General features: G+C 58.5%; 107 protein-coding genes, 1 tRNA gene and 2 pseudogenes (1 of these 110 only partly in view). 59 read left to right on the top strand and 51 right to left on the bottom strand.

Annotated features, from left to right (window positions below):
* Window positions 1–68 precede the first annotated feature (68 nt).
* The gene (locus tag M2416_RS16060) at window positions 69–374 is read right to left on the bottom strand and encodes a YsaB family lipoprotein (RefSeq protein WP_041143162.1); all 306 of its coding nucleotides are present in this window, start codon (window positions 372–374) and stop codon (window positions 69–71) included.
* Window positions 375–553: 179 nt separating this feature from the next.
* On the opposite strand from M2416_RS16060, the gene M2416_RS16055 reads away from it, so the two are divergent.
* Window positions 554–1,549, top strand: coding sequence for an acyltransferase (locus tag M2416_RS16055; protein WP_178995665.1), 996 nt, complete (start codon window positions 554–556; stop codon window positions 1,547–1,549).
* A 41-nt stretch (window positions 1,550–1,590) separates the two neighbouring features.
* Here M2416_RS16055 and xylB read toward each other — a convergent pair whose 3' ends face one another.
* Window positions 1,591–3,045, bottom strand: coding sequence for a xylulokinase (gene xylB / locus M2416_RS16050; protein ID WP_259225675.1), 1,455 nt, complete (start codon window positions 3,043–3,045; stop codon window positions 1,591–1,593).
* An 88-nt stretch (window positions 3,046–3,133) separates the two neighbouring features.
* The gene (gene xylA / locus M2416_RS16045) at window positions 3,134–4,456 is read right to left on the bottom strand and encodes a xylose isomerase (RefSeq protein WP_076946254.1); all 1,323 of its coding nucleotides are present in this window, start codon (window positions 4,454–4,456) and stop codon (window positions 3,134–3,136) included.
* Window positions 4,457–4,828: 372 nt separating this feature from the next.
* Here xylA and xylF point away from each other — a divergent pair, with 372 nt between their 5' ends.
* The 4 genes from xylF (at window position 4,829) to xylR (ending at window position 9,890) form a co-directional block, all read left to right on the top strand.
* Complete coding sequence (gene xylF, locus M2416_RS16040; protein ID WP_076946255.1) at window positions 4,829–5,821, top strand: D-xylose ABC transporter substrate-binding protein; 993 nt, start codon at window positions 4,829–4,831, stop codon at window positions 5,819–5,821.
* A gap of 65 nt (window positions 5,822–5,886) precedes the next feature.
* Window positions 5,887–7,428 (top strand): xylose ABC transporter ATP-binding protein, encoded by a 1,542-nt coding sequence (locus M2416_RS16035; RefSeq protein WP_259225674.1) that lies wholly within the window; start codon window positions 5,887–5,889, stop codon window positions 7,426–7,428.
* Window positions 7,406–8,587, top strand: a complete 1,182-nt coding sequence (gene xylH / locus M2416_RS16030; RefSeq protein WP_041143168.1) for a xylose ABC transporter permease XylH — start codon at window positions 7,406–7,408, stop codon at window positions 8,585–8,587. The genes M2416_RS16035 and xylH overlap by 23 nt, the downstream gene beginning before the upstream one ends.
* 124 nt (window positions 8,588–8,711) lie before the next feature.
* A complete protein-coding gene (gene xylR, locus M2416_RS16025; RefSeq protein ID WP_076946257.1) occupies window positions 8,712–9,890 on the top strand; it encodes a D-xylose utilization transcriptional activator XylR in 1,179 nt (392 codons plus the stop codon).
* Between the two features lie 64 nt (window positions 9,891–9,954).
* Here xylR and M2416_RS16020 read toward each other — a convergent pair whose 3' ends face one another.
* Window positions 9,955–10,773 carry a protein bax gene (locus M2416_RS16020; protein WP_071844863.1) on the bottom strand — a complete coding sequence of 273 codons (819 nt, stop codon included), beginning with the start codon at window positions 10,771–10,773 and terminating at the stop codon, window positions 9,955–9,957.
* Window positions 10,774–11,088: 315 nt separating this feature from the next.
* On the opposite strand from M2416_RS16020, the gene M2416_RS16015 reads away from it, so the two are divergent.
* Window positions 11,089–13,122, top strand: coding sequence for an alpha-amylase (locus M2416_RS16015; protein ID WP_076946259.1), 2,034 nt, complete (start codon window positions 11,089–11,091; stop codon window positions 13,120–13,122).
* A 174-nt stretch (window positions 13,123–13,296) separates the two neighbouring features.
* On the top strand, window positions 13,297–14,553 hold the full coding sequence (avtA, locus tag M2416_RS16010) for a valine--pyruvate transaminase (RefSeq protein WP_076946260.1): 1,257 nt from the start codon (window positions 13,297–13,299) through the stop codon (window positions 14,551–14,553).
* An 18-nt stretch (window positions 14,554–14,571) separates the two neighbouring features.
* Here avtA and M2416_RS16005 read toward each other — a convergent pair whose 3' ends face one another.
* From M2416_RS16005 to M2416_RS15975, 7 genes and pseudogenes are all read right to left on the bottom strand, one after another.
* On the bottom strand, window positions 14,572–15,060 hold the full coding sequence (locus M2416_RS16005; RefSeq protein WP_041143173.1) for a 4Fe-4S binding protein: 489 nt from the start codon (window positions 15,058–15,060) through the stop codon (window positions 14,572–14,574).
* 141 nt (window positions 15,061–15,201) lie between these two features.
* Window positions 15,202–15,489: pseudogene (locus M2416_RS16000) on the bottom strand (IclR family transcriptional regulator domain-containing protein); the annotation flags it as partial.
* A gap of 35 nt (window positions 15,490–15,524) precedes the next feature.
* The gene (gene selB / locus M2416_RS15995; RefSeq protein WP_259225673.1) at window positions 15,525–17,363 is read right to left on the bottom strand and encodes a selenocysteine-specific translation elongation factor; all 1,839 of its coding nucleotides are present in this window, start codon (window positions 17,361–17,363) and stop codon (window positions 15,525–15,527) included.
* Window positions 17,360–18,748, bottom strand: coding sequence for an L-seryl-tRNA(Sec) selenium transferase (gene selA / locus M2416_RS15990; RefSeq protein WP_259225672.1), 1,389 nt, complete (start codon window positions 18,746–18,748; stop codon window positions 17,360–17,362). Before selA ends, selB begins: the two co-directional genes overlap by 4 nt.
* A 106-nt stretch (window positions 18,749–18,854) precedes the next feature.
* Window positions 18,855–19,463, bottom strand: a complete 609-nt coding sequence (locus tag M2416_RS15985; protein ID WP_259225667.1) for a glutathione S-transferase — start codon at window positions 19,461–19,463, stop codon at window positions 18,855–18,857.
* A gap of 90 nt (window positions 19,464–19,553) precedes the next feature.
* Window positions 19,554–20,690, bottom strand: a complete 1,137-nt coding sequence (locus M2416_RS15980; RefSeq protein ID WP_259225665.1) for an HlyD family secretion protein — start codon at window positions 20,688–20,690, stop codon at window positions 19,554–19,556.
* 2 nt (window positions 20,691–20,692) lie between these two features.
* Window positions 20,693–21,055: a DUF3302 domain-containing protein gene (locus tag M2416_RS15975; protein WP_041143190.1), complete on the bottom strand. Its 363-nt coding sequence runs from the start codon at window positions 21,053–21,055 to the stop codon at window positions 20,693–20,695.
* Between the two features lie 538 nt (window positions 21,056–21,593).
* Between M2416_RS15975 and M2416_RS15970 the strand changes: the two genes are divergently transcribed.
* The 3 genes from M2416_RS15970 to mtlR all read left to right on the top strand — a co-directional run bounded on the left by M2416_RS15970 (window position 21,594) and on the right by mtlR (window position 25,388).
* Window positions 21,594–23,507 (top strand): PTS mannitol transporter subunit IICBA, encoded by a 1,914-nt coding sequence (locus M2416_RS15970; protein WP_123709585.1) that lies wholly within the window; start codon window positions 21,594–21,596, stop codon window positions 23,505–23,507.
* Window positions 23,508–23,643: 136 nt separating this feature from the next.
* A complete protein-coding gene (gene mtlD, locus M2416_RS15965) occupies window positions 23,644–24,792 on the top strand; it encodes a mannitol-1-phosphate 5-dehydrogenase (RefSeq protein WP_259225664.1) in 1,149 nt (382 codons plus the stop codon).
* Window positions 24,789–25,388 carry a mannitol operon repressor MtlR gene (mtlR, locus tag M2416_RS15960; protein WP_041143193.1) on the top strand — a complete coding sequence of 200 codons (600 nt, stop codon included), beginning with the start codon at window positions 24,789–24,791 and terminating at the stop codon, window positions 25,386–25,388. Before mtlD ends, mtlR begins: the two co-directional genes overlap by 4 nt.
* On the opposite strand, the gene M2416_RS15955 is transcribed toward mtlR, so the two are convergent.
* A complete protein-coding gene (locus M2416_RS15955; RefSeq protein ID WP_041143194.1) occupies window positions 25,377–25,601 on the bottom strand; it encodes a hypothetical protein in 225 nt (74 codons plus the stop codon). The genes mtlR and M2416_RS15955 overlap by 12 nt on opposite strands.
* A 275-nt stretch (window positions 25,602–25,876) precedes the next feature.
* Between M2416_RS15955 and M2416_RS15950 the strand changes: the two genes are divergently transcribed.
* The 5 genes from M2416_RS15950 (at window position 25,877) to trmL (ending at window position 30,696) form a co-directional block, all read left to right on the top strand.
* Entirely contained in the window at window positions 25,877–26,239 is a 363-nt protein-coding gene (locus tag M2416_RS15950; protein WP_041143195.1) for a YibL family ribosome-associated protein, read from the top strand.
* Between the two features lie 280 nt (window positions 26,240–26,519).
* Complete coding sequence (lldP, locus tag M2416_RS15945; protein WP_041147484.1) at window positions 26,520–28,175, top strand: L-lactate permease; 1,656 nt, start codon at window positions 26,520–26,522, stop codon at window positions 28,173–28,175.
* Window positions 28,172–28,945: a transcriptional regulator LldR gene (gene lldR / locus M2416_RS15940; RefSeq protein WP_041143196.1), complete on the top strand. Its 774-nt coding sequence runs from the start codon at window positions 28,172–28,174 to the stop codon at window positions 28,943–28,945. Before lldP ends, lldR begins: the two co-directional genes overlap by 4 nt.
* On the top strand, window positions 28,945–30,129 hold the full coding sequence (lldD, locus tag M2416_RS15935; protein ID WP_041143197.1) for an FMN-dependent L-lactate dehydrogenase LldD: 1,185 nt from the start codon (window positions 28,945–28,947) through the stop codon (window positions 30,127–30,129). Before lldR ends, lldD begins: the two co-directional genes overlap by 1 nt.
* A 93-nt stretch (window positions 30,130–30,222) precedes the next feature.
* Window positions 30,223–30,696: a tRNA (uridine(34)/cytosine(34)/5-carboxymethylaminomethyluridine(34)-2'-O)-methyltransferase TrmL gene (gene trmL, locus M2416_RS15930; RefSeq protein WP_041143198.1), complete on the top strand. Its 474-nt coding sequence runs from the start codon at window positions 30,223–30,225 to the stop codon at window positions 30,694–30,696.
* Between the two features lie 182 nt (window positions 30,697–30,878).
* Here the strand turns inward: trmL and cysE are convergent, their stop codons facing one another.
* The 5 genes from cysE to M2416_RS15905 form a co-directional block, all read right to left on the bottom strand.
* Window positions 30,879–31,700, bottom strand: a complete 822-nt coding sequence (cysE, locus tag M2416_RS15925; RefSeq protein WP_041143199.1) for a serine O-acetyltransferase — start codon at window positions 31,698–31,700, stop codon at window positions 30,879–30,881.
* Window positions 31,701–31,780: 80 nt separating this feature from the next.
* Window positions 31,781–32,797, bottom strand: a complete 1,017-nt coding sequence (gene gpsA, locus M2416_RS15920; RefSeq protein WP_041143200.1) for an NAD(P)H-dependent glycerol-3-phosphate dehydrogenase — start codon at window positions 32,795–32,797, stop codon at window positions 31,781–31,783.
* The gene (gene secB, locus M2416_RS15915) at window positions 32,797–33,264 is read right to left on the bottom strand and encodes a protein-export chaperone SecB (RefSeq protein ID WP_041143201.1); all 468 of its coding nucleotides are present in this window, start codon (window positions 33,262–33,264) and stop codon (window positions 32,797–32,799) included. Before secB ends, gpsA begins: the two co-directional genes overlap by 1 nt.
* A 58-nt stretch (window positions 33,265–33,322) precedes the next feature.
* On the bottom strand, window positions 33,323–33,574 hold the full coding sequence (gene grxC / locus M2416_RS15910) for a glutaredoxin 3 (protein ID WP_041143202.1): 252 nt from the start codon (window positions 33,572–33,574) through the stop codon (window positions 33,323–33,325).
* Between the two features lie 109 nt (window positions 33,575–33,683).
* The gene (locus M2416_RS15905; protein ID WP_076946268.1) at window positions 33,684–34,115 is read right to left on the bottom strand and encodes a rhodanese-like domain-containing protein; all 432 of its coding nucleotides are present in this window, start codon (window positions 34,113–34,115) and stop codon (window positions 33,684–33,686) included.
* Window positions 34,116–34,360: 245 nt separating this feature from the next.
* On the opposite strand from M2416_RS15905, the gene gpmM reads away from it, so the two are divergent.
* The 3 genes from gpmM to M2416_RS15890 are packed head-to-tail and all read left to right on the top strand — an operon-like array spanning window position 34,361 to window position 38,137.
* A complete protein-coding gene (gene gpmM, locus M2416_RS15900; protein ID WP_259225658.1) occupies window positions 34,361–35,905 on the top strand; it encodes a 2,3-bisphosphoglycerate-independent phosphoglycerate mutase in 1,545 nt (514 codons plus the stop codon).
* Window positions 35,906–35,914: 9 nt separating this feature from the next.
* Window positions 35,915–37,186, top strand: coding sequence for a murein hydrolase activator EnvC (gene envC / locus M2416_RS15895; protein ID WP_259225657.1), 1,272 nt, complete (start codon window positions 35,915–35,917; stop codon window positions 37,184–37,186).
* 3 nt (window positions 37,187–37,189) lie between these two features.
* Window positions 37,190–38,137 (top strand): divergent polysaccharide deacetylase family protein, encoded by a 948-nt coding sequence (locus tag M2416_RS15890; protein WP_259225653.1) that lies wholly within the window; start codon window positions 37,190–37,192, stop codon window positions 38,135–38,137.
* On the opposite strand, the gene M2416_RS15885 is transcribed toward M2416_RS15890, so the two are convergent.
* From M2416_RS15885 to kbl, 3 genes are all read right to left on the bottom strand, one after another.
* Window positions 38,134–38,931 carry a glycosyltransferase family 2 protein gene (locus M2416_RS15885; RefSeq protein WP_259225651.1) on the bottom strand — a complete coding sequence of 266 codons (798 nt, stop codon included), beginning with the start codon at window positions 38,929–38,931 and terminating at the stop codon, window positions 38,134–38,136. The genes M2416_RS15890 and M2416_RS15885 overlap by 4 nt on opposite strands.
* Before the next feature lie 197 nt (window positions 38,932–39,128).
* Window positions 39,129–40,154, bottom strand: coding sequence for an L-threonine 3-dehydrogenase (gene tdh / locus M2416_RS15880; protein ID WP_041143208.1), 1,026 nt, complete (start codon window positions 40,152–40,154; stop codon window positions 39,129–39,131).
* A gap of 9 nt (window positions 40,155–40,163) precedes the next feature.
* Window positions 40,164–41,357: a glycine C-acetyltransferase gene (gene kbl / locus M2416_RS15875; RefSeq protein WP_259225650.1), complete on the bottom strand. Its 1,194-nt coding sequence runs from the start codon at window positions 41,355–41,357 to the stop codon at window positions 40,164–40,166.
* Between the two features lie 213 nt (window positions 41,358–41,570).
* On the opposite strand from kbl, the gene rfaD reads away from it, so the two are divergent.
* The 5 genes from rfaD (at window position 41,571) to M2416_RS15850 (ending at window position 46,708) form a co-directional block, all read left to right on the top strand.
* Window positions 41,571–42,536 carry an ADP-glyceromanno-heptose 6-epimerase gene (gene rfaD / locus M2416_RS15870; protein WP_041143210.1) on the top strand — a complete coding sequence of 322 codons (966 nt, stop codon included), beginning with the start codon at window positions 41,571–41,573 and terminating at the stop codon, window positions 42,534–42,536.
* Between the two features lie 83 nt (window positions 42,537–42,619).
* Window positions 42,620–43,678 (top strand): ADP-heptose--LPS heptosyltransferase RfaF, encoded by a 1,059-nt coding sequence (gene rfaF, locus M2416_RS15865; RefSeq protein WP_259225649.1) that lies wholly within the window; start codon window positions 42,620–42,622, stop codon window positions 43,676–43,678.
* Between the two features lie 3 nt (window positions 43,679–43,681).
* On the top strand, window positions 43,682–44,653 hold the full coding sequence (rfaC, locus tag M2416_RS15860) for a lipopolysaccharide heptosyltransferase RfaC (protein ID WP_259225646.1): 972 nt from the start codon (window positions 43,682–43,684) through the stop codon (window positions 44,651–44,653).
* Complete coding sequence (locus tag M2416_RS15855; RefSeq protein WP_076946276.1) at window positions 44,653–45,561, top strand: sugar glycosyltransferase; 909 nt, start codon at window positions 44,653–44,655, stop codon at window positions 45,559–45,561. Before rfaC ends, M2416_RS15855 begins: the two co-directional genes overlap by 1 nt.
* Window positions 45,539–46,708: an O-antigen ligase family protein gene (locus M2416_RS15850; RefSeq protein ID WP_076946277.1), complete on the top strand. Its 1,170-nt coding sequence runs from the start codon at window positions 45,539–45,541 to the stop codon at window positions 46,706–46,708. Before M2416_RS15855 ends, M2416_RS15850 begins: the two co-directional genes overlap by 23 nt.
* Before the next feature lie 26 nt (window positions 46,709–46,734).
* On the opposite strand, the gene M2416_RS15845 is transcribed toward M2416_RS15850, so the two are convergent.
* Both M2416_RS15845 and M2416_RS15840 read right to left on the bottom strand, forming a co-directional pair.
* Window positions 46,735–47,817, bottom strand: a complete 1,083-nt coding sequence (locus tag M2416_RS15845; RefSeq protein ID WP_259225641.1) for a glycosyltransferase family 9 protein — start codon at window positions 47,815–47,817, stop codon at window positions 46,735–46,737.
* 21 nt (window positions 47,818–47,838) lie between these two features.
* On the bottom strand, window positions 47,839–48,801 hold the full coding sequence (locus M2416_RS15840; RefSeq protein ID WP_259225638.1) for a polysaccharide deacetylase family protein: 963 nt from the start codon (window positions 48,799–48,801) through the stop codon (window positions 47,839–47,841).
* A gap of 111 nt (window positions 48,802–48,912) precedes the next feature.
* Here M2416_RS15840 and rfaQ point away from each other — a divergent pair, with 111 nt between their 5' ends.
* From rfaQ to coaD, 7 genes are all read left to right on the top strand, one after another.
* On the top strand, window positions 48,913–49,989 hold the full coding sequence (rfaQ, locus tag M2416_RS15835) for a putative lipopolysaccharide heptosyltransferase III (protein WP_259225637.1): 1,077 nt from the start codon (window positions 48,913–48,915) through the stop codon (window positions 49,987–49,989).
* Window positions 49,986–51,113 carry a glycosyltransferase family 4 protein gene (locus tag M2416_RS15830; RefSeq protein ID WP_259225636.1) on the top strand — a complete coding sequence of 376 codons (1,128 nt, stop codon included), beginning with the start codon at window positions 49,986–49,988 and terminating at the stop codon, window positions 51,111–51,113. The genes rfaQ and M2416_RS15830 overlap by 4 nt, the downstream gene beginning before the upstream one ends.
* 2 nt (window positions 51,114–51,115) lie before the next feature.
* Window positions 51,116–52,204 carry a glycosyltransferase gene (locus tag M2416_RS15825; RefSeq protein ID WP_259225635.1) on the top strand — a complete coding sequence of 363 codons (1,089 nt, stop codon included), beginning with the start codon at window positions 51,116–51,118 and terminating at the stop codon, window positions 52,202–52,204.
* A gap of 30 nt (window positions 52,205–52,234) precedes the next feature.
* A complete protein-coding gene (locus M2416_RS15820; RefSeq protein ID WP_076946283.1) occupies window positions 52,235–53,224 on the top strand; it encodes a glycosyltransferase in 990 nt (329 codons plus the stop codon).
* 91 nt (window positions 53,225–53,315) lie between these two features.
* Window positions 53,316–54,590, top strand: a complete 1,275-nt coding sequence (gene waaA / locus M2416_RS15815) for a lipid IV(A) 3-deoxy-D-manno-octulosonic acid transferase (RefSeq protein WP_259225634.1) — start codon at window positions 53,316–53,318, stop codon at window positions 54,588–54,590.
* Window positions 54,590–55,360, top strand: a complete 771-nt coding sequence (locus tag M2416_RS15810; protein ID WP_076946285.1) for a glycosyltransferase family 2 protein — start codon at window positions 54,590–54,592, stop codon at window positions 55,358–55,360. Before waaA ends, M2416_RS15810 begins: the two co-directional genes overlap by 1 nt.
* 2 nt (window positions 55,361–55,362) lie before the next feature.
* Window positions 55,363–55,839: a pantetheine-phosphate adenylyltransferase gene (gene coaD / locus M2416_RS15805; RefSeq protein WP_041143223.1), complete on the top strand. Its 477-nt coding sequence runs from the start codon at window positions 55,363–55,365 to the stop codon at window positions 55,837–55,839.
* A 24-nt stretch (window positions 55,840–55,863) separates the two neighbouring features.
* On the opposite strand, the gene mutM is transcribed toward coaD, so the two are convergent.
* From mutM to radC, 4 genes are all read right to left on the bottom strand, one after another.
* Entirely contained in the window at window positions 55,864–56,673 is an 810-nt protein-coding gene (mutM, locus tag M2416_RS15800; protein ID WP_076946286.1) for a bifunctional DNA-formamidopyrimidine glycosylase/DNA-(apurinic or apyrimidinic site) lyase, read from the bottom strand.
* Window positions 56,674–56,770: 97 nt separating this feature from the next.
* Entirely contained in the window at window positions 56,771–56,938 is a 168-nt protein-coding gene (gene rpmG, locus M2416_RS15795) for a 50S ribosomal protein L33 (protein WP_003024094.1), read from the bottom strand.
* 20 nt (window positions 56,939–56,958) lie between these two features.
* Window positions 56,959–57,195, bottom strand: coding sequence for a 50S ribosomal protein L28 (gene rpmB / locus M2416_RS15790; RefSeq protein WP_002436699.1), 237 nt, complete (start codon window positions 57,193–57,195; stop codon window positions 56,959–56,961).
* 265 nt (window positions 57,196–57,460) lie between these two features.
* Window positions 57,461–58,126: a RadC family protein gene (gene radC, locus M2416_RS15785; protein ID WP_041143225.1), complete on the bottom strand. Its 666-nt coding sequence runs from the start codon at window positions 58,124–58,126 to the stop codon at window positions 57,461–57,463.
* 177 nt (window positions 58,127–58,303) lie between these two features.
* On the opposite strand from radC, the gene coaBC reads away from it, so the two are divergent.
* The 3 genes from coaBC (at window position 58,304) to slmA (ending at window position 60,673) form a co-directional block, all read left to right on the top strand.
* Entirely contained in the window at window positions 58,304–59,515 is a 1,212-nt protein-coding gene (gene coaBC, locus M2416_RS15780; protein WP_259225810.1) for a bifunctional phosphopantothenoylcysteine decarboxylase/phosphopantothenate--cysteine ligase CoaBC, read from the top strand.
* The gene (gene dut / locus M2416_RS15775) at window positions 59,493–59,951 is read left to right on the top strand and encodes a dUTP diphosphatase (RefSeq protein WP_041143227.1); all 459 of its coding nucleotides are present in this window, start codon (window positions 59,493–59,495) and stop codon (window positions 59,949–59,951) included. The genes coaBC and dut overlap by 23 nt, the downstream gene beginning before the upstream one ends.
* A gap of 125 nt (window positions 59,952–60,076) precedes the next feature.
* Window positions 60,077–60,673: a nucleoid occlusion factor SlmA gene (gene slmA / locus M2416_RS15770; RefSeq protein ID WP_076946288.1), complete on the top strand. Its 597-nt coding sequence runs from the start codon at window positions 60,077–60,079 to the stop codon at window positions 60,671–60,673.
* 38 nt (window positions 60,674–60,711) lie between these two features.
* Here the strand turns inward: slmA and pyrE are convergent, their stop codons facing one another.
* Together pyrE and rph are read right to left on the bottom strand one after the other, a co-directional pair.
* Window positions 60,712–61,353 (bottom strand): orotate phosphoribosyltransferase, encoded by a 642-nt coding sequence (gene pyrE, locus M2416_RS15765; protein ID WP_041143229.1) that lies wholly within the window; start codon window positions 61,351–61,353, stop codon window positions 60,712–60,714.
* Between the two features lie 72 nt (window positions 61,354–61,425).
* Entirely contained in the window at window positions 61,426–62,142 is a 717-nt protein-coding gene (gene rph / locus M2416_RS15760) for a ribonuclease PH (protein ID WP_041143230.1), read from the bottom strand.
* Between the two features lie 124 nt (window positions 62,143–62,266).
* On the opposite strand from rph, the gene M2416_RS15755 reads away from it, so the two are divergent.
* Entirely contained in the window at window positions 62,267–63,130 is an 864-nt protein-coding gene (locus M2416_RS15755) for a YicC/YloC family endoribonuclease (RefSeq protein WP_041143231.1), read from the top strand.
* 54 nt (window positions 63,131–63,184) lie between these two features.
* Here M2416_RS15755 and M2416_RS15750 read toward each other — a convergent pair whose 3' ends face one another.
* The gene (locus M2416_RS15750) at window positions 63,185–64,444 is read right to left on the bottom strand and encodes a chloride channel protein (RefSeq protein WP_259225632.1); all 1,260 of its coding nucleotides are present in this window, start codon (window positions 64,442–64,444) and stop codon (window positions 63,185–63,187) included.
* A 276-nt stretch (window positions 64,445–64,720) separates the two neighbouring features.
* On the opposite strand from M2416_RS15750, the gene M2416_RS15745 reads away from it, so the two are divergent.
* The gene (locus M2416_RS15745; RefSeq protein ID WP_041143233.1) at window positions 64,721–65,338 is read left to right on the top strand and encodes a trimeric intracellular cation channel family protein; all 618 of its coding nucleotides are present in this window, start codon (window positions 64,721–64,723) and stop codon (window positions 65,336–65,338) included.
* Between the two features lie 5 nt (window positions 65,339–65,343).
* Here M2416_RS15745 and ligB read toward each other — a convergent pair whose 3' ends face one another.
* Window positions 65,344–67,020 (bottom strand): NAD-dependent DNA ligase LigB, encoded by a 1,677-nt coding sequence (gene ligB, locus M2416_RS15740; RefSeq protein WP_259225629.1) that lies wholly within the window; start codon window positions 67,018–67,020, stop codon window positions 65,344–65,346.
* Window positions 67,021–67,277: 257 nt separating this feature from the next.
* On the opposite strand from ligB, the gene gmk reads away from it, so the two are divergent.
* The 7 genes from gmk to fpr all read left to right on the top strand — a co-directional run bounded on the left by gmk (window position 67,278) and on the right by fpr (window position 75,246).
* Window positions 67,278–67,901, top strand: coding sequence for a guanylate kinase (gene gmk / locus M2416_RS15735; RefSeq protein ID WP_041143234.1), 624 nt, complete (start codon window positions 67,278–67,280; stop codon window positions 67,899–67,901).
* Between the two features lie 54 nt (window positions 67,902–67,955).
* On the top strand, window positions 67,956–68,231 hold the full coding sequence (rpoZ, locus tag M2416_RS15730) for a DNA-directed RNA polymerase subunit omega (protein ID WP_006817787.1): 276 nt from the start codon (window positions 67,956–67,958) through the stop codon (window positions 68,229–68,231).
* A gap of 18 nt (window positions 68,232–68,249) precedes the next feature.
* Window positions 68,250–70,373: a bifunctional GTP diphosphokinase/guanosine-3',5'-bis pyrophosphate 3'-pyrophosphohydrolase gene (gene spoT / locus M2416_RS15725; protein WP_041143235.1), complete on the top strand. Its 2,124-nt coding sequence runs from the start codon at window positions 68,250–68,252 to the stop codon at window positions 70,371–70,373.
* A 138-nt stretch (window positions 70,374–70,511) separates the two neighbouring features.
* On the top strand, window positions 70,512–71,201 hold the full coding sequence (gene trmH, locus M2416_RS15720) for a tRNA (guanosine(18)-2'-O)-methyltransferase TrmH (RefSeq protein WP_041143236.1): 690 nt from the start codon (window positions 70,512–70,514) through the stop codon (window positions 71,199–71,201).
* A 4-nt stretch (window positions 71,202–71,205) separates the two neighbouring features.
* Entirely contained in the window at window positions 71,206–73,287 is a 2,082-nt protein-coding gene (gene recG / locus M2416_RS15715) for an ATP-dependent DNA helicase RecG (protein ID WP_259225623.1), read from the top strand.
* Window positions 73,288–73,349: 62 nt separating this feature from the next.
* Complete coding sequence (glpX, locus tag M2416_RS15710) at window positions 73,350–74,360, top strand: class II fructose-bisphosphatase (RefSeq protein ID WP_259225620.1); 1,011 nt, start codon at window positions 73,350–73,352, stop codon at window positions 74,358–74,360.
* A 139-nt stretch (window positions 74,361–74,499) separates the two neighbouring features.
* Window positions 74,500–75,246, top strand: coding sequence for a ferredoxin--NADP(+) reductase (gene fpr, locus M2416_RS15705; protein ID WP_259225619.1), 747 nt, complete (start codon window positions 74,500–74,502; stop codon window positions 75,244–75,246).
* Here fpr and M2416_RS15700 read toward each other — a convergent pair whose 3' ends face one another.
* Window positions 75,247–75,675 (bottom strand): DUF805 domain-containing protein, encoded by a 429-nt coding sequence (locus M2416_RS15700; protein ID WP_041143240.1) that lies wholly within the window; start codon window positions 75,673–75,675, stop codon window positions 75,247–75,249.
* 112 nt (window positions 75,676–75,787) lie between these two features.
* Here M2416_RS15700 and M2416_RS15695 point away from each other — a divergent pair, with 112 nt between their 5' ends.
* Entirely contained in the window at window positions 75,788–76,387 is a 600-nt protein-coding gene (locus M2416_RS15695; protein WP_045853824.1) for a DUF1454 family protein, read from the top strand.
* 107 nt (window positions 76,388–76,494) lie between these two features.
* A complete protein-coding gene (tpiA, locus tag M2416_RS15690; protein WP_041143242.1) occupies window positions 76,495–77,262 on the top strand; it encodes a triose-phosphate isomerase in 768 nt (255 codons plus the stop codon).
* A gap of 68 nt (window positions 77,263–77,330) precedes the next feature.
* On the opposite strand, the gene M2416_RS15685 is transcribed toward tpiA, so the two are convergent.
* From M2416_RS15685 to zapB, 8 genes are all read right to left on the bottom strand, one after another.
* Window positions 77,331–78,635, bottom strand: a complete 1,305-nt coding sequence (locus tag M2416_RS15685) for an SLC13 family permease (RefSeq protein ID WP_041143243.1) — start codon at window positions 78,633–78,635, stop codon at window positions 77,331–77,333.
* A gap of 125 nt (window positions 78,636–78,760) precedes the next feature.
* Entirely contained in the window at window positions 78,761–79,483 is a 723-nt protein-coding gene (locus tag M2416_RS15680; RefSeq protein WP_041143244.1) for a GntR family transcriptional regulator, read from the bottom strand.
* A 62-nt stretch (window positions 79,484–79,545) separates the two neighbouring features.
* A complete protein-coding gene (locus M2416_RS15675) occupies window positions 79,546–80,586 on the bottom strand; it encodes an ADP-ribosylglycohydrolase family protein (RefSeq protein ID WP_259225616.1) in 1,041 nt (346 codons plus the stop codon).
* 9 nt (window positions 80,587–80,595) lie between these two features.
* Window positions 80,596–81,555, bottom strand: a complete 960-nt coding sequence (locus M2416_RS15670; protein ID WP_259225615.1) for an aminoimidazole riboside kinase — start codon at window positions 81,553–81,555, stop codon at window positions 80,596–80,598.
* Between the two features lie 10 nt (window positions 81,556–81,565).
* Window positions 81,566–82,900: an MFS transporter gene (locus M2416_RS15665; protein WP_259225613.1), complete on the bottom strand. Its 1,335-nt coding sequence runs from the start codon at window positions 82,898–82,900 to the stop codon at window positions 81,566–81,568.
* Between the two features lie 259 nt (window positions 82,901–83,159).
* On the bottom strand, window positions 83,160–83,930 hold the full coding sequence (locus M2416_RS15660) for a CDP-diacylglycerol diphosphatase (RefSeq protein WP_259225611.1): 771 nt from the start codon (window positions 83,928–83,930) through the stop codon (window positions 83,160–83,162).
* Between the two features lie 96 nt (window positions 83,931–84,026).
* A complete protein-coding gene (locus M2416_RS15655; RefSeq protein WP_041143249.1) occupies window positions 84,027–85,016 on the bottom strand; it encodes a sulfate ABC transporter substrate-binding protein in 990 nt (329 codons plus the stop codon).
* A 156-nt stretch (window positions 85,017–85,172) separates the two neighbouring features.
* On the bottom strand, window positions 85,173–85,418 hold the full coding sequence (gene zapB, locus M2416_RS15650; protein ID WP_095102595.1) for a septal ring assembly protein ZapB: 246 nt from the start codon (window positions 85,416–85,418) through the stop codon (window positions 85,173–85,175).
* A gap of 444 nt (window positions 85,419–85,862) precedes the next feature.
* Between zapB and M2416_RS15645 the strand changes: the two genes are divergently transcribed.
* On the top strand, window positions 85,863–86,714 hold the full coding sequence (locus M2416_RS15645; protein WP_041143250.1) for an MIP/aquaporin family protein: 852 nt from the start codon (window positions 85,863–85,865) through the stop codon (window positions 86,712–86,714).
* 21 nt (window positions 86,715–86,735) lie between these two features.
* Entirely contained in the window at window positions 86,736–88,244 is a 1,509-nt protein-coding gene (gene glpK / locus M2416_RS15640) for a glycerol kinase GlpK (protein ID WP_041143251.1), read from the top strand.
* A gap of 108 nt (window positions 88,245–88,352) precedes the next feature.
* On the opposite strand, the gene gltS is transcribed toward glpK, so the two are convergent.
* Window positions 88,353–89,555, bottom strand: coding sequence for a sodium/glutamate symporter (gene gltS / locus M2416_RS15635; protein ID WP_115191666.1), 1,203 nt, complete (start codon window positions 89,553–89,555; stop codon window positions 88,353–88,355).
* A gap of 286 nt (window positions 89,556–89,841) precedes the next feature.
* Here gltS and M2416_RS15630 point away from each other — a divergent pair, with 286 nt between their 5' ends.
* The 4 genes from M2416_RS15630 (at window position 89,842) to M2416_RS15615 (ending at window position 96,244) form a co-directional block, all read left to right on the top strand.
* Entirely contained in the window at window positions 89,842–91,233 is a 1,392-nt protein-coding gene (locus tag M2416_RS15630; RefSeq protein WP_076946298.1) for a nucleobase:cation symporter-2 family protein, read from the top strand.
* Window positions 91,234–91,386: 153 nt separating this feature from the next.
* A complete protein-coding gene (locus M2416_RS15625) occupies window positions 91,387–93,090 on the top strand; it encodes an AsmA family protein (protein WP_259225606.1) in 1,704 nt (567 codons plus the stop codon).
* Between the two features lie 201 nt (window positions 93,091–93,291).
* Window positions 93,292–94,851: a PTS transporter subunit EIIC gene (locus M2416_RS15620; protein WP_041143255.1), complete on the top strand. Its 1,560-nt coding sequence runs from the start codon at window positions 93,292–93,294 to the stop codon at window positions 94,849–94,851.
* Between the two features lie 13 nt (window positions 94,852–94,864).
* A complete protein-coding gene (locus tag M2416_RS15615) occupies window positions 94,865–96,244 on the top strand; it encodes a family 4 glycosyl hydrolase (RefSeq protein ID WP_259225605.1) in 1,380 nt (459 codons plus the stop codon).
* A gap of 62 nt (window positions 96,245–96,306) precedes the next feature.
* Here M2416_RS15615 and M2416_RS15610 read toward each other — a convergent pair whose 3' ends face one another.
* Complete coding sequence (locus M2416_RS15610; protein ID WP_259225604.1) at window positions 96,307–97,044, bottom strand: MurR/RpiR family transcriptional regulator; 738 nt, start codon at window positions 97,042–97,044, stop codon at window positions 96,307–96,309.
* Window positions 97,045–97,496: 452 nt separating this feature from the next.
* Between M2416_RS15610 and M2416_RS15605 the strand changes: the two genes are divergently transcribed.
* Together M2416_RS15605 and M2416_RS15600 are read left to right on the top strand one after the other, a co-directional pair.
* Window positions 97,497–97,591, top strand: a tRNA-Sec gene (locus tag M2416_RS15605).
* 416 nt (window positions 97,592–98,007) lie between these two features.
* The gene (locus M2416_RS15600; RefSeq protein ID WP_259225603.1) at window positions 98,008–99,033 is read left to right on the top strand and encodes a virulence RhuM family protein; all 1,026 of its coding nucleotides are present in this window, start codon (window positions 98,008–98,010) and stop codon (window positions 99,031–99,033) included.
* Between the two features lie 99 nt (window positions 99,034–99,132).
* On the opposite strand, the gene M2416_RS15595 is transcribed toward M2416_RS15600, so the two are convergent.
* Window positions 99,133–100,329, bottom strand: a complete 1,197-nt coding sequence (locus M2416_RS15595; RefSeq protein WP_259225602.1) for an OprO/OprP family phosphate-selective porin — start codon at window positions 100,327–100,329, stop codon at window positions 99,133–99,135.
* Between the two features lie 438 nt (window positions 100,330–100,767).
* On the opposite strand from M2416_RS15595, the gene M2416_RS15590 reads away from it, so the two are divergent.
* From M2416_RS15590 to M2416_RS15580, 3 genes are all read left to right on the top strand, one after another.
* The gene (locus tag M2416_RS15590) at window positions 100,768–101,775 is read left to right on the top strand and encodes a zinc-binding alcohol dehydrogenase family protein (RefSeq protein WP_259225601.1); all 1,008 of its coding nucleotides are present in this window, start codon (window positions 100,768–100,770) and stop codon (window positions 101,773–101,775) included.
* A gap of 1 nt (window position 101,776) precedes the next feature.
* Entirely contained in the window at window positions 101,777–102,079 is a 303-nt protein-coding gene (locus M2416_RS15585; RefSeq protein ID WP_076946306.1) for a putative quinol monooxygenase, read from the top strand.
* A 167-nt stretch (window positions 102,080–102,246) separates the two neighbouring features.
* A complete protein-coding gene (locus M2416_RS15580) occupies window positions 102,247–103,296 on the top strand; it encodes an NAD(P)-dependent alcohol dehydrogenase (protein WP_041143271.1) in 1,050 nt (349 codons plus the stop codon).
* Here M2416_RS15580 and M2416_RS15575 read toward each other — a convergent pair.
* Both M2416_RS15575 and M2416_RS15570 read right to left on the bottom strand, forming a co-directional pair.
* Window positions 103,293–104,246 (bottom strand): GlxA family transcriptional regulator, encoded by a 954-nt coding sequence (locus tag M2416_RS15575; protein WP_259225598.1) that lies wholly within the window; start codon window positions 104,244–104,246, stop codon window positions 103,293–103,295. The two genes, M2416_RS15580 and M2416_RS15575, sit on opposite strands and share 4 nt — an antisense overlap.
* A 26-nt stretch (window positions 104,247–104,272) precedes the next feature.
* Window positions 104,273–105,052 (bottom strand): MBL fold metallo-hydrolase, encoded by a 780-nt coding sequence (locus M2416_RS15570; protein WP_259225596.1) that lies wholly within the window; start codon window positions 105,050–105,052, stop codon window positions 104,273–104,275.
* 169 nt (window positions 105,053–105,221) lie between these two features.
* On the opposite strand from M2416_RS15570, the gene M2416_RS15565 reads away from it, so the two are divergent.
* On the top strand, window positions 105,222–105,776 hold the full coding sequence (locus tag M2416_RS15565; protein WP_259225595.1) for an NUDIX hydrolase: 555 nt from the start codon (window positions 105,222–105,224) through the stop codon (window positions 105,774–105,776).
* Here M2416_RS15565 and M2416_RS15560 read toward each other — a convergent pair.
* From M2416_RS15560 to M2416_RS15545, 4 genes and pseudogenes are all read right to left on the bottom strand, one after another.
* Entirely contained in the window at window positions 105,768–106,628 is an 861-nt protein-coding gene (locus M2416_RS15560; protein ID WP_259225594.1) for a DMT family transporter, read from the bottom strand. The two genes, M2416_RS15565 and M2416_RS15560, sit on opposite strands and share 9 nt — an antisense overlap.
* 24 nt (window positions 106,629–106,652) lie before the next feature.
* Window positions 106,653–107,462 (bottom strand): lipoprotein NlpA, encoded by an 810-nt coding sequence (gene nlpA / locus M2416_RS15555; RefSeq protein WP_076946312.1) that lies wholly within the window; start codon window positions 107,460–107,462, stop codon window positions 106,653–106,655.
* A 107-nt stretch (window positions 107,463–107,569) separates the two neighbouring features.
* Window positions 107,570–108,619, bottom strand: a complete 1,050-nt coding sequence (locus tag M2416_RS15550) for a bifunctional transcriptional activator/DNA repair enzyme AdaA (protein ID WP_259225593.1) — start codon at window positions 108,617–108,619, stop codon at window positions 107,570–107,572.
* A 136-nt stretch (window positions 108,620–108,755) separates the two neighbouring features.
* Window positions 108,756–109,660, bottom strand: a pseudogene (locus M2416_RS15545) (AraC family transcriptional regulator).
* A 117-nt stretch (window positions 109,661–109,777) separates the two neighbouring features.
* Between M2416_RS15545 and M2416_RS15540 the strand changes: the two are divergent.
* Entirely contained in the window at window positions 109,778–110,314 is a 537-nt protein-coding gene (locus M2416_RS15540; protein ID WP_076946315.1) for a carboxymuconolactone decarboxylase family protein, read from the top strand.
* Window positions 110,315–110,333: 19 nt separating this feature from the next.
* Here M2416_RS15540 and M2416_RS15535 read toward each other — a convergent pair whose 3' ends face one another.
* Both M2416_RS15535 and M2416_RS15530 read right to left on the bottom strand, forming a co-directional pair.
* Complete coding sequence (locus tag M2416_RS15535) at window positions 110,334–110,804, bottom strand: nuclear transport factor 2 family protein (RefSeq protein ID WP_259225592.1); 471 nt, start codon at window positions 110,802–110,804, stop codon at window positions 110,334–110,336.
* Entirely contained in the window at window positions 110,797–111,429 is a 633-nt protein-coding gene (locus tag M2416_RS15530) for a pyridoxamine 5'-phosphate oxidase family protein (protein ID WP_259225591.1), read from the bottom strand. Before M2416_RS15530 ends, M2416_RS15535 begins: the two co-directional genes overlap by 8 nt.
* Window positions 111,430–111,531: 102 nt before the next feature.
* Here M2416_RS15530 and M2416_RS15525 point away from each other — a divergent pair, with 102 nt between their 5' ends.
* Window positions 111,532–112,446 carry a LysR substrate-binding domain-containing protein gene (locus tag M2416_RS15525; RefSeq protein WP_259225589.1) on the top strand — a complete coding sequence of 305 codons (915 nt, stop codon included), beginning with the start codon at window positions 111,532–111,534 and terminating at the stop codon, window positions 112,444–112,446.
* On the opposite strand, the gene M2416_RS15520 is transcribed toward M2416_RS15525, so the two are convergent.
* Window positions 112,443–113,936 carry an MDR family MFS transporter gene (locus tag M2416_RS15520; protein WP_076946319.1) on the bottom strand — a complete coding sequence of 498 codons (1,494 nt, stop codon included), beginning with the start codon at window positions 113,934–113,936 and terminating at the stop codon, window positions 112,443–112,445. The genes M2416_RS15525 and M2416_RS15520 overlap by 4 nt on opposite strands.
* 80 nt (window positions 113,937–114,016) lie before the next feature.
* Between M2416_RS15520 and M2416_RS15515 the strand changes: the two genes are divergently transcribed.
* Window positions 114,017–114,173: the beginning of a TetR/AcrR family transcriptional regulator gene (locus M2416_RS15515; RefSeq protein WP_045853791.1), read on the top strand. The gene runs 491 nt beyond the window's last position; 157 of the gene's 648 nt are visible here — the first part of the coding sequence; its start codon is at window positions 114,017–114,019; its stop codon lies beyond the right edge, outside the window.

The following is a 114,173-nucleotide window of genomic DNA, read 5'->3' as shown; positions in this document are numbered from 1 at the left end:
AGTACGAAACGGCGTTGTTTAAGCAAAATTGGGGAAATTAACGCCATCATGCGGCAGCTGCGGGGCATTTAGCGCATAGAAAGATGTAAAAACTGCCCGTCTGGATCGAAAGAACAGATAAAGCGCTCATTCTGCTCGGTATGGCCCGACAGCTCATAGCTTCCCTGGAACTGTTCAAAATGGCTGACGTCAACCAGCCTGGTCCCGGTGCTGTAGCGTCTTGCCGCCTGATCCTTACACAGCTGTTCCATATTCAGGGTAATTTGCGGCGTAATCCGCGCTCTTTGCGCTTTTTGTGGCGGCTGGGACGGCGTCTGGCTGCAGCCGGCGAGCACAAGCAGCAGCAGTCCAGAAAAGAAACATTTCATCACCATTTTCCTCGACCGCCTTGTTAGCAAATTGTTATCGTTCAGATTACGTGAAATCACCCGGACATTGTGCGAATCTCTCCACATCTCTACAAGCATGCGGCGGCAAACTCAGAATATTCCATTGCGACACCGCGGTATCAGGGAAGTCAGACCCTGTTTAAGAAGGAACCACTGAGGTACTGATGCAGGAAAAAATAAACTGGATTACGAGTTTGCGCGGTATCGCATGCATGATGGTGGTGATGATCCACAGCACCACCTGGTACATCACCCATCCCCACGCCATCAGCCTGGTGGAATGGGATATGGCCAACCTGCTCAACTCCGCCTCTCGCGTCAGCGTCCCGCTCTTCTTCATGATGTCTGGGTACCTGTTTTTCGGCGAACGCAGCGCCCAGCCGCGGCACTTTCTGCGTATCGTGCTGTGCGTGCTGTTTTACAGCGCCGTGTCGCTGCTCTACATCGCCCTGTTTACCCATATCAACGTCGAGCTCTCGCTAAGAAACCTGCTGCAAAAGCCGGTGTTCTATCACCTGTGGTTTTTCTTCGCGATTATCGTCATCTATCTGCTCTCGCCGCTTATTCAGGTTAAGCAGGCCAGCGGTAAAATGCTGGTGGCGCTGATGCTGGTCATCGGCATCCTCGCCAACCCCAATATGGTCAGCGTAAAAGCGGGCGGTATCGAATGGCTGCCGCTCAATCTCTATATCAGCGGCGATGCCTTTTACTACGTGCTGTACGGCGTACTTGGCCGGGCGATTGGCATGATGGAGACGGATAAAAAATGGCTGACTCTGCTGTGTGCCGCGCTGTTCGTCAGCGCCGTCTGGGTGATATCGCGCGGAACGCTGCATGAGCTCAAGTGGCGCGGCGACTTCGGCGATACCTGGTATTTATACTGCGGGCCGGCGGTGTTTGTGTGCGCGGTAGCCCTGCTGACGCTGGCGAAAAATACCCTTAACGCGCGTCAAATCCCCGTTCTGGCGCTCATCGCTCGCCACTCCCTGGGGATCTACGGTTTTCATGCGCTGATTATCCACGCGCTGCGGGCCAGCGGCCTGGAGCTCACCCGCTGGCCGCTGCTGGATATTCTGTGGATCTTTAGCGCCGCCCTGCTGGGTAGCCTGCTGCTGTCGGCGCTGGTACAGCGCATCGACACGCGTCGGCTGGTGAGTTAGCGCCACGGTCAAACCCGCTCCCGCGCGGGAGCGGATCGCCGCTACGACATCAGCGGGAGAAGCTGCTGATAAATCTGGCGGAAGGTTTCGCGACGCGGAACATAGAGCGCGACGCGTTCGCTATTCGGACGGTGAGCCTGCTCAAGCGGCAGCTGGGGCAGCAGATCCGCCCAGGACTCCCCTTGATGCAGCGCCAGCTGCGCGAGTCTCGCGGCGCCCAGCGCCGGTCCAACATCGCCGCCGGTACGGTAATCCAGCTGCTGTCCGCTGATGTCAGCCAGCATCTGCCGCCACCAGGGGCTGCGCGCGCCTCCGCCAATCAGGGTGATGCTCTCGGGCTTGATGCCGCAGGCGTGGACCGCATCCATACCGTCCGCCAGCGCATATCCCACCCCTTCCAGCACCGCACGCGCCAGCTCCGCCGGGCCATGCTGATGCGTCAGGCCGAAAAAGACGCCCTTCGCCTGCGGGTTGTTATGCGGCGTACGCTCGCCGGAAAGATAGGGTAGAAACCACACCGGGCCCGCGCGCTCATCGGCGGATTCGGCCGCGCCGATCAGCGCCGGAACCGTACCCAGGCCGGTCAGCTTAGCCGCCCAGTCGAGGCAGGATGCCGCGCTGAGCATGACCGACATCAAATGCCAGCGCCCGGGAAGCGCGTGGCAGAAGCTGTGCACCGCGCTTTCGGGTTTGCTGAGAAATCCCTCGCTGACGGCAAAGTAAACGCCGGAGGTCCCCAGCGATAGCATCGCCTGTCCCGCGTCCGCCATGCCCACACCAACGGCACCGGCGGCGTTATCCCCGCCGCCGGCCACCACCAGCGCCTGCGGCATATTCCACGCCGCAGCGATAGCCGGGCGCAGCGATCCCGTCACCTCGCTGCCTTCAAATAGCGCGGGCATGTTATCGCGGCTCAGGCCGCAGGCGGCGAGCATCTCGTCGCTCCAGTCGCGCTTTGCCACGTCCATCCACATCGTCCCGGCAGCGTCAGACATATCGCTGGCGAACTCGCCGGTCATACGCAGGCGTAAATAGTCTTTCGGCAGCAGGACCTTATCAACCTGGCTGAAGACGTCCGGCTCGTGTCGCTGAACCCACAGCAGTTTCGGCGCCGTAAAGCCGGGCATCATCAGGTTGCCGGTGATCTGCCGCGACCGCCCGACCCGCTCTTCCAGCAGGGCGCACTCTTCGCCGCAGCGCCCGTCGTTCCATAAAATGGCCGGACGCAGCACCCGCTGCTGCTTATCCAGCAGCGTGGCGCCATGCATCTGCCCGGCGATACCGATAGCCTTCACGTCGCGCAGGGAGTGCTGCTCTCCCAACGCTTTGATCGCGCTATCCGTTGCCAGCCACCAGTGCTCGGGATCTTGTTCGGACCATAAGGGGTGCGGGCGCGATACGCTGAGCTTTTCCGTGTGCGAAGCCAGTACCTCACCCTGCTCATTGAGCAAAATGGCCTTCACGCCCGAGGTACCTAAATCAATCCCGATGTACATACCAACTCTCCTGAACAGCGCGCCACGGCTGAGCGTGGCGCGAAAAGCGTGCTAAATAGCCTATGCCCGGACGCGCCGGGCATTGTCATCACTTATCAAAAAGATAGTGATTCACCAGATTTTCCAGCTGCTCCTGGTGTCCACTCTGGTGCTGCGGTGCCAGATTATTCTGCGCGGCATGCTGAGCAATTTCCGTCAGCGTCATCTGCCCCTTGAGGATTTGCTGGCCCAGATCGCCGTTCCAGCCGGCATAGCGTTTTGCTACGCGCTTATCCAGCTCGCCATCTTCAATCATGCGCGCTGCCACCTTCAGCGACAGGGCCATCGTATCCATCGCCCCAATATGACCATAGAACAGATCGTACTTATCGGTGCTTTGACGACGTACTTTGGCATCGAAATTCATCCCGCCGGTCGTGAAACCGCCGGCCTTGAGAATTTCATACATCACCAGAGCGTTTTCTTCCACGCTATTCGGGAACTGATCGGTATCCCAGCCCAGCTGCGGGTCGCCGCGGTTGGCATCGACGGAGCCAAACAGGCCCAGCGCGATGGCGGTGGCAATCTCGTGGTGGAAGCTGTGACCTGCCAGCGTCGCGTGGTTGGCTTCGATATTCAGCTTAATCTCTTTTTCCAGGCCGAACTGCTTGAGGAAGCCATAGACGGTGGAGGCGTCGTAGTCGTACTGATGCTTGGTCGGCTCCTGCGGCTTCGGCTCAATCAGCAGCGTCCCCTGGAAGCCAATTTTATGCTTGTGCTCAACCACCAGCTGCATAAACCGGCCAATCTGCTCACGCTCCTGGCGCAGGTCGGTATTGAGCAGCGTTTCATACCCTTCGCGGCCGCCCCACAGGACGTAGTTTTCCCCGCCCAGCTTGTGGGTGGCATCCATGGCGGTCACGACCTGCGTCGCCGCCCAGCTGAACACTTCCGGATCCGGGTTAGTTGCCGCACCTGCGCCGTAGCGCGGGTTAGTAAAGCAGTTCGCGGTGCCCCACAGCAGCTTCACGCCGCTGTGCTCCTGTTTTGCCGCCAGCACATCGACCATCTGTGCGAAATTGTTGAGATACTCCTTCAGCGACGCGCCTTCCGGGGAGACATCAACGTCGTGGAAGCAGTAGTACGGGACGTTCAGCTTGTGGAAAAACTCAAAGGCGACATCGGCTTTACGTTTTGCCATTTCCAGGGCGTCGCCCGGCTGCTGCCACGGACGGTTGAAGGAACCGACGCCAAACATATCGGCCCCGTTCCAGCAGAACGTATGCCAGTAGCAGGCCGCAAACCGCAGGTGTTCTTCCATGCGTTTACCCAGCACCAGCTCATCCGGATTGTAGTGACGGAAAGCCAGCGGGTTAGTGGATTTAGTGCCTTCATAACGAACGCGATCGAGTTGATCGAAATAGGTCTGCATAATGAACTCCATATTCAGGGATGCGGCGGGTAATAATTCATAAGCCAATATAGAATTGCTGTTTTACTTTCCTCAATTACGTTATTTCACACCGCCGTTAAGAGAATCCGCAAACGTGCGCCAGATCGCAAAAATAACCGGCTTATTCGCTATTTATGGCCTATCCCAATGAAAGATCGGCACAATCCCTGAGGCCTTAAAGATTAAAATAAGATCGCGGTCATAAATCAGCAAATAAACTAAATTTCATAACGCCAAAATAAGCACAGGTAATTGCCAGCACCCATTTCCCCGTTAAGAATCTTCAGCGTATCAGGCCGTCTGCTTTTACCGCTCGTTTTATCCTGCACTTTACAAAAAGGTATTATTATTATGAAGATAAAGAACCTTTGCCTCACGCTCTGCGCTTCACTCATTCTGACCAGCATGGCGGGTATTGCTAAAGAAGTTAAAATTGGTATGGCCATTGACGATCTTCGACTGGAGCGCTGGCAGAAAGATCGCGATATTTTTGTCAACAAGGCTGAATCATTAGGCGCAAAAGTATTTGTACAGTCTGCCAACGGCAATGAAGAAACGCAAATGTCACAAATTGAAAATATGATAAATCGCGGCGTTGATGTTCTTGTCATTATTCCTTACAACGGTCAGGTGTTAAGTAACGTTATTAAAGAAGCGAAGCAGGAGGGAATCAAAGTTCTCGCCTATGACCGTATGATTAATAACGCAGATATTGATTTCTATATTTCATTCGATAACGAAAAAGTCGGCGAAATGCAGGCCAAAAGCCTGGTCGATAAAGTCCCCCAGGGAAACTATTTCCTGATGGGCGGCTCGCCTGTAGATAATAACGCCAAGCTCTTCCGCGCCGGGCAAATGAAGGTGCTCAAGCCCTATATCGATCAGGGCAAAATCAAAATTGTCGGCGATCAGTGGGTCGACGGCTGGCTGCCGGAAAACGCGTTAAAAATAATGGAGAACGCGCTGACCGCCAACAATAACAAAATTGATGCGGTCGTGGCCTCAAACGATGCCACCGCCGGCGGGGCAATCCAGGCGTTAAGCGCCCAGGGGCTGGCGGGGAAAGTGGCGATCTCGGGTCAGGACGCCGACCTCGCCGGAGTGAAGCGCATTATCTCTGGTACCCAGACGATGACGGTTTATAAGCCCATCGTGACGCTTGCCACCACCGCGGCGGAAATTGCCGTTGAGCTCGGTAACGATAAGGCGCCGCACGCTGACACTACCTTAAACAACGGCTTGAAAGACGTCCCGTCGCGTCTGCTGACGCCAATTGAAGTGAATAAAGACAATATTGAACAAACGGTGATTAAAGACGGTTTCCACAAAAAGAGCGAACTGTAACCCCCGACGCCCCTTAACCGGGGCGTTATTCTCGTCCAGCCGGATATCGCTTATGCGGAGCATCTATGTCCTGGTTACTTGAAATGAAGAACATTACCAAATCTTTCGGCGCGGTGAAGGCCGTTGATAATGTCAGCCTGCGGCTTAACGCCGGGGAAGTTGTCTCATTGTGTGGCGAAAATGGTTCCGGGAAATCCACCCTGATGAAGGTGCTGTGCGGCATTTATCCGCACGGCAGCTATGAGGGCGAGATTATTTTCTCTGGCGAAACCCTGCAGGCTGCCCATATTCGCGACACCGAGCGTAAGGGCATTGCCATCATTCACCAGGAGCTCGCGCTGGTAAAGCATCTCACGGTGCTGGAGAATATTTTCCTCGGCGCTGAAATTTCCCGTCACGGCCTGCTGGATTATGAAACCATGACCCTACGCTGCCAGAAGCTGCTGGCTCAGGTCAATTTGGCGATATCACCCGATACGCGCGTCGGGGATTTAGGTCTTGGCCAGCAGCAGCTGGTTGAAATTGCCAAAGCGCTCAACAAGCAGGTGCGCTTATTGATTCTCGATGAGCCCACCGCTTCATTAACCGAACAGGAAACGGCAATCCTGCTGAACATTATTCGCGATCTGCAAAATCACGGCATCGCCTGTATTTATATCTCCCACAAGCTCAACGAAGTCAAAGCGATCTCCGACACCATCTGCGTGATTCGCGACGGCCAGCATATTGGTACCCGCGACGCCAGCGGCATGAACGAAGATGATGTTATTACCATGATGGTCGGCCGCGAGCTGACCGCCCTTTACCCCAGCGAGCCGCATACCCGCGGCGACGAGATTTTGCGCGTTGAGAATTTAACCGCCTGGCATCCGGTCAATCGCCATATTAAACGAGTAAACGATATCTCCTTTTCGCTGCATCGCGGTGAAATCCTCGGCATTGCCGGACTGGTCGGCGCCGGGCGTACCGAGGCCGTCCAGTGCCTGTTTGGCGTCTGGCCGGGCCGCTGGGAGGGAAAAATCTATATCGACGGCCAGCCGGTGGCGATTCATCACTGCCAGCAGGCGATTGCTCAGGGTATCGCTATGGTGCCGGAGGATCGTAAAAAAGACGGCATCGTGCCGGTGATGGCGGTCGGCAAGAACATCACCCTGGCCGCGCTGGACCAGTTTAGCGGCCCGCTAAGCAGCCTCGATGACGCCGGGGAGCAGCTGTGCATTCAGCAGTCTATCCAGCGCCTCAAAATCAAAACCTCATCGCCGGATCTGGCCATCGGCCGGCTCAGCGGCGGCAATCAGCAGAAGGCGATCCTCGCCCGCTGCCTGCTGCTGAACCCACGCATTTTAATTCTTGATGAGCCAACTCGCGGCATTGATATCGGCGCGAAATACGAAATCTACAAGCTGATTAATCAGCTGGTGCAGCAGGGGATCGCCGTTATCGTTATCTCGTCGGAGCTTCCTGAGGTGCTCGGGCTCAGCGATCGGGTGCTGGTCATGCACGAAGGCAAACTGAAAGCCAACTTAATCAACCAGGGTCTGACCCAGGAAAAGGTAATGGAAGCCGCACTGAGGAGCGAACACCATGTCGAAAAACACGCCATCTGAGATAAAACTGGCCCCATCAGCCTCCGCCGCCCTGCCCGGATTAAAGAGCCTGAACCTTCAGGTTTTCGTCATGATCGCCGCCATCGTGGTCATCATGCTGTTCTTTACCTGGGTTACCGACGGCGCCTACCTGAGCGCGCGCAATATTTCTAACCTGCTGCGGCAAACGGCCATTACCGGGATCCTCGCGGTGGGAATGGTCTTCGTGATTATTTCCGCCGAGATTGACCTCTCCGTCGGCTCAATGATGGGGCTTCTCGGCGGCGCGGCGGCCATCTTCGACGTCTGGCTCGGCTGGCCGCTACCGCTCACCATCGTGGTGACGCTGGCGATGGGGCTGCTGCTGGGCGCCTGGAACGGGTGGTGGGTCGCCTATCGCAAGGTGCCCTCGTTTATCGTCACTCTTGCCGGCATGCTGGCATTCCGCGGGATTCTGATCGGCATCACCAACGGCACCACGGTCTCCCCGACCAGCCCGGCGATGTCGCAAATCGGCCAGAGCTACCTGCCGGACGGCATTGGCTTCGGTATCGGGGTTGTCGGCATGGCCGCCTTTATTATCTGGCAGTGGCGCGGCCGCCTACGCCGCCAGGCGCTGGGGTTAACCACCTCCGCCTCAACCGCTGCCGTCGGCCGCCAGACCCTTACCGCCGTTTTTGTCCTCGGCGCAATCTGGCTGCTGAACGACTATCGCGGCGTCCCTACGCCGGTGCTGATCCTCGCCGCGCTGCTGCTGGCCGGTATGTTTTTGGCCACCCGCACCGCCTTTGGTCGGCGGATTTACGCCATCGGCGGCAACATTGAGGCCGCCCGCCTGTCGGGCATCAGCGTAGAGCGGACCAAGCTGGCGGTGTTCGCCATTAACGGCCTGATGGTGGCGATTGCCGGGCTGATCCTCAGCTCGCGTCTGGGGGCCGGCTCTCCGTCCGCGGGCAATATCGCCGAACTTGACGCCATCGCCGCCTGCGTTATCGGCGGCACCAGCCTTGCCGGAGGCGTAGGCAGCGTGGCCGGGGCGGTGATGGGAGCCTTTATCATGTCCGCGCTGGATAACGGCATGAGCATGATGGACGTCGCCACCTTCTGGCAATACATCGTTAAAGGCGCCATTTTGCTGCTGGCGGTGTGGATGGATTCTGCCACCAAGCGGCGCGCCTGAGACGCTGGACAGCAGAATGCCCGAATTATTTGCGCTACCGCCAGATTTACGCATAAGTAGCTTGTAATAGTTCGGGCATTGGCCGGTATTGTATGGCCAGCAAGAGAGACCAGGGAACGAGATTATGTTTGAAAAGCGTCACCGTATTACGCTGTTATTCAACGCCAACAAGGCCTACGATCGGCAGGTTGTGGAAGGCGTTGGCGAATATTTACAGGCGTCGCAGCTGGAGTGGGACATTTTTATCGAAGAGGACTTCCGCGCCAGGATAGAGAACATCAGAGAGTGGCTGGGAGACGGGGTGATCGCCGATTATGACGATCCCGAAATTGAAAAGCTGCTGGCCGGCGTCGAGGTACCGATCGTCGGCGTGGGCGGCTCCTACTATCGCCCTGAGGACTACCCGCCGGTTCACTATATCGCTACCGACAACGCCGCCCTGGTTGAGAGCGCCTTCCTGCATCTGAAAGAGAAAGGGGTTCATCGTTTCGCCTTTTACGGGCTGCCGTCCTCCAGCGGCAAGCGCTGGGCCGTCGAGCGCGAGCACGCATTTTGCCAGCTGGTGGCAAAAGAGAAGTATCGCGGCGTGGTTTATCAGGGGCTGGAGACGGCGCCGGAAAACTGGCAGCACGCGCAGAATCGCCTGGCGGACTGGCTGCAAACTCTGCCGCCGCAAACGGGGATTATTGCCGTTACCGACGCCCGCGCGCGCCACGTTTTACAGGCCTGCGAGCTGCTGCATATTCCGGTACCGGAAAAGCTGTGCGTCATCGGCATCGATAACGAAGAGCTGACCCGCTACCTGTCGCGCGTGGCGCTATCGTCAGTGGCCCAGGGCACCCGCCAGATGGGCTATCAGGCGGCAAAGCTGCTGCACCGCCTGCTGGATAAAGAAGCGCTGCCGCTGCAGCGCAGGCTGGTTCCCCCCATGCGCGTCATTGAGCGACGCTCGACGGACTACCGCTCCCTCTCCGACCCTTCGGTTATCCAGGCCATGCACTACATCCGCAATCACGCCTGCAAGGGCATCAAGGTTGAGCAGGTGCTGGACGCCGTCGGGATCTCGCGATCGAACCTTGAGAAGCGCTTTAAAGAGGAGGTGGGCGAAACCATTCATACGGTCATTCACAGCGAGAAGCTGGAGAAGGCGCGCAGCCTGCTGGTTTCTACGACGCTGTCGATTAATGAAATCTCGCAGATGTGCGGCTACCCGTCGCTGCAGTATTTCTATTCCGTGTTTAAGAAAGAGTACGACGTCACGCCGAAGGAGTACCGCGACCGGCACAGCGAAGTGATGATGTAGCGGGAAAAGAGCGAAAAAAATGCCCGGGCAAGCGCGCCGGGCATTTTTCATTATAGGGTTTGCATTACATATGTGCGGCAATCAGACGCTGGTTATCCTGATACATCGCGAAGAGATAGTTGTTATAGCTCGACCCTTTGGTCGAATAGCCCTTCAGCTTATGAATCATCGTGCTGGCGGTCACTTCCTGGTCCGTTTTACGCAGCTGCGCGCGGGAGGTGCGGAAGGATTTGTACGCCGGATGCGTGTTCAGGTTGGTCACGTAGGCCTGCACCGACTGCTCTACAGAATCAAACTGAGAATAGCCTTTCATCGCACCGCTGCAGTTGCCGCCGCCACACTTCATACCAAACAGATTGTTGTTTACGCGCGCCAGCTTAGACGTACCCCAGCCGCTTTCGGCCGCCGCCATGGTGGCAACCATGCTGTTAGGAATAATGTCGACGCGATCCATCAGCGTATTCCAGGGAATACGGCGCGTGTTGCCAGACCATTTCACCTTATAGCGAGAGGTTATATCTTTCAGACGCGTGCGCTCGCTCGGCGACCAGCGGGAATCATACTGCTTGGTAACAAGCCAGTTACGATCGGCGGTAATCACCTGATTCTGTTTGGTAATATAAGGCATCACTGTCCGGAGAAACGCTTTTTTCCTTGGTGTTCCGGAAGGGTATTTTCGCAAATCAGGAAGTGAACTGCTCTTTACACTATTGCGAGAATACTCTTGTTTACTGCTGACCTTAACACTACTGCTTTTCTTTACTATCGGGGCTTTATGACTCGTTGTTGCCGTGTGGGTTGTTGCCAACACACTACCTGAAAATATGCAGGTAAGTAACATGAGTATCGCAGCCCCATATCGTCGAATGGGAATCGATATCATTAGATCTCCTGGTCGGATATATGCATTCCAACACCTTGTTTTATGCGAAAAAACGTTAATTGAATCGCGAATAGTATCAAAAATACCCAGTGAGAGCACTAACAGAAATAGTCCAATTCCTAAAAGCTGTCACCTGAAATCGGTTTCCGTACGCTGAAAAGGTCGCGAAAATGCTAGCGCCGTCTCATTTTTTGGCTATTTTTTGAACTGAATCACTCACCCCTTTTCATCCTCCCCGTAAAAGCGCAGGTGGGATGAGTTCATCCCGCGGTCGGACGGGCAAACTGAACAAAAAACCGCTTACAGGACTTCGGCATGAAACTCGCTGCTCTCGCGTCGCTACTGTTGCCTGGGATGGCCTTCGCCGCCTGGACCACCCCTGACTTTCCCACCTTTACCGAAGAAGGCACCGGCAGATTTATTAGCCAAAACGAGGTGGCGAAGGGTACACGTCCGCTGCAAATAAATTTTGACCAACAGTGCTGGCAGCCGGTCGGAACCATAAAACTCAACCAAATGCTCTCCATGGAGCCCTGCCGCGGCGCGCCCGCGCAGTGGCGAGTTTTCCGCGAAGGCCTGTACACCCTCGATGTCGATACCCGCTCCGGCACGCCGACGCTGATGATCTCCCTCAAAGAGACCGAAACGGCGTCAGCGGCGGCGCCCCAGCTGCGCCAGTGCCCGAAATGGCAGGGCCAGCCGCTGACGATTGCCGTCGGCCAGACCTTTGCAGAAGGCAGCAAGGTGCGTGATTTTTACAGCGGCAACATCGCGACGGTGAGCGGCGGGAAGGTTACCCTCCAGCCGGCCCCCAACAGCAACGGCCTGCTGCTGCTCGAACGGGCGGAAACCGACGCCACCGCGCCGTTTAGCTGGCATAACGCCACGGTCTATTTCGTGCTCACCGACCGCTTCGTTAACGGCAACCCCGCCAACGACAACAGCTACGGGCGGCACAAAGACGGCATGCAGGAGATCGGCACGTTTCACGGCGGCGACCTGCAGGGCCTGACCAGCCGGCTCGACTATCTTCAGCAGCTGGGCGTCAACGCGCTGTGGATAAGCTCCCCGCTGGAGCAGATTCACGGCTGGGTTGGCGGCGGAACCAAGGGAGACTTCCCGCACTACGCCTATCACGGCTACTACGCGCAGGACTGGACGAAGCTGGATGCCAACATGGGTACCGAAGCCGACCTCCGTCGCCTCGTCGATGAGGCCCATAAGCGCGGCATGCGCATCCTGTTTGATGTCGTGATGAACCACACCGGCTACGCGACGCTCGCCGATATGCAGGAGTTCAAATTTGGCTCCCTGTATCTGCAGGGCGATGAGCTGAAAAAGACGTTCGGCGAACGCTGGACCGACTGGAAGCCCGGCCCGGGCCAGAGCTGGCACAGCTTTAACGATTACATCAACTTTAGCGATAAGGCCGGCTGGGAAAAATGGTGGGGGAAACAGTGGATCCGTACCGATATCGGCGACTACGACAACCCCGGCTTTGACGATCTGACCATGTCCCTGGCCTTCCTGCCGGACCTGAAAACGGAATCGACAACCCCTTCCGGCCTGCCGAACTTCTATCAGCAGAAAGCGGATACCGCCGCCAAAGAGATCCCCGGCTTCACGCCGCGCGATTACCTGACCCACTGGCTCAGCCAGTGGGTGCGTGATTACGGTATTGACGGTTTCCGCGTCGATACCGCCAAGCACGTCGAGCAGGCCGCCTGGCAGCAGCTGAAAACCCAGGCGACCGCGGCGCTGGCGGAGTGGAAAAAGGCCAACCCCGATAAGGCGCTGGATAACGCGCCGTTCTGGATGACCGGCGAGGCCTGGGGCCACGGCGTCATGCAGAGCGACTACTATCGCCACGGTTTTGACGCGATGATTAACTTCGATTATCAGGATCAGGCGGCGAAGGCCGCGGATTGCCTGGCCAATATGGACCTGACCTGGCAGCAAATGGCGGACAAGCTGCAGCAGTTTAACGTCCTGAGCTACCTCTCATCGCACGATACGCGCCTGTTCCGCGAAGGCGGCAGCTCGGCGGCCGAACTGCTGCTGCTCGCCCCTGGCGCGGTACAAATCTTCTACGGCGATGAGTCCTCGCGGCCCTTTGGCCCGACCGGCTCCGACCCGCTGCAGGGCACGCGCTCGGATATGAACTGGCAGGACGTCGCGGGCAAAGCCGCGCTTAGCGTGACGCACTGGCAGAAGCTCGGCCAGTTCCGCGCCCGCCACCCGGCTATCGGTATGGGCAAGCAAACTACCCTCTCCCTGCCGCAGGGCTACGGTTTTGTACGCGAAAACGGCGATGATAAAGTGATGGTCGTTTGGGCAGGCCAGCGCTAGCCCACGGATAAGCGGCGCCCTCGGCTACCGAGGGCGCCAAAATAGAATAAAACGCTATAAAAAATAGATAAGTCAGCACAATAACAAAACCCTCTCCGTTTCCGCAGATTTGCACCTCGCCAACGCTGGCGTTATGGTTACCCACTTTCCAGACATACCGACAGATTATTCGCGATGACATTTTCACTTTTCGGCGACAAATTCACCCGTCATTCGGGCATTACCCGTTTGATGGAAGACCTTAATGACGGCCTGCGTACGCCGGGTGCAATCATGCTGGGTGGCGGTAATCCCGCGCAAATCCCGGAAATGAATGACTACTTCAAGGACCTGCTTGCCAACATGCTGGCTAACGGTAAAGCCCTTGATGCGCTTTGTAATTACGATGGTCCGCAGGGCAAAAGCGAACTGCTAAGCCTGCTGGCGCAGATGCTGCGTGATGAACTCGGCTGGGAGATTGAACCACAGAATATTGCACTAACAAACGGCAGTCAGAGTGCATTTTTCTACTTATTTAACCTCTTTGCCGGACGCCGTGCTGATGGCACCATCCGTAAGGTGCTGTTCCCGCTGACGCCGGAATATATCGGCTACGCCGATTCGGGTCTCGAAGAGGATCTGTTCGTCGCCACCCGCCCGAATATCGAACTGCTGCCGGAAGGCCAGTTTAAATATCATGTGGATTTTGAGCATCTGCAGGTGACGGAAGAGACGGGGATGATTTGCGTCTCCCGCCCGACTAACCCTACCGGCAACGTGATTACCGACGAAGAGCTGATCAAGCTGGATGCGCTGGCCAATCAGCACGGCGTGCCGCTGGTCATTGATAACGCCTACGGCGTTCCCTTCCCGGGGATTATTTTCAGCGACGCCAGGCCGCTATGGAACCCCAATATCGTGCTGTGCATGAGCCTCTCCAAGCTCGGTCTGCCGGGCAGCCGCTGCGGGATTATCATCGCCAACGAGAAGATCGTTACCGCCATCAGTAATATGAACGGCATTATCAGCCTTGCTCCGGGCGGCATGGGCCCGGCGATGATGTGCGAAATGATTAAGCGCAACGATCTGCTGCGCCTGTCGGAGACGGTGATTAAGCCGTTCTATTACCAGCGGGTTCAGGAAACCATCGCCATTATTCGCCGCTATCTGCCGGCGGAGCGCTGCCTGATCCATAAGCCGGAAGGCGCCATTTTCCTCTGGCTGTGGTTTAAGGATCTGCCGATTTCCACCGAGCTGCTCTATCAGCGCCTGAAAAAGCGCGGCGTGCTGATGGTGCCGGGCGACTACTTCTTCCCGGGCCTTGATAAGCCCTGGCCGCACACCCACCAGTGCATGCGGATGAACTACGTGCCGGACCCGCAGAAAATTGAAGCAGGCGTGAAAATTCTCGCCGAAGAAGTTGAACGCGCGTGGGGCGAACAGGACGCGTAATCGCGCGCTGTCGTCCCGCTACATCGCCAGCGCCGTCAGCCGACGGCGCCCGGCGCTTAATCTCTCCAGCTCCTCCGCCGTCATGCAGCGCAGCGCCTGGGTCGGACAGGCCGCCACGCAGGCCGGGCCGTCCTCGCTATGGCTGCACAAATCGCACTTCAGCGCCTGCACGCCATCGTCGGTCATCATGACGGTCATCGCGCCGTACGGGCAGGCCACCATGCAGCTTTTGCAGCCAATACAGCGCCGCTGATCTACCCGCCACACCGCATTTTCCCGCCGGATCGCGCCCTGCGGACAAACGTTGGCGCAGGGCGCATCTTCGCACTGGCGGCACAGCGTCGCCGTGGAGAGCTCCCCGCTCTTTACCACCCGAATGCGTGGCGCAAACTGCGTTGCAGAAACGGTCGAACAGCTTCGGTCGTGCTGATGGGAGACCACGCAGGCCACTTCGCAGGTACGGCAGCCGATGCATTTGGCCGAATCCGCAGTGATAAAACGGTTCATTTTCCACCCCGCATAACGTTGATTACCGTCAGAGTGCCAGAAAATGAGCCGCCTTCGCTTTGATCCCGGCGGGGATTGTTGCCAGATCTGTCATCTGCCTAACGACATCCGGCTTTTTGCCTACACGCGCAAGGTAAATCCCAGCTCGTCGTACATCGCCGGTAGCCCCGTAACGGTGTTGCGCGTCAGCGTCGGCATATGCTGGCCGATATAGGCGCGGGTACGCAGCATCCCGGTCGTCGGTTCCAGCTTATAAATCAGAATGGCGTGATCGTCCTCGCGGCTGGAGAAGTTGATGGTTTCCCCGGTTGAAAGGTTTAGCGCTTCGAGATGCGGCGCTGCCACGTGGATAATATTCAGCGAGGTCAGGGCTTTTTGCCCGACGGCGATAAATTTGGTGGTTAAGCGGTAACTCCCGGCGGCGGGCGCGGCAAGCCCCTCCTCCGGGAATTAGCCGATGACGCTCAAAGAAACAGCGCCTTATCGCGCAGAATATGATCGTTTCCGCGCCGACGGGTGAAGCCAATGCGGTCAAAATACTCGAGAATTTGGATCGCCAGCTTTCTGCCGACGTTCAGCTTATCGCGGAAATCAGCGGCGCAGGTCGATCCCCTTTCGAGATCCAGCTCGCGGATCAGCCCGGCGAATTCAACAATCCGATCGTTACGGTAATAACGATCCTTAACGATCGCGGTAATCATGCCCTGCTGTGCCGCCTGGCGCAGCACCGCACGCATTAAGGACTCTTCAACGCCGCTCTCTTTTGCCAGATCGCGTACCCACCAGGGCTCATCGGCAAACAGATCGACCACCCGTAGCCAGATGGCCTGCTGCTCATCGGTAAAGCCCGCCTTGTGCTCCGGCAGATGCAGCCAGCCGTGGTGGCTGTGGATAACCCCGCTTTCGCGCATCTGCTCAATCAGCAGCAGCACCAGCCCTTCGTCCTCCATCGGCAGGGCAATGCGCCGCAGGCGCTCGCGCCCCGTACCCGGCTCATCGCGATGCTGATCGTGATAGCGCGTCAGCGCATCGATTAATTTGCTCTGCCAGCGCGCCGCCAGCGGGGCGCTGAGCAGGCTGCTGCCCGCCTGCAGATAGCCGGGCTGGCCCATCAGCGCGGCCAGACCGGTTTCGCTAAGCTGCCGGGCCCAGGCAAACTCGCCGAGACGCACCGCATCACGCTGAAGATGCACCTCCAGCGCCAGGGCATCGTCGTCGGCGCTCGCCAGCGTATGCAGCCACTGCAGGTATTCCGGCTTACGCTTGCCGCGGCGCGGCGGATTGAGCGTCACCACTCTGGCGCCTGCCAGGGTACTGCGGGCGGAGATATCACGCAGCACCAGGCGATCGTTATCCGCCAGCCACAACGGGCTATCGAGCACCAGCTCGGCCAGCTCCCCCTCCAGCAGCGACACGCGGCCGGTAATATGGCGGGCGGCATGATGGATATGTAACGACTGCCACTGGGTGAGCGGCGCGTGGCGCTGCAGCTCGACAATCACCCGCTCGGACGGTTCGGGAGGCTGAACCGACAGCAGCCAGTCGCCGCGGTTTAGCGCCTCTTTTTGCGCATCGCCGACGATATTGAGCGCAATGCGCTGGCCGGCCCACGCCTGCTCGACCGGCTGGTTCTGCGCATGCAGACCGCGCACGCGCACGGGCTTATCGACGCCGGTAAGCCACAGCGTGTCGCCGACCTTCACTTCGCCGCTGAGCGCCGTACCGGTGACCACCAGCCCCGCGCCCTTAACGGTAAAGGCGCGGTCGATCGCCAGGCGAAAGCGCTGATGCTGCGGGTGCACGCGCTCAGAGAGCTGCAGCAGATGCTCACGCAGGGCGCTAATTCCGCGCCCGGACGGTACGGCGGTGACAAACAGCGCGGCGGGCGTAAAACCAAACTCCGCCAGCACCGCTTCTGCGTCGGCGCGCACCTCGTCCACGCGCTGCGCCTCCACGCGATCGGCCTTGGTTAGCGCAACGGTCAACGACGGTTTTCCCGTCAGCTGCAGGATCGCCAGATGCTCGCGGGTCTGCGCCATCACGCCATCGTCACAGGCCACCACCAGCAGCGCGTGATCAATACCGCCCACCCCCGCCAGCATATTGGACAAAAACTTTTCGTGGCCCGGCACGTCGATAAAGCCCAACACCCGGCCATCGGGCTGCGGCCAGTAGGCGTAGCCCAGATCGATAGTCATCCCGCGGGATTTCTCTTCCGGCAGGCGATCGGCATTCACGCCGGTAATCGCCTGCAGCAGCGTGGTTTTACCGTGGTCAACGTGTCCGGCGGTAGCAATAATCATGGTAATAACATCTCCATAAACCTCGATTCATCTTCAAGGCAGCGCAAATCCAGCCACAGGCGGCCATCGCTAACTCGCCCAATCACCGGCACCGCCAGCGTCCGCCAGCGGGCTGCCAGCGCCTCCAGCCGGCTACCCCGGCCATCGCGCGGGGTGAAGGTCAGCGCCGCGCCGGGCAAGCGATCCACCGGCAGCGAGCCGCTGCCGATTTGTGACAGGCAGGGCTCTATCCGCACCTCAAAGTCAGCGTAGTGCGCGGCAAGCCGCGGCTGCAGGCGCTCCGCCTGAGCGTGGATGGCTTCGGCGGTGCGGGTCAGCAGGCGCAGCGTGGGCAGGCGCTCGGCAAGGGTTTCCGGATGCAGGTAGAGGCGCAGGGTGGCCTCCAGCGCCGCAAGGGTCATTTTATCGGCGCGCAGCGCGCGCTTGAGCGGGTGCTGCTGCAGGCGGGCAATCATCGCCTTTTCACCGACGATAATCCCCGCCTGCGGGCCGCCCAGCAGCTTGTCGCCGGAGAAGCTCACCAGGCTGACCCCGGCGGCAATCATCTCCTGCGGCATTGGCTCCTTCGGCAGGCCGTACTCGCTCAGGTCCACCAGCGAACCGCTGCCCAGATCGACCACCAGCGGAATATCCAGCTCGCGTCCCACCGCCGCCAGCTCCGCCTCATCTACGGTTTTAGTAAAGCCTTCAATACTGTAGTTGCTGGTATGCACCTTCATCAGTAGGCCGGTATTCTCCCCCACGGCCTGGCGATAATCTTTCGCGTGGGTGCGGTTGGTGGTACCCACCTCGTGTAAAACGCAGCCCGCCTGACGCATCACGTCAGGGATGCGAAACGCGCCGCCAATCTCCACCAGCTCGCCGCGCGAGAGAACAACCTCTTTGCCGCCGGCCGTTGCTGCCAGCATCAGCAGCACCGCCGCCGCGTTGTTATTGACGATGCAGGCATCCTCCGCGCCGGTCAGGCGGCACAGCAGATCCGCCAGCGCGCGGTCGCGGTGGCCGCGTCCGCCGTCGTCGAGGCTATATTCAAGAGTAACCGGCGCCCGCATCGCCTGCGTAACCGCCTCCACCGCGGCCTCGGCCTGAATCGCGCGGCCTAAATTGGTGTGCAGTACCGTTCCCGTCAGGTTGAAAACCGGGCGCAGCGCGCTTTCCGTCGTTTGCGCCAGCCGCCGTTCGGCCTCCCGCGCCCAGTCGCCGCACCAGTCGGGCAGCGTCTGGCTCAGGCGAATATGCTGCCGCGCCTGCTCCAGCATCTGGCGCAGCAGGGCGACAACCTGGGCATGGCCATATTGAGCCAGCACGGATGAAAAGGCGGGATCGCGGAGCAGACGGTCGGTGGCCGGAAGTTGGGTATAAAGCGCACGAGTATCGGTTGTCATGAATGAGCCTGGCGATAGGTTATTTTCCCCCCTCCCGACGGGAGAGGGAGTCAACAATTGAGCGACGATTGTAACGCCTGCACGCGCAAACTGTTACCTGCCTGGGTCAAGTCCTTGGCGGTTCCGTGCGGGCAAAGCTGGCGCGCTGAAAGAGCGCCTCAACCAGCGCAATCAGCCGAGGCCGCGTCGCGCACCAGCCCGGTGCCACGCGGCGGAAGTTAAGATAGGCGATAGCACAGGCCGCTGAGATCGACGCCAGGTTAATCTCATCGCCGCGCAGGGTGCCGTCGGCCGCGTACCCCTCCAGCGCATCAAGGCCGCGGGCCACCTTCTCGCGCTGGCGCAGCAGCTCCGTTTCCGACTGCTGCGCCGGCGGACGCGCCTTTTCTCGCACCAGCGCCTGCGCCGCCTCCATCACGCCGTCAGCCAGCGCCTCCAGCTGGCGTATTTTCAGCGCCGCCTTCGGATCGCTCGGCAGCATATCCGGCAGTACGCCGAGCAGTTCCAGATATTGCGCGATAATCGGCGAGTCGAACCAGCACTCACCCTCATCGGTGACCAGCGCCGGGACCTTGCCTAACGGATTATATTTGGCGACGCCGCTGGCCTCGCCGTAGGGGAATTCATTGACGAACTCGAAGGGAATATCTTTTTCCAGCAGTATGACGGAAATTTTGCGCACAAAGGGACTGGTGTAGCTGCCAATCAGTTTCATTGCCTGCTCCTTTCGCCAACAAAAATCTAAGTATGGTTCAGGAGCAGGCAAAAGGCAGGGAGACTTCGCGCCCGCCTGCCGGGGTTCGCCTTAATGGTCCAGATAGAGATAGTGCATCCAGCTGGTCATACGCAGCAGGACTTTTCGCATCACCGAAACGTGGGTGAAATGGTCAGAGTAGACCGCAACCTGGGCAAAAATACCGTCCGGGAGCGCCTCGACGTCGGCATTCGGATCGAGCTCAATCGTTGCCAGAACGCCATCGGAGCCCGGCGTCATGGTCAGCGACTGCAGCGCGCCCTGCGCCTGATAGCTGCCGCCGGGTACCACCGGTAAAATAGCGGTCAGCTTGCCGTGAAATACCTGCCCTGGCAGAGCGCTAAAGACCACCTCAGCGTCATCGCCGCTTTTCAGTCGCAGCAGCGAGTTTTGCCGGAACTGCGCCACGATCAGCCGCTTCTGTTCGGGGATAAACACCATCACCGGGCGCAGCGGTAGCGACGCCGCGTAGGTTCCGGGACGAATCAGCACCTGGGTGATGTAGCCGTTGCTCGGCGCGCGAACAACGGTCTGATCGAGGTTATATTTTGCCTCGGTCAGCTGCGCCCGCAGGCTGACGACCTGCGACAGCTCTCCGCCAACCATACTGTCCAGCTGGCTTTGTATCTGCGCCTGTTCCGCCACCGAGCCTTTCACCATCGCATCCTGAGCGAGGTAGTTTTGGCGGGCGTTATCAATGTCGCTTTCAGAAAACGGATTCACCCGCGCCTGGCTGCCTTTCAGGTAGCGCTGATAGTCTTTGTAAAGCCGGTCACGTTCTGCGGAAACGCGAACGGTATTGGCCTGCGCCTCCGAGAGCTGCGCCTTGAGGTTGTTAATACCGTGCAGCGCGGTGACCAGATCGGCCTGCAGCCTGTCCACCCTTGCCTGATAGCGCACGGGGTCGATAGTGAAGAGCACCTCGCCTTTACTCACCCGCTGGTTCGCTTTATCCGTCACGCTGCTGACCACGCCGGTGACCTGGGGCGTAATAGGGATAGAGACAACCGCCTTCTGCGCGGTGAAAGTATAGGGATGGTTGTAGTTCATTAATAAGATTAGCGCACTAACAATAAATATACCGCCGAGCGCTGCGGTGGGTACCGTCCATTTATTTACCGGGATTTTAAATATTTTAAATATTGACCAGGCGAGCGCCACGTACGTCAAAATAATCAGCAGATCCATGGTTATTTCTCCGGGGATCGGGCGGAAGAGTGGCGTTCAGCGACTCTTTTCTCAAGATCGGCAATACGCTGCTGGAGCTGCGCCAGGTCCTGTTCTTCTGTCGTTTCTGCAAGGCTTCCGTCCGGGCGATGCTGCATGCCCCAGCCGCGCTCGGGCCGATAGAGCGTGGCCCAGATCCACAGGAATGGCCAAATAACGTGGAGGGTAAAAAGGCTTACCCAGCCGGCGACGTGAATAGCATCTGCATGTGGGTGGTTACGCTTCTTCGCGATCAGGTAAGGAATATCATGCAGGATGATGATTCCATAAAAGATAACCAGAAATACGAAGATCAGAACGCCCAGCGCAAAATAATTGAGAAACATATTTTCCTCGAATTTACGCTAATAAATTATATCAATGTGTAGACAGTCAAATAGAATCCTGACTGATGATTTGATCATAATTCACGCATCTCATTTTTACCATATGGCGCAAAAAATCGATCGCCAGCGCGATGCGGGTCGCCGTTACATTTCGACGGACGAAACGATGGCGAATCTGTCTGAGATCACAGGCGCTAAAAACAAGTCACGATATTTTGTGATTAACATCACATATAAACAATTATTCACAGATACAAAATTGCGATCTTTGTCACATTAAAGCGCATTTTCGGCACCAAATTATCCCTCGGCCGCTTTTTTGCACAGCCATTATGTGACACACATCACTATATACACCTCGCGATCGCCTATATTCACGTGATGCAGATCACATAAAGACCCGGTCACTGGACAGTTCTCCGATTCAGTGCCAGATTTCGCTTTATCAATCAGGGTCCGGCTTCCTCTGCCGCCACATTAACAACAAGCCTCAGGCTTTTAGCCTACGCGATAAGCAAAACAGAAAAAGGGGTGTTTTATGTCATCCGATATCAAGATCAAGGTGCAAAGCTTTGGTCGTTTCCTTAGCAATATGGTGATGCCAAATATCGGCGCGTTTATCGCGTGGGGTATCATCACCGCCCTATTCATTCCGACAGGATGGCTGCCAAGCGAAACGCTGGCGAAGCTGGTCGGCCCGATGATTACCTACCTGCTGCCGCTGCTGATCGGTTACACCGGCGGTAAGCTGATTGGCGGCGAACGCGGCGGCGTGGTCGGCGCGATTACCACTATGGGCGTGATCGTCGGCGCGGATATGCCGATGTTCCTCGGCGCAATGATTGCCGGTCCGCTGGGCGGCTGGGCGATTAAGCATTTTGACAGCTGGGTAGACGGTAAGATTAAGTCCGGCTTCGAGATGCTGGTGAACAACTTCTCCGCCGGCATCATCGGGATGATCCTGGCGATTCTGGCGTTTCTCGGCATTGGCCCTGCGGTTGAAGTCCTGTCCAAAATACTGGCGGCGGGCGTTAACTTCATGGTGGTGCACGACATGCTGCCGCTGGCGTCTATCTTCGTAGAACCAGCGAAAATCCTGTTCCTCAATAACGCCATCAACCACGGTATCTTCTCGCCGCTGGGCATTCAGCAGTCCCACGAGCTGGGCAAATCAATCTTCTTCCTGATTGAAGCGAACCCGGGTCCGGGGATGGGCGTGCTGCTGGCGTACATGTTCTTTGGTCGCGGTAATGCCAAACAGTCAGCAGGCGGTGCGGCAATCATCCACTTCCTCGGCGGTATTCACGAAATTTACTTCCCGTACGTGCTGATGAATCCGCGTCTGATCCTCGCCGTTATCCTCGGCGGTATGACCGGCGTGTTCACGCTGACTATCCTCAACGGTGGCCTGGTGTCTCCGGCTTCTCCGGGCTCCATCCTGGCGGTGCTGGCAATGACGCCGAAAGGTGCCTATTTTGCCAACATCGCGGCGATTGTTGCCGCTATGGCCGTCTCCTTCGTGGTCTCCGCCATTCTGCTGAAAACCAGCAAAGTGAAAGAAGAAGATGATATCGATGCGGCCACCCGCCGTATGCAGGATATGAAGTCAGCTTCCAAAGGCGCGGCGACTCCGCTGGCCGCCGGCGATGTTGCTAACGACCTGAGCCACGTGCGCAAAATCATCGTTGCCTGCGACGCCGGTATGGGTTCCAGCGCCATGGGTGCAGGCGTGCTGCGTAAGAAAGTACAGGATGCGGGACTGGGCAATATCTCCGTCACCAACTGTGCGATTAACAACCTGCCGCCTGACGTTGACCTGGTGATTACCCACCGCGACCTGACCGAACGCGCCATGCGCCAGGTACCGCAGGCTCAGCATATTTCGCTGACCAACTTCCTCGACAGCGGCCTGTACACCAGCCTGACCGAACGCCTGGTCGCGGCGCAGCGTCATACCGATAACGAAGAGAAGGTTCGCGGCAGCCTGAAGGACAGCTTTGACGCTGCCGACACTCACCTGTTCAGGCTCGGGGCGGAAAATATCTTCCTCGGTCGCCACGCGGCGACCAAAGAAGAAGCCATTCTCTTTGCCGGTGAGCAGCTGGTTAAAGGCGGCTACGTTGAACCGGAATACGTGCAGGCGATGCTGGATCGCGAAAAGCTGACCTCCACCTATCTGGGTGAGTCCATCGCGGTACCGCACGGCACTATCGAAGCGAAAGATCGCGTTCTGAAAACCGGCGTGGTGTTCTGTCAGTACCCGCAGGGCGTGCGTTTTGGCGAAGAGGAAGATGACATTGCCCGTCTGGTCATCGGCATCGCCGCCCGCAACAACGAACACATCCAGGTCATCACCAGCCTGACCAACGCGCTGGACGATGAGACGGTGATTGAGCGCCTGACGCACACCACCAGCGTAGAAGAAGTGCTGGCGCTGCTGAACAAAGCGTAGCCCGTTGCCCGGACGCGGCGTCCGGGATAACGAGAAAGAGACAAGCCTCTCTCCGCATGCCGGAGAGAGGGTTAGGGTGAGGGAAAAGCCTCACCCCAGCCCTCTCAGGTAAAAACATTAATTGAAGGTTAATACTATGAAAGCATTACATTTTGGCGCAGGTAATATCGGGCGTGGCTTTATCGGTAAACTGCTGGCCGACGCGGGAATCACCTTAACATTTGCCGATGTGAATCAGGTCGTTCTGGATGCCCTTAACGCCCGTCATAGCTATCAGGTTCACGTGGTCGGCGAAAATGAGCAGGTGGATACCGTATCCGGCGTCAACGCCGTGAGCAGCATCGGCGATGAGGTCGTTGAGCTGATTGCCAGCGTGGACCTGGTCACCACCGCCGTCGGCCCGGTCGTGCTGGAGCGTATCGCCCCGGCCATTGCTAAAGGGCTGGTAAAGCGCAGGGCGCAGGGGCTTGAAGCCCCGCTGAACATCATTGCCTGTGAAAATATGGTACGCGGAACCACCCAGTTGAAGGGGCACGTCTTTAACGCGCTGGCTGAAGAAGACAAAGCCTGGGTTGAAGCCCACGTTGGCTTCGTCGATTCCGCCGTTGACCGTATTGTGCCGCCGTCCGCGTCCGCGACCCACGATCCGCTGGAAGTCACCGTGGAGACCTTCAGCGAATGGATTGTCGATAAAACCCAGTTTAAGGGCGCTCTACCCGCCATTCCGGGCATGGAGTTAACCGACAACCTGATGGCATTTGTCGAGCGTAAGCTATTCACCTTAAACACCGGACATGCTATAACCGCCTACCTCGGAAAACTGGCGGGTCACCAGACGATTCGCGACGCGATCCTCGATGAGAAAATTCGCGCCGTCGTCAAAGGGGCCATGGAAGAGAGCGGCGCGGTACTGATCAAACGCTACGGCTTTGATGCCCAGAAGCACGCCGCCTATATCCAGAAGATTCTTGGTCGTTTCGAGAACCCGTATTTGAAAGATGACGTTGAGCGCGTTGGCCGCCAGCCGCTGCGTAAACTCAGCGCGGGCGACCGCCTGATTAAGCCGCTGCTCGGCACGCTGGAATACGCTCTGCCGCACCGAAACCTGGTGCAAGGGATCGCCGCTGCGATGCACTTCCGCTGCGCTGAAGACCCGCAGGCGCAGGAGCTGGCAGCGCTGATTGCCGAGAAAGGCCCGCAGGCTGCGCTGGCACAGATTTCCGGTCTGGATGCCGCAAGCGACGCGGTGCTGGAGGCCGTTAACGACTATAACGCCATCAAATGAGGCACGAACAGGCGCGGCACGAACCGCGCCCACTACTACTCCTGTCAGATATGCAGGCAATAATGGAAGAAACACAGGCATTTGAAAACCGCGTGCTTGAGCGTCTGAATGCTGGCAAAACCGTACGAAGCTTCCTGATCGCCGCCGTCGAGCTACTCACTGAGGCGGTTAATATCCTGGTGCTTCAGGTATTCCGCAAAGATGATTACGCGGTGAAATACGCAGTGGAACCGTTGCTGGACGGCGACGGGCCGCTGGGCGACCTTTCCGTACGCCTGAAGCTGATTTACGGCCTTGGGGTGATTAGTCGCGCCGAATACGAAGACGCCGAGCTGCTTATGGCCCTGCGCGAAGAGCTCAACCACGACGGCAACGAGTACAGTTTTACCGACGACGAGATCCTCGGGCCTTTTGGTGAGCTGCACTGCGTCAGCGCGCTGCCGCCTCTGCCGCTGTTTGATGAGAGTGATGAAGAACTGCTGGCAATGCAGAAGCTGCGCTACCAGCAGGTTGTACGCTCAACGATGATGCTGTCTCTGACCGAGCTGATTTCGAGAATCAGCTTAAAAAAAGCTTTTCAGAAACTAACGCTCTGACTCCCGCTCATGCTCATCGCAGGTTGGCCGATACAGCTGCCTGTAATACTCCAGACGACTGAGAAACAGCGCCTCTTTATTTTGCGGAATATCGCGCGGCACGTGCTGCAAGCGCGGGCATTTCTTCAGATACTCCATAAAAGCCTGGCTTGAAGCCATAAAATCAACCGTCTTATCGATAATATGCGGTACGCCGTCGCCAATTTTCGCCATGATGCCCTCCTCTTCTTAAGGATACTCTTATTAAGAATTAGCTAAAAAAAGGGTCGAGGTTAAGGAAAACGTGCTTATGTTTCGTCGAGCTTCACAGAATCGAAACTCAGCGCTATTTTATTAATAATACTTTTAGTATTCAAGTGATTAGAATTTACTTTGCAGGATACTTCGCGGGGAAAAGCCGCGGGATTTCGATAAATAACTACCCACAACAGCACTCACAGCCCATACTATATGGCGTCGAACCCCCTTTATTAATAGATTAAATCACCATGAATGAAGTCGAAAAGAATGAAATCAAGCGTTTGAGCGACCGTCTCGACGCCATCCGTCATCAGCAGGCCGATATGTCGCTGGTTGAAGCTGCGGACAAATACGCCGAGCTGGACAAAGAAAAAGAGACCATTGAAGCGGAAATCGAGCGCCTGCGCGACGTTCAGGGCCAGAAGCTGAGCAAAGAAGCGCAAAAGCTCATGAGCCTGCCGCACCGCCGCGCGATCACCAAAAAAGAGCAGGCCGATATGGGCAAGCTGAAAAAAAGCGTGCGTGGCCTGGTTATCGTTCACCCGATGACCGCGCTGGGTCGCGAAATGAAGCTCACGGAAATGACCGGCTTCTCAAAAATCGCCTTCTGATCCCCCTTCCCTCTCCGCCTGGAGAGGGGATTTTCCATTCTCAGGACGCTCCCTCGTCACACCGTTCTGATTGGCCCAACCAATTATTTCTTAAACCGTCAAATAGTTCACATATCCATCATTTTTCGTCACAACCATATTGCTCATTAATAACATTTGGTTAACCATTCGTTGTCGCTAACCCTACAACCCCCTATTGGCTGGGCCAATTTTACAAACGATGTGACCTGCAAGGAGCGCAGACTCAGCACAGCATCGTGGTGGCCCGATGGAGACCTGCATGAGCATCTGGCAACAAAATTACGATCCGGCCGGTAATATCTGGCTCTCAAGCTTTATCGCATCGCTACCGATTCTGTTTTTCTTTTTTGCCCTGATAAAGCTCAAGCTCAAAGGGTACGTTGCCGCTACCTGGACCGTCGCGATTGCGCTGTCGGTGGCGCTGCTGTTCTATAAAATGCCGGTCGATCGCGCGCTGACCTCGGTGGTTTACGGCTTCTTCTACGGCCTGTGGCCTATCGCCTGGATTATTATTGCCGCCGTATTCGTCTACAAAATTTCGGTGAAGACCGGGCAGTTCGAGATTATCCGCTCGTCCATTCTCTCCATTACCCCCGACCAGCGCCTGCAGATGCTGATCGTCGGCTTCTCCTTCGGCGCCTTCCTTGAAGGGGCGGCGGGCTTTGGTGCCCCGGTGGCGATTACCGCCGCGCTGCTGGTGGGCCTCGGCTTTAATCCTCTGTACGCCGCGGGCCTGTGCCTGATCGTTAACACCGCGCCGGTCGCTTTCGGGGCGATGGGGATCCCCATTCTGGTCGCCGGCCAGGTCACCGGTATCGACAGCTTCGCCATCGGCCAGATGGTCGGACGCCAGCTGCCGTTCCTGACGATCATCGTGCTGTTCTGGATTATGGCGATTATGGACGGCTGGCGCGGCGTCAAAGAGACCTGGCCTGCGGTCATGGTCGCCGGCGGCTCCTTTGCGATTGCGCAATACCTCAGCTCAAACTTCCTTGGCCCGGAGCTGCCGGATATCATCTCCTCGCTGGTGTCGCTGGTCTGTCTGACCCTGTTCCTCAAGCGCTGGCAGCCGGTGCGCATCTTCCGCTTTGGCGATATGGGCGCCGCGCAGGTCGATCAAACCCTGGCGCGCACGCATTACACCGCCGGACAGATCGTTCGCGCCTGGTCGCCGTTCCTGTTCCTGACCGCCACCGTCACGCTGTGGAGCATCCCGCCGTTCAAGGCCCTGTTTGCGCCGGGCGGGGCAATGTATGACTTCGTGATTAATATCTCCGTGCCGTTCCTCGATAAGATGGTCGCGCGCATGCCGCCGGTGGTCAGCGCCGCGACGCCTTACGCCGCGGTGTATAAATTCGACTGGCTGTCGGCGACCGGTACCGCCATTCTGTTCGCGGCGATACTTTCCGTGGTCTGGCTGCGCATGAAGCCGAAAGATGCGCTGATCACCTTTGGCAGCACGCTCAAGGAGCTGGCGCTGCCGATTTACTCCATCGGCATGGTTCTGGCGTTCGCGTTTATCTCCAACTACTCAGGACTGTCGTCGACGCTGGCGCTCGCCCTGGCGCATACCGGCCACGCGTTTACCTTCTTCTCGCCGTTCCTCGGCTGGCTGGGGGTGTTCCTGACCGGTTCAGATACCTCGTCGAACGCGCTGTTCGCCGCGTTGCAGGCCACTGCGGCCCAGCAAATTGGCGTTTCCGATATCCTGTTGGTTGCCGCCAACACCACCGGCGGAGTCACCGGGAAGATGATCTCCCCGCAGTCCATCGCCATCGCCTGTGCGGCGGTAGGCCTGGTGGGCAGGGAGTCCGATCTGTTCCGCTTTACCGTCAAACATAGCCTGATCTTTACCTGCATGGTCGGCGTCATCACCACGCTGCAGGCCTACGTCTTAACCTGGATGATCCCGTGATAGTGATGCCAAAGCGCCTCGCCGATGACGTAGCCCAGCGCGTGCGGGAGCTGATTGAAGAACAAAACCTCGAGGCGGGCATGCGACTGCCCGCCGAAAGGCAGCTGGCCGCCCAGCTCGGCGTGTCGCGTAACTCGCTGCGCGAGGCGCTGGCGATGCTGGTTAACGAAGGGCTCCTGCTGAGCCGGCGCGGCGGCGGAACCTTTGTCCGCTGGCAGCACGAGGCGTGGTCGGAACAGAATATCGTGCAGCCGCTGAAAACGCTGCTCGCCGACGACCCCGACTACAGTTTTGATATTCTCGAAGCCCGCCACGCCATTGAGGCCAGCACCGCCTGGCATGCCGCGATGCGGGCAACCGATGCTGAAAAAGAGAAAATCCGCCTGTGCTTTGAAGCCACCCAGAGTGAAGACCCGGATCTGGCCTCCCAGGCCGACGTCCGCTTCCACCTGGCGATTGCCGAGGCGTCGCACAACGTGGTGCTGCTGCAAACCATGCGCGGCTTTTTCGACCTTCTGCAGTCGTCGGTCAAGGAGAGCCGCCAGCGGATGTACCTTGTGCCGCCGGTTTTCGCCCGCCTGACCGAGCAGCACCAGGCCGTGATGGACGCTATTTTTGCCGCTGACGCCGAGGGCGCGCGGCAGGCGATGATGGCCCATTTGGGCTTCGTGCACGCCACGATTAAACATTTTGATGAAGACCAGGCCCGCCAGGCGCGCATTACCCGCCTGCCCGGTGACCACAATGAAAATTCCAGGGAGAACTCGTGATGATTATTTCAGCCGCCAGCGACTACCGCGCCGCCGCCCAGCGTATCCTGCCGCCGTTCCTGTTCCACTATATCGACGGCGGTGCCTACGCCGAGCACACGCTGCGTCGCAACGTTGAGGACCTCTCCGACGTGGCGCTGCGCCAGCGGGTGCTGAAAAATATGTCGGACCTGAGCCTGGAAACCACGCTGTTCAAAGAGAAGCTCTCCATGCCGGTGGCGCTGGCGCCGGTCGGGCTGTGCGGAATGTACGCCCGTCGCGGCGAAGTGCAGGCGGCGGGTGCGGCGGATGATAAAGGCATTCCCTTTACCCTTTCTACCGTTTCCGTGTGCCCGATTGAAGAGGTTGCCCCGACCATCAAGCGGCCGATGTGGTTCCAGCTGTACGTCCTGCGCGATCGCGGCTTTATGCGCAACGCGCTGGAGCGCGCGAAGGCTGCGGGCTGCTCCACGCTGGTCTTTACCGTTGATATGCCGACGCCGGGGGCCCGCTACCGCGACGCTCATTCCGGAATGAGCGGCCCAAATGCGGCGATGCGCCGCTACTGGCAGGCTATGACCCACCCGCAGTGGGCATGGGACGTTGGCCTAAACGGCCGCCCGCACGACCTCGGCAATATCTCCGCCTATCTCGGTAAACCGACCGGCCTTGAGGACTATATCGGCTGGCTGGCCAACAACTTCGATCCGTCAATTTCATGGAAAGACCTGGAGTGGATCCGCGAATTCTGGGACGGCCCGATGGTGATCAAGGGGATCCTCGATCCGCAGGATGCGCGCGATGCGGTGCGCTTTGGCGCCGACGGGATCGTGGTTTCTAACCACGGTGGCCGCCAGCTCGACGGCGTTCTCTCCTCCGCCCGCGCGCTGCCCGCCATCGCCGACGCGGTGAAGGGCGATATCGCTATTCTTGCCGACAGCGGGATTCGCAACGGTCTCGACGTGGTGCGGATGATTGCGCTGGGCGCCGACAGCGTGCTGCTCGGCCGCGCCTATCTGTACGCCCTGGCGACGCACGGCAAGCAGGGGGTCGCGAATTTGCTGAACCTGATTGAGAAAGAGATGAAGGTGGCGATGACCCTGACCGGAACCAAAACCATCGGCGAAATCAGCCGCGATTCGCTGGTGCAAAACGCCGAAGCGCTGCAGACCTTCAGCGCGCTCAAGCCGGGTAACGCCGCGTAATCCGCCCGCCCGGCGCTCTCCCGCAGGGATGAGGGCCGGGGAAATATCTGCTATTCTGCCCTCGCCATCAAGAGCCTAATGAGACAGGGCAGCATGCTGAACATTGTACTATTCGAACCAGAGATCCCGCCGAACACCGGCAATATTATCCGCCTGTGCGCCAACACCGGCTTTAGCCTGCATATCATCGAGCCGATGGGCTTCGCCTGGGACGATAAGCGTCTGCGCCGGGCCGGACTGGATTACCACGAGTTTACCGCCGTTCAGCGACATCGCGACTATGCGGCGTTTGTCGACAGCGCCAGGCCGCAGCGCCTGTTTGCGCTGACCACCAAAGGCACGCCCGCCCACAGCGCGGTGAGCTATCAGGACGGTGATTTTTTGCTGTTTGGCCCGGAAACGCGCGGTCTGCCGGCCAGCATTCTTGATGCCCTGCCGGCGCAGCAGAAAATCCGTATTCCGATGATGCCGGACAGCCGCAGCATGAACCTGTCAAACGCGGTGTCGGTGGTGGTGTATGAAGCCTGGCGCCAGCTGGGGTATCCGGGCGCGGTGCTGCGTAGCTAAGCTGAGCCATTCCCCGACTGCGGTGCGCTGCGCTTTATGCGGGTTAAGTAGCCGGCCCGCAATGCCCGGCGCTATCGGCGCAGTCAGATTGAAAGGGGCCGCCCATCACCGCCGCGTGCACGCAGCGCGTAAGGATGGCGAGCACCGCCCGGGTTCAGGCGGGCAGCTAAGATAGCCTGACGCTAGATCCCGTCGCCGTACTCAAACGTATGGTGGATGCCGTTAAAGTGCTGATCCATATCCATCGCCGGCTTATCGCTCTCCGGCTTGCCGACGATGCGCGCCGGAACGCCGGCGGCGGTGGTATGCGGCGGAACGGGCTGCAGCACGACGGAACCGGCGCCGATTTTGGCCCCGCGTCCCACTTCGATATTGCCGAGGATCTTGGCTCCGGCGCCAATCATCACGCCTTCGCGGATTTTCGGATGGCGATCGCCGCTGGTTTTACCGGTACCGCCAAGGGTAACGGATTGCAGAATTGAGACGTCGTTCTCGATCACCGCCGTTTCGCCAACCACAATGCCGGTGGCGTGGTCGAGCATGATCCCACGGCCAATATTCGCCGCCGGGTGGATATCGACCTGGAAGGAGACTGAGACCTGGTTTTGCAGGAAAATGGCCAGCGCACGCCGGCCCTGATTCCACAGCCAGTGCCCGATACGGTAGGCCTGCAGCGCGTGGAATCCTTTGAGGTACAGCAGCGGCGTGGAGTATTTATCGACCGCCGGGTCGCGGGTACGCACGGCCTGAATATCACAGGCGGCGGCGGCGATCATTTCCGGGTCGGCGGCATAGGCCTCTTCCACCACTTCACGAATCGCGATGGCGGGCATAATCGGCGAGGCCAGCTTGTTCGCCAGCATATAGCTCAGGGCGCTGCCGAGGTTTTCGTGCTTAAGCAGCGTGGCGTGGTAGAAACTGGCAAGCATCGGCTCACAGTCAGCTAAAGCCCGGGCTTCGGCTTTAATATTATTCCAGACGATATCCAGTTCTTCACACGGCATTGCTGACTCCAGGCGATAGCATAATGACCGGCCAGTTCTATGCTGACCGGGTCATCGAGGTGACAAAGGTTCCTTTAAGGCTAATTGCTGCGCTCGTCCTTGCGTGCGCGACCTAATAGGGTCAATGCTGCCTCGCGCGCAATTTTTCCGCAATACAATACCTGATAAATTTCCTCGGTTATTGGCATTTCGACACCTAAACGCTGTGCCAGAACGCGAACTTCCTTGGTATTGCGGTAGCCTTCAACCACCTGACCAATCTTATCCTGCGCGCTTTGTACATCCATGCCCTCACCGAGCATCATGCCGAAGCGACGGTTACGCGACTGGTTGTCGGTACAGGTCAGTACCAAATCGCCCAGACCCGCCATCCCCATAAAGGTTTCCGGATCGGCGCCCAGCGCCGCGCCCAGGCGAGACATCTCGACCAGACCACGGGTAATCAGCGCGGTACGCGCATTGGCGCCAAAGCCGATACCGTCGGACATCCCGGCTCCAATGGCGATAACGTTTTTCACCGCGCCGCCAAGCTGGACGCCAATAAAGTCCGGATTGATATAGACGCGGAAGCTTTTACCGCAGTGCAGCAGGTGCTGAAGATCGTCGGCAAACTGCGGATCCGTCGCGGCCAGGGAGATGGCCGTCGGCAGCCCTGCGGCCAGCTCTTTCGCAAAGGTTGGGCCGGAGATCACCGCCAGCGGAATATCTTCCCCCAGCGCTTCCCGCGCGACGTCCTGCAGCAGGCGACCGGTTTCAGCTTCGAGACCCTTCGTCGCCCACACCAGGCGCGCATCGGCACGCATCAGCGGCTTAATCTGGCGCAGAACCTGACCAAATACGTGGCTCGGAACGACAACCAGAATATCGCGACTGGCGGCCAGGGCGGTCGACAGATCGCTCTCCAGATGCAGCGTATCGGGGAAGGAGACGTCGGGAAGAAAAGCGGCGTTGCAGCGATCGTTTTGCAGCGTCGCGATGTGCTTAGGGTCATGGCCCCAGAGCACAACGTGATGGCCATTTCTTGCCAGGGTGATGGCAAGAGCGGTGCCGTAAGAGCCGGCACCGATCACAGTCATTGCAGCATTAAGTTCGTTCATCAGGCATCCTGATGTTGTTCGGCACCTTCGCCAGCCTGCTGCTGCAGATAGTTCATGAACAGCGCATCGAAGTTCACTGGCGCAAGGTTCAGTTGCGGGAAGGTACCGCGAGAAACCAGGCTGGTAATGCACTCACGCGCATACGGGAACAGGATGTTCGGGCAGTATGCACCGAGGCAATGTGCCATCTGGTTGCCGTCAATGCCTTCGATGGAGAAAATGCCGCCCTGCTGTACTTCACACAGGAATGCGGTTTCTTCGCCCAGCGCGGCGGTTACGGTCACACGCAGCACCACTTCATAGACGCCTTCAGCCAGCTGGCTGGAAGCGGTATCCAGATCAAGTTTAACTTCCGGCTGCCAATCTTTCTGGAAAACTTGCGGAGCATTCGGCGCTTCGAAGGAGATATCCTTGGTATAAATACGCTGGATCTGGAAAGTCATTTCGGTGCTGTTTTGTTCTGACATAGTAAAACCCTTTCGTGTTGTCCTTAAATACGCCTACCCGGCCTGGGTGGACGCAAAATTAGCGCAGCAGGGGATCAAGTCCACCACGTGAATCAAGCGCATACAAGTCGTCACAGCCGCCAATGTGCTGTTCATCAATAAAAATCTGCGGAACCGTGGTCCGACCGCTGCGTTGGATCATCTCTTCACGCTTCGTCGCGTTGCCATCGATCGGCAGCTCGTTGAACGTCACGCCTTTGCTGTTCAACAGTGCTTTAGCACGCACGCAGAACGGGCAGGTCGCTTTGGTATAGATATCAATATTGGCCATGACTTCACTCCTGTTTTTACCCTGAGGATTTTAGGCCGCAGGCAAGGCGCTCCCCCAGCGGCTAGCCGCAAGGAGGGAACCCTGCTACGTCATAAAGGCGTGGGGTAAATTATTTGCCGCGTACCAGCGGAAGGTTTTCACCACTCCAGCCGGCAATGCCTTCTTTCAGTACAAAGACCTTCTCGAATCCGGCTTTATTCAGCGCGCTCGCTGGGTCTTGCGCCTGCATACCGGAACCGTCTACCACTATAATGGGTTGTGCTTTGTGCTTTTCCAACTCACCCACGTTATTTGCCTTGATATCGCTCGGCAGCAGGTTGAGGGAACCGGCAATGTGGCCTTTACGGAAATCGTCACGCTGACGCAGGTCGACCACGACCGCATCTTCTTTGTTGATCAGACGCGTCGCTTCACCACGGGTAATGACTTTAATTTTCGACGTCAGCCCTTTAAAGGTGGTGAACAGCACCGCACCCAGCAGCGCGATCCACGCGATGCTCAGGACGGGGTGACGGCCGACGAATTGCATAATTTCTTGCATGGGGGGTTACAACTCCCGACTAAGTGATAAAAAAACCAGGCAAGGAGTATACCTGTGCATTGCGGCAAATACAGCCAGTGAGCGTGATGTAATGCATTTTCTGCGGCACGCCACGAAAAAAATTCCCCCTTGCCGCTCCCCTGCGGCCTGGCCGCTCTCTTTCTTTGATCTTTTACGGTGATTTGATCGATTCAGCTGTAGTAAAATTACGCAAATTTTCTGTCTTTGAGCATGAGGTTGTCGCAATGTCGGTTTCTAAAAAACCTATGGTACTGGTCATTCTGGATGGCTATGGCTACCGTGAAGAGCAGCAGGATAACGCTATTTATAGCGCAAAAACCCCCGTTATGGACGCGCTGTGGGCGAAACGCCCTCATCTGCTGATTGATGCTTCAGGCCTCGAAGTGGGCCTGCCGGATCGCCAGATGGGCAACTCCGAAGTGGGCCACGTTAACCTTGGCGCCGGTCGTATCGTTTACCAGGACCTGACCCGTCTCGATGTTGAAATCAAAGAGCGGACGTTCTTTGCTAACCCGGTACTGACCGCGGCGGTAGACAAAGCGACGGCGGCGGGCAAAGCGGTTCACATCATGGGCCTGATGTCTCCCGGCGGCGTTCACAGCCACGAAGACCACATCATGGCGATGGTTGAGCTGGCAGCGGAGCGCGGCGCGGAAAAAATCTACCTGCACGCGTTCCTCGACGGCCGCGATACTCCGCCGCGCAGTGCGGAAAAAACGCTGGCGAAGTTCGAAGACAAATTTGCCGCCCTCGGTAAAGGCCGCGTGGCCTCTATTATCGGTCGCTACTACGCGATGGACCGCGACAACCGCTGGGATCGCGTCGAGCAGGCGTATAACCTGATGACCCTGGCGCAGGGCGAGTTCCAGGCCGATAGCGCCGTTGCCGGCCTGCAGGCCGCCTACGCCCGTGATGAAAACGACGAATTCGTTAAAGCCACCGCGATCCGCGCCGCCGGCCAGGCCGATGCGGCAATGGAAGACGGCGATGCGCTGATTTTCATGAACTTCCGCGCTGACCGCGCCCGTGAAATCACCCGCGCCTTCGTCAACGCTGATTTCGACGGCTTTGCGCGTAAGAAAACGGTTAAGCTCGATTTCGTGATGCTGACCGAATACGCCGCGGATATCAAAGTCGCCTGCGCCTACCCGCCGGCTTCTCTGGAAAACACCTTCGGCGAATGGATGGCCAAAAACGATAAAACGCAGTTGCGTATCTCCGAAACGGAAAAATACGCGCACGTCACCTTCTTCTTTAACGGCGGCGTCGAAGAGCCGTTTAAAGGCGAAGAGCGTATTTTGATCAACTCCCCGAAAGTCGCGACCTACGATCTGCAGCCGGAAATGAGCTCCGCCGAGCTGACTGAAAAACTGGTTGCGGCCATCAAAGGCGGCGAGTACGACACCATCATCTGCAACTATCCAAACGGCGATATGGTCGGCCACACCGGGGTCATGGAAGCGGCGATTAAAGCCGTTGAAACGCTGGATAACTGTGTGGAACAGGTGGTTAACGCAGTCGAAGCCGCTGGCGGCCAGCTGCTGATCACCGCCGATCACGGCAACGCTGAGCAGATGCGCGACCCTTCTACCGGACAGGCTCATACTGCCCACACCAACCTGCCGGTACCGCTGATCTACGTCGGTGATAAAACCGTGAAAGCGGCCGCAGATGGCAAACTTTCCGATATCGCGCCGACCATGCTGTCGCTGATGGGAATGGAAATCCCGCAAGAGATGACTGGCAAGCCGCTGTTCATCGTGGAATAATCCTTCCCCATGAGGGGAAAGGCGACTTATTCAAATACATGGATCGCAACCACGGTGCGATCCCTTCTTTACGCCAGCGCGTTTAGCGCTGGCGTATTGCTGTGCGCCGTACCTGCCCACGCGGACGATCGCGATCAGCTAAAATCCATTCAGGCCGATATTGCCGCTAAACAGCGTGCGATACAGCAGCAGCAGCAGCAGCGCTCTTCCCTGCTCGCTCAGCTAAAGAGCCAGGAAGAAGCCATCTCCGCCGCCGCCCGCAAGCTGCGCGAAACCCAGGCCACCTTGACCCAGCTGAACAAGCAGATTGACGAGATGAACGCCTCTATCGCCAAACTGGAGCGTCAGCGCGCCTCGCAGGAGCGCAACCTCTCCGCCCAGTTGGACGCCGCGTTTCGTCAGGGGCCGCACACCGGTATGCAGATGATCCTCAGCGGCGAAGAAGGCCAGCGCAACCAGCGTATCCAGGCCTACTACGGCTATCTCAACCAGGCCCGCCAGGAGACCATCGCGCAGCTGAAGCAAACGCGTGAAGAAGTCACCGCGCAAAAAGCCGAGCTGGAAGAGAAGCAGAGCCAGCAGCAAACGCTGGTCTACGAGCAGCGCGCGCAGCAGGCCAAGCTTGAGCAGGCGCGTAACGAGCGTAAAAAGACGCTTTCCAGCCTCGAATCCTCCATCCAGCAGGGGCAACAGCAGCTGGGCGAAATGCGGGCCAACGAATCGCGTCTGCGCGGTCGCGTTGCCCAGGCAGAAGCGGCGGCTAAGGCTCGCGCGGAGCGCGAAGCCCGCGAAGCGCAGGCGGTCCGCGATCGCCAGCAGGACGCCTCCCGCAAAGGCACCACCTACAAACCATCGGAAAGCGAACGTTCGCTGATATCCCGTACCGGCGGACTGGGTTCGCCGCGCGGCCAGGCCTACTGGCCGGTTCGCGGCACGCTGCTTCACCGCTATGGCGAACAGCTGCAAGGTGAACTACGTTGGAAGGGGATGGTTATCGCCGCGTCTGAAGGCACCGAGGTCAAAGCGATAGCCGATGGCCGAGTGATCCTCGCCGACTGGCTGCAGGGCTACGGCCTGGTGGTGGTCGTTGAGCACGGTAAAGGCGATATGAGCCTGTACGGCTATAATCAAAGCGCGCTGGTCAGCGTCGGGACTCAGGTCCGGGCGGGCCAGGCAATTGCCCTCGTCGGCAGCAGCGGCGGTCAAGGCCGTCCGTCGCTCTATTTCGAAATTCGTCGCCAGGGTCAGGCGGTCAATCCACAGCCGTGGTTGGGAAGATAAGTTTTGCTTCAATTTCGCAGAATTGCACTCGCGGTAGCCGGTACGCTGGCTTTCGCAGCGCCAGCTTTTGCTGGCAAACTCTCCATTGTTATTGACGACTTTGGCTATCGTCCACAGACGGAAAATCAGGTGCTGGCGCTGCCGGCCACCGTCTCCGTCGCCGTGTTACCCAATGCCCCGCACGCCCGTGAAATGGCGACCAAAGCGCACGGCCTCGGTCATGAGGTGCTCATTCACCTGCCGATGGCGCCGCTCAGCAAACAGCCGCTGGAAAAAGACACCCTGCGCCCGGATATGAGCAGCGCGGAGATCGAGCGCATCATCCGTGAAGCCTATGGCAAAGTGCCGTACGCCGTGGGGCTGAACAACCACATGGGCAGCGCAATGACCTCCAGCCTGTTCGGTATGCAAAAGGTGATGCAGGCGCTGGAACGCTACAATCTCTACTTCCTCGACAGCGTGACCATCGGCAATAGCCAGGCGATGCGTGCCGCGCAGGGTACCGGGGTGAAGGTGATTAAGCGCAAGGTGTTCCTCGACGATACGCAGAATGAAGCGGATATCCGCGTTCAGTTCAACCGGGCGATCGCCCTGGCGCGGCGTAACGGTTCGGCGATTGCTATCGGCCACCCGCACCCCACCACGGTGCGCGTGCTGCAGCAGATGGTCTATAACCTGCCGTCGGACATTACCCTCGTGCGCCCGAGCAGCCTGCTCAACGAGCCGCAGGTGGATACCTCCACGCCAAATACCGCGCCGCCGTCGCAGACCGTGCCGCCAACGAAGCCGCGTAATCCGTTCCGCGGCGTGAAGTACTGCAAGCCGAAGCATCCGCCTGAACCGGTGTACGCCAGCCGGGTCTTTAGCATCCTCAGCGAAAGCATTAGCCAGAGCGCGCTGGTGCAGTATTACCAGCTGAAATGGCAGGGCTGGGATACGCCGACGAACTAGAGAGAGCGGGAACCCGGGCGCTTTTCCGCCACGGGCTCCCGTTTATCCCCCTCGGCATACCAGGCTTTAAAATATTTCAGGAAGCTGTAGAAGGTGGCGTATAGCCCGGTCACCAGCCCTACCTTCCCACGACGCCACGCCCCGCTGAACAGATACCACTTAAAAAACGCACCAATCGCGCTGATAGCGGCACGGCTCAGCGACGGCCTGATCTTTTGGTACTTCACCAGCCGGGTGGTATAGCTATTGAGCTTATGAAAGACTTCATGCAGCGAGTAGAAGGTATCGTGACGCACGCGGCCGGGCAGCCTGATTGAGCGGCTGTGGCCGACGACGCGATCGTCCACCGGGCGATCGTTAAAGGCCGCCACGGCGCGGTTGAATAAGCGGACCGGGTAATCCGGTGATGAAACGGGGTAAATGGTTCTGACCGCCTCCCCCAGAACATACCAGTAGCGCGGCAGACGCCAGGCGCAGTCAGGATCGATCTCCTCCCCGGCTTTGAACCTTAGAATGGCGGCAACCGCCTCGGCATCAAGGATTTCGTCACTGTCCATACACAGCACCCAGTCATGGCTGGCCAGCGCCGTGGCGTAGTTCATCTGCGCTCCGTGGGCAGTATAGGCGTGGTGATGAACCTGCAATCCGAACTGCCGGCAGATATCCAGCGTCGCATCCGTGCTGCCTGAATCAACGACAATACACTCGTCCGCCACTTCTAATAGCGGGGGCAAAACCTCCCGCAGCAGGCGGGCGGAATCACAGGTCAGCAGGCATACAGTGAGTTTAAGCATAGTGTTTATAAGGTTTAGCGGTGATTAAACAAAATGTATAAACGAACAGGCCGAAAATCGATTTAGAAATAGTGCTTTTACGATGAAGTACGCTTGAAATGTTATCCAAATCTAAATAAAAAAAAGCGCCCGCAGGCGCTCAGAATATGCGTTAGCAAAACGGGTATCGGTCTGCTAACGCGGCGGACAGCGGACCTTTAATCCCAGCTCAGAATCACTTTACCCGACTGGCCGGAGCGCATCGCGTCAAAGCCCTGCTGGAAATCATCAATACCGAAACGGTGGGTGATAATCGGCGACAGGTCTAAACCGGACTGGATCAGCGCCGCCATCTTGTACCAGGTTTCAAACATCTCGCGACCGTAAATCCCTTTGATGAACAGGCCCTTAAAGATGACTTTGGTCCAGTCGATGGACATATCGGATGGCGGAATACCGAGCATCGCAATACGGCCACCGTGGTTCATGGTGTCCAGCATGGTGCGGAACGCCGGCGGCGCGCCGGACATCTCCAGACCCACGTCGAACCCTTCGGTCATGCCCAGTTCGGCCATCACGTCGGCCAGGCTTTCCTGCGCAACGTTAACCGCGCGGGTGACGCCCATCTTACGCGCCAGGCCCAGACGGTATTCGTTGACGTCGGTGATCACCACGTTGCGCGCGCCGACGTGCTTAGCGACCGCCGCCGCCATGATGCCAATCGGGCCGGCGCCGGAAACCAGCACATCTTCGCCGACGAGGTCGAAGGAGAGCGCGGTGTGGACAGCGTTGCCAAAGGGGTCAAAAATCGACGCCAGATCGTCAGAAATGTTGTCAGGAATTTTGAAGGCATTGAAGGCCGGGATCACCAGATACTCGGCAAAACAGCCGGGACGGTTAACGCCAACCCCAATGGTGTTGCGGCACAGGTGAGTACGCCCGGCGCGACAGTTACGACAGTGGCCGCAGGTAATATGACCTTCGCCGGAAACGCGATCGCCCAGCTTAAAGCCGCGAACTTCCTGACCGATACCCACGACTTCACCGACGTATTCGTGCCCTACCACCATCGGCACCGGGATGGTCTTCTGCGACCACTCGTCCCAGTTATAGATGTGTACGTCGGTACCGCAAATTGCGGTCTTACGGATTTTAATCAGCAGATCGTTGTGGCCGACTTCCGGTTCCGGTACATCGGTCATCCAGATGCCTTCTTCCGCTTTCAGTTTGGATAACGCTTTCATCTCACACCCTCAGGCAATGACGCCCAGTTGTTTGCCGATGCGGGTAAAGGCTTCCACCGCACGTTCAATTTGTTCAGGGGTATGCGCCGCAGACATCTGGGTGCGAATACGCGCCTGGCCTTTTGGTACCACCGGATAGAAGAATCCGGTGACGTAAATACCTTCTTTCTGCAGCTCGCGGGCAAAATTCTGCGCCACGGTCGCTTCGCCGAGCATCACCGGAATGATGGCGTGATCGGCGCCCGCCAGGGTAAAGCCCGCAGCGGTCATTTTTTCGCGGAACAGGCGCGCGTTGGACCACAGGCGGTCGCGCAGTTCGCCGCCGGACTCCACCATCTCCAGCACTTTGATGGAGGCGGCGACGATCGCCGGGGCCAGCGAGTTGGAGAACAGATACGGGCGCGAGCGCTGGCGCAGCCACTCAACCACCTCTTTGCGCGCCGCGGTATAGCCGCCGGACGCGCCGCCCAGCGCCTTACCGAGGGTGCCGGTGATGATATCCACCCGGCCCATCACCTCGCAGTACTCGTGGGAGCCGCGGCCGTTTTCGCCGACAAAGCCGACGGCGTGGGAGTCGTCGACCATAACCAGCGCGTCGTATTTATCCGCGAGGTCGCAGACGCCTTTCAGGTTGGCAATCACGCCGTCCATGGAGAACACGCCGTCGGTGGCGATCAGCACATGCCGCGCGCCGGCCTCACGCGCCTCTTTCAGCCGCCCTTCCAGCTCCTGCATATCGTTGTTGGCGTAGCGGAAGCGCTTCGCTTTACACAGGCGCACGCCGTCGATGATCGACGCGTGGTTCAGGGCATCGGAGATAATGGCGTCCTCCGCGCCCAGCAGGGTTTCGAACAGGCCGCCGTTGGCGTCAAAGCAGGAGGAGTAGAGAATCGCATCTTCCATACCGAGGAACCCGGCCAGCTTCTTCTCAAGCGCTTTATGGCTGTCCTGGGTCCCGCAAATAAAGCGCACGGAGGCCATGCCGAAGCCGTGACTGTCCATACCGGCTTTCGCCGCGGCAATCAGCTCCGGATGGTTGGCGAGGCCGAGATAGTTATTGGCACAGAAGTTAATCACGCTGTTGCCGCCGACGGTGATATCCGCCTGCTGCGCCGATGTGATAATGCGTTCTTCTTTAAACAGCCCCTCCGCGCGAGCGGTATCCAGGCTATTGGTTAACTGTTGATAAAAATCACCACGCATTGCAACTCTCCAGATTCGGCAAAATTTGGCACATATTACCCAAAGCTATACGCTGATACGAGATGATGCATGCCTGAATGAATTATTTGCAGCATAAATCACGCTCGCCCAGCACCTTTTTTGCGAAGGGCTGAAGCCTTTCTCATGTGGTGATATGATAGAAGCATTCGTGTCCGGATTATCTCTGGACTCCATACTTCAAAGGTTACTGTTATGATCATCGTTACCGGCGGCGCAGGCTTTATCGGCAGCAATATCGTCAAAGCCCTGAATGACAAAGGCATTACCGACATTTTGGTCGTAGATAATCTGAAAGATGGCACCAAGTTTGTGAACCTGGTTGACCTGAACATCGCTGATTACATGGATAAAGAAGACTTCCTGATCCAGGTGATGGCGGGCGAAGAGTTCGGCGACGAAATTGAAGCGGTGTTCCATGAAGGCGCCTGCTCCTCCACCACGGAGTGGGACGGCAAGTACATGATGGACAACAACTATCAGTACTCCAAAGAGCTGCTTCACTACTGCCTGGAGCGCGAGATCCCGTTCCTGTACGCCTCTTCCGCAGCCACCTACGGCGGCCGTACCAGCAACTTTATCGAATCCCGCGAATACGAGCAGCCGCTCAACGTCTACGGCTACTCCAAGTTCCTGTTTGACGAATACGTACGCCAGATCCTGCCGGAAGTTGACTCGCAGATCGTCGGCTTCCGCTATTTCAACGTCTACGGGCCGCGCGAAGGCCATAAAGGCAGCATGGCAAGCGTGGCGTTCCACCTCAATACCCAGCTGAATAATGGCGAAAGTCCGAAACTGTTCGAAGGCAGCGATAGCTTCAAGCGCGACTTCGTCTACGTCGGCGACGTGGCGGCGGTCAACCTGTGGTTCTGGGAAAACGGCGCATCCGGTATTTTCAATCTCGGCACCGGCCGGGCAGAGTCCTTCCAGGCGGTAGCCGATGCCACCCTGGCATACCACCAGAAGGGCAGCATCGAATACATCCCGTTCCCGGACAAGCTGAAGGGCCGCTACCAGGCATTTACCCAGGCAGACCTCACTAACCTGCGCGCGGCGGGTTATGACAAACCGTTCAAGACCGTCGCCGAAGGCGTAACGGAATATATGGCCTGGCTCAACCGCGACAGCGATACAAATTCACAAAATCATTCGGGCAGCTAAGTGAATCTCCGGGAGCTTGCAACAGCAAGTGACCGGAGTGCACGCAGGTAGCCAACGCAGAGACCGTTTGAAGGATAAAGTGAATGAAAATACTGGTGATTGGCCCGTCATGGGTGGGCGACATGATGATGTCGCAAAGTCTCTATCGCACGCTCAAGGCGCGCTATCCCCAGGCAATCATCGACGTGATGGCGCCCGCGTGGTGCCGTCCGCTGCTGTCACGGATGCCGGAAGTCAACGAGGCGATTCCCATGCCGCTCGGCCACGGCGCGCTGGAGATCGGCGAACGGCGCAAGCTTGGGCACAGCCTGCGCGAGCGCCGCTACGATCGCGCCTACGTGCTGCCAAACTCGTTTAAATCGGCGCTGGTTCCCTTCTTCGCCAATATCCCGCACCGCACCGGCTGGCGCGGTGAGATGCGCTACGGCCTGCTGAACGACGCCAGAACGCTGGATAAAGACGCGTGGCCGCTGATGGTTGAGCGCTACGTGGCCTTAGCCTACGACAAAGGCGTGATGCGCTGCGCGAAAGATCTGCCGCAGCCGCTGCTCTGGCCGCAACTGCTGGTGCATGAAGGGGAGAAATCGCAGGTCTGCAGCGCCTTCAGTATTTCTGCCCATCGCCCCATTATCGGCTTCTGCCCCGGGGCCGAGTTCGGTCCAGCCAAGCGCTGGCCACACTACCACTACGCCGAACTGGCCAAACAGCTGATCGATGAAGGCTATCAGGTGCTGCTTTTTGGTTCGGCCAAGGACCATGAAGCGGGCAACGATATTCTGGCCGCTCTCAGCACGCAGCAGCAGGCATGGTGCCGTAACCTGGCCGGTGAAACCCAGCTTGAACAGGCGGTGGTGCTGATTGCCGCCTGCACGGCGGTTATCAGCAACGACTCCGGCCTGATGCACGTTGCCGCCGCGCTCAGCCGCCCGCTGGTTGCGCTGTATGGCCCAAGCAGCCCCGACTTTACGCCGCCGCTGTCGCATAAGGCGCGGACCATCCGCCTGATAAGCGGCTACCACAAGGTGCGTAAAGGAGATGCGGCAGAAGGGTATCATCAGAGCCTGATCGATATTACGCCGCAGCGCGTCCTGGAGGAGCTGAATCAGCTGCTGCAGAACGAAGCCGAAAAAGAGGAAGCGTAGCGGATGCGGGTACTGATCGTTAAAACCTCGTCCATGGGCGACGTCCTGCACTCGCTGCCCGCACTGACCGACGCCGCGCAGGCCTTCCCCGGAATTCGCTTCGACTGGGTGGTCGAGGAGGGCTTCGCCCAGATCCCCTCCTGGCACCAAAGCGTTGACCGCGTGATTCCGGTGGCCATTCGCCGCTGGCGCAAGGCCTGGTTTTCCGCACCGGTTAAGGCCGAGCGTAAAGCTTTCCGCCAGGCGCTGCGGGCGGAGAAGTACGACGCTATCATTGACGCCCAGGGGCTGGTGAAAAGCGCGGCGCTGGTGACCCGACTGGCGCACGGCGTGAAGCACGGCATGGACTGGCAGACGGCCCGCGAGCCGCTGGCAAGCCTGTTCTATAACCGCCGCCACCACATTGCTAAGCAGCAGCACGCCGTTGAGCGCACCCGCGAGCTGTTTGCCAAAAGCCTCGGCTACGCCAGGCCAGAATCCCAGGGCGACTACGCGATTGCCCGCCACTTTCTGCGTCAGGAAGAGGCCGCTGCCGCGCCCTATCTGGTCTTCCTGCACGCCACCACCCGCGATGATAAGCACTGGCCGGAAGAGAACTGGCGGGCACTTATCGCGCTGCTCGCCGACCGCGGCCTGCGGATTAAGCTGCCGTGGGGCGCCCCGCACGAAGAGGCGCGGGCCAAACGGCTGGCGCAGGGACATGATTTTGTCGAGGTGCTGCCGCGCATGAGCCTGGAGCAGGTCGCCCAGGTGCTGGCAGGCGCCCGCGGCGTGGTCTCCGTCGATACCGGCCTGAGTCATTTAACCGCCGCGCTCGATAAGCCTAATTTTACCCTCTACGGCCCGACCGATCCGGGTCTTATCGGCGGCTATGGGCAAAACCAGTACGTCGTGCGCCCGGAAAACGGCGGCGGCACGGGGGATATTAGCGCCTCACGGGTTCTGCAGCTGTTGACCTCCCAGGGAGTGGCCTGATGGGCTCCTTGTTTAAGCAAATCTATCGCTACACGCATCCGCGTGCCTTTCGCCATAATGAGAACCTGTGGCCGTGGGCAAAGATAACCCGCGCGCCTGGCGGTGAAATCCGCAGCCTGCAGTACAAAGGAAAAACGGTCCCGCTGGTCGATCTCAGCGAGATGAAGGACAGCATGCACGGCGAAGTGCTGCTGACCGCCACCGGCCCCTCCACCCGCAGCATCGATTTTTCGCTGCTGCCGAAAAGCATTCCGGTTATGGGGGTTAACGGTGCGTGGCACCTCTCTGACAGGATTAAATTTTCTATCTATACCATCGTCGATATGGAGTTTTACGATAGAAAACCGGACATCATCCGCGCCGTCATCAGCCAGCCCGATCTCGTGCTCTTTACCACCCTGCACGGTATCGCAAAAATCCTCGACCGCCACGGCGAAGCGCTGCGCTGCCGTTTGGCGTTAATTGAAGATGCCTGTTATAAAATTTATCGGCCTAAAGTCGCGAAAAATCAGGTTCGTCAGGCCTGGCAAGCGGTCGAGGCGATACGCTTCCACCCTCAGCGCGAGGATATTTGCTTTAGTACCGATATCCGGCACGGCATTTTTGATGCCGGAACCGTTGTCTACTGGGCGCTACAAATTCTGATGTGGTTGGGGTTCAAAACGATTCTAATAAGCGGACTGGATATGACTAATTTCAACCAGCCGCGATTCTACGAAACGGATCGGGATAAACTCCCTTCCTGGCTGGAAAATAAGGTGGATGACCTGGTCATGCCGTCCTTTTCGCACGCCGCTAACGTGCTGCAACAAAACCATATCCGGGTCGTCAACTTCTCTTTAGAAAGCGCGGTTCCGGAAACGATTTTCGAAAAGGTTTCTTTTGATGAGTACTTTAAAAATCAGTAACTACGCCAGGCAGGGTTACACCGTTGTCTTTCCTTTGTTTCTGTTTTTCAGCGCAATTTTTTGCATATCGACCCGAGCAAACAACCTTCTTCATCTCTCTATTTTGCTGTTTCTGCTGTCGCTGCTTAATAAAGACCATCGCCAGCAGCTGGCGGATAAGACGCGCCAGCAGTGGCCGGTTTATGCGCTGCTGCTGATATTCTTCGTCTACTATGCGCTGAGCAACATTTGGGGCCAGACGCCGCAGCATATCGACTCTCCCCTGACTCATGGGACGTATTTGCTGTTCTATCTGCTGCTGCTGACGACTCTGCTCGGCTCCCCGCAGACCCGACGTCTGGCGCTGATGAGCGTGGTTGCCGGCATCACGGTCATCTCCATCTGGACCATGGTCATCGACCATACTCTGGTCCTGACCGAACGCGCGGTGTCACCGGGTAACCCCGGCCCGACCAACGTTATCGACCTCGCGGGCTATTGCGGTATTGGTATTCTCATTTGCGCCATGCTGCTCAAAGAAAAAGGCAGCCACCTCCTGTATGTGCCGATGGCCATCATGCTGGTCATGATGGTTCTGACCCAAAGCCGGGGCCCGATTATCGCCCTGCTGGTGGCCTTTTTCTGCACCCTGCACCTGCATGTCTTTACGCGCCGCAACGTGTTGATCGTCGCTGCATTAGCGCTAATTTTAGGCCTGCTTTTCTTCTTCACGCCGGTGGGCGACCTGCTGCTGGCGCGCTTTGAAGAGCTCGGGACGCAGAGCGGGCTGCGCATCAGCATCTGGCGCCACACCCTCGAAGAGGTCTCCAGCCAGCCGTGGCTGGGACGCGGTTTTGACTACGACCTCGACTTTACGAACTACAGCGGCGAGCATATCACCACCACCCATAGCGTCTATCTCGGCTCGCTGCTGAAAGGCGGCATTATTGGCCTGCTGCTGCTGTTTGCGGTTATTGCCGGCGGGTTGTGGCGGGCGTGGAGTAAACGGCGGGAGGATAGCCGCTACGGGCTGGCGATTTTCGGCTACGCGCTGATTTTTATGGCCTCACAGGGGATGTTTATCATCAGCAATCCCCGGGAAACCTGGCCCCTGTTCTGGCTGCCGCTGGGCATTGCGCTGAGCAGTAGCCTGAAGGATAAGCGCTAAAAAAAGGGCCCTGGCGGGGCCCTTTTTTATGCCTGTCCGGCGGAAGCCACCAGGCTATCCGCCTGCACTTTGATAACCGGCCAGATGGCATCAATCGTCATATCGGCAACGTTAACTTCTTCGCAGACGACTTGCTTCGCCTTGTCATATCCCGGCGCCCAGATGGTGTATCCCGGCAGGCCGGTATCTTTGAGTTTGCGCTTGTTGTAGACCGCCACCATCGGCTTATCGAACGCCCTGGCGATATGGACGATCGCGGTATCCGCGGTGATAACAAGATCGCAGCAGCGAATCACCTCTACCGCTGAATTAATATTGCTATCAGGGAGATACAGCGCCGTATCCAGCTTCAGCTGGCGAATTTTTTCGCTATGCCCAACCATCACCACGCTCACTTTGTAAGGCAGAGCGTGCAGCCGCTCAATCAGATCCGCGACCTGGTGACGGCAAAAGTCCTTATCGACTGAGGCGGTGAAGGGGTTTATGGCGATACAAATTTCGCGGCCCTTTTCCTGCGCCAGTAAATGCTTCACTCTCTGCCGCTCGGCGGCATCGCCGGGGAGATGATAGTGGTAATGCTCGTTGACGATGCCAAATAGCCTGGCCACCTCTTTATAGCGGGCAGAAATATGGCGCTGGCTGTCGAAAAAGGCAATTGACCAATCGTAAAGCTTATATTCGTCTTTATTAAAACCGATATTGCAGCGGGCGCCTAAATCCGCGAGTAATTTAAAACGCTCGTAGGTTTTCACGTCATCAAAATCAACGACGGCGTCAAAACCTGCCGCGCGTAATTCATCCAGCGCCATCCGGGGTTGATACAAATAGACCCGCTCCAGGAAGTCTGCGCCGGTCAGCATTTGCCGGCATATCGGCCCGGTAAGCACGGAAACCTGATAGCCATGCTCGGACAGCAGCTTTGCGCAGCCTGTGGTCACCACCATATCGCCGACCTTGTCGTCCAGGCGTAAAAATAAAACGCGCTGAATCTGCGCAGGATTAAACGGCTGACGCTCGCGCTTATTTCTGTAACGATAGTTAATTAAATTAAATTTAATTTTGCGAAAGAAAGCGTTTTTCTTCCGCGTCAGCTGTTTAAACATACCCATACGATCCCTGCTTATGGCTTTTTAGCGCGATGCTTGTTTGTGTTGGTAGTACTCCGCCAACGTCATCCCTTTGACCTGCGGCGCCAGCCAGTTGAAGAAGCTTTCGAGGTCCGCATACAAACGTTCGATATCCTGCTCGTTTTTAAACGTCGGGCTGCCGCCGGGCATGTACTCAGAAGAGTGGAGCATATATTCGACGTAGTCGCTGCCCTGAGTCAACGTTTGTTCGACGACCTTTTTCATCGTCTCAACGTTACCGCCCATCGGCCGCAGCCAGTGAACCGACGGCGAGCGCACCTTGCCGCGCAGGCGGTCATAGCCCTGCTTAATGCCGTTCATCAGGGCGCTGTGTTTGTACTGGATGCTCATCGGCACCTCCAGCAGCGAAGAGCGTCCTTCCCGGCTGATGTCGTTCTCGTCGAGGAAATAAGCGTGCTGCGGGAAGCGGCGATAATCGGTGCCGCCATCGCCCTGCGGGGCGCCTTTCGCCGTTTTCCAGTTGACCCGGGGCGTCACCGAACAGTCGACCTGATAGCCATGCTCCACCAGCAGGCGCGCATAGCGCTCATCAAACGCCCAGCGTCCGGCGCGATGGCTGACCATTTTGGTCTGGAAGGTCTCTTCCAGCAGGCGGGTCATATAGGCGACCTTTTCACGCATCGCCGCATCGCTGTATTCGATAAGATAGGGCTTATGTCGCCAGTCATCGGCGGTCAGCGGGTCGGTCGGCGGGCTATTCCAGGCATGCAGGTGCATACCGATTTCGGCGGTGCCGCGGGCAATCACATCTTTAGCGAATTCGATATAGAATGGATCTATCGCCATCTCGTAGTTGGTTAAATAGACCGGTTTAAAACCATACTTTTCGCAAAGCTGCTGAAAACGCGGTAAATAACGCGCATTCTCAGTGGTGATGCTGTCATGTTTTTGCCAGAGGTTATCACCCTCGGTATCAATCGTGATGAGAAATGCGGGATTGTGCACGAAAACGTCCTCAGACCATACGTATCGGGTCATGGTAGAGCAAGACAACGCTTCTCTCAATCTATCTGATCCCCTAGAATCGGAACCCTGATACTGAATGAAGAACAGAGAATGACGCCTGAAACCTGCTCTCCCGGTGCCGTGAACCCGGCGCGCATCCTGGTCATCAAGCTGCGCCATCACGGCGATATGCTGCTGATCACGCCGCTCGTTCACGCCCTCAAACGGCAGTATCCCGCGGCCAGCGTTGATGTGCTGCTTTATGAAGAGACCCGGGATATGCTCGCAGCGAACGCGGATGTTAACCAGATTTACGCGATTGACCGCCGCTGGAAAAAGCAGGGAACCGGCCATCAGCTCAAAATGGAGCTGCGGCTGATCCGCACGCTTCGCCAGCAGCGCTACGACATGGTGCTCAACCTTGCCGATCAGTGGCCGAGCGCCATTATTACCCGCTTAACCGGCGCCGCCACGCGCATCGGCTTTGATTTCCCGAAACGCCGCCATCCGGCCTGGCGCTTCTGCCATACCGCCCTGGCCTCTACCCAGCAGCATCAAAGCCTGCATACGGTGGAGCAGAACCTCTCCATTCTGGCCCCTCTCGGCCTGGCCGTTAACGACGCGCCGGCGCGCATGGGCTACAGCGAACAGGACTGGGAGAGCAGCCGCGCGCTGCTGCCGGCGGGGTTTGAGGGTAACTATATCGTCATTCAACCCACCTCCCGCTGGTTCTTTAAATGCTGGCGGGAAGAGCGGATGAGCGCGCTGATTAACGCGCTGTCGGCGGCGGGGCATGCCGTGGTGCTAACGTCGGGGCCCGATGAGAAAGAGAAGCGCATGGTAGAGACCATTATCGCCGGCTGCCCGGACGCCCGCCTGCACTCTCTTGCTGGCCAGTTGAGCCTGCGTCAGCTGGCGGCGGTCATCGGCCACGCCCGCTTATTTGTCGGCGTTGATTCCGTACCCATGCATATGGCTGCCGCCCTCGGCACGCCGCTGGTGGCGCTGTTCGGCCCGTCAAAGCTGACCTTCTGGCGCCCGTGGCAGGCGAAGGGCGAAGTCATCTGGGCCGGAGATTTTGGCCCTCTGCCCGACCCTGACGACATTGATACCGGAACAGAAGAGCGCTATCTCGATTTAATTCCCGCCGACGTGGTGATTGCGGCGGCTAAAAAGGTGCTGGCATGAGCAAATTCAGGCTCGCCCTGGTGCGGCAGAAATATCGCCCCGACGGCGGCGCGGAGCGTTTCGTTTCCCGCGCGCTGGAGGCCCTCGATAGCAGTAATCTTGAGCTGAACGTCATCACCCGTGAATGGCAGGGGCCGGTGAAGCCCGAGTGGAATATTCGCATCTGCAACCCGCGCAAATGGGGACGCATCAGCCGTGAACGCGGCTTTGCCGACGCCGCGCGCCGGCTGTGGCAGGCTGAAAATTTCGACCTGGTTCAGAGCCATGAGCGTATTCCGGGCTGCGATCTGTATCGCGCCGGCGACGGCGTCCATCGCCGCTGGCTGGAGCAGCGCTCGCGCATACTGCCCGGCTGGAAAAGCCGCCTGCTGTTTGCCGATCGCTACCACCGCTACGTCATGCAGGCTGAACGCGAGATGTATCACGACCCGCACCTGCGCGGAGTCATCTGCAACGCGGAGATGATTAAACAGGAAATTATTGCCGACTTCGGCCTGCCGGCGGAGAAGATCCGCGTTATCTACAACGCGATTGATAACCAGCGCTTCCTGCCGCCAACGGAAGAAGCCTTTATCACGCTGCGTGACCAATGGAACCTACCGCGCCAGGCAACCTGCCTGATCTACGTGGGCTCCGGCTTTGAGCGCAAGGGTCTGGAGGCGGCGATCCGCGCCATCGCCCCCACCGACCGCTACCTGCTGGTGGTGGGCAAGGATAAAGACCAGAGCCGCTATCAGGCGCTGGCTAAAACGCTGAACTGCGGGGAGCGGGTACGCTTCTTCGGCATGCAGTCAGAAACCCTGCCCTTCTACCAGATGGCCGACGGGCTGCTGCTGCCCACGCTGTACGATCCGTTCCCTAACGTTATCCTTGAAGCGATGGCCTGCGGCCTGCCGGTGATTACCACCACCGGATGCGGCGGATCGGAGTTTATTATTGAGGGCAGCAACGGTTTCGTTTGCGACGCGCTGGATATTCCGGCGCTGCAGCAGGCGGTGGCCGCGCTCCCCGCCCGCGCCTTAGGTTCGGCGGAAGGCATCCGGGCGCGCGAACGCATTATGACCTGCACCAGCGAGCGACTCTCAGCGCAGCTGCTCTCTTTCTATCAGGACCTGGTAAAATAGCTATGCGCATACTGTTTGTCATCGACGGCCTGCCCGGCGGCGGAGCGGAAAAAGTGGTGCTCACGCTGGCGGAACATTTTTTGCGCCAGGGAGAGCGCGTCTCGCTGTTTTCACTGCGCGACGTTTGCGACTACCCGCTGCCAGAAGGGCTGGATTACCGCGTGATTAGCGACCGCTGCCGAAAGCCGTGGCGCAAGCTGACCGAGCTGTCGCGCCGCGCGGGCCAGCTTGATGCGGCCATCGCCGAGTCTGAGCAGCAGGGCAATTTCGATCTGGTGCTCTCCAATCTGCATAAAACTGACCGCATCGTCGCCCGCAGCCGCGCGCTCGCACAGCGTAACGTCTGGTTCTGCCTGCACGGCGTCTTCTCTACCTCCTATCTTGGCCACCGTACCGGTTTCGATCGCTGGATGAAGCAGCAGAAAATCAAGCGCGTCTATCAGGGACGCAACGTGGTGACCGTCTCCGATGCGGTCGGCGAGGATCTGGTCAGCCAGTTCGCCATTCGCCCGGCGCAGCTGAAAACGATTTATAATCCGTTTGATATCGCCGCCCTGCGGGCCGGCGCGGAGCTACCGGGCGAGCAGCCTGCCGGGGACTATATTATCCACGTCGGGCGTTTTCACCCCGGCAAGCGCCACGATCGGCTGATTGAGGCCTATGCCCAAAGCGGTATCCAGGCGCCGCTGGTGCTGCTGGGACAGGGCAAGCAGGAGCAGCGCCTGCGCCAGCTGGCAGAGCGGCTGCAGGTCGGCGATCGCGTGCTGTTTAAAGGCTTCCATAAAAACCCGCTGCCGTGGATTAAACACGCCAGGATGCTGGTGCTCAGCTCGGATAGCGAAGGCTTTGGCAACGTTATCGTAGAGGCGCTGCTGCTGAACACGCCGGTTGCCAGCACCCGCTGCCCGGGCGGCGTGACGGAGATCCTTACCGGCGAATTAGCCCGCGGCCTCGCCGATCTCAACGGCCCGGCGCTGGCTCAGACGATGCAAAGCATTTACCATAACCCGCCTGTCATCGAACAATCCGCGCTGGAAAAGTTCAGCGTCGATACGATTTGTCAGCAGTACCGTCAGCTGCGCCGCGCCTGACGCCGTTATTTAACCAGGATCGAACGATTTATGAGTCAAACGCCTTTACTGAGCATCGTGGCCGCCGTCTACAACGGCGAAAAATTCCTTGCGCAGTTCTTTGAATGCCTTGAGCAACAGCAGCTGGAAAGCTATGAACTGATTCTGGTGAACGACGGCTCGACGGACGGCAGCCTCGCGGTTATCGATGCGTGGAAAGCGCGGCTACAAAACGTCAGGGTGCTGGAGCAGGAAAACCAGGGCGTCTCGGTCGCGCGCAACACCGGCCTGGCGGTAGCCAGCGGTAAATACCTGGCCTTCCCGGATATCGACGATAAGCTCTATCCCGGCATGTACCGCACGCTGCTGGCGATGGCGGAGCAGGGCAATCTCGATATCGCCACCTGCAACGGCCGCTACGTCTACGAGAGCAAAAATGATATCCACCCGATCCTCCCTCCGGATCGGCTGCCGTCTACCGGCGTGCTGCCGGGCCACGTGTGGCTAAAACAGGCGCTGGATTCGCGTAAGTTCCTGCACGTGACCTGGCTGAACATCTATCGCCGCGAATTTATCATGCAGCATCGTTTTCACTTTGAGCCGGGCCTGCGCCATCAGGATATTCCCTGGACCACCGAGGCGCTGCTGGCGGCCGAGCGCGTGCAGTACACCAGCGAGCAGTTTTACGATTACTATATCCATTCAGAATCGGTATCGCACAAGCCGGATAACGACGACACGCTGATGCGCTCTGCCCGCCACTACATGAAGATTCTTGAGATGCTCGACGCCATTAACCAACGCTATCCGGATAAGGTGCGCCATATTTCCGCCTGCCGCTGGCAGATTGCGAAAGAGGGGCTGGGAATTATTCATACCTTCGATAGCATGAAAGATGAATCAAAAAAGCATATTATCATTAAAGAGTTCTTCGACCGCGGCATCTGGCACCTGATCTGGAAAAATGCCGGAACGTTCCGCTTACGCTGGCGCCTTGGGCGGCGCTACCTGCGTATTAAGCGCTATCGCAACGCGGCCTGACGCTGAATCCCTTTGTTTCCGCCAAAGGGATAGCTTTACATGGGCTAAATGCTTAGAATTTGCCCGCTAAAACATAAAACGGATAAATCGCTTGGAATTGCTTTATACCACCCTACTCTATCTTATTCAGCCGCTGGTCTGGCTGCGACTGCTGCTGCGCAGCCGTAAGGCACCCGCCTACCGCAAACGCTGGGCTGAACGTTATGGCTTTTGTCAGAACAAGGTAGCGCCGGATGGGATTCTGCTGCATTCCGTTTCCGTGGGTGAGACGCTTGCTGCCATCCCGCTGGTACGCGCCCTGCGCCACCGTTATCCTTATCTGCCGATCACCGTCACCACCATGACGCCGACCGGCTCCGAGCGCGCGATGTCCGCGTTCGGCAAAGACGTTCACCACGTCTACCTGCCTTACGACCTCCCCTGCGCGATGAACCGCTTCCTCAACACCGTGCAGCCGAAGCTGGTTATCGTGATGGAAACCGAGCTGTGGCCGAATATGGTCGCCGCTTTGCACAAGCGTAAAATTCCGCTGGTTATCGCTAACGCCCGCCTCTCCGAGCGCTCGGCGAAGGGCTATGCCAAACTGGGCAAGTTTATGCGCAGCCTGCTGAGCCGGATTACGCTTATCGCCGCGCAGAATGAAGAAGACGCCAGCCGCTTTATCTCCCTCGGGCTGAAGCGCAACCAGCTGGCGGTCACCGGCAGCCTGAAGTTTGATATTTCCGTTACGCCGGAGCTGGCCGCACGCGCCATCACCCTGCGCCGCCAGTGGGCGCCGCACCGCCAGGTGTGGATCGCCACCAGCACCCACGACGGTGAAGAGCAAATCGTTCTGCAGGCGCATAAAAAGCTGCTGGAAACCTTCCCTGACCTGCTGCTGATCCTCGTCCCTCGCCACCCTGAACGCTTCGGCGACGCGCGGGAGATGGTGCAGAAAGCGGGTATGAGCTTTACCCTGCGCAGCACCGGCGAAATCCCGTCAAATAGCACCCAGGTGGTGATTGGCGATACCATGGGCGAGCTGATGCTGCTGTACGGCATTGCCGATCTCGCCTTTGTCGGCGGCAGCCTGGTCGAGCGCGGCGGTCATAACCCGCTGGAGCCAGCGGCGCACGCCATCCCGGTCCTGATGGGCCCGCACACCTTCAACTTCAAAGATATTTGCGCCAAGCTGCAGCAGGATGATGGTCTGATCACCGTGACCGACCTCAATTCACTGGTCACCCAGGTTTCTAACCTGCTGACCGACGAAGATTACCGCCTGTGGTACGGCCGTCACGCGGTGGAAGTCCTGCATCAAAACCAGGGCGCGCTCTCCCGTCTGCTACAGTTACTGCAACCCTATCTGCCACAGCGGAGCCACTAATGTCGACCCGACTGTCCGTCGTGATGATCGCCAAAAACGCGGCGGATCTGCTGCCGGACTGCCTGGCGTCGGTAAACTGGGCCGATGAGATAGTGCTGCTGGATTCTGGCAGCAGCGACGACACCGTCGAGCTGGCGCGCAGCCTGGGCGCTCAGGTCTACATCAACACCGACTGGCAGGGCTACGGCGTTCAGCGCCAGCGCGCCCAGGATTACGCCACCGGCGACTATGTGCTGATGATTGATACCGACGAGCGCGTCACCCCGGAGCTGGCACAGTCCCTGCGCCAGGCGCTGGCGGCGCCAAAAGAGGACGCGATCTACAGCATTGCCCGGCGGAACTATTTCCTTGGCCGCTTTATGCGCCACAGCGGCTGGTATCCCGATCGCGTGATGCGCCTGTACCCGCGCCTTGGTTATCGCTATAACAATAATCTGGTACACGAATCCCTCGACGCCAAAGGCGCGCAGATTATCGAACTGACCGGCGACCTGCTGCATCTGACCTGCCGCGACTTCTCCGGCTTTCAGCAAAAGCAGCTGGCCTACGCCACCGCCTGGGCGCAGGAGCGTCATCAGAAGGGGAAAAAAACCTCGCTGATGAGTATCTTCGGCCATACGCTGGGGGCATTTGTGAAAACGCTGCTGCTGCGCGGCGGCGTGCTGGATGGTAAACAGGGCTGGCTGCTCGCCGTGGTCAACGCGCAGTATACGTTTAATAAATACACCGAGCTGTGGGCGCTGAGCCGCGGCTACTCGGAGAGAGTGTAATTATGAGCACAAAAGCGATTTATCCGGGTACCTTCGACCCTATCACCAACGGTCATATCGATATCGTCACCCGCGCGGCCAGCATGTTTGACAAAGTGCTGCTGGCGATTGCCGCCAGCCCGAGCAAAAAGCCGATGTTCAGCCTCGACGAACGCATTGCGCTGGCGCAGCAGTCAACCGCGCACCTGGTCAACGTTGAGGTCATTGGCTTTAGTGATTTGATGGCCAATTTCGCCCGCGCGCAGCAGGCCAACATTTTGATTCGCGGCCTGCGGGCGGTGGCGGATTTCGAATACGAGATGCAGCTGGCGCATATGAACCGCCATCTGATGCCGACCCTCGAAAGCGTCTTCCTGATGCCGTGCAAAGAGTGGTCGTTTATCTCCTCATCGCTGGTCAAGGAGGTCGCGCGCCATCAGGGCGACGTTTCCCACTTCCTGCCGGCTAACGTGCACCAGGCGCTGCTGAAAAAGCTCTAATCTTTGCGCTTTCGGGGCGATGCCCTACTTCTGACACTGGCGACAATAAAACGTCGCCCGCTGGGCGTGCTTGCTGGCGATAATCGGCGTACCGCAGGTACGGCAAGGCTCGCCTTTGCGTCCGTATACCTGCAGCTCCTGGGCAAAATATCCCGGCTTACCGTCGCTTTGCAGGAAATCCTTCAGCGTGGTACCGCCCTGTTCAATCGAGCGTAGCAGCACGGCTTTAATCACCTTCACCAGCCGCTCGCACTCTTCATGCGATAGCGACGATGCCAGCCGGTCGGGATGGATCCCGGCGGAAAACAGCGATTCGCTGGCGTAGATATTGCCGACGCCCACCACCAGCTTGTTATCCATCAGCCAGGGCTTAATGGCGGTTTTCTTTTTCGCGCACCTCAGCTGCAGGTAAGCGCCGTTGAAATCGTCGCTCAGCGGCTCTGGCCCGAGATGCGCCAGCGCAGGATGTCCTTCCAGCTCTTTGGTCCAGAGCCAGGCGCCAAAGCGTCGAGGATCGGTATAGCGCAGCACCTTGCCGTTGCTCATCACCAGGTCGACATGGTCATGCTTCTCTGCGGGCAGCTCTTCGCTCAGAATGCGCAGGCTTCCTGACATGCCGAGGTGAATGATAATCCAGCCGCCCGGCAGCTCCAGCAGCAGGTATTTAGCGCGTCGACGTACGCTGAGCACCGGCACGTCGCTCAGACGGTAGATCTCTTCAGAAACCGGCCAGCGCAGGCGTCCATTGCGGATAGCGGCGTGCAGAATAGTAGCGCCAACCAGATGCGGTTCAATCCCGCGCCGGCTGGTTTCCACCTCAGGTAGTTCAGGCATAGCGTCTCCGGCTGTATTGCAGATGTCTTTATTATGGGGATGGCCAGAAAACAAAAAACCCCGCCAGGGCGGGGTTTTTTTTACATCGAAGCTAAAATTATTTGATTTTAGCTTCTTTGTATAAAACGTGCTGACGGACAACTGGATCGAACTTTTTCAGTTCCAGTTTTTCCGGCTTAGTACGCTTGTTCTTCGTGGTGGTATAGAAGTGACCAGTACCAGCAGAAGAAACCAGCTTGATTTTCTCACGAATACCTTTAGCCATGATTTATTTCCTCTTAGTACTTAGTACTTTTCGCCACGGGCACGCAGTTCGGACAGAACTGTATCGATGCCTTTCTTATCAATAACACGCATACCTTTAGCAGATACGCGCAGGGTGACAAAACGCTTTTCGCTCTCAACCCAGAAACGGTGAGAGTGCAGGTTCGGCAGGAAACGGCGTTTGGTCGCGTTCAGTGCGTGGGAACGGTTGTTACCGGTCACCGGACGCTTGCCAGTAACTTGGCAGACTCGGGACATGTCTATTCTCCAAAAATCAAATTAGCTCGAGCTTCGTATGGGGTATTGGCGCCTCGTCAGGCTTTACAGCCCGGTCATCGCAGTTCTACACGTCATTCTTCATGCCGCCTTGATGCAACCTGAAGAGTGGGTGTCTAAGTGAACCATCGATTGCCAGGCCCAAATGCCAAACCCGAGATTCTCAAAGGTGGCGTAGTATACGCTGACTCGGCGATGTGCTCAAGTCCCGAACAGACAAAGATCCCGCAGGATCGCGTGATCGGGGCTAAATCCAGCCGCGCTCGGCAAAAGATACGTACGCACCGCGGCCGATAACAAGGTGATCGAGCACGCGTATATCCATGAAACCACAACACTTTATCACTCTTTCGGTAATCAACCTGTCGGCCTTACTCGGCTCGGGGCTACCGGATGGATGATTATGTGCCAGGATCACCGCAGCGGCGTTCACTTTGATGGCTTCGCGTACAATTTCTCGCGGATGCACCTCAACGTGGCTAAGAGTACCAGAAAAAAGCCGGCTATGTTTCAATACCCGATTCTGATTATCTAAAAAGATCACCATAAAGATCTCCCGCTCCTCGTCCATCAGCTGGCTTTGCAAAAATTCCCGCGTCATCAGCGGCGTTACCAGAGAAGGTTCTTCAACTATCCGTCGGCTAAAATAGCGCCGCGCCAGCTCGGCGACGCCTTTTAGCTGGGCGAACTTCGCGAGACCTATGCCGTCGATCTTGTCAAACTGCACCTTGTCCGCCGATAGCAGGCCGTATAGCGAGCCAAAGCGCGCGAGCAGGTCGTGCGAAAACGTCATCACGTCCTGCTCGCGGGTGCCGGTACGTAAAAATAGCGCCAGCAGCTCAACGTCCGACAGCGCTTCGATACCGTAGAGCAGCATTTTTTCCCTTGGCAGCAGGGGTTCCAGTAAGTCCATCGCAGCCTCTCTTTTCCAGTGCGCCCCGCATTCTGACATAGCCTTTCGCCGCTTCCGACGGCCGGCTTTTACCCGTGCGTAGCGGCTCGCAAAGTCAATTCCAGGCAGGCGCACGACGCCGACGGGATTGTGGTAAGATGCGCGAATTCTGGTGTACTCCAACAGGAAAAAATCATGATGAGTCTGGCTGGTAAAAAGATCGTTCTCGGCGTCAGCGGCGGCATCGCTGCCTACAAAACGCCTGAACTGGTACGCCGCCTGCGCGAGCGCGGCGCCGACGTACGGGTCGCCATGACGGAAGCCGCGAAGGCCTTCATTACGCCACTCAGCCTGCAGGCGGTGTCAGGTTATCCGGTTTCCGATAGCCTGCTCGACCCGGCAGCAGAAGCCGCGATGGGCCACATTGAGCTGGGAAAATGGGCCGACCTGGTTATCCTCGCCCCCGCAACCGCCGATCTGATCGCCCGCGTTGCTGCCGGCATGGCGAACGACCTGGTCTCCACTATCTGCCTCGCGACGCCGTCTCCGGTCGCCGTGGTGCCCGCCATGAACCAGCAGATGTATCGCGCCGCCGCGACGCAGCATAATCTTGAGGTCATCGCCTCACGCGGCCTGCTGGTCTGGGGCCCGGACAGCGGAAGCCAGGCCTGTGGCGATATCGGCCCGGGCCGAATGCTGGATCCGCTGACCCTCGTCGATATGGCGGCCGCACATTTTTCGCCTGTCAAAGATTTGCAACATCTCAACATCATGATTACCGCGGGCCCCACCCGCGAGCCGCTGGATCCGGTACGCTATATCAGCAATCAAAGCTCCGGTAAGATGGGCTTCGCTATCGCTGCCGCTGCGGCAAAGCGCGGTGCCAACGTCACGCTGGTCAGCGGCCCGGTTTCGCTACCGACGCCGCCTTTCGTGCAGCGGGTTGACGTCACCACCGCGTTGGAAATGCAGGCCGCGGTCGACGGTAGCGTTCGGCAGCAGCATATTTTTATTGGCTGTGCGGCCGTCGCCGACTACCGCGCCATCAGCGTTGCTGAGAAAAAAATCAAAAAGCAAGATGATGAATTAACAATAAAAATGATCAAAAACCCGGATATCGTTGCCGGGGTCGCTGCGCTAACGGATAGCCGACCTTACGTCGTTGGGTTTGCCGCCGAAACGAATAATGTGGAAGAATACGCGAGGCAAAAACGCGACCGCAAAAATCTCGATCTGATCTGCGCCAATGATGTATCTAAGCCAAATCAGGGATTTAACAGCGACAGCAACGCATTACACCTTTTCTGGCAGGATGGAGATAAGCGCTTGCCACATGAGCGCAAGGAACTCCTGGGCCAATTATTACTCGACGAGATCGTGACCCGTTATGATGAAAAAAATCGACGTTAAGCTTCTGGACCCGCGCGTTGGCAAGGAGTTTCCGCTGCCGACCTATGCCACCTCCGGTTCTGCCGGACTTGACCTGCGGGCCTGTCTCGACGCCGCCGTAGAGCTTGCGCCGGGCGCAACCACCCTGCTGCCAACCGGCCTGGCTATTCATATCGCCGATCCGTCGCTGGCGGCGGTCATCCTGCCGCGCTCCGGACTGGGCCATAAGCACGGCATCGTGCTGGGTAACCTGGTCGGCCTTATCGATTCCGACTATCAGGGGCAGCTGATGGTTTCCGTCTGGAACCGCGGCCAGCAGAGCTTTACTATTGAACCCGGCGAGCGCATTGCTCAAATGGTATTTGTACCCGTCGTACAGGCGGAATTTAACCTGGTGGAAGATTTTGACACCACCGAACGTGGCGAAGGTGGCTTTGGTCACTCAGGGCGCGCATAGGCCCGTCCACACAAAACCCGCATTCCAAAGCGCAATAATGCAATAACATCGCCGCAAATGACCGTTTGCGGCCGCTTTGTGGATGTCTGCCTGACAAGTGCTTATTTTCAGGGGTATTTTAAAACATGGCAGAAAAACAAACTGCGAAAAGGAATCGTCGCGAGGAAATACTTCAATCTCTGGCGCTAATGCTTGAATCCAGCGATGGTAGTCAACGTATTACTACGGCGAAACTGGCGGCGTCCGTCGGCGTGTCCGAAGCGGCGCTGTACCGTCATTTTCCCAGCAAAACCCGCATGTTCGATAGCCTGATTGAGTTTATCGAAGACAGTCTGATTACGCGCATCAATTTGATTTTAAAAGATGAGAAAGACACATCCGCGCGCCTGCGCCTGATCGTGCTGTTGATTCTTGGGTTTGGTGAGCGTAATCCTGGGCTGACGCGAATTCTGACCGGCCACGCGCTGATGTTTGAACAGGACCGCCTGCAGGACCGGATCAACCAGCTCTTTGAACGCATTGAGGTTCAGCTACGCCAGGTCATGCGCGAGAAGAAAATGCGCGAAGGTGAAGGCTTCGTCACCGACGAATCTTTGCTGGCCAGCCAGCTGCTGGCGTTCTGTGAAGGCATGCTGTCGCGCTTTGTGCGCAGCGAGTTTAAATATCGTCCGACGGACGATTTTGACGCCCGCTGGCCGCTGGTCGCCTCACAGCTGCAGTAATCCGAAGCCCGGAGGCTTAACGCCCCGGGCTTTGTTACCTATACGCCAAACTCTTCGCGATAGGCGCGTACCGACGCCAGATGTTCGGCCATCTCCGGCTTCTCTTCCAGATAGCTAATCAGGTCCTTGAGGGTGACGATAGAGATCACCTTGCAGCCGTAATCGCGCTCAACTTCCTGAATCGCGGAAATTTCGCCGCGACCGCGTTCCTGACGATCCAGAGAAATCAGCACGCCGGCGAGCTCAGCCCCGTTGGCCTGGATAATCTCCATCGATTCGCGAATCGCCGTGCCTGCGGTTATCACATCGTCGACCAGCATGACGCGACCCTGCAGGGCGCTGCCAACCAGATTGCCGCCTTCGCCGTGCGTTTTGGCCTCTTTGCGGTTAAAGCAGTAGGGTAAATCCAGGTCGTGGTGTTCAGCCAGCGCAACCGCCGTGGTGGTCGCAATGGGAATGCCTTTGTAGGCCGGGCCAAACAGCAGGTCAAAATCAATTCCGGAGTCGACCAGCGCCTCTGCATAGAAACGGCCCAACAGTGCCAGATCGCGCCCGGTGTTAAACAGGCCGGCGTTGAAGAAATAGGGGCTCTTGCGCCCGGATTTCAGCGTAAATTCGCCAAACTTAAGAACCTGCTTGTTAAGCGCAAACTCAATAAACTGGCGCTGATATGGTTTCATGGATTCGCTCCTCATCATGCTTTCTATGGATCTACGGACAAAAAAAAGGCGACTTCTCAGTCGCCTTAAAAACTAGTTTTCCAACGCCGCCTTCTGCGTCGTGACAATGGATTCGATCCCCCCTCTGGCCAACGCCAGCAGAGTCAGGAGCTCTTCGTGGGTAAACGGCTCGCCTTCCGCCGTGCCCTGCACCTCGATGATGCGACCGTCTTCGGTCATCACCACGTTCATATCGGTTTCCGCTGCGGAATCTTCCACGTACTCCAGATCGCAAAGCGCCTCGCCGTTGACGATGCCGACGGAAACGGCAGCAACCATGCCTTTCATCGGGTTGGTTTTCAGCTTACCGGCGGCGACCAGCTTGTTCAGAGCGTCGGCCAGCGCCACGCAGGCACCGGTGATTGATGCGGTACGAGTGCCGCCGTCGGCCTGTAGCACATCGCAATCGAGAGTAATGGTGAACTCGCCAAGCGCCTTCAGGTCTACCGCAGCGCGCAGCGCGCGGGCGATAAGACGCTGGATTTCCATGGTACGACCGCCCTGCTTACCTTTGGCAGCTTCACGCGCATTACGGGTATGCGTCGCGCGCGGCAGCATGCCGTATTCTGCGGTGATCCACCCCTGGCCCTGGCCTTTCAGAAAGCGCGGCACGCCTTCATCAATCGACGCGGTGCACAGCACTTTGGTGTCACCAAATTCGACCAGCACGGAGCCTTCTGCGTGTATGGTATAGTTACGGGTCAGGGTTACGGGACGCACCTGATTAGCGCTACGGCCTGCTGGACGCATGATGTTCTCTCCGGCTTGAAACGAATATGGCTGCGCATTATACGGATAATGCTTGCTTATTCCTATCCTGATAAGGCCCTGAAAGCTATAATCCCCCCACTCTCCTTTAAAAACAGGAACGTCTATGATCCGCAGTATGACCGCCTATGCCCGTCGTGAAATTAAGGGCGAATGGGGCAGCGCCGCGTGGGAACTGCGCTCGGTAAACCAGCGCTACCTGGAAACCTATTTCCGTCTGCCGGAGCAGTTCCGTAGCCTGGAGCCCGTGGTGCGTGAGCGTATTCGTGCGCGTCTGACCCGCGGCAAAATCGAATGTACCCTGCGTTTTGAACAGGATCCCAGCGCTCAGGGTGAGCTTATCCTGAACGAAAATCTGGCAAAGCAGCTGGTCAACGCCGCTAACTGGGTAAAAATGCAGAGCGACGAAGGGGAAATTAACCCGGTTGATATCCTGCGCTGGCCCGGCGTCATGGCCGCTCAGGAGCAGGATCTCGACGCCATTGCCTCCGATATTCTCACCGCACTGAACGGCGCGCTGGACGACTTTATCGTCGCCCGCGAAACCGAAGGTCAGGCGCTGAAGACGCTTATCGAACAGCGCCTGCAGGGCGTCAGCACCGAAGTCGGCAAAGTTCGCAGCCATATGCCGGAAATCCTGCAGTGGCAGCGCGAGCGCCTGGTCTCCAAGCTGGAAGACGCGGAAGTCCAGCTGGAAAACAACCGTCTCGAACAAGAGCTGGTGCTGATGGCGCAGCGTATCGACGTTTCCGAAGAGCTGGATCGTCTGGAAGCGCATGTCAAAGAGACCTACAACATTCTGAAGAAAAAAGAAGCCGTTGGCCGCCGCCTGGACTTTATGATGCAGGAGTTCAACCGCGAGTCGAACACCCTGGCGTCGAAATCGATTAATGCGGAAGTCACCAACTCTGCCATCGAGCTGAAAGTGCTGATTGAGCAGATGCGCGAGCAGATTCAGAACATCGAGTAACCGCAGGCACCTCGATTAAAGGCTGGTTTTACCAGCCTTTTTTATTCCTTCAATTCAGAACCTGTACTTTCCGTCCAGTATCCGACAGGTGATAAAAGCGCCCGCAGCGCACAGCAGCGTGGGGGCCAGATAGCTATGGTCCATATGGGTAAACTCCATCACCAGCGCAACCGCCGTCAGCGGCATCTGCATTGACGCCGCCAGAAAAGCCGCAGCCCCAACCAGCGCAAAGCTGCCGGCGTCGCCGCCGGGCACCAGCTGCTGCCAAAGCATACTCAGCAGCAGGCTCACCAGGCCTCCCACCACCAGGCCAGGGGTCAACAGTCCTCCCTCCGCACCGCCGCGCAGCACCGCCAGAATAACGATCGCTTTCAGGGCCAGAAGCACCAGCGCGCTATGCCATCCCAGCCCGTCACCGATCGCAAGCTGCATCGGGCCTTTGCCATTGCCGGGCAGCTGCGGAAAATAGAGGCTCAGCCCGGCAAGAAGGGTAAACGCCAGCAGGCAAAATAACGGCATCTGCCAGTTTGTCCTGACCCGCGCACGCGCGGCGCTGGTTGCCTGACGAAACAGCCACGCCGCCGCGCCAAGCAGCGGGCTGACGATTATCGCCCACCACATAAACGCGTGCGGGAGCGCCCCGGAGATAAAATGGTACTGGGACTCATCCCCCAGCCCGAGCGCTGCCGTCCAGGCAGCAACGGCCGACGTCACCACGGCCGCCAGCGTTTTCTCCCAGCTAAACGACAGCAGCATCACTTCAAGGGTGAACAGGGCGCCAGCCAGCGGCACGTTATATACCGCCGCCAGCCCGGCACCGGCGCCGCAGGCAATCAGCGTGCGGGTCTCATCGCCGTGCAGGCCCATTCTGCGCGCCACGATACCGGCCCCCAGCGCCCCCATCTCTCGCGGAGCAACCTCCCGACCGAGCGGGGAGCCCAGCGCCACGGTAACTATCTGCAGCAGGGCGTGCAGGGTTGTCGTACCCGCCGGCATCGGCACCGCGGGCGAGGCGACGGCGGCGGAAATCGATACCCGCTTCTGACCGTAGCGACCTAGCAGCCACCAGCCAAATCCGGCAATCGCGCCGCCGGCGACAATGGCCGTAAAGCGTCGGGGCCAGGAGGCGTCCGTTACGCCCTGTAAAAACGACTCCGTGCCGATAAGACGATCGAGGCTGTATCCAAAAGCAAGGTGCTGAATAGCGTGCAAAATCATCGCCAGAACCATTCCCGACAGGCCGGCAAGGACCCCGGTCAGAACGACGGCCGCCAGGCGCAGCAGGTAGTTTTTCTCGCCGGTTACTCCGGTCATATTCTTAGGCCCTGAAAGAGGAAAATAAAATGATAAGGGTAGCGAGTTAAATATTACGTATTTGTCGCGTATATTCCTGACCAGCACCGGCCCGACCTTAATCATTACTTTTTCTAATCTAAAAATTAAAATAAAAAACCTGATAACCCCGTAGATAAAGGCCATAGAGATAATCAGATATTATTTTTTAAAGGCGTAACTCGTTCACCTTAGAAAATCTCAGTCGTGATCCTGCGCACAAATCGCTAACCTGCCCGCTCTCATCGTGGGGGATCTATGCTGCTTCATATTCTGTATTTAATTGGTATTACCGCGGAAGCGATGACCGGCGCTCTGGCGGCCGGACGCCGTCGTATGGATACCTTTGGCGTTATCATTATTGCGACCGCCACCGCGCTGGGCGGCGGGTCGGTGCGGGATATTCTGCTCGGCCACTATCCTCTGGGCTGGGTCAAGAACCCGGAATACGTCATCATTGTTGCCGTCGCCGCGGTGCTCACCACGATTGTCGCACCGGTTATGCCCCACCTGCGTCGGCTGTTTTTAGTCCTCGACGCCCTCGGCCTGGTGGTGTTTTCAATCATCGGCGCGCAGATTGCCCTCGATATGGGAGAAGGCCCGGTTATCGCCTCTATCGCGGCGGTCATCACCGGCGTATTCGGCGGCGTGCTGCGGGATATGTTCTGTAAGCGCATCCCGCTGGTGTTCCAAAAAGAGCTGTACGCCGGGATCTCTTTTGCCGCCGCCATTCTGTATATCGCCCTGCAGCACTATGTCAGCAGCCACGACGTGGTGGTCATCGCCACCCTGCTGTTTGGCTTCACCGCGCGCATGCTGGCCCTGCGCTGGAAGCTGGGTCTGCCGGTCTTCCACTACAACCATAACGCGCACTGATCGGACTAAAACCCGGAGATACCCTGCCCGCTGAGCCACTGCGCCAGCGCGGCAACGTCCGGATGCCGCAGAAAGGCCACCAGCTGACGCGCTTTTTCATCCCCCACTCCCGGCAGGCGCCGCCACTGCTCTTCGCTGCGCGCCAGCAGCTGCGACCAGCCCTCTCCGGCCAGGCCCGCCATCGCCGGCTGCGGCACCGGCACTCCCAGAGCCTGCACCCAGCGCAGAAAGGGCTGCTGGCGGGCAAGGTTAAACTGATGCCAGAGCCTCTGACCGCGTCGCGCAGAGATCCCCGGGACTGACTGCAGCTGCTGAGGGGTAAACGCCAGCCATGAAAAAAGGTGCTCCATACGCAGAGAGTGATGGACGGCGCGCCACGCGGACTCACCGACGCTGCCGAGGTCCAGTACGGGCTTTGACGACAGCCAGACCAGCCTTGCAAGAAACTGTCCGCCGCACTCGGGGGAGAAAAAATAGCAGGTCAGGGCGTTAAAATGCGCCGGAGGCGGTTGAGGCTTGCTGCGCTGGGCCGTTCGCCACACTACGCTATCTATCCGCGGGATCCCCTGTCCCGCCAGGCTGATTTGCAGCTGATCGCCAATCGCAATATCCAGGCTTTGCCAGCGGGCCACCGACCCTACGCTCACGCGCTTAACCTGCTTATCGTCCAGCTGCTGCGGTTCGAGCCCTGCCACCACGGCAATTTTCCCGCTACGCCCGACGTAAAAGCGAAGGTCGCGCACCTCCATGATGCGGATGGCCGGGGGATACTTCCACGCCGCGACCCAATCCCCCAACCCCGGTGACCAGAAGCGCCCGGCAGGCTCCTTCCCAAGGCGTACGACAACGCCATCGGTAGCAAAAGGTAGCGCTGACGTTAACCAACGTTCACGCCAGCGCGCAACCTGCTCCACGTCCGCCACCGGTTGAGAAAAGCCGCGGCTTTCGCTAAACCCGGCCTGCTGCAGCAGAGCCTGCCGTTGACGCATCTCCTTGGGCCCATCCGGCCATGCCCAGATAAAGACGCCCAGACTCGCTAACGATGTCGACATATCCCGCCGCATCATGGCGCCAGCGACCGTCGCCCGGGCGTTCACTCCCCCCATCCGCTTCTGGATATGTCCGGCGCGGCGCAGAAAAAGCTCCCCCTGCAGCACGCTGTTTGCCAGCGCGCCCTTCGTCACCCTCGGCACGCCGGGAATCTGCCGCACTTTGGCCGTCCAGTCTTCACCGGCTCGCCCATCTCCCCGGCTGATGGCCTGCACCAGCCGTCCGCGGCGGTAAACCAGCGTCACCGCAACGCCATCCACCTTTGGCTGCACCCACAGATCGGTTTTGCCCCGCATCCAGCGCGCCACATCGGCTTTTTCCGCCAGCTTACGCACGCCAGTGTGGGCAACCGGATGCCGCATCTCGCCCCGGGGCGGCGGTAAATCATCGATTATTGGCGTTTTGATGGCAAAACAGCGCCGCCACTCGACTAACCGGGCGAAAAGCCGATCGTAGACGTCATCAGCGACTTCGCTGCTGCCGCGCAGCCAGTAGTCGTTTTTCCACCCGGCAACCTGCTGATTGAGGCGGCTGACCTCCTGTTCGGCCTGCGCCTGCGTCCACGCGGGGCAGGCCGACTGGCCGTATCCCGCCGTTATCCCTATGCCTATCGCCCAAAGCCATTTTCGCACTGTGCTGCCCTCCTTTTTGCCCACCGGCATTCTGCCGCCGCCGGGGCATCACCGGCGATAAGGGCTTTTCCGTGCCTCGATCCAGCTTCCAGGGTTTGTCGTTGATTGCGGCAACGCACAGAGAAATCAGGGAAACGGCAGGCAAAATGAAAGAAACAGAGGGAAAAAGTGTGACAGGGACTACGTCACAGCGCGGCGGCGTGTATAATAGGCTCGTATGTAGTTTCTCTTTCGACCATCACATACAAAAGACTCTCATGGCTCAAGGCACGCTTTATATTGTTTCCGCCCCAAGTGGCGCGGGTAAATCCAGCCTGATTCAGGCTTTATTAAAAACCCAACCGCTGTACGACTCTCAGGTCTCTGTTTCGCATACCACGCGCGCGCCGCGTCCTGGCGAAGTGCACGGTGAACACTATTTCTTTGTTAATCACGACGATTTCAGAACGATGATTGGTAAAGACGCATTTCTTGAGCATGCGGAAGTCTTTGGCAACTATTACGGCACCTCGCGCGAAGCGATCGAGCAGGTACTGGCAACCGGCGTTGATGTCTTCCTCGATATCGACTGGCAGGGCGCTCAGCAAATCCGTCATAAAATGCCGGGGGCGCGCAGCATTTTTGTTCTGCCGCCGTCCAAAGATGAGCTTGACCGTCGCCTGCGTGGCCGCGGCCAGGACAGCGAAGAGGTGATCGCGAAACGTATGGCGCAGGCTGTTGCAGAAATGAGCCATTACGCGGAATATGATTACCTTATTGTGAATGATGATTTTGATACCGCCCTGGGCGATCTGAAAAACATTATCCGCGCCGAACGTCTGCGCATGAGCCGCCAAAAGCAGCGACATGGCGCTTTAATCACCAAACTGTTGGCAGACTGAACCCACATTCAGTATCATGCCCAGTCATTTCTTCATCTGTGGAGCATTTTAAGTATGGCACGCGTAACTGTTCAGGACGCTGTAGAGAAAATTGGTAACCGTTTTGACCTGGTACTGGTCGCCGCGCGTCGCGCTCGTCAGATGCAGGTTGGCGGAAAAGATCCGCTGGTAGCGGAAGAAAACGATAAAACTACCGTTATCGCACTGCGCGAAATCGAAGAAGGTCTGATCAACAACCAGATCCTCGACGTGCGCGATCGTCAAGAACAGCAAGAGCAGGAAGCCGCTGAATTACAAGCAGTGACCGCTATTGCTGAAGGTCGTCGTTAATAACGCAGCGGGTCGCCCTTGTATCTGTTTGAAAGCCTGAATCAGCTGATTCAAAACTACCTGCCGGAAGAGCAAATCAAGCGTCTTCGGCAGGCGTATCTCGTTGCACGTGACGCTCACGAGGGTCAGACACGTTCAAGCGGTGAACCCTATATCACGCACCCGGTAGCGGTAGCCTGTATTCTGGCCGAGATGAAACTCGACCACGAAACGCTGATGGCCGCCCTGCTGCATGACGTGATTGAAGATACCCCCGCCACCTACCAGGACATGGAGCAGCTCTTTGGTAAAAGCGTTGCCGAGCTGGTAGAGGGGGTATCAAAACTTGATAAGCTCAAGTTCCGCGATAAGAAAGAGGCGCAGGCCGAAAACTTTCGCAAGATGATTATGGCGATGGTGCAGGATATCCGCGTCATCCTCATCAAGCTTGCCGACCGCACCCACAACATGCGCACCCTGGGCTCACTACGCCCGGATAAACGCCGCCGCATCGCCCGCGAAACGCTGGAAATCTACAGCCCGCTGGCCCACCGTTTAGGTATCCATCACATTAAAACCGAGCTCGAAGAGCTGGGCTTTGAAGCGCTGTATCCCAATCGGTATCGCGTCATTAAAGAAGTCGTTAAAGCGGCGCGCGGCAATCGTAAAGAGATGATCCAAAAGATCCTCTCCGAAATCGAAGGACGTTTACAGGAAGCGGGGATCCCCTGTCGCGTCAGCGGTCGCGAGAAGCATTTGTACTCCATCTACTGCAAAATGGTGCTCAAAGAGCAGCGTTTTCACTCGATCATGGATATCTACGCCTTCCGCGTGATTGTCCACGATGCCGACACCTGCTACCGCGTGCTTGGCCAGATGCACAGCCTCTACAAGCCGCGTCCAGGGCGGATGAAAGATTACATCGCCATTCCGAAAGCGAACGGCTATCAATCTTTGCACACCTCGATGATCGGCCCGCACGGCGTCCCGGTTGAGGTACAGATCCGTACCGAAGACATGGACCAGATGGCGGAGATGGGGGTTGCGGCGCACTGGGCCTATAAAGAGCACGGCGGCGAGAGCAGCACTACCGCGCAAATCCGCGCCCAGCGCTGGATGCAGAGCCTGCTGGAACTGCAGCAGAGCGCAGGCAGCTCGTTTGAATTTATCGAGAGCGTCAAATCCGATCTGTTCCCGGATGAGATTTACGTTTTCACCCCGGAAGGGCGCATTGTCGAACTTCCCGCCGGTGCGACGCCGGTGGACTTTGCCTACGCGGTGCATACCGATATCGGCCACGCCTGCGTTGGCGCGCGCGTTGACCGCCAGCCCTATCCGCTGTCGCAGCCGCTCTCCAGCGGCCAGACGGTAGAAATCATTACCGCACCGGGCGCGCGTCCGAACGCCGCCTGGCTGAACTTTGTCGTCAGCTCGAAAGCGCGCGCGAAGATCCGCCAGCTGTTGAAAAACCTCAAGCGCGATGACTCCGTCAGCCTCGGCCGCCGGCTGCTCAACCACGCCCTCGGCGGCAGCCGCAAGCTGGCAGAGATCCCGCCAGAGAACGTTCAGCGCGAGCTTGAGCGCATGAAGCTGGCGACGCTGGACGATCTGCTGGCAGAAATCGGCCTCGGCAACGCGATGAGCGTGGTGGTTGCCAGAAACCTGCAGCAGGGAGAGACCGTCTCCGCGCCGGCGCAAAGCTCATCGTCGTCAGGCCACGGACATCTGCCGATTAAAGGCGCCGACGGCGTGCTGATTACCTTCGCCAAGTGCTGTCGCCCGATTCCCGGTGACCCGATTATCGCGCACGTCAGCCCCGGCAAAGGCCTGGTCATTCATCACGAGTCCTGTCGTAACATTCGCGGCTACCAGAAAGAGCCCGAGAAGTTTATGGCCGTCGAGTGGGATAAAGAGACCGCCCAGGAATTTATCACCGAAATTAAGGTGGATATGTTTAACCACCAGGGCGCGCTGGCGAACCTCACGGCCGCGATCAATACCGCCGCTTCCAATATTCAAAGCCTGAATACGGAAGAAAAGGATGGCCGCGTGTACAGCGCCTTTATTCGCCTTACCGCGCGGGATCGCGTGCATCTGGCGAATATCATGCGCAAAATTCGCGTGATGCCGGACGTGATAAAAGTCACCCGTAACCGAAACTAGCCTTATACACAAAATCATTCGGGCCAGGTCGCAAAACGCGCCAGCGTTTTGCACAGCGCTTGCGCTGGTCCCGAAAGGCGAGGCTGTAAGCCGGGGAGCCAGCGGCTCACGCCGAGGCAATTTGAAGGATGAAGTGTAATGAATTCACAGCGTTATGCGCGTATTTGTGAGATGCTCGCCAGGCGTCAGCCTGACCTGACGGTCTGCATGGAGCAGGTCCACAAACCTCATAACGTCTCTGCGGTTGTTCGTACCGCAGACGCCGTTGGCGTGCACGAAGTGCACGCTATCTGGCCCAGCAGCCGTATGCACACCATGGTCGCCGCCGCCGCGGGCAGCAACAGCTGGGTACAGGTCAAAACGCACCCTACCATTGGCGACGCCGTCGGTTACCTAAAGGACCAGGGCATGCAAATCCTCGCCACCCATCTTTCGGATAAAGCCGTCGACTTTCGTGAAATCGACTACACCCGGCCCACCTGTATCCTGATGGGCCAGGAAAAAACCGGCATCACCGCGGAAGCCCTGGCGCTGGCGGACCAGGAGATCGTGATTCCGATGACGGGCATGGTGCAGTCGCTCAACGTCTCCGTCGCCTCCGCCCTGATTCTCTATGAAGCGCAGCGCCAGCGGCAGAACGCAGGCATGTATAAACGCGAAAACAGCATGCTGCCGGAAGAAGAGCAGCAGCGCCTGCTGTTTGAAGGCGGCTATCCGGTGCTGGCAAGAGTGGCAAAACAGAAAGGCCTTCCCTATCCCCACGTCAACGGCCAGGGCGAAGTCGAAGCCGACGCCGCGTGGTGGGCCACAATGCAGGCAGCGAGGTAAACCGATGCAAAGCCGTCTGCTGGATGCTGTCCCGCTCAACACGTTAACCGGCGTTGGCGCAGCGCAGAGCAGCAAGCTGGCGAAAATCGGCCTGCACACCGTGCAGGATCTGCTGCTGCATCTGCCGCTACGCTACGAAGACCGCACCCAACTCTATCAAATCGGTGACCTGCTGCCGGGGGTCTACGCCACCGTTGAAGGCGAAGTGCTCAACAGCAACATCACCTTCGGCGGCCGCCGGATGATGACCTGTCAGATAAGCGATGGCTCCGGAATTCTCACCATGCGCTTCTTTAACTTCAACGCCGCGATGAAAAACAGCCTTGCCGCCGGCCGCCGGGTGCTGGCCTACGGCGAAGCGAAGCGCGGCAAATACGGCGCGGAGATGATCCACCCGGAATACCGCGTGCAGGGCGATATGAGCACCCCCGACCTGCAGGAGACCCTGACTCCGGTCTACCCCACCACCGAAGGTATCAAACAGGCCACGCTGCGTAAGCTGACCGATCAGGCGCTGGAGCTCCTTGAGACCTGCGCTATCGCCGAGCTGCTGCCGCCCGAGCTGGCGCAGGGAATGATGAGTCTCCCGGAGGCGCTGCACACCCTGCATCGCCCGCCGCCGTCGCTCCAGCTCAGCGAGCTGGAAACCGGTAAGCACCCGGCCCAGCAGCGCTTAATTCTGGAAGAGCTGCTGGCGCATAACCTGAGCATGCTGGCGGTTCGCGCCGGCGCCCAGCGCTTTCACGCCCTGCCGCTCAGCGCCAACGATGGCCTAAAAAACAAGCTGTTGGCTTCCCTGCCCTTTAAACCAACCGGCGCCCAGGAGCGGGTGACCGCCGAGATCGAGCGGGATATGGCGCTCGATGTGCCGATGATGCGCCTGGTACAGGGCGACGTCGGCTCCGGCAAAACGCTGGTTGCCGCCCTTGCGGCGCTGCGGGCCATCGCCCACGGCAGGCAGGTGGCGCTGATGGCGCCGACGGAGCTGCTGGCGGAGCAGCACGCCGCCAACTTCCGCAGCTGGTTTGCGCCGCTGGGCGTTGAGGTCGGCTGGCTGGCCGGCAAACAAAAAGGCAAGGCGCGTCAGGCGCAGCAGGATGCCATCGCCAGCGGGCAGGTGCAGATGATTGTCGGCACCCACGCCATTTTTCAGGAGCAGGTCCAGTTTAGCGGCCTGGCGCTGGTGATTATCGATGAACAGCACCGCTTCGGGGTGCATCAGCGCCTCGCGCTGTGGGAAAAGGGCCAGCAGCAGGGCTTCCATCCGCATCAGCTGATCATGACCGCCACCCCCATTCCGCGCACCCTGGCGATGACCGCCTACGCCGACCTCGACACCTCGACGATCGACGAGCTGCCGCCGGGCCGTACGCCGGTCACCACGGTGGCCATCCCGGATACCCGCCGCAGCGATATTATCGACCGCGTGCGCAACGCCTGTACCCAGGAAGGGCGTCAGGCCTACTGGGTCTGTACGCTGATTGAAGAGTCGGACCTGCTGGAAGCCCAGGCGGCGGAAGCCACCTGGGAAGAGCTGAAGCTGGCGCTGCCGGAGCTCAATATCGGCCTGGTGCACGGCCGGATGAAGCCGGCAGACAAGCAGGCGGTCATGCAGGCCTTTAAGCAGGGCGAGCTGCATCTGCTTATCGCCACCACGGTTATCGAGGTCGGGGTGGACGTGCCTAACGCCAGCCTGATGATTATCGAAAACCCGGAACGCCTGGGGCTGGCGCAGCTGCACCAGCTCAGAGGCCGCGTCGGGCGCGGCGCGGTGGCCTCCCACTGCGTGCTGCTCTATAAGTCGCCGCTGTCGAAAACCGCCCAGCTGCGCCTGCAGGTCCTGCGCGATAGCAACGACGGTTTCGTCATCGCGCAAAAGGACCTCGAGATCCGCGGCCCGGGCGAGCTGCTCGGCACCCGACAGACCGGCACCGCCGAATTTAAAGTCGCGGATTTACTCCGCGATAAGGCAATGATCCCCGACGTTCAGCGCATTGCCCGCCATATTCACCAACGCTACCCGCAGCAGGCCCAGGCGCTTATCGAGCGCTGGATGCCGGAAACCGAACGCTATTCCAACGCCTGACGCCTCTGCTCCCGCAGGAGCAGACGGCGCCGCGCGCAATTTTCCTTCAGAACGAGTGAATTATGAAACGAGAACTGGCCATCGAATTTTCGCGTGTTACCGAAGCCGCCGCGCTGGCGGGCTATAAGTGGCTGGGCCGCGGTGATAAAAACACCGCCGACGGCGCCGCGGTTAACGCCATGCGTATTATGCTCAACCTGATTAATATCGACGGCACTATCGTCATCGGCGAAGGTGAAATCGATGAAGCGCCGATGCTCTACATCGGCGAGAAGGTTGGCACCGGCAGCGGCGACGCGGTGGATATCGCCGTCGACCCGATCGAGGGCACGCGGATGACGGCGATGGGCCAGGCGAACGCGCTGGCCGTCATGGCGGTTGGCGACAAGGGCTGCTTCCTGAACGCGCCGGACATGTACATGGAAAAGCTGATTGTCGGCCCGGGGGCAAAAGGGGCGATTGACCTGAATCTGCCGCTGGCCGAAAACCTGCATAACGTGGCAAGCGCGCTGAATAAGCCGCTCAGCGAGCTGACGGTAACCGTGCTCGCCAAGCCGCGCCATGACGCGGTGATTGCCGAGCTGCAGCAGCTGGGCGTGCGCATCTTCGCCATTCCCGACGGCGACGTGGCGGCCTCTATTCTGACCTGCATGCCGGATAGCGAAGTTGACGTGCTGTACGGTATCGGCGGCGCCCCGGAAGGCGTGGTTTCCGCCGCGGTTATCCGGGCGCTGGACGGCGATATGCAGGGCCGCCTGCTGGCCCGCCACCACGTCAAGGGCGACAGCGAAGAGAACCGCCGTATCGGCGAGAACGAGCTGGCGCGCTGTAAAGAGATGGGCATTGAAGCCGGTATCGTACTGCGCCTCGACGAGATGGCGCGCAGCGATAACGTGGTCTTTTCCGCCACCGGGATCACCAAAGGCGACCTGCTGGACGGCATCACCCGCAAGGGCAATATGGCCACCACTGAGACGCTGCTGATCCGCGGAAAATCACGCACCATTCGCCGCATCCAGTCCATTCACTATCTCGATCGCAAAGATCCGGATATCCAGCTGCACATCCTGTAAGCCATTCGGCCTGCGGTCGCGAGCGGCAGGCTGAAGCTGACGCTATTATTTGATCAATAGAGCTTTCCGGCCCCGTTGGGCTGGAAATCTTTGTCGTCTGCAACGAAGATAAGGCAACGCTTCGCAACGGGAGAAGATCATGGCGGACTGGGTTAGCGGCAAAGTAACAAAAGTGGAATTCTGGACCGACGCGCTGTTTAGTTTACACGTGCGGGCCCCTGTTCATCCGTTTACCGCCGGGCAGTTTGCCAAACTGGGCCTCGACGTTGACGGCGAGCGCGTCCAGCGCGCCTACTCCTACGTTAACGCCCCGAGCAATCCCGATCTTGAATTCTACCTGGTGACGGTTCCGGAGGGTAAACTCAGCCCGCGGCTGGCCGCGCTGAAGCCGGGCGATGACGTGCAGATCGTCAGCGAAGCCGCCGGCTTCTTCGTGCTGGAAGAGCTCCCGGATTGCGACACCCTGTGGATGCTGGCCACCGGCACCGCCATTGGCCCCTACCTGTCGATTCTCGAAGAAGGTAAGGACCTGGAGCGCTTTAAAAACCTGGTGCTGGTCCACGCCGCGCGCTATGCCGCCGATCTTAGCTATCTGCTGCAAATGCAGGCGCTGGAGGAACGGTATAAGGGCAAGCTGCGCATCCAGTCGGTGGTCAGTCGGGAAACCGTACCGGGCATGCTAACGGGGCGTATTCCGTTCCTGATCGAAACCGGCGCTCTGGAAGAGGCGGTTGGCCTGGCGATGAACGCTGACAATAGCCACGTGATGCTCTGCGGCAACCCGCAGATGGTGCGGGATACCCAGCAGCTGCTGAAGGAGACCCGGCAGATGAGCAAGCATCTACGCCGCCGGCCGGGCCATATGACAGCCGAACACTACTGGTGATCAGGACTCCGCCTTCCAGCGAACGTCCTGCGTCTCTTTACCAAATTTATTTTCGCCCTGGGTGCCGACGAACGCGCCCAGGTCGATCAGCATCATCACCATAATCAGCGTCGGCACAAACCGGCCGACAACCCACTGCCAGGCCCCCGGCAGCACCGCCCAGTTCCCGGCCAGCAGCATCCACGCCAGAACCATCAGCAGCGCCCAGAGACCCGACCTGCCGCGATCGTGCAGCCGTTTGATGGTCACCGCCGCCGTTGGCCAGAGCAGGCACACCAGCATAAAGGCCGCGGTCTGTAGATTCAGCAAATTTGACCCGGCGAGGGTGAACAGCGCGCTCATGGTCAATACCCAGATAACGATCCAAATCCAGAAATCCCGGCGCCCAATACGCCCTTTAATTGAGAACATCCACTGCTGTAGGGTCATGTTTTATTCCTTATCATCATCATTGGCGTAGTTTACCCTGGAGCGGTGACTTTTTGACAAGCGCGACGGTTCCCGTTTTAATCGTCAGCAGGCAAAAAAAGGAAGGACGGGTATGAAGAAGTGGGCAACCTTATGTTTGATTGGGCTGACAGCGTTATCTGTCGGCCATAAGGCGCTGTCCGCCGAGCCAGAAGCCTCCTCCGCAGCCCCCTATTTGCTCTCCGGCGCGCCGGTCTTTGATATCTCTATCAGCGAGTTTCGCGAGAAATTCAACGCCGATAACCCCAAACTGCAGCTCAACGAATTTCACGCAATTAGCTCCAGCCGCGACCGGGCTAACCTGACCCGGGCGGCAAGCAAGATTAACGAAAACCTGTACGCCTCCACCGCCCTGGAGCGCGGCACGCTCAAAATCAAATCGATGCAGGTGACCTGGCTCCCCGTTCAGGGGCCGGAGCAGAAGGCGGCAAAGGCGAAAGCGCAGGAGTATATGAGCGCCGTTCTGCGCGCCTTCGTCCCGACATTAAGCCCGGCGCAAAGCGGGCAAAAGCTGCAAAAACTGCTCGCCGCGGGCAAAGGGAAACGCTACTTCGCCGAAACCGAAGGCGCCATCCGCTATGTGGTAGCAGACAACGGCGAAAAGGGGCTTACCTTCGCTGTTGAACCGATTAAGCTAGCGCTATCTGAAACGCTGGAGAGCAATAATAAATGACAAAAAGCAAAGCCTTTCCAACGACGAAACTCTATACTGTTTGACAGACCATGCTGCCCCCAGGGGTGGCTATATTCCTTAATTCGCTTATAGCGTGGAGAATTAAAATGCGACATCCTTTAGTGATGGGTAACTGGAAACTGAACGGCAGCCGCCACATGGTAAACGAGCTGGTGGCTAACCTGCGTACCGAGCTGGCCGGCGTGACCGGCTGTGCTGTTGCTATCGCTCCGCCGGAAATGTATATCGATCTGGCTAAGCATGCGGCAGAAGGCAGCCATATTCACCTGGGCGCGCAGAACGTTGACCTGAACCAGTCCGGCGCATTCACCGGTGAAACCTCTGCCCAGATGCTGAAAGATGTCGGCGCTGAATACATCATCATCGGCCACTCTGAGCGTCGTACTTACCACAAAGAGTCTGACGAATTTATCGCGAAGAAATTCGCCGTCCTGAAAGAGCAGGGTCTGATCCCGGTTCTGTGCATCGGTGAAACTGAAGCTGAAAACGAAGCGGGCAAAACGGAAGAAGTTTGCGCACGTCAGATTGACGCCGTGCTGAAAACTCAGGGCGCAGCGGCATTCGAAGGCGTGGTTATCGCTTATGAGCCCGTATGGGCTATCGGTACCGGCAAATCCGCTACCCCGGCTCAGGCTCAGGCCGTACACAAATTTATCCGCGACCACATTGCTAAAGCGGACGCCAAAGTGGCCGAGCAGGTCATCATTCAGTACGGCGGTTCCGTTAACGCATCTAACGCCGCAGAGCTGTTCACCCAGCCGGACATCGACGGCGCGCTGGTTGGCGGCGCATCGCTGAAAGCAGACGCTTTCGCGGTCATCGTTAAAGCAGCAGAAGCAGCAAAAAAAGCGTAATTCAATACGCCGGTCACCCGGCGAGATGAATCCGCAACCCGGCTTAGCGTAGCGCTAGCCGGGTTTTTTTATAGTTGCCCCAGCAGCTGATACCACCCGTAGTTCAACGGCAGCAGCAGCAGATAGCTGACCGCCGCCAGCGCAATACACAGCAGCATCCCCGACCGTGCCGGAACTTTCCCCAGCGCCATCGCCACCACGATAGGCGATGCCTGATACGGCAGCAGCGGCGTCGAATAGCCCAGGACCTGAATCATAATTACGCTCAGCAGCGGAAAGCCGGTGGCGTCGGCAAAGCTCTGCGCAAAGGTGGTGTACAGCGCGGGTACGCCGTTGGCGGTCATAATAAAGTTCAGGGCGCTGGTGATGCCGGTGAGGGCGAGGAAGCTGGTAAAAGGACTCTCTTTGTCGAGCGGCATAACGTGCAGCAAAGCGTTGCCGACCACGCCGCCAATCCCGGTCTGCGTGACGGTAATCGCCAGCCCGAGGATCCCGGCGACGTAAATACAGGTGCGAATATTCACCCCCGTGGAGAACTCTTCCCCGCTGATAAACCCCACCCGCGGCAGCAGCGTAATCACCGCCGCCGCCAGCCCCGTCCAGGCGGGACCAATCCCGTGCCAGCTCTCGCTCACCCAGAGGCTCAATACCACCGCCAGCAGCCAGGAGAGGCGCTTCTCATCCCGGCTCATCGGCGGCAGCGGCGTCCGCTCCCGCGGCGGATGCGGCCTGCCGGGGAATAGCCAGCAAATCAGCGCAACCAGCGCCGCGCCCTTCAGCCAGCCCAGCACCGGCGTGTGCAGCAGCAAATACGGCAGATAGTTGAGGTGAATACCGTACGACCCCTCCGCCGCGCCGCTCATCACTAAATTTGGCACGTTGGCGGGCAGGATCGTCGCCGACAGCTGGAAGGTGCCGAAACCGACCGCCAGCGCCAGTCCGTACCAGGCGCGGGTGCCGTCCTCAATCCCGGCACGCTTCGCCATCGCCGCGACGATCGGCATCAGCAGCGCGATGCGCCCCATATTAGAGGGCATCACGAAGGCCAGGGCATAGCTGAACAGCACCACGCTGCCCACCATCAGCGGCCAGGAGTCCGTCAGCCTGGCCGACAGCGCCTGCGCCGCCCTGTCCGCCAGGCCGGTTTTACGAATCGCGATCCCGAGGACAAAGCCGCTGAACACCAACCAGAACGCCGATGACGCGAAGCCGCCAAAGATAACCTCCGGCGGCGCTATTTTTGCCATCATCGCCGCGGCGAAAAACAGCAGCGCGGTAATAAATTCCGGCAGCAGAGAGGTCGCCCACAGCAGGATGGTAATGCCGACAATCAGGGAGGGAAGGAACAGAGGGTGAGAAAGCCAGAGCGACATACCTGTCTCCTGTCGTTTTTTTCAGCAAGAATACGACGCCGGGCCAGGCAGGTAAATGCCAGATATGGTGGGGTTATCGGCCGGCCGCCGGCGCTGGGGTTTATCGCGCCGCGCCGGGCACGCGGCTAGTGGTAGTGAATTTCGCCGAAATATTCCGACAGCACGTAATAGCGGCAGTATTCGAAGGGGATATCCCGCCCGGCCTGAAACGTCTGACGTGCCACGGAAAGCAGCGGCTTGTTGGCGGCAACCTGCAGCTTCTCGCACAGCTCAGCAGAGGGCAAAATGGCGTCCACTTTTTCAATCGCCGAGTCGCTGGTGACGTTGAGCAGCGAATAGAGCGAGGTGTGCTCCAACGCCTCAGCCGTGAGCTCAAGACCGGGAAAGAAGCTCAGATCGAGATAAATCTTCTCATGGTTAAACGGGCGATTATTGAGGTAGCGAATGCGCGAGATAAAAAGATAGTGCTGATGCGCGGGCAGGCTCAGGCCATCGGCCTGGGCGTCACGCGCCCGACGCGGCGCGATGTCGAGGATGCGGTTTTCAACGGCGACGCTGGCATCCTGTAAATCGCGGGTAATTCCGCGAAAGGTATGGCCGTAGTTGACTCCTTCCGGCACGGCGCAAACCACCGAACCGCTCCCGCGCTGCGAGGAGATAATCCCCGCGTTGATAAGCTCGCTCCAGGCCTGCTTCACCACGATCAGCGAGACGTGATACTCCCGGGCCAGCTCCTTTTGCGTCGGCAGCTGGCTGCCTAAAGGCAAAGAGCCGTTCTGGATCCGCTGACAGATGATAAAAAATAGTTGCTTATAAAGCGGGGTAAAGCTCGTTTTATCAACCTGCAAACTACGCACCTCACGTCTTCGCCAGCAGGGGACGCGTTACCGTCCCCGGCAGGGTGAATTCGCTACCCTGCGATCTGTCTGGCCAGTTCTGCCAAATCGAAATGATTCATACGATCCACGGTCGTTAAATAATCGGCGGGAAGAGCGTCCACGCCATGGAATGCGCCGGAGATCGCCCCAACCATGGTGGCGACGGTATCAGTATCATTGCCGATATTAACGCCGGAGATAATAGCATCTACGGCAGAATTCGGACAACACGCGAACAGGCCGAAAGCGGCCGGTACGGCTTCGCTGACGTGCAGCCCGCTGCCGATGATGTCGGCAAGCTCCACCACCGCCGTTTCCCAATGGCGATGCCGCTTACCGATCGCCACGGCCAGCTCAATGCGCCGGGCAACGGACGGCCCGGCAACCATCATCGCGCCCCGCTCTTCGGCCAGCAGATAGCCCCGCTGCGCGCCGTAAACCCCTGCCGCGATAATGCTGTCGGCATCGGTCTGCGCCCTTAGCGCCTCGCTGGTGGCCGCGGCCATTGCCGCCGCGCCGGACATCGCCAGCACGTTGTTATGCGTAAAGCGACAAATCTGCAGCGCGCAGTCAATCGCCGCGTCAAGATTGCCGGGATGCAGCACCGCCGCAGGCCAAATCTTCATTGCCGCACCGTTCGTCGCCTCGGCGTTGCCCTTATTAATAATCTGTACGGACTGCTTTTCGCCCTCCAGCTCGCCCTGCAGCGAGGCGCGGTTATCGTTAAATATCGCCTTCATCGCCGCCCGGGTGGTGGGGCCGGTAAAGTTGGCGTAGTAAGGGTAAGCCAGCCACTGCTGGAACGCCTCGCGCATCGCCTCGTCGCTGACCTCCCGCAGATGGCGCAGCAGCGCGTCCATGATGTACTTCGCCTGGATAAAATCATCGGTACACATCCCGGCCTCGTTGCAGCGGCCAAAGGTGTCGGCGGGCGGCTTTTGAAAGGTGGTGACCCAGCCGCCAAAATAGTCCTTTATTTGCTGCTGAGTGCGCACTTCCGTCGCCGCGCCCATTGCGTCCGCCGCGGCGGCGCCCACCAGGCATCCCAGTATTTTGTTTTGCTCAACGTGCATGATGACTCCTTATTTCACGGTCATGGCTTGTTCCAGCGCGTGGCTGGAGAGAAAAGTGTTTAGCTGGTCGGGGAACGGCAGCGCGGTCATCGCCCCTTTGGCCGTTACCGCCATCGCGCCGCAGGCGTTAGCCTGCCGAATAGCGGTGGCCAGCAGCGCGGCGTCCCAGCGATCGGCCTGCGAGAGGGTGTAGAGCAGGCCGCCGACAAAAGCGTCGCCGGCGCCGGTGGTATCGACGACCTCGACGCGGGGAGCGGGAAACCACTGCTCGCCCTCGGGGCTCACCAGCAGCGCGCCCTCGGCGCCTAATGAGATAACGGTGGTTTCGCAGCCCAGATCGCGCATGTAGTAGCGGGCATCCTGCCAGCGGGCGGCGCCGCTCAGCTGGCAGAGCTCGTCGGCGGAGACCTTGCAGATTGAGGCAAGCGCGGCGGAGCGGGCTACCAGCGCGGGAATTTCGCCGGCATCGCGCCACATTTTGCTGCGTAAATTGACGTCGAACAGCACGTAGCCGCCGGCCTCGCGCGCTCTTTTCGCCCCTTCCAGGCACGCCTCCCGCGCCGGCTGGTCCGTTAGCCCTATCGAGCTGAAGTAAAACCACTCGTGCGGGCGGAACGCCGGCAGATCCGCCGGCGACACGTAGGTATCGGCCCCCGGGTGCACCAGATAGGTGAAGCTGCGCTCCCCGTCGGATGCCAGGTTGACGATCAGTACCGCGCTGGTGAGCGCCGCATCGTGCCTCAGGAACGAGACATCCACGGCGTTATCCTGAAAAACCTGGCGCAGGAAACGCCCCGCATCATCGTCCCCGAGGCAGCCGATAAAGCCGCACCGCCCTCCCAGCCTGGCGACGCAGACGCTAACGTTCGCCGAGGCGCCGCCGGGACACTTCAGGTAGCTGTCCTGCTTTTCGGCAACCAGATCGACGGAAGCATCGCCGATAACCCAGACCTTATTCATGGCGTTCATCTGCGCCTCCTTATGCCTGCCGCTGCGCCAGCTGGTGCTGAATGTCGCGGTAGTAGTGGTTATTGATCAGATATTTTTTCATCAGTAGGCCCACCGCCAGATGGAACAGCGCCGGGATTAACGTCATCATCAGCGCAATGCCGGTCAGCGAACGGGCGCTCTGCTCAACGTCGGCCTGATAGCCAAAATGGCTCAGCAGGAAGCCCAGCACGCCGCCCGCCACCCCCATGCCGAACTTCTGGAAGAAGAGAATGCCGCCAAACGCGAGGCCGGAGACGCGCAGTCCGGTTTTCTTTTCCCCGTAATCCACCGCCTCGGCGATAGATGACCAGAACACCGGCATTTGCATGTCGCAGAAGAAGTTGATGAGGAAATAGAAGGCGAACGCCAGCACGAGATTTTCGCGGCCGACGAAGAAATACATCAGCGCGCTGAGGACGAAGGTGACAAGCTGGGTATAGCGGAACATCTTGATTTTGTCCCAGAAGCGGGTGACCCAGGTGGTGGCGATCATCGCCAGAATCGAGGCGACCACGCCGGTGGTCAGGAAGGGCGAAATCAGGCTATCGCCGCCGTTCAGGAAGTATTTCGCGTAGTAGGCGGCGACCGAGCCGCGGATCACGTAGCCGCACATCAGGAGTAAAATCACCGCACCGAGAATAAGCCACTGATCGTTACGCAGCAGATACTTAAACTGCTTGCCGACCGGGAGAGAGGTAATTTCCGGGACGCTGCGTTCGCGGGTGGTGAGGAAGCAGAAGATAAACAGCAGCGCGCCCATGGCGCCCATCAGCCCCATCGAAAACTGATAGCCCAGCGCCTTGTTGCCCTGCCCCAGCCAGACGGCCAGCATCGGCACCACGATGGTCACTAAAAACGCGGCAATCTTGGTCATCACAAAGCGATAGCCGTTGGCGCTCAGGCGTTCAACGGGGTCGTCGGTGATCACGCCGATCATCGAGATATAGGGAATGGTAATCGCGGTATAGACGAGGGTCATCAGAATATAGGTGCCGTAGGCCCACGCCAGCTTGGCCATATACGCCATATCCGGTGTAATAAACATTAAATAGACGGCAAAGCCAAAAGGCACGGCAAACCACAGCAGCCATGGACGATAGCGTCCCCAGCGTGTATTAAGCTTATCGGTCAGGATCCCCATTGCCGGATCGATAATGGCATCGATCAACCGTACGACTACAAACAGGACGCCGACATCCGCGGCGCTCAGGCCGTAGATATCGGTATAGAAATAAGCGAGGAGCAGCTGCATAGCAATAATGACAACGTTTATCGCCATATCCCCTGCACCAAAGCCGATTTTTTCCACGATAGAAAGTTTCATATTGAAATTCCTTTACGCTCAAAAGCGCAAATCTGTCGAACAATTGATGATGTCACTACGTGAAATAAAAACGTTTTTATGGATAAGCCATCCAATAAGATGACTATGAGGAGAGTGTAACGATCCGCAAAAAGATATAAAGGTATACCTTTATATCTTTTGATCGAATTCACATAAATTTTACGTATGGATCCGCACCCCGGCAGCAACCGGGATGAGAATCAATAAGATACCGGCAGGCGCGCCGACGGGGAGAAAATTACCGGGAGGTCAGGATCGCGCAGCTATGGTCCTGAATCTCTTCCGCAGAGGCGCGGTTGAGGGTCAGCAAATTGCGATCGGTGGCCAGCAGCACCAGCGAACCGTCGCTCTGTTCGGCCATCGCCAGCGCGAAGCGTCCCATATGTTGACGCGCCTCGGGCACCTCTTCCGCCAGCATCAGGAAGGGGCTGCGCTGGGCAAGCTCCGCTTCGGTCACCCGGCGCGCCAGATATTCATGGCCGAGCAAACCGCCCGGCAGCGGCAGCCAGCGGCTGCTAATCACCGAGGCCTCGCGGTCCAGCTGGGCGCGAACGTCCTGGCGCAGGCAGGAAATATGAATATGGAGATGGTTCTGGGTGCGCCCGCTGCGGGAGTTAATCGTCAGCGCAACCGCGTTATCGGGTATCGGCGAGCCGCGGCGTTCGCTCATAATTTCCCGGCCTTGCCAGGCCTGCCAGAAGAAGTTTGCCGTCAGCGGATTGAGCAGGAGCGGGCTCTCGGTGCCGTTAATCCGGTACGTCGGCATCAGCAGATACTGCAGCGGCCCGTTGCGGTCTTTAAACAGGACGTAGCCGCCTTTCAGATTCACCTCGGCGCAAGGGGACGGGTTTTGCTGCTGCTGTTGATTGACCACGCACTGCTGCAAAACGATGTGCCGCAGCGCGTCCGGGTTACCGGAGTGCAGCCAGTACCAGCCGCCTGCCGCAATCGCCGCAATCGCCGCAAGCACCACCAGCAGCCCCAATAAAAGGTATCGTACTCTTCGCATTATGTTTTCCTGTCTCAGCCAGAAACGGAAGAGTAGCGTAATTTGATGACCAAATGAAAACGCCCGGTTATTAAACCGGGCGTTGAAGGGGAGAGATTAACGCTGACTAATCTGGTCGAAGGTGCCGCCGTTAGAGAAGTGCTCCTTCTGGGCTTTGGTCCAGCCGCCGAACTCCTGGTCGATAGTAAACAGCTTCAGCTTCGGGAATTCGCTGGCATATTTGCTGGCAACGGCCGGGTCGCGCGGGCGATAGTAGTTCTTCGCCGCGATCTCCTGACCTTCCGGAGAGTAGAGATACTTCAGGTAAGCTTCTGCCACCTGGCGAGTGCCTTTTTTATCGACCACCTTATCCACGACCGACACGGTCGGCTCGGCCAGAATCGATTCGCTCGGGGTGACGATTTCAAACTTGTCTTTACCCAGCTCGTTTGCCGCCAGCAGCGCTTCGTTTTCCCAGGCAATCAGCACATCGCCGATCCCACGTTCAACGAAGGTATTCGTTGAGCCACGGGCGCCGGAATCCAGCACTTCGACGTTTTTAAACAGCGCCTTCACGAACGCCTGGGCTTTCGCCTGGTCACCGTGATTCTGGTGCAGGGCGTAGCCCCAGGCCGCCAGGTAGTTCCAGCGTGCGCCGCCGGAGCTTTTCGGGTTCGGCGTAATGACCGACACGCCCGGTTTAATCAGGTCGTTCCAGTCATGAATTTGCTTCGGGTTACCTTTACGCACGAGGAACACGATGGTGGAGGTATAGGGTGCGGAGTTATCCGGCAGGCGTTTCAGCCAGTTTTTATCAATGCGGCCGCGCTCGGCAATCGCATCGACGTCATAGGCCAGCGCCAGGGTGACGACATCGGCTTCAATGCCGTTAATGACCGACGTTGCCTGCTTCCCGGAACCGCCGTGGGACTGACGAATCACCACGTTGTCACCGGTTTCCTGCTTCCAGTGCGCGCTAAACGCTTTGTTGTACTGTTCGTACAGCTCGCGCGTCGGATCGTAAGATACGTTTAATAGCTGAATGTCTTTTGCCAGAACGCTGGCGGATGCCAGCAACAGAGTTAACCCCACGCCCCACTTATTCATCGCACCGCTCTCTATATGTCGTGTTGTGATGAGCTAAGCGTGCCAGAAAGCGAACCGATGATTAAAGAATAAAAAAAGATTGGCTATAACTTGAGAGAATATACGAAGGGGTGAAGCTAACCCCCTCCCGAGCAGGAGAGGGTGAGGACGAGAGGGCTACACTTCTTCCATGCGGCCCAGCAGCGCCTGCAGACGATCCTGCCAGCCCTGCTGCTGCTCTCTCAGCTGGCCGTTTTCACGCTCCAGCTCTTCGCGGCTGTGCTGCGCGCCCTGAACTTCCTGCGCCAGCGTGTTGTTCTTTTCTTTCAGCTCTTCGATTTCCATCTGCAACAGCGTGATGGTATCAATCGCCTGCTGTACTTTTGACTCTAACTTCTCAAACACTTCTAATGACATCGTCATACCTCTCCTGAACTTGCAAGGCGTTGATAGAAACCGTCCGTTTCGTATACGCGTTGACGCCTTAACGAAAATAAGCGCACTACAGTGGTCATGCTGTCGATTGTATGAATCCCCGCCTTCCCTGTCCAGCGACAACCCGCGCAGATTGCGGTTTGCAACACTTTTCAGCCTTTACCTGGCGTATTCGGCGCTAATCCCCGGCACTTCTGCAGCAATTGTTAATCATTGGGTTCGTTCCGCGCGTCCGTAAACGCTCTTTAATGTGCTACAACACGCGTTTATGGCGCGAAAACGCTCATTTTCTTGACCTGGCACACACATTTAGAGTTCGATATTTCTCGTTTGTGTTCGTTAACGATAAATTAACACTATGCCTACATGGCAGCGTGGTCGACGACGACCTTCATACTTACAATAATCACCACTTTGTTTCAGGATTCGATTATGAGCCAAACATCAACACTAAAAGGCCAGTGCATCGCAGAGTTCCTCGGTACCGGGTTGTTGATCTTTTTCGGCGTTGGGTGCGTCGCTGCGCTCAAGGTCGCAGGAGCCAGCTTCGGTCAATGGGAAATCAGCATCATCTGGGGTCTGGGCGTCGCAATGGCGATTTACCTGACCGCGGGCGTGTCCGGTGCTCACCTTAACCCGGCGGTTACCATCGCGCTGTGGCTGTTCGCCTGCTTTGACGGACGTAAAGTTGTTCCTTTCATCGTTGCGCAATTCGCTGGCGCCTTTTGCGCTGCGGCATTAGTTTACGGGCTTTATTACAATCTTTTCCTCGATTTCGAACACTCGCATAATATGGTGCGCGGTAGCGTCGAAAGTCTTGACCTGGCAGGAATTTTCTCCACTTATCCGAACCCGCATATCAATTTCATGCAGGCTTTCGCGGTAGAGATGGTGATAACCGCTATCCTGATGGGCGTGATTCTGGCGCTGACCGACGACGGCAACGGCATCCCACGCGGCCCGATGGCGCCGCTGCTGATTGGCCTGTTAATCGCCGTCATCGGCGCATCCATGGGCCCGCTGACCGGCTTTGCGATGAACCCGGCGCGCGATCTTGGGCCGAAAACGTTCGCCTGGCTTGCCGGCTGGGGCGAGGTCGCCTTCACCGGCGGCAAAGATATTCCCTATTTCCTGGTGCCGCTGTGCGCGCCGGTGGTTGGTGCCGCGCTGGGCGCGTTCGGCTATCGCAAGCTGATTGGCCGCCACCTGCCTTGCGACATCTGCGAAGTCGAGGAGAAGGAGAGCACCTCCACCTCTACGACGCAACACAAAGCTTCGCTGTAATCTGACTACGAGACTCATACTATGACCGACAAAAAATATATCGTTGCGCTCGACCAGGGCACCACCAGCTCCCGGGCCGTAGTGATGGATCACAATGCCAATATCGTCAGCGTTTCTCAGCGTGAATTTGAACAAATTTATCCTAAGCCAGGCTGGGTTGAACACGACCCGATGGAGATTTGGGCCTCGCAAAGCTCCACGCTGGTTGAAGTGTTGGCGAAAGCGGATATCAGCTCCGACGAGATCGCCGGTATCGGCATCACCAACCAGCGTGAAACCGCCATCGTCTGGGAACGTGAAACCGGCAAGCCGATTTATAACGCCATCGTCTGGCAGTGCCGCCGTACCGCCGAGATCTGCGAGCAGCTCAAGCGTGACGGCATGGAAGAGTACATCCGTAAGGCCACCGGCCTGGTCGTTGACCCGTACTTCTCCGGCACCAAAGTGAAGTGGATCCTCGATCACGTTGAGGGCGCGCGCGAACGCGCTAAGCGCGGCGAGCTGCTGTTCGGCACCGTGGACACCTGGCTGGTGTGGAAAATGACCCAGGGCCGCGTGCACGTCACCGACTACACCAACGCCTCGCGTACCATGCTGTTCAACATCCATGAGCTGGACTGGGACGACAAAATGCTCGACGCGCTGGATATTCCGCGCGCCATGCTGCCGGAAGTGCGTAAGTCCTCCGAGATATACGGCCAGACCAACATCGGCGGTAAAGGCGGCACGCGTATTCCTATCGCGGGTATCGCGGGCGACCAGCAGGCGGCGCTGTTCGGCCAGCTGTGCGTCAAAGAGGGGATGGCGAAAAACACCTACGGCACCGGCTGCTTTATGCTGATGAATACCGGTGAGAAGGCGGTGGCCTCTACCCACGGCCTGCTGACCACCATCGCCTGCGGCCCGCGCGGAGAAGTTAACTATGCCCTGGAGGGCGCGGTATTTATGGCCGGCGCCTCTATTCAGTGGCTGCGCGACGAGATGAAGCTTATCAACGACGCGCTGGATTCTGAATATTTCGCCACCAAGGTGAAGGATACCAACGGCGTGTACGTGGTCCCGGCGTTTACCGGCCTCGGCGCACCGTACTGGGACCCGTACGCTCGCGGCGCGATCTTTGGCCTGACCCGTGGGGTCAATGCCAACCACATCATCCGCGCCACCCTGGAGTCTATCGCCTATCAGACCCGCGACGTGCTGGAAGCGATGCAGGCTGACTCCGGCATCCGTCTGCACGCGCTGCGCGTCGACGGCGGCGCGGTCGCCAACAACTTCCTGATGCAGTTCCAGTCCGATATTCTCGGCACTCGCGTCGAGCGCCCGGAAGTTCGTGAAGTGACGGCGCTGGGGGCGGCTTACCTGGCCGGTCTGGCGGTTGGTTTCTGGCAGAACCTGGACGAGCTGCAGGAGAAAGCGGTGATCGAGCGCGAGTTCCGTCCGGGGATCGAAACCACCGAACGTAACTTCCGCTACAGCGGCTGGAAAAAAGCGGTGAAACGCGCCCTGGCGTGGGAAGAGCACGAAGAGTAATCCCGCCAGCGAACTCCCCGGCGGCACGGCGCTGACCGGGGATGCGGCTTATGCGAACAGCAAGTTTAAACGCCCGGACGCGCGCACAGCAGCGCCTCCGGGCTTTTTTTAGCCAAAAATCGGCAACAGCAAATACAGCTTAATCACTAACGCATTAACAATATCAATAAAGAATGCGCCGACCATCGGCACCACCAGGAAGGCCGTATGCGACGGCCCAAAGCGGTCGGTAATCGCCTGCATATTGGCAATCGCCGTTGGCGTCGCGCCGAGCCCAAACCCGCAGTGGCCCGCAGCCAGCACCGCGGCATCATAGTTTTTCCCCATCATTCGATAGGTCACGAAAACCGCATACAGCGCCATCGCCACCGCCTGTACCACCAGGATAGCCAGCATCGGCAGCGCCAGCGATGCCAGCTCCCACAGCTTCAGGCTCATCAGCGCCATCGCGAGGAACAGCGACAGGCTAACGTTGCCCAGCACCGATACCGCGCGCTCAAACACGCGATAAAAGCCCAGCAGCGCCAGGCCGTTGCTGAGGATCACGCCGATAAACAGGACGCACACGAAGGTTGGCAGCTCAAACACGCTTCCCGCCAGCAGTTGCGCAACCACCCTCCCGACCGTGAGACAGATTGCGATCAGGGCAATGCTTTCAATCAGCACCAGCGAGGTAATCACCCGCCCAACGTCCGGTTTTTCAAAAGCGGTAGGCGTTACCTGATCGTCCGGCGAACCCTCCGGAGACGAGGAGTGCTTGACCAGGTAACGCGCCACCGGGCCGCCAATTAGCCCACCGAGCACCAGGCCGAAGGTTGCGCACGCCATCGCCACTTCGGTGGCGTTGGCAAAGCCGTAGCGTTCGACAAACAGCTTGCTCCACGCCGCGCCGGTCCCGTGGCCGCCGGAGAGCGTGATGGAGCCGGCCAGCAGGCCCATCAGCGGGTCGAGGCCCAGCAGCCTTGCCATCCCGATGCCGAGGGCATTTTGCAGCAGCAGCAGCCCCACCACCACGATCAGGAACGTCCCCACAACTTTACCGCCCGCCCGCAGGCTGGCGAGATTGGCATTCAGGCCAATGGTCGCAAAAAAGGCCAGCATCAGCGGGTCTTTCAGGCTCATATCGAAATCAATTTCCCAGCCCATGCTTTTTTTCAGCACCAGCAGCGCAAGCGCCACCAGCAGGCCGCCGGCAACGGGCTCAGGGATAGTATATTTTTTCAGGAAGGGGACGGTGTGGACGAGCTTTCTGCCCAGCAGCAGCACCAGCGTGGCGGCAACGAGCGTCGATAAGGTATCGAGATGAAACATAAAAAGAGCTCCTTAAAGGCGCATGATCCATTCACACGCGACGATATTCCCGGTGTCGATTGTTTCTCATCATGAGTAATCAGGGACGGATTTTAAGCAGAAAGTGGCATAAAAAAACAGGGAAACATATTTTGTATTGCTGATGATGCGATTTAGCATACAAAATGTTAATGACTTATCCCTCCATGTTTTCGGCGGAAATATTTTGTCTCAAACACTGGCAAACGTTTGCTTTTGCACTACAGTCCGATAAAATTCCCGCTTTGCCACCTTGGGATTGCTTGTGATGTCCGTGAATACCGCCGAGCCCGAAAATGCGCAATCGGTTGCGCATAAACAAACCAGCGAATTAATCTACCGCCTCGAAGACCGCCCCCCGCTTCCACAAACGCTGTTCGCCGCCTTCCAGCACCTGCTGGCGATGTTTGTTGCGGTGATCACGCCGGCGCTATTAATTTGTCAGGCTCTGGGTCTTCCCGCCCAGGATACGCAGCACATCATCAGCATGTCGCTGTTCGCTTCCGGTGTGGCATCCATTATTCAGATTAAGGCCTGGGGACCGGTAGGCTCCGGGCTGCTCTCCATCCAGGGCACCAGCTTTAACTTCGTCGCCCCGCTGATTATGGGCGGTACCGCGCTAAAAACCGGCGGCGCCGACGTGCCGACGATGATGGCCGCGCTGTTCGGCACCCTGATGCTGGCCAGCTGCACGGAAATGGTTCTCTCCCGCGTCCTGCACCTTGCACGACGCGTCATTACCCCGCTGGTCTCCGGCGTGGTGGTGATGATTATCGGCCTGTCGCTGATTCAGGTCGGCCTGACCTCCATCGGCGGCGGCTACTCGGCGATGGCCGACCACACCTTCGGCGCGCCAAAAAACCTGCTGCTGGCGGGTATCGTGCTGGGGTTGATCATTATTCTTAACCGCCAGCGCAACCCGTACCTGCGCATCGCTTCGCTGGTTATCGCGATGGCGGCCGGCTACCTGGCGGCATGGCTGCTCGATATGCTCCCTGCCAACACCGCGCCAACCGACAGCAGCCTGATTATGGTGCCCACCCCGCTCTATTACGGCCTGGGGATCGACTGGAACCTGCTGCTGCCGCTGATGCTGGTGTTTATGATCACCTCGCTGGAAACTATCGGCGATATCACCGCCACTTCTGACGTCTCCGAGCAGCCGGTTTCCGGTCCGCTGTACATGAAGCGTCTGAAGGGCGGCGTGCTGGCCAACGGCCTGAACTCGTTTGTCTCCGCGGTATTTAATACCTTCCCGAACTCCTGCTTCGGTCAGAATAATGGCGTGATCCAGCTCACCGGCGTGGCCAGCCGCTACGTCGGTTTTGTGGTAGCGCTGATGCTTATCGTACTCGGGCTGTTCCCGGCGGTGAGCGGCTTTGTGCAGCATATCCCTGAGCCGGTGCTCGGCGGCGCAACGCTGGTGATGTTCGGCACCATCGCCGCATCCGGCGTGCGTATCGTCTCCCGCGAGCCGCTGAACCGCCGGGCGATCCTAATTATCGCCCTGTCGCTGGCCGTCGGTCTCGGCGTCTCCCAGCAGCCGCTGATCCTGCAGTTCGCCCCCGACTGGCTGAAGAACCTGCTCTCCTCCGGTATCGCCGCCGGCGGTATTACGGCGATTGTGCTGAACCTGGTCTTCCCGCCAGAGAAAAGCTGATCTCGCCCAGCTCCCCGGTCGCACGCGGCCGGGGCAGCCTGAAGTCTGCCCCCCTTAGCGCCCTCACATCATCTGATTACACAATTCCTGTCTTGAGGATTGCGCATAATTCGGGCATAACAGCCTTATGTGCCTCGCTCAGGATGTAAGACCATGAAATTGCCTGGAAAGTTGATTCTCTGGCTGCTGACCGCCCTGCTGGTCGCGATCGTAGCCGCCTGGTTCCTGCTACAGACCCACTGGGGCTCGCGTCAGGCCAGCGCCTGGCTGAGCGACGGCACCGGCTGGCAGGTCTCCTTCGATGCGATGGATCACGACTTCTCTTCGCCTCTCCACCTGCAGCTGCAGAACGTGACGTTCGGTCGCGACGGCAAGCCGCCGACGCTGGTTGCCAAAACGGTGGATATCGGCTTCAGCACCCGCCAGTTCAGCGATCCGCTGCATGCCGATGAGATTGTGCTCAGCGACGGAACGTTAAACCTCTCCCCCTCTTCCGCCTCTCTGCCTTTTGCCGCCGACCGCCTGCAGCTGCGCAATATGGCGTTTAATAGCCCGGAGACCGGCTGGGAGCTCAGCGCGCAACGGGTAACCGGCGGCGTCAGCCCGTGGGCGCCGGAAGCGGGCAACGTGCTGGGGAAAAAAACGCAAATTCAGATGAGCGCGGGCTCGCTGACGCTTAACGGAGTTGAGGCCAGCAACGTCCTGATTCAGGGCGCTATCGATAATGGCGAAGTCACGCTCTCCACACTTGGGGCCGATATCGCTCGCGGAACGCTCACCGGCAACGCCAAACGCAGCGCCGACGGCAGCTGGCTGGTCGATAACCTGCAGCTGAATGAAACCCGCCTGCAGAGCGATAAGGCGCTGGCTGACTTCTTCACCCCGCTGACCACCGTCCCTTCGCTGCAGATTGGCCGCCTCGATGTGACCGATGCCAGCCTGCAGGGCACCGACTGGGCGGTCACCGGCCTCGACCTCAGCCTGCGCAACCTGACCCTGAGCCACGGCGACTGGCAGAGCGAGGACGGAACCCTGTCGATGAACGCCAGCGAATTCATTAACGGCTCGCTGCACTTCCTCGATCCGATCCTTAATGCCGAGTTCTCGCCGCAGGGTATCGCCCTGCGTCAGTTTACCTCGCGCTGGGAAGGCGGGATGGTGCGCACCTCCGGCCGCTGGCTGCGCGACGGCAAGGCGCTGGTGCTGGATGACACCGCCTTTGCCGGGCTGGAATATACCCTGCCGGAAAACTGGAAACAGCTGTGGATGGAGCCGCTGCCGGCGTGGCTGCAGAGCCTGACGCTGAAGAAATTTGGCGCCAGCCGCAACCTGGTTATCGATATCGACCCGCAGTTCCCGTGGCAGGTCACCGCCCTCGACGGCTACGGCGGCGAGCTGCAGCTGGTGAAGGATCGGCGCTGGGGCGTATGGAACGGCAGCGCGACGCTCAACGCCGCTGCCGCCACCTTTAACCGCGTTGACGTCCGGCGCCCGTCGCTCAAGCTCAGCGCCAACGCCTCAACGGTCAATATCAACGAGCTTAGCGCCTTTACCGAGCGCGGTATTTTACAGGCTACCGCCGCGGTGTCGCAGCTGCCCCAGCGCCAGGTTAACCTCAGCCTGAACGGGCGCGGCGTACCGCTAAACGTCCTGCAGGCGTGGGGCTGGCCCGCGCTGCCGGTTACCGGTGACGGTAATTTCCAGCTAACCGCCAGCGGCAGCGTGCTGGCCGACGCGCCGCTCAGGCCGACGGTGAACGGCCAGCTCAGCGCAACCAATATGGAAAAACAGCAGGTTGCGCAGGTGATGCGCAGCGGTGAGGTGAGCGGCGCCCAGCCCGCGCCCGTCGCGCCCTAATTTCCTCGTCCTCCAGCCTTCTCCCTGCGGGGAGAAGGCCCACGATATTTCCCGCCCCCGAAACCTGTTGCCATTTTGCGGCTGTTTGTACCTATTTCCCGCAACCTGTTCCTTTCAAATAGCAGAATTGCTATAACCAAAACACTGGAAGTCAAAAAAATAATTAAAGTCCCTGTACCTACAAAAATAAAAGGAACAACTATGTCCGCAATACGTCAACATGCTCTGGAGAATATGCAGAAATTCTCCAGAGCGATGATCGGTGCAGTATTGTTCTTGCCGGTCATCGGTTTAATTCTGGCACTCAGTTCTGTATTAACCAACCCAACCTTAATTTCTGAAACCAGTTTTTTACACCAGCTTGGGCAGCTGCTCGGCGATACCTTCTGGCCATTATTCGGCAATCTCGGTTTACTCTTTTGCGTCGGTATTAGCTACGGCCTGGCAAAAGATAAAAAAACGGAAGTGGCGCTGGTTTCGGTCATGTGTTTTATCATGTTTCTGGGCGCCAACCATTCGTGGCTGGAGCATACTCACGGCATTGCCGAAAAAATTAACGGCGAATATTACGGCACCGGTCAGACGCAGATCTTAGGGTTTGTGGTGGTCGATATGGGGGTGTTCCTCGGCATTATTCTCGGCTGCACCATCGCCTGGGTACATAATAAAGTCTCCACCATTGAGCTGCCCGGCGCGCTGTCGATGTACGGCGGCGCGAAGCTGACCCTGGTGGCCATGACGCCCGTTATCATCTTCTACGCTATCGCCTTCACCTGGATCTGGCCGTTTATGACCCACGGTATCGCGGCGTTAACCGGGTTTATGAAAAACGCCGGCGTCGCGGGCGTCTTCGTCTACGGTTTCTTTGAAAAATTCCTCATCCCCACCGGCCTGCACCATTTCGTGTGGTCGCCGTTCCAGCTAACGCAGATCGGCGGCACGCTGAACGTTGACGGCCAGGTCGTTTCCGGTACTCAAGCCATTTTCCTCGCCTATATGCGCCATCCGGACCTCACCCCGGTGATGAACGACGCCCTGCGCTTCTCCCAGCAGGGGATGACCACGATCTTCGGCCTGGCCGGCGCCTCGCTGGCGTTTTACCACACCGCGAAGCCTGAGAAGAAGATGCTGGCCAAGGCGATTCTGCTGCCCGCCATTATCACCTCCATGCTGACCGGGATTACCGAGCCCATTGAGTTCACCTTCCTGTTTGTTTCACCCCTGCTGTGGGTGATCCACGCCACGTTAACCGCCGCCTCGCAGGCCATTTGCGACATCTTCACCGTTCGTCCGTGGGGCGCATCCGGGCTGATCGAATTCCTGATTTATAACCTGCCGCTGCCGGTTTCCCTCACCCGCTGGCCCGGCTACGTGCTGATCGGCATCGGGCAGTTTGCCGTCTACTACGTTATTTTCCGCACCCTGGTAGTAAAACTGAATTTAAAAACCCCGGGCCGCGAAGACGACGAAAACGTGAAGCTATATAGTAAAGCGGACTATCGTAAAAAGATGAACGATAAGTCGGCGGTCACCGATGAAATTATTAATGGCCTGGGCGGTAAGGATAATATTATCTCCGTTGATAACTGCTTCACCCGCCTGCGGGTTGCGATTAAAAACATGGATCTGGTTGACGACGATATATTAAAAAGCACCGGTGCCAATGGCGTGGTGCGCAACAGAAATGAAGTACAGGTTATTTATGGCGTCAAGGTGGGACAGGTTCGTTCCCGGGTTGATAGCTGGCTCGCAGAAAATTAATCAGGAGTTATTTATGAAATTAACCGTATTAGGCGGGGGCGGCGTTCGCTCCGCGTTCCTGGCAAAATCACTGGCTTATAACGCGCACCGCATTGGTTTAACGGAAGTGGTATTTCTCGACAGCTCCGCTGATAACCTGGCCGTCTTCGGCGAGATCGCCCGCTACGTCTTTCAGGCTATCCGCCCGGATATTGATTTCAGCGTTACCCGCGACCCGGTCGCTGCGCTGACGAATACTAATTACGTTATTACCACCCTGCGGGTCGGCGGCGACGAGAGCCGTATTCGCGACGAGCGCATTGCGCTTGAGCATAATACTTTAGGCCAGGAGACCACCGGCGCCGGCGGCTTTGCCATGGCGATGCGCTCGATTCCGGCGATTCTGGACTACTGTCGCCTCATTGAAGAGCACGCCGCCGAGGACGCGATCCTGTTTAACTTCACCAACCCGTCGGGTCTGGTGACCGAGGCGATTATTAAGTCGGGCTTTAAGCGCCGGGTGTACGGTATCTGCGATGCGCCGTCGGAGCTGATTCGCGAGCTGCCGGAGATCCTCGGCTGCGACGAGCGCGACCTTGGCGTCGAGTGCTACGGCCTGAACCACTTCTCGTGGTTTACCCACTTCACGGTGCGCGGCGAGGACGTGACCGAGCGCCTGATCGCCAGCCCGGATCTGTATCGTAAAACGGCGATGCAGTATTTCTCACCCGAGCTGGTAGAACTGTGCGACAAGCAGCTGCTGAACGAATATCTCTACTATTACTACTACCGCGAGGTGGCGTTAAAAGCGATTCAGGAAGCGCCGGAAACCCGCGGGGAGCAGATCGCCCGCATCAACCGCGATATGCGCGATGAGCTACAAACCGTTGACGTACAGGCCAATCCGGAAGCGGCGTTCAATATCTGGATGAAGCACTACCTGCGCCGGGAAAACAGCTATATGCAGAATGAGTCGCGGCAGGAGAAGTTCCATACCCGCGAGCCGCTCACCCTGCAGCAGTTTATCGAAGAGCCGGATACCGGCGGCTACGCGGGCGTGGCGCTCGATATTCTGGAGGCGGTCAACAGCACCACCACCAAGCGTATCGTGGTGTCGATATCCAACAACGATACCCTCGACTTCCTGCGCCCGGATGACGTGATTGAGATTAGCTGCGATCTGAGCAAAGACGGCCTGAAGCCGGTCACCCCGGCGCACGTGCCGACGGCGCAGAAGAACATGATCGCCAGCGTCAAGGAGTATGAGCGTCTGGCGGTAGCGGCGATCCTGCAGCGGGATAAGTCGCTGGCAATACGGGCGCTGATGGCCCATCCGCTGGTCGGCTCCTGGTCGCTGGCGCAGAAGCTGGTTAACGCCTACCTCGACGATAAGCTGGTTGCCGACTGGCGGTAATCACCGCCGGCCTCCGGGCCGCTGCCTCAACGCCGCAGCCCGGAAGCGCTGCGGCACCGCGTCTAAGAGGCGTCGCCCGCCTTCCCTTTCGAAGTCTGAATAAACCACATCTTCAGAAAGCGCTCAAAGCCCAATATGCAGTAGCCGAAAAACGGGTTGCTCCAGTAAATATCGTCATCAAACTTCTGCGGGTCGTGAATAATAAACGCGGTATCCGCCGCCTGGGCCAGCGGGCTTTGATAGTCGCCGGTAAAGCAGACCAGGTTAATCTCTTTCCCCTCCAGCGCCTTCACCCAATTTAGCGCCGAGCTGCTGCGCCCGGATTTAGAAATTATCCAGATCGAGTCAAATTTGGCGGCGTTTTTCTGTTCGAGAATTTCATAATCAGGCCACAGCGCGAGGCTGGCGTTTACGCCGGTCACCAGAAACTTATTATAAATATATTGCGCAATCAGCTGCGAGAAGCCGCTGCCGTGGACCAGGATGCGGTGCTGCTGCAGGCTTTCCAGCAGCGGGGTGACCTGCTCTGCCGGCAGAATGCTCATATAGTCGATGTCATTGGTAACATCGAGCTTAGGCATGGTGATATTGAATTTAATAAAATAGACCAGCTCCAGCCAGCCGCTGAACTTAAGCTTCTTTGCCAGACGCACCAGTGAAGAGGGGTTGCTGTAGCAGCGCTCGGCGACGGCGCGGATCCCCTCCCGCACGCAGCGTTCAGGATCGTGCTGAATAGAGCGCAGGACGGTCATTTCCGTTTTGCTCAGCTTAACGTCACGAAAGATGTTTTCTAGATCCATTCCGGGCTCCTCTCAGCGGCAGAGTACGCTACCACCGAACGGCAAAACTGTCTGTGGCGTGAGTCACCGCAATGAAACGGAAATTACTTTTTGCTAATAAATGGAATAAAAAAACCCTTTCATCGCTGCCGTATCGGCTGCGGACTGAAGCAAAAACGTCCCCGTCGTCCTTCCAGAGGAACATCGGTTCAGGCTTTTCTTCACGATAAGACATCGTTCGCCGCATCTTTCGGGGCTTTTTTGCCGGGCAAATCGACGCGGCAACCCCTGCGAAGACGATATTGCGCTAACGCGCGAGAATGTAAAAAAGTGTAAGCCACGGATTTTGAAGGGATTTGACCAGGAGTGTTCTGTAAAGTCCAGTTTTAACAGTAAAAAAGTGCGTTTAGGTATGTGGTAAATGACTGAAAGTAGCTATAATGCGCCCCGCCTCCATGTAGCAATCGAGGCGCGGAAGATCGTCATCTCCGGTGAGGTGGCTGGACTTCAAATCCAGTTGGGGCCGCCAGCGGTCCCGGGCAGGTTCAACTCCTGTGATCTTCCGCCAGTTGCTCCCTCTGCGATACCCTTCTTATTGTCAATTCTGTACCAGGCGTTCTACGCTTGTAATAGCTCATTCAGTCCGCCATTAAAATCCGTTCTGAAATCTGCATATTTTTTAGTTTTCAAGACTTCAGGAATCTGACAGTTTTTCAGTAATACTGGTAAAACCTGTATACGCCCTCTTTTAATTTCCTGCCAATATTTGGTTTGCCATGCCCTTTCGGGCTCGTCGAGAAGAGACTGCGTTAACTCAGATAAAGCCATTCCTTAAAACGTTTGCCAGATGCTCATATTGCCTGCTCTCAGCGTCAAAACTTTGGGTAGCCGCTCCCGGATGCTCCATGTTAACCCGTTGGCTAATGAAATTAATTTGCGGTTTCTGGCATACTGACCATTCAAAGGTGGTTACCTGGAGGCCATATGACAGATGAAAACCTGACGCTATCACCGGCAGGGGAATTTGTAATTTTCAGCAGCGGTGATGGAGAGGTACGCATTGAATGCCGCTTCGAACAGGAAACATTATGGCTGCCACAGGCAACGATCGCGCATCTGTATCAGGTAACACCTCAGGCCATCACACAACATATAAAAGCTATTTATGAAGAGGGTGAGCTTGAACAAGATGCAACCTGTAAGCCTTACTTACAGGTTCAACAGGAAGGGGATCGTAAAGTAAGTCGCAAGACTCTTCATTACAACCTTGCGGTCATTCTCGCCGTTGGCTATCGCGTCCGCTCGCCTCGCGGGGTTCAGTTCCGCCAATGGGCCACCCAAACGCTGCAGGAATATCTGATCAAAGGCTTTGTTATGGACGATGAGCGGTTGAAGAATCCGCCCGTTGGCCCATCCGCGGTACCTGATTATTTCGATGAGATGCTTGAGCGTATCCGCGATATTCGGGCCAGCGAGCGCCGGGTTTATTTACGGGTGCGGGAGATCTTTGCGTTAGCTGCCGACTACCAGCCGTCGCTGAAGGAAACGACGCAGTTTTTTCAAACCATCCAGAATAAGCTGCATTTCGCCTGTACGGGCTATACCGCAGCCGAACTCATCCAAAATCGCGCTGACGCCAATAAACCGCATATGGGTTTGACCAGCTATAAAGGTGAAGAGGTGCGTAAAAGTGATGTCACGGTAGCAAAAAACTACCTTAATCAGAATGAAGTCAGCGAGCTTAATCGGGTCGTGAATATGTGGCTGGATTTTGCCGAAGACCAGGCACGCCGTCGACAACAGGTATTTCTGCACGACTGGCAGGAAAAACTCGATCAGTTTCTTCAATTTAACGATCGTGAAGTTCTGCAGGGCTCCGGTACAATCGGTAAGAAAATAGCCGACGAAAAGGCACAGGGCGAATATAGTCAGTTTGCCGAGCAGCGGCGGCGATTAAAAGAAGCCGAGGGAGAAAAAGATATTACCGCTTTGCGGCAGTGGGAAAAATAAGGTGAAAAATAACGCGCCACAAACAGCCAGGAGTAGATCAAAGAGGCGCTAATCCTCCCGGTCGTACCGTCGCAGCAGGGCCTCCTTGCCCGCTTCTCATCAGAAGTAGTAGCCAATATTGACGTTAGTGCGGAAATACCATTTTCCGCTGCCCTCGGACTCGGTGCTGGTCCAGCCCGTAGCGTTCAGCGCCCCGCCCCAGGGGTTGGCGTTCTTCGCCCAGCTGAGGTCGACCCACAGCATCACCGGCAGGGCAAATACCTGCACCCCAAGGGTATTCATCTGCGAATCCTGCCAGCCGCTTTTGTCTTTCCACAGCACGCTGTAGTCATTATAGAAACGCAGCTTTGACACCGAGCCCCACTTCACGTCGACGTCGCGGGCGAGGTTTAGCGACGCGGTGGTGCCCTTGGCCGGAATAAGATAGGCCGGCGTCAGGCCGTTGCCGCCCATCAGGATCGTATCGTCGCTGACGCCCGCCGGGTTCTTAGGATCGTACTGATAGCGAATCACCTGCGACGTGAGCTGCCACGGCCCGTTGTGCAGCATTCCGTGCAGGCCTGCCGCCCAGAAGGTGCCGTCATCGTCCGTTTCGCGATTGTGCAGACGCGCCAGCGCCAGCGAGCCGCCCAGCTCGTTACTCCAGCCTCCGCCGCGAAACTCCCGGGCGATGCGGACGTTAACCTGATCGCGCTTCTCGTTACGCTGCTGGTGCTGGCTGGGGTAGAAGGTGTTCTTCAGGCGGCTGTAATCGCCAACCTCCGGCGCGTAGCGCAGGTTTTCCGGCTCCATCCACGGGAAATAAGCTACATCCAGCGACCAGTTTTTATCGTGATATTGATAGTTCACCCCGCTACCGGCATTGACGCCAAAGCCTAAATAAAAGGGAATGCCGTAAGACCAGCCGAATTGTGGATAGGGTTCAAGGCCAAAGGGTTTACCCGGAATACCGAGCGTAATATTATTATTATCGTTTAAACGATATCCCACATAGGCCCGGTCGACGGCATATTTATGGTGATCCTGAAACCAGAATCCGGCGTCGAAGAAATAGTTATTATAAAACCCGCTGCTGTCGATACGAAAGGTATCGAAACGCAGATGCGGCGGATTGCGATAATTACTGCCCTGCCAGTCTTCATAGCGGTAGTTTGCCCGCAGGGCGCCGCCGAAATCCACCCCGGCGAGATTATCGGCGCTGCGCCAGCCGATATGCGGAAACGGCTTTCCTTGCTCCGCCTGCGCGAAGCCTCCGGTACACGCGCCCAGCAGCAGCGCGATCGTTATTTTACGCATAGCACATGCCTCACTTTATATTTTAATAAGCAACAGAAGACCGCCGTCGCTAAATAGCGTCGTTTTAATTAATTTGTCTCAGCAGTGAAACATTCAGCTAAATATTGCGATGAGAATGTTTTTGTCTCAAATATGAAACTCTGTTTATTATTTGATATAAAGAAAGTCGCATGCAGCGTGGCGTGAGTCAAGGCGTAAAATTTGAGCTATAACGCAATATTATTATTCAACGCCAGAGGAGTTAATATTTTTGAAGTTCACGCAAAATTATTCTCAAATATGAAACCGCGGGGCCCATACCGTCCTAACCTTGTGCCGTGAGCTGATTTTCTCTTTTTGAATATAACTCTTATCGCCGTCGGGCCGTTTTTCCCCGTCCGACGCCGGTCTATCCTCGACGCATTCAACCGATGAACCCATTTGAAAACCGGAGAGTATATGAAAGCAATCGCCATCACCCGCGCAGCGGCAGAAGGCCACAATATCCCCTTTTTAAACGCTATCGAGCTGCCGGTTCCGACCGCTGAGGGCCATGACCTGCTGGTTGAGGTCAAGGCCATTTCCGTTAACCCGGTGGACACCAAGGTGCGCGCCGGATTCGATGCCGATACGCCGCGCGTGCTGGGCTGGGATGCGGTTGGTACGGTCAAAGCCGTTGGCGAGGCGGTCACCCTGTTCGCACCGGGCGATGAAGTCTGGTACGCCGGCGCGCTGGGCCGCCCGGGAAGCAACGCGGAGTTTCAGCTGGTGGACGAACGGATCGTCGCCCTCAAGCCGCGCTCGCTGGATAACGCTTCCGCGGCCGCCCTGCCGCTCACCGCCATCACCGCCTGGGAATTGTTATTTGACCGCCTGGGCGTCCAGGAAGGCGGCAACGCGGGTGACACACTGCTGATCGTCGGCGCGGCGGGCGGCGTTGGCTCCATCCTGACCCAGCTGGCTCGCAGGCTGACCGGGATGACGGTGATCGGGACGGCATCGCGTCCGGAGAGCCAGAAATGGGTGCTGGACGCCGGTGCGCATCACGTAATTGACCATAATAAGCCGCTGAGCGAAGAGCTGGCCCGTATCGGAGTGAAGGAAGTGACCCACGTCGCCAGCCTGAACAACACCGAACAGCACTATCTGCAGCTGATTGCCGCCCTTGCGCCGCAGGGCAAGCTGGCGCTGATCGACGATCCGCAAACCCTCGACGCCCGGCCGCTGAAGGCCAAAAGCATCTCGCTGCACTGGGAGTTTATGTTTACCCGCTCGATGTTTGAAACGTCGGATATCGTTGCCCAGCATCAGCTGCTGACCCGCGTCGCCGCGCTGATTGATGATAAAACGATTAAAACCACGCTCGGCGAACACTTCGGTGCGATCACCGCGGAGAACCTGCAGAAAGCCCATGCGCAGCTCGAAACCGGCCGCGCCGTTGGCAAAATCGTGCTGGAGGGGTTTTAAGATGACGGCGGAAGTGATTTCTATCATTGCGGTACTGAAAGCGCAGCCGGGAAAAACCGCAGCGCTGCGCCACGCCCTGCAGGCGCTGCTGCTGCCTACCCGCCAGGAGCCGGGCAACGTCGATTATGCCCTGTTCCAGCTGCGCGATACGCCGGATACCTTCTATATGCGCGAGTCGTGGCGCGGCCAGGCGGCGCTGGAGGAGCATATCGCCCTGCCGCATTTTCAGGACTTTATCGCGCAGATGGACGGCCTGCTGGCCGAGCCGCTGCGCCTGGATTATCTGACGGCCGTTGAACCCTGATGTGACCCCTGATTCCCCCGCCAGCCGGGGGATTATCCACTCTTTTTAACCCTTTGAGCTAAACCCCTCCCGTCCGGCGCTAGCCAGGCTACGCTTAGCGTTGCCGCGCAAAAAACACGTACCTCCCTCCGCCCCATTCAGCACGTTTATTCAGAAGAGGTTTCGCTATGCAGATCAACGCTATTGGTACCCATTCCGCCAGCCAGCCGCTGGCTGCGATGGCCATCTCCCGCCGCGAGCCGGGGCCGCACGATGTGCAGATCGCCATCGACTACTGCGGCGTCTGTCACTCCGACCTACACCAGGCCCGCTCCGAATGGGCCGGGACAGTCTATCCCTGCGTGCCGGGGCATGAAATCGTGGGTCGGGTGACCGCCGTCGGCGACCACGTTACCCGCTACGTCGTGGGCGACCTGGTGGGCGTCGGCTGCATGGTCGACAGCTGTCAGCAGTGCGAAGAGTGTGAGGAAGGGCTGGAAAACTACTGCGACCAGATGGTGCTCACCTATAACGGCCCCACTCAGGATGCGCCCGGCCATACGCTGGGCGGCTACTCTCAGCAAATCGTGGTTCACGAGCGTTACGTGCTGCGCGTGCGCCACCCGCAGGAGCAGCTGGCCGCCGTAGCGCCGCTACTGTGCGCCGGTATCACCACCTACTCGCCGCTGCGCCACTGGAACGTCGGGCCGGGTAAAAAAGTGGGCATCGTCGGCATCGGCGGGCTGGGACACATGGGGATCAAGTTGGCCCACGCCATGGGCGCTCACGTGGTGGCCTTTACCACCTCGGAATCCAAGCGTGACGCGGCCAGAGAGCTGGGAGCGGACGAGGTAGTCGTATCGCGCAACGAGGCGGAGATGGCGGCGCACGTCAAAAGCTTCGACTTTATTCTTAACACCGTGGCGGCGCCACACAACCTCGATGCCTTCACCACGCTGCTTAAACGCGACGGTACCCTGACCCTGGTGGGCGCGCCGGCGACCCCGCATCCGTCGCCGGAGGTGTTTAACCTGATATTTCGTCGCCGGTCGATTGCCGGGTCGATGATTGGCGGGATCCCGGAAACCCAGGAGATGCTCGATTTCTGCGCCGAACACGGCATCGTCGCCGATATTGAGCTTATTCGCGGGGATCAGATCAACGAAGCGTGGGAAAGAATGGTGAAAGGCGACGTCAAATATCGCTTCGTGATCGACAGCGCGACCCTCGCCGGCTAAGCCCCGCGGCGAAAGGTCCGCCGCCATTCTGCCGGGCTGACGCCAAAGCGGGACTTAAACTGCTGGCGCCAGGTGACGGCGGAGCGAAACCCGACCATTTCCGCCACCTGCTCAACGGGCATCTCGCCCGCTTCGAGCAGGATCTGGCTGCGCCGCAGCCGCTCGGCGGTGAGCCAGTCGGCAATGCTCATCCCGGTGGCCTGCGCAAAATGACGGGTCAGGGTGCGGCGACTCATCGCCACCACCTGCGCCAGCGAATCGAGATTATGCGCTTCGTGAATATGCTGCTGGAGATACTCAAGCAGGCAGTTAATGCGCGCATCGCGGGTGCTTTTCGGCACCGGCTGGGCGATAAACTGCGCCTGACCGCCTTCGCGATGGGGCGGAACGATCATCCGACGGGCAATCTGGTTAGCCGCCAGGCTGCCGAAGCGCTGGCGAATAATATACAGGCAGCAGTCGAGCGCCGCCGCCGTGCCCGCCGAGGTGATAATTCGCCGGTCATCGACGTACAGCGCGTTGATATCCAGCTGCACCTGCGGGAACAGGCGCTGAAAATCCTGCTCAAACTCCCAGTGGGTCGCCGCTCGCCTGCCGTCCAGCAGCCCGGCGTAGCCCAGCACGAACGCCCCCAGGCAGAGACCGACAATTTCAGCGCCGTTATCGTGCGCCCGCACCAGGCTATCGAGCAGCGCCTGCGGCGGACGCTGATTGACCGCGCCCCAGTAGGGCACCACCACAATATCCGCCCGCTCAAGGGCGGTAAAATCATCCCGGGCATGGAGGGCGAAGCCGTCGCGGGCGGCCAGCAGCCCCGGCCGCTCGGCGCACAGGCGCAGGTTAAAACGCTTCGTTTCTGACACGCTGTCGCCAAACAGCATGCAGGGAACGGAGTAGTGAAACGGGCTAAACCCTTCCACCGCGACAATCGCCACTTCGGTTAATTTCATCGCTGCCTCCTCTCCCCGTCAGGAAGTTAAAATACCATGCTTTCCCCATCCTGCGGGATGCTGACCACCCCGGCAATCTGGTTGTCAGCCACGTACTCGCTCAGCTCCCGGCGGCTCAGCAGGCAGTGGTTCACCGCCTCCATATGGCCCACCACGATCTGCGCTTCCGGCAGGGTAAAGTGCGTTTTCAGTACGTCTTCTTTGCCCATGATGATCGGCCCAAAGCCAATGACGTGGGCATATCCGGCGTTAAGCACCACCACGTCGGGGCGCAGGCGGATCATGTCGGCTTCGATTTCATCGCGCCAGATGGTGTCCCCCACCAGCCACAGCGTTTTCTCCTGCGGATGGCGCAGCACCACGCCGCAGGCTTCACCCAGACGCTCCGCCATCGCCGGCACGGCATAGGTACGATCGCTCCCGTGCTGCCCGGAGGTGGTTTTCAGCAGGGTCACGCCTTCAAATTCACTGCTCTCAGACAGCAGGCGAATATCGCTAAACCCCTGACCGCGCAGCAGCCGGGCATCGGCATCATGCTGGACAAAAACCGGCAGCGCCTTGGGGATCGCGGCGATCGCCGCCTCGTCCCAGTGATCCTCATGGGTATGGGTCACAATCACGGCGTCAACGTCAATAATGGCAGAGAGCGGTAAGGGGAGCGCCACCAGCGGGTTACGCAGCTCGCTGCGGGCGGTACCGGCAAATCCAGGCCAGGCGGCCTTATCCGCCAGCATCGGATCGATCAGGAATTTTTTACCTGCATATTCAATAATCTGTGTCGCGTTACGGATGTGGGTGATGTTCATGATGCGTATGCCTCTTCGGGGTAATCAGGCGAACATCGTACGTCCCACAAGCCTGGCGCAATATGGGCATTTGGGCAATGATCGATGAGATTGGGCCAACTTTCCCCGCTTGCCAGCCGCCGCCGGCTATGGTGTGCTGAAGGCTCAATTTTCTGCACAAGTGGCCCCGATGAAAAAGAGACTGACCGCCGACGATATGCACGACGCCGAAGTGATTGCCCATACTCCGTGGTTCAGTATGCGCAAGGTGGCTATCGACATCACCGCCGACGAACGCCGCGACTTTTACGCCATCCACTACCCGCGCCCGGCGGTTGGCATTGTGGCAATGCAGCAGGGTAAAGTGCTGCTGATCCGCCACTACCGCTATCTGATTGACCAGGTGGTGTGGGCCATCCCGTCAGGCGGCATCGATGAAGGCGAAGAGCCGCGGGCGGCCGCCCTGCGCGAGCTGCGCGAAGAGACCGGCTGGCAGGCCAAAAACGCCGAAGAGATTATCCGCTACAACCCCTCCTACGGCAGCAGCGACCAGCTGTTCATCACCTGGCTTGCCCGCGATCTGGAGTACGTTGGAATGGACGCCGACCAGGATGAGGTGATGGAAACCGGCTGGTTTACCTTCGAAGAGATCCGGGAGCTGATCGCCCGCGGCGAGATGCCGGACGGGCTATCGCTGGTGCCGCTGCTGCACCTGATGGCGCAGCAGCACGGTGGTTTAGCGTAGCGGCTTAAGCATGCGCCAGCGGAACCACAGCTGGGCAACCAGGATCAGCACGCCGCCGATAATCTTCTGCAGCGGCAGCTGCTCGTGATACCACAGGGCGGCGGCAATCACCGTCAGCAGCGGTTCGAGCACCATAATAATCGCCGCGCTGGCAACCGCCGCGTACTTCTGCCCCTTCATCTGCAGGCCGAAGCGCAGGCTGGTAGCGATAACGATACTGGCGAGCAGCCAGCCGAACGTCGGCAGGGTAAACGGCCGATCCCAGCTTTCCACCGCCGCTGAGATCGCCAGCCCCACCAGGCCGGTGATCCCCAGCTGCACGGCGGTCAGCGGGATCAGAGGCACCTCGCGGGCGCAGCGGCTGGTGTAGCAGAACCAGATTGACTGCACCAGCGCGGTAAGCAGAAACCAGCCCTGGCTGGGGTGGAAGGCAATCGGCATATGCAGGCTCAGCAGGGCAAGACCGACGATCGCCAGCGGTAGGCACTCCCAGTAAGCGCGCGCCGGGCGCGTTTTCATCATCACCCATGCGGTCAGCGGTACGAAGAGCATCGACAGGCTCATGATAAACGCCCCCTCGCCCAGCGACGGCGTGGTCGATACCGCGTAAATCCACAGGCACAGGTTGAGCGCAAACCACAGGCCGCTGATAATTATCTGCGGCCACTGGCGTTTCTCGACGCGAAAACCGCGACAGAAAGGCAGCAGCAGCAGCGCGGCGAAAAAGAAGCGCAGGCCGAGGAAGGCAAAAACCGGCATCCCGGCGATGGCTTCACGCGAAAATATCCACCCGCAGGCGGCGATGAGCGTGGCGGCGACCAGCAGCATATCCGCCTGACGTTGCCGAATCATAGACAGCTCTCCCTGCGTGAGTGATTACCAGCCCGGCACCGCGCCGCCGTTGAAGATCGTTTCCGCCGCCTTCGCCACTTCCGGCGACTGGTAGGACTGCATAAACTCCTTCACGTTCTGCGCATCTTTATTATCTTCGCGGGTGACGATGATGTTCACGTAGGGCGAGTTTTTATCCTCGATAAAAATGCCGTCGCGCACCGGAGAGAGCCCGGTCTGCTGGAGGTAGGTGGTGCTGATAATCGCCACATCAACCTTGGGATCGTCGATCACCCGCGGCAGCTGCGCGCCTTCCAGCTCCATGATTTTCAGGCTGTGCGGGTTAGCGGTGATATCGATTGCCGTCGGCAGCAGCCCGGTACCGGCCTTGAGGGTAATCAGCTTCTCCTGCTGCAGCAGAAGCAGCGCGCGGCCAAGGTTGGTCGGATCGTTAGGAATGGCGATGGTCGCTCCGTCTTTCAGGTCAGCGACCGATTTAATCTTGCGCGAGTAGCCCGCCATCGGGAATACGAAGGTGTTTCCGACCGCCACCAGGTGATAGCCGTGCGCTTTATTATCCTGTTCGAGGAACGGCCGGTGCTGGAAGACGTTGGCGTCCAGATCCCCGGCGTTAGTCGATTCGTTCGGCAGCAGGGAGCCGCTAAAACCAACCAGCTCAACGTCGAGGCCATACTTCTCTTTCGCCACCTTCTTCGCCACTTCCGCCACATCCTGTTCTGCGCCGTTAATCACGCCAACTTTAATGTGTTTTGCATCGCCGTCTTGCCGATCGCAACCCGCCAGCAGCAGGCCCGCCAGCACCACTACGGCGGCTGTCCGTAAACGCAATTTCATTGTTTTCACCCTGTTAGTCCATTAGAAAGTCATTATTATTTTCGTGCGAAACTATAACGGCTTTATGGTCAGCTTTTAAACATCAAAAGCAGCAACAGGAAATAAAATCATCTGCTGAATTTTGCCTCATGGGCCAGCAGCCACTCTTTGCGCGCCAGGCCGCCGCCGTAGCCGGTGAGCGAGCCATCTTTGCCGATAATCCGGTGGCAGGGAATAACGAGCGCCAGCCGGTTGGCGCCGTTGGCGTTGGCCACCGCGCGCACCGCCCCCGCGTTGCCCATCAGCTCGGCAAGCCCCTGATAATGCTCGGTCGTGCCGTAGGGCACCGCCCGCAGCTGCTGCCAGACCGCCTGCTGAAAATCGCTGCCCGGCGTCTCAAGAGTGAGGGAAAAGCGCTGCCGCTGGCCGGCAAAATACTCCCCGACCTCCGCCACCGCCTGGCGCGTATGGGCGTTTTCCCCGGCAATAATATTGGCCGCCAGCAGGCGCTGAAGGTCGCGAAATTCGCTCTCCAGCATCCGCCGGTCAACAAACTCCAGCAGGCAAACCCCGCGCTCGGTGGCGCAGACAAACATCGGCCCGATGGGGGTAGTAAAGCGCTGGATCAGGATAACCCGCCCCGCTTTGCTCGGCGCCCGGCCGGTGAGCTTTTTGCAGGTATAGCCGAAGCCGCTGAGCGAGTCGTAGCCGCTATCAAACGCCACGTCGGTCGCGCTGCGCCCGCCCTGTAGCTCCTGCAGGGCGGTATTGACCCGCAGCATCCGCTGGAAGGCCTGAAACGTCATGCCGTAGTTCTGGCTAAACCAGCGGCGCATGCGTTCCGGGCTGATGTGCTGCTGACGCAGCTGGTCATCGCTGATCCGCACCTTGGGCGCGGCGCGCAGCTGCTGCAGCACCTGCTCCACCATCGGCGGCGCAGAGCTGGCGTTTTCCGTCGGTCGGCAAATTTTACACGGACGAAAGCCGGCGCTGAGCGCGGCTTTGAAATCGCTATAAAACTCCACGTTTTCCCGCTTTGGCTTGCGGGCGCGGCAGGTGGCGATGCAGAACACGCCGGTGGTTTTCACGCCGACGTAAAACAGCCCGGCGTACTGGGATGAGCGGGCCACCAGCGCCTCATACCAGGTATCGCATAACCCTTTATCAATCACCTGCATGGCTGAACACCCCGTTAAACGATTGCTGCTGTCAATGCGCAGGATTCTGGCGCTTCGGCCCTAAAGACGACAACCGAAAACCGGACGACTATTTTCGCCTGCACCGGCGTCCGGGCGGACGCAATGTCACCTTGCCCTACCGACGTCGCCATTCGCCGGGCGTCATCGCGTAGAGCTTTTTAAAGGCCTTCGAGAAGGAGGCCAGCGACTGAAAGCCGCAGCGATCGGCGACAACATCCAGGTTGGCCTGCCGCTCCAGGCGCAGCAGGCGGGCGGCCATCGCCATGCGCAGCTGGGTAAGCCACGCTGGGGAGTGAGATGATAGACGCGGGCGAAATGGCGGGCAAAGGTCGCCCGCGACAGGAATGCCCGCGCGGCCATGGTTTCCAGCGTCCACGGCTGCTCCGGCGCCGCCAGCACCGCGAATACCGCTGGCATCAGGCGCTCGTCGCTCATCAGCCGCAGCAGACCGCCCGGCGGCTGCTCCGTGCCGAGCAGCGTGCGCAGCAGCAGCACCAGTAGCGTATCGCCAAGGCTGCGAACGATGGCCCCGCTGCCGGGGCGATCGGCGAGGCTTTCCCGCACCAGCACGTTGAGCAGGATCTCCAGCTCCGGGCACTCCCGGCGCTCGTCGGTATGCAGGTGCACAAGCTCGGCCTCTTCGGCAAACAGCCAGCTGACGTGCGGGCCAAAGTAAAACTCGCCGCACAGCATCTCCAGCGCGTCGCTGTCGCTGCCGGTTCGCATCTCGGTCAGCGTGCCGTTAAAGCGGTGGGCAACCGGCAAAATCTGCCCCCATTCGAGCAGGCTTTCCATCAGGTGCGGCGAGCCGTGTGGCAGCAAAATGACGTCTCCCGCCCGCATATGTCGGGTTTGATGGCCCACGGTCACCCGCCCTTCGCCGCGCAGGACAAAATGCCACGGCACCACGCCGCCGGGCATCTGGTCATGGCCAGCCTGCCAGCGGCCGCCAAAACGGCAGTGCAGATTGACTTCGCAGCGCGGGGCCAGCAGCGCCAGCAGATGACTGAGACTATCCATACCTCTCCTGAGACGATAAGACAAAAAGGTGAGACGCAGAGCGCGAGTCTAGCACGCCGCCGGCGCCTAAGATGTCCCCACTGCCACGACATACCCGCAAATACACAGGAGTTAACCATGAGCCGTTTAGCTGAAATTCGTGAACAAGATGCCACAGGTAAAGCCGCAGAAATTTTTGGCGGGATTAAAAAAGCGATGGGCAAGGTGCCGAATGCCTTTCTGACCATCGGCGGCCACTCTCCGGCGGCGCTGCAGCAGGCGCTGGCGCATAACGCCATGCTGAGTAAGGGCAGCCTGAATGCACAAGAGCTGGAAGCTATTAACCTGGCGGTGAGCGAAGCCACCGGCTGTGATTACTGCCTGGCGGCGCACACCATGATGGCCAAAAGAGCCGGCTACAGCAGCGAGCAGATCCACGCCCTGCGCCGCGGCGAGTATCCGCAGGATGCACACCTCGATGCGCTGGCAAAATTCGTTCAGACCCTGGTGAGCACCACCGGCACCCTGCCGGAAGCCGACGTCAGCGCCCTGCGCAGCGCCGGATTCAGCGACCAGCAGACTATCGAGATTATCAGCGCGGTCAGCGCCATTCTGTTCACCAACATGGTGAATCGGGTTAACGATACGGTCGTCGATTTCCCGCAAGCCGATTAACCGTAAGTTAACGCCTGCTTTACAGCCCCAGAGCGCTGAGCCCCGGATGGTCATCAGGCCGGCGGCCCTGGGGCCAGTGAAACAGGCGTTCGTTTTCGCCGATCGGCAGATCGTTGATGCAGGCGTAGCGCGTGCGCATCAGGCCGTGCTCATCGAACTCCCAGTTTTCATTGCCGTACGAGCGGAACCAGTTGCCGCTGTCGTCACGCCACTCGTAGGCAAAGCGCACCGCAATGCGGTTATCGCTCCACGCCCACAGCTCCTTAATCAGCCGGTACTCCTGCTCTTTGTGCCACTTGCGCTGCAGGAAGCCGACGATCTCCGCCCGCCCGTGTACAAACTCGCTGCGGTTGCGCCATTCGCTATCGGGGGTATAGGCCAGAGCCACCTTCTGCGCATCGCGGCTGTTCCAGCCGTCTTCGGCGGCACGTACCTTTTGCGCCGCGCTTTCGCGGGTAAACGGCGGCAGCGGCGGGCGTTGTTCAGTCATGATCTTCTCCTGTGCGGGTTAACTGCTGCAGGCGCTGGTTCTCCTGCTCAAGGTCGTGAATACGCTGCTGCAGCGTCTGGCTATATTCCGCCACCTGCTGCGCGCTATAGCGCGGCGTAATGTGCTGCGGACAGTTCCAGTCGAACGCCTGCAGATGAAAGCGAAAGATACGCTCAACGCTGCCGCGGTAATTTTCCGGCTTCACCCGGGCCAGCAGCGCGGGATCCTCATCCGCCGCCAGCACCTCAACGGTGGCGTAGATTTTCAGCCTGGCACGGCGCGGGTAATCCATCAAAAACAGGCACGCCCTGGCGCTTCCCCGCAGGTTGCCGGTGCTGATGTACTGCCGGTTGCCGCTAAAATCAGCCATTGCAAGGGTGGTCTCATCCAGCAGATGCAGAAAGCCGGGCGGCCCGCCGCGGTGCTGGATATAGGGCCAGCCGGTTTGCGACACCGTCGCCAGATAAAAGCTGTCCCTGCTGGTAATCATCGCTTCCTCGCTGGCGGTAAAGCGGTTCGCCTGACGGTGGCTATGGGGCGATTGCCACAGCCCGTCGCTGCCCATTTCATGCTGGACGTCCATCACATCCGGGGTGATGGCAATACCAAGAAAGTCACCGGTCATACATCCTCCGCGCCTTGTATCACTGCCCACAGCATGGACTCTACTGCGACAAATGATAATACTGGGGATCTGGCAATCATCTTTCCGTAAGGCGGGATAATAATGGACCGATTAAGCGCGATGGCGCTGCTGGTGAAGGTTACCGAGCTGGGCAGTATGTCGGCGGCGGCGCGGGCGCTGCATACGCCGCTGACCACCGTCAGCCGCAATATTGCCGAACTGGAGAGCGCGCTCGGCGCACGCCTGCTAACCCGCACCACCCGCCGGCTTACGCTAACCGATGCCGGCGTAGAGTATGTTGCCGCCGCGCGGCGGATCCTTGAAGAGGTGGAGAACGCCGAGCGGCAGGCGGCGGGCGAGTATCTGCAGCCCAAGGGCGAGCTGGTGATCGCCGCGCCAACGATGTTCGGTCGCGTGCACGTTTTGCCGGTGGTGAGCGATTTTCTCGCCCGTTACCCGCAAATTAACGTTCGTTTGCTGCTCAGCGACCGTAACGTTGACCTGATAGACGACCACGTCGATCTGGCGGTGCGCATTGGCGCTCTGCCGGATAGCAGCATGGTGGCCACCCGCCTCGGGGAGATGCGCATTGTCACCTGCGCCCAGCCGCTGCTGCTGGCAAAGCACGGCGTGCCGCAGCGCCCCCGCGAGCTGGCCGGGCTGCCGATTATTGCGATTGAATCGCCGATGCCCTACAGCGGCTGGCGGTTTCGCGCCGTCGAAGCGGCTGACCAGCTGGTGACCCTGCGCGCCGTGCTGTCGGTCACCACCCCGGAAAGCGCCGCTGACGCCGCCCGGCTCGGGGTTGGCGTGGCGCGGCTGCTGCACTATCAGGCCATCGATGGCCTGACCCGCGGCGAGCTGCAGCTCATTCTGGAATCGGTCGAACCCGAGCCGACGCCGGTGCACCTGCTGTATACCAGCCGGGATCTGGCTCCGCTCAAGCTGCGCAAGTTCCTCAGCTTCGCCGCCCCGGCGCTGCGCCGGGCGCTGCTGCGCATCGCCGGAACCGCCTAGCGTGCCGCCTTTTTCAGCGGCACCTCTTTCAGCAACCACGAGAGGACAAAGGCAACGGCCATAATACAGGCGGCCATCAGGAAGGCGGCGTGAATGGCCGCGCCGAAGGCGTCGAGATAATCAAGGCGGATCGCCGTCGGCAGGTTCTGTACCGCCTCCGGGTTTAGCGCCCTCGGCAGCTCGGCGCCCTCCGGCAGCAGGCGCTGGAGGTTATTTTGCAGCACGTGGGTAAATACCGCGCCGAACAGCGCCACGCCTATCGATCCGCCAATCGAGCGAAACAGCGTCACCCCCGAGGTGGCCACGCCGTACATCTGCGCCGGCATTGCGTTCTGCACCGCCAGCACCAGCACCTGCATCACCAGCCCCAGGCCCGCCCCCAGCACGCCGGTAAACAGATACAGCTGCCACATCGGCGAATGGATCGTAATCCGGGTCAGCAGCACCATCCCCACCACGCCCAGCAGGGTGCCGAGGATCGGGAACAGGCGATATTTACCGGTACGGCTGATAATCCGCCCGCTGACGATCGACGTCAGCAGCAGGCCGCCCATCAGCGGGATCAGCTGCAGCCCGGCTTCGGTCGGGGTCGCCGCCTTCACCACCTGCAGATAGAGCGGCAGGAAGGTCACCGAGCCAAATAGCGCCATGCCGATCACGAAACCAATCATGCTGCACAGCAGAAAGCTGCGGTTACGGAACAGCGAGAGCGGAATAATCGGCTCCACGGCCACCCGTTCCTCATAAATAAAGCCAATGATTCCCACGACGCCAAAGGCCAGAATGCACCACAGCTGCGGGTCATTCCACGGCCGCACGCTGCCGCCTTCGGAGGTGAAGAGGATAATGCACAGCAGCGCCATGCTCAGGTAAAACGCCCCCAGCCAGTCGATCTGGTGCGCGCTGCGCTTATTGCTGCTGTGGAACACCGCCCCGATCACCAGCAAAGCAAACAGCCCCAGCGGCAGGTTGATATAAAAAATCCAGCGCCAGGAGGCGTGCTGCACCAGAAAACCGCCGATCAGCGGCCCGATGACCGTCGCCAGGCCGAACACGCCGCCGAAGAGGCCCTGATAGCGGCCGCGGTTTGCCGGAGGGATCACGTCGGCGACCGCCGCCATGCTGATCACCATCAGGCCGCCGCCGCCCAGCCCCTGCAGCGCGCGCATCAGCACCAGCTGCGTCATATTCTGCGCCAGGCCGCACAGCGCCGAGCCGACGAGGAACAGCACAATCGCCACCTGGAGCACGATTTTTCGCCCGAACAGATCGCCGAATTTGCCGTACAGCGGCACCACGATGGTTGAGCTCAGGATATAGGCGGTAACCACCCACGAGAGCTTATCCAGCCCGCCGAGCTCGCCGACAATGGTCGGCAGCGCGGTCGACACGATGGTCTGATCCAGCGCCGACAGCAGCATCACCAGCAGCAGGGCGCTGAACAGCAGGCGGATCGACGGCGCCGGCCGGGCGGCGATTTCAGAAGTCATAGCAACACTCGCTTGAAATTAATTAAATGCATAATTAATATTTAGGGAAATGATGAATCAGGTCAAGAGACAGTGAAGAAATGACAGCACAAAAAGACCATGATGCGCCGCGCCGCCCAGGCCGCCCGCGCGGCAAAAAGCCGGGCACCGCTAACCGTGAACAGCTGATGGATATCGCGCTGGCGCTGTTTGCCCGCCAGGGCATCGCCCGGACGTCGCTGAACGCCATCGCCAAAG

Source organism: Klebsiella sp. BIGb0132, assembly GCF_024810075.1.
GTDB classification, from domain to species: Bacteria; Pseudomonadota; Gammaproteobacteria; order Enterobacterales; family Enterobacteriaceae; genus Klebsiella; species Klebsiella terrigena.
This window is presented reverse-complemented; position numbering and strand designations above follow the sequence as displayed.

Bases quoted from the DNA above. Each gene is read 5' to 3' on its own strand.
- M2416_RS16060 (WP_041143162.1), bottom strand. From the start codon at position 374: ATGGTGATGAAATGTTTCTTTTCTGGACTGCTGCTGCTTGTGCTCGCC.
- M2416_RS16055 (WP_178995665.1), top strand. From the start codon at position 554: ATGCAGGAAAAAATAAACTGGATTACGAGTTTGCGCGGTATCGCATGC.
- xylB (WP_259225675.1), bottom strand. From the start codon at position 3,045: ATGTACATCGGGATTGATTTAGGTACCTCGGGCGTGAAGGCCATTTTG.
- xylA (WP_076946254.1), bottom strand. From the start codon at position 4,456: ATGCAGACCTATTTCGATCAACTCGATCGCGTTCGTTATGAAGGCACT.
- xylF (WP_076946255.1), top strand. From the start codon at position 4,829: ATGAAGATAAAGAACCTTTGCCTCACGCTCTGCGCTTCACTCATTCTG.
- M2416_RS16035 (WP_259225674.1), top strand. From the start codon at position 5,887: ATGTCCTGGTTACTTGAAATGAAGAACATTACCAAATCTTTCGGCGCG.
- xylH (WP_041143168.1), top strand. From the start codon at position 7,406: ATGTCGAAAAACACGCCATCTGAGATAAAACTGGCCCCATCAGCCTCC.
- xylR (WP_076946257.1), top strand. From the start codon at position 8,712: ATGTTTGAAAAGCGTCACCGTATTACGCTGTTATTCAACGCCAACAAG.
- M2416_RS16020 (WP_071844863.1), bottom strand. From the start codon at position 10,773: ATGATATCGATTCCCATTCGACGATATGGGGCTGCGATACTCATGTTA.
- M2416_RS16015 (WP_076946259.1), top strand. From the start codon at position 11,089: ATGAAACTCGCTGCTCTCGCGTCGCTACTGTTGCCTGGGATGGCCTTC.
- avtA (WP_076946260.1), top strand. From the start codon at position 13,297: ATGACATTTTCACTTTTCGGCGACAAATTCACCCGTCATTCGGGCATT.
- M2416_RS16005 (WP_041143173.1), bottom strand. From the start codon at position 15,060: ATGAACCGTTTTATCACTGCGGATTCGGCCAAATGCATCGGCTGCCGT.
- selB (WP_259225673.1), bottom strand. From the start codon at position 17,363: ATGATTATTGCTACCGCCGGACACGTTGACCACGGTAAAACCACGCTG.
- selA (WP_259225672.1), bottom strand. From the start codon at position 18,748: ATGACAACCGATACTCGTGCGCTTTATACCCAACTTCCGGCCACCGAC.
- M2416_RS15985 (WP_259225667.1), bottom strand. From the start codon at position 19,463: ATGAAACTGATTGGCAGCTACACCAGTCCCTTTGTGCGCAAAATTTCC.
- M2416_RS15980 (WP_259225665.1), bottom strand. From the start codon at position 20,690: ATGGATCTGCTGATTATTTTGACGTACGTGGCGCTCGCCTGGTCAATA.
- M2416_RS15975 (WP_041143190.1), bottom strand. From the start codon at position 21,055: ATGTTTCTCAATTATTTTGCGCTGGGCGTTCTGATCTTCGTATTTCTG.
- M2416_RS15970 (WP_123709585.1), top strand. From the start codon at position 21,594: ATGTCATCCGATATCAAGATCAAGGTGCAAAGCTTTGGTCGTTTCCTT.
- mtlD (WP_259225664.1), top strand. From the start codon at position 23,644: ATGAAAGCATTACATTTTGGCGCAGGTAATATCGGGCGTGGCTTTATC.
- mtlR (WP_041143193.1), top strand. From the start codon at position 24,789: ATGAGGCACGAACAGGCGCGGCACGAACCGCGCCCACTACTACTCCTG.
- M2416_RS15955 (WP_041143194.1), bottom strand. From the start codon at position 25,601: ATGGCGAAAATTGGCGACGGCGTACCGCATATTATCGATAAGACGGTT.
- M2416_RS15950 (WP_041143195.1), top strand. From the start codon at position 25,877: ATGAATGAAGTCGAAAAGAATGAAATCAAGCGTTTGAGCGACCGTCTC.
- lldP (WP_041147484.1), top strand. From the start codon at position 26,520: ATGAGCATCTGGCAACAAAATTACGATCCGGCCGGTAATATCTGGCTC.
- lldD (WP_041143197.1), top strand. From the start codon at position 28,945: ATGATTATTTCAGCCGCCAGCGACTACCGCGCCGCCGCCCAGCGTATC.
- trmL (WP_041143198.1), top strand. From the start codon at position 30,223: ATGCTGAACATTGTACTATTCGAACCAGAGATCCCGCCGAACACCGGC.
- cysE (WP_041143199.1), bottom strand. From the start codon at position 31,700: ATGCCGTGTGAAGAACTGGATATCGTCTGGAATAATATTAAAGCCGAA.
- gpsA (WP_041143200.1), bottom strand. From the start codon at position 32,797: ATGAACGAACTTAATGCTGCAATGACTGTGATCGGTGCCGGCTCTTAC.
- secB (WP_041143201.1), bottom strand. From the start codon at position 33,264: ATGTCAGAACAAAACAGCACCGAAATGACTTTCCAGATCCAGCGTATT.
- grxC (WP_041143202.1), bottom strand. From the start codon at position 33,574: ATGGCCAATATTGATATCTATACCAAAGCGACCTGCCCGTTCTGCGTG.
- M2416_RS15905 (WP_076946268.1), bottom strand. From the start codon at position 34,115: ATGCAAGAAATTATGCAATTCGTCGGCCGTCACCCCGTCCTGAGCATC.
- gpmM (WP_259225658.1), top strand. From the start codon at position 34,361: ATGTCGGTTTCTAAAAAACCTATGGTACTGGTCATTCTGGATGGCTAT.
- envC (WP_259225657.1), top strand. From the start codon at position 35,915: ATGAGGGGAAAGGCGACTTATTCAAATACATGGATCGCAACCACGGTG.
- M2416_RS15885 (WP_259225651.1), bottom strand. From the start codon at position 38,931: ATGCTTAAACTCACTGTATGCCTGCTGACCTGTGATTCCGCCCGCCTG.
- tdh (WP_041143208.1), bottom strand. From the start codon at position 40,154: ATGAAAGCGTTATCCAAACTGAAAGCGGAAGAAGGCATCTGGATGACC.
- kbl (WP_259225650.1), bottom strand. From the start codon at position 41,357: ATGCGTGGTGATTTTTATCAACAGTTAACCAATAGCCTGGATACCGCT.
- rfaD (WP_041143210.1), top strand. From the start codon at position 41,571: ATGATCATCGTTACCGGCGGCGCAGGCTTTATCGGCAGCAATATCGTC.
- rfaF (WP_259225649.1), top strand. From the start codon at position 42,620: ATGAAAATACTGGTGATTGGCCCGTCATGGGTGGGCGACATGATGATG.
- rfaC (WP_259225646.1), top strand. From the start codon at position 43,682: ATGCGGGTACTGATCGTTAAAACCTCGTCCATGGGCGACGTCCTGCAC.
- M2416_RS15855 (WP_076946276.1), top strand. From the start codon at position 44,653: ATGGGCTCCTTGTTTAAGCAAATCTATCGCTACACGCATCCGCGTGCC.
- M2416_RS15850 (WP_076946277.1), top strand. From the start codon at position 45,539: ATGAGTACTTTAAAAATCAGTAACTACGCCAGGCAGGGTTACACCGTT.
- M2416_RS15845 (WP_259225641.1), bottom strand. From the start codon at position 47,817: ATGGGTATGTTTAAACAGCTGACGCGGAAGAAAAACGCTTTCTTTCGC.
- rfaQ (WP_259225637.1), top strand. From the start codon at position 48,913: ATGACGCCTGAAACCTGCTCTCCCGGTGCCGTGAACCCGGCGCGCATC.
- M2416_RS15830 (WP_259225636.1), top strand. From the start codon at position 49,986: ATGAGCAAATTCAGGCTCGCCCTGGTGCGGCAGAAATATCGCCCCGAC.
- M2416_RS15825 (WP_259225635.1), top strand. From the start codon at position 51,116: ATGCGCATACTGTTTGTCATCGACGGCCTGCCCGGCGGCGGAGCGGAA.
- M2416_RS15820 (WP_076946283.1), top strand. From the start codon at position 52,235: ATGAGTCAAACGCCTTTACTGAGCATCGTGGCCGCCGTCTACAACGGC.
- M2416_RS15810 (WP_076946285.1), top strand. From the start codon at position 54,590: ATGTCGACCCGACTGTCCGTCGTGATGATCGCCAAAAACGCGGCGGAT.
- coaD (WP_041143223.1), top strand. From the start codon at position 55,363: ATGAGCACAAAAGCGATTTATCCGGGTACCTTCGACCCTATCACCAAC.
- mutM (WP_076946286.1), bottom strand. From the start codon at position 56,673: ATGCCTGAACTACCTGAGGTGGAAACCAGCCGGCGCGGGATTGAACCG.
- rpmG (WP_003024094.1), bottom strand. From the start codon at position 56,938: ATGGCTAAAGGTATTCGTGAGAAAATCAAGCTGGTTTCTTCTGCTGGT.
- rpmB (WP_002436699.1), bottom strand. From the start codon at position 57,195: ATGTCCCGAGTCTGCCAAGTTACTGGCAAGCGTCCGGTGACCGGTAAC.
- radC (WP_041143225.1), bottom strand. From the start codon at position 58,126: ATGGACTTACTGGAACCCCTGCTGCCAAGGGAAAAAATGCTGCTCTAC.
- coaBC (WP_259225810.1), top strand. From the start codon at position 58,304: ATGAGTCTGGCTGGTAAAAAGATCGTTCTCGGCGTCAGCGGCGGCATC.
- dut (WP_041143227.1), top strand. From the start codon at position 59,493: ATGATGAAAAAAATCGACGTTAAGCTTCTGGACCCGCGCGTTGGCAAG.
- slmA (WP_076946288.1), top strand. From the start codon at position 60,077: ATGGCAGAAAAACAAACTGCGAAAAGGAATCGTCGCGAGGAAATACTT.
- pyrE (WP_041143229.1), bottom strand. From the start codon at position 61,353: ATGAAACCATATCAGCGCCAGTTTATTGAGTTTGCGCTTAACAAGCAG.
- rph (WP_041143230.1), bottom strand. From the start codon at position 62,142: ATGCGTCCAGCAGGCCGTAGCGCTAATCAGGTGCGTCCCGTAACCCTG.
- M2416_RS15755 (WP_041143231.1), top strand. From the start codon at position 62,267: ATGATCCGCAGTATGACCGCCTATGCCCGTCGTGAAATTAAGGGCGAA.
- M2416_RS15750 (WP_259225632.1), bottom strand. From the start codon at position 64,444: ATGACCGGAGTAACCGGCGAGAAAAACTACCTGCTGCGCCTGGCGGCC.
- M2416_RS15745 (WP_041143233.1), top strand. From the start codon at position 64,721: ATGCTGCTTCATATTCTGTATTTAATTGGTATTACCGCGGAAGCGATG.
- gmk (WP_041143234.1), top strand. From the start codon at position 67,278: ATGGCTCAAGGCACGCTTTATATTGTTTCCGCCCCAAGTGGCGCGGGT.
- rpoZ (WP_006817787.1), top strand. From the start codon at position 67,956: ATGGCACGCGTAACTGTTCAGGACGCTGTAGAGAAAATTGGTAACCGT.
- trmH (WP_041143236.1), top strand. From the start codon at position 70,512: ATGAATTCACAGCGTTATGCGCGTATTTGTGAGATGCTCGCCAGGCGT.
- recG (WP_259225623.1), top strand. From the start codon at position 71,206: ATGCAAAGCCGTCTGCTGGATGCTGTCCCGCTCAACACGTTAACCGGC.
- glpX (WP_259225620.1), top strand. From the start codon at position 73,350: ATGAAACGAGAACTGGCCATCGAATTTTCGCGTGTTACCGAAGCCGCC.
- fpr (WP_259225619.1), top strand. From the start codon at position 74,500: ATGGCGGACTGGGTTAGCGGCAAAGTAACAAAAGTGGAATTCTGGACC.
- M2416_RS15700 (WP_041143240.1), bottom strand. From the start codon at position 75,675: ATGACCCTACAGCAGTGGATGTTCTCAATTAAAGGGCGTATTGGGCGC.
- M2416_RS15695 (WP_045853824.1), top strand. From the start codon at position 75,788: ATGAAGAAGTGGGCAACCTTATGTTTGATTGGGCTGACAGCGTTATCT.
- tpiA (WP_041143242.1), top strand. From the start codon at position 76,495: ATGCGACATCCTTTAGTGATGGGTAACTGGAAACTGAACGGCAGCCGC.
- M2416_RS15685 (WP_041143243.1), bottom strand. From the start codon at position 78,635: ATGTCGCTCTGGCTTTCTCACCCTCTGTTCCTTCCCTCCCTGATTGTC.
- M2416_RS15675 (WP_259225616.1), bottom strand. From the start codon at position 80,586: ATGCACGTTGAGCAAAACAAAATACTGGGATGCCTGGTGGGCGCCGCC.
- M2416_RS15670 (WP_259225615.1), bottom strand. From the start codon at position 81,555: ATGAACGCCATGAATAAGGTCTGGGTTATCGGCGATGCTTCCGTCGAT.
- M2416_RS15665 (WP_259225613.1), bottom strand. From the start codon at position 82,900: ATGAAACTTTCTATCGTGGAAAAAATCGGCTTTGGTGCAGGGGATATG.
- M2416_RS15660 (WP_259225611.1), bottom strand. From the start codon at position 83,930: ATGCGAAGAGTACGATACCTTTTATTGGGGCTGCTGGTGGTGCTTGCG.
- M2416_RS15655 (WP_041143249.1), bottom strand. From the start codon at position 85,016: ATGAATAAGTGGGGCGTGGGGTTAACTCTGTTGCTGGCATCCGCCAGC.
- zapB (WP_095102595.1), bottom strand. From the start codon at position 85,418: ATGACGATGTCATTAGAAGTGTTTGAGAAGTTAGAGTCAAAAGTACAG.
- M2416_RS15645 (WP_041143250.1), top strand. From the start codon at position 85,863: ATGAGCCAAACATCAACACTAAAAGGCCAGTGCATCGCAGAGTTCCTC.
- glpK (WP_041143251.1), top strand. From the start codon at position 86,736: ATGACCGACAAAAAATATATCGTTGCGCTCGACCAGGGCACCACCAGC.
- gltS (WP_115191666.1), bottom strand. From the start codon at position 89,555: ATGTTTCATCTCGATACCTTATCGACGCTCGTTGCCGCCACGCTGGTG.
- M2416_RS15630 (WP_076946298.1), top strand. From the start codon at position 89,842: ATGTCCGTGAATACCGCCGAGCCCGAAAATGCGCAATCGGTTGCGCAT.
- M2416_RS15625 (WP_259225606.1), top strand. From the start codon at position 91,387: ATGAAATTGCCTGGAAAGTTGATTCTCTGGCTGCTGACCGCCCTGCTG.
- M2416_RS15620 (WP_041143255.1), top strand. From the start codon at position 93,292: ATGTCCGCAATACGTCAACATGCTCTGGAGAATATGCAGAAATTCTCC.
- M2416_RS15615 (WP_259225605.1), top strand. From the start codon at position 94,865: ATGAAATTAACCGTATTAGGCGGGGGCGGCGTTCGCTCCGCGTTCCTG.
- M2416_RS15610 (WP_259225604.1), bottom strand. From the start codon at position 97,044: ATGGATCTAGAAAACATCTTTCGTGACGTTAAGCTGAGCAAAACGGAA.
- M2416_RS15600 (WP_259225603.1), top strand. From the start codon at position 98,008: ATGACAGATGAAAACCTGACGCTATCACCGGCAGGGGAATTTGTAATT.
- M2416_RS15595 (WP_259225602.1), bottom strand. From the start codon at position 100,329: ATGCGTAAAATAACGATCGCGCTGCTGCTGGGCGCGTGTACCGGAGGC.
- M2416_RS15590 (WP_259225601.1), top strand. From the start codon at position 100,768: ATGAAAGCAATCGCCATCACCCGCGCAGCGGCAGAAGGCCACAATATC.
- M2416_RS15585 (WP_076946306.1), top strand. From the start codon at position 101,777: ATGACGGCGGAAGTGATTTCTATCATTGCGGTACTGAAAGCGCAGCCG.
- M2416_RS15580 (WP_041143271.1), top strand. From the start codon at position 102,247: ATGCAGATCAACGCTATTGGTACCCATTCCGCCAGCCAGCCGCTGGCT.
- M2416_RS15575 (WP_259225598.1), bottom strand. From the start codon at position 104,246: ATGAAATTAACCGAAGTGGCGATTGTCGCGGTGGAAGGGTTTAGCCCG.
- M2416_RS15570 (WP_259225596.1), bottom strand. From the start codon at position 105,052: ATGAACATCACCCACATCCGTAACGCGACACAGATTATTGAATATGCA.
- M2416_RS15565 (WP_259225595.1), top strand. From the start codon at position 105,222: ATGAAAAAGAGACTGACCGCCGACGATATGCACGACGCCGAAGTGATT.
- M2416_RS15560 (WP_259225594.1), bottom strand. From the start codon at position 106,628: ATGATTCGGCAACGTCAGGCGGATATGCTGCTGGTCGCCGCCACGCTC.
- nlpA (WP_076946312.1), bottom strand. From the start codon at position 107,462: ATGAAATTGCGTTTACGGACAGCCGCCGTAGTGGTGCTGGCGGGCCTG.
- M2416_RS15550 (WP_259225593.1), bottom strand. From the start codon at position 108,619: ATGCAGGTGATTGATAAAGGGTTATGCGATACCTGGTATGAGGCGCTG.
- M2416_RS15540 (WP_076946315.1), top strand. From the start codon at position 109,778: ATGAGCCGTTTAGCTGAAATTCGTGAACAAGATGCCACAGGTAAAGCC.
- M2416_RS15535 (WP_259225592.1), bottom strand. From the start codon at position 110,804: ATGACTGAACAACGCCCGCCGCTGCCGCCGTTTACCCGCGAAAGCGCG.
- M2416_RS15530 (WP_259225591.1), bottom strand. From the start codon at position 111,429: ATGACCGGTGACTTTCTTGGTATTGCCATCACCCCGGATGTGATGGAC.
- M2416_RS15525 (WP_259225589.1), top strand. From the start codon at position 111,532: ATGGACCGATTAAGCGCGATGGCGCTGCTGGTGAAGGTTACCGAGCTG.
- M2416_RS15520 (WP_076946319.1), bottom strand. From the start codon at position 113,936: ATGACTTCTGAAATCGCCGCCCGGCCGGCGCCGTCGATCCGCCTGCTG.